Below are 115,343 nucleotides of genomic sequence, written 5' to 3' on the forward strand. Positions count from 1 at the left end.
TGGTTTCGTACATCTTCTAGCAGTGGCTCTATTTTATTTACGTCAATGCTTTCAGGCATTTCACCAGATAGCCCAAGGATCACGGCTTTACCTGTTCCGTGACCAATACCGGTTTGACCTAAAGAACCAAACAATTCCACTTTAACTGAGGTGATTTTTGAAAACAGCGCGGTGTCTGTTGCAAGTGTTTTAGCAAATTCAGCACCCGCCCGCATGGGGCCAACGGTGTGTGAGCTTGAAGGGCCAATACCCACGCTAAACATATCAAAAACACTAATCATAAAATTACACCAGTCTAAATTACTAATAAGTAGATCATGCATGTAGACGGGCTTAACTACAATACAGAAAAGCTAATCAATTGATTAGAATTGCTAATGTGGTGTAAAGAAATATTTAACCACACCCAATTAAGAGCACGCCGAGGCAAGTGTATTTAAGCGTTGGTAAGCTTAAGGATGAATATGGTGAGACAGGTTACGTAATATGGCAGCCGTAGCGCCCCAAATCATATGTTCATTCCACGGAATAAAGTAGATAGGCGATGAACGCTTACCTTTGCGCGCGGTATGAATAAGGTGATTTTTGCGGTCCAGCACATGGGCTAATGGAACCTCGAAAGCACTTTCTACTTCGTTAGGGTCGATAACGGGCGTAAAACTGGGTTCAACAAAACCCACAACCGGCGCTATTTGATAACCGCTTACTGTCCTGTAATTCGGCAACACCCCAATAATTTCTACGTTTTCAGAAGGCATGCCTATTTCTTCACGGGCTTCACGAAGTGCAGCGTCGAAAACGCTGTTGTCTACTTCATCTACCGCGCCACCGGGAAAACTAATTTGGCCTGGATGATGACGTAAGTGGTGTGCACGCTCTGTGAGCAAAACTGTCAGCTCATTACCATAGTCCATTAGCGGAATTAATACCGCAGCTGGTCTGCCTCTAGATTTAAGCGGGTAATCGGGCTCTCTGTGCGTTTGACGCAAATGATGAAATTGGCGGAGGAAATCAGCTCTGTTCACGGCCTGCTCCAAAATGGGAGGTTAGCACTGGCAGAATTTTAGACACTTTATCCAAGGTTTCTTTGTACTCGTCATTAGCCACTGAATCTAAAACAATACCACCACCAGCCCAGCAATGCAGCTGGTTATTCTCCCCAAGCAGCGTTCGAATACAAATACTTGAGTCCATATCTTCACGAAAGCCCATATAAAAAATACTGCCGCAATAGATATTTCGTCTATGCACTTCAAGTTCGTCGATAATCTCCATCGCCCTAATTTTAGGTGCACCTGTAATAGAACCGCCAGGGAACGAGGAGGCAAGTAAATCTAATGGGGTCGCGTCGTCGTTAAGTTCGCCAACAACAGTGCTCACTAAGTGGTGTACTGCTTCATAGCTCTCTAGCGCAAATAACTCAGGCACTTTCACTGAATGGGGCTTACAGTGCTTTGAAAGATCATTTCGCAGTAAATCGACAATCATAAGGTTTTCGGCACGATCTTTTGAAGCAGTCAGCAAAGACTGAGCGCTTCGCGCATCTTCTGCTTCATCACTGAACCGTGGGCGCGTGCCTTTAATCGGTTTAGTTTCCACCACGCCCTGCTTCACGCTAATAAAGCGTTCGGGGGATATACTTAAAATAGTGCTGTTTTTTAATTGAATGAATGCGGAAAAGGGCGCTTGGTTGCTTTCACGCAGAGCGCGATAGGCTTGCCAGCAGTCGCCAGTGTATGTAGCTGAGAATCGCTGCGCCATGTTAACTTGATAACAATCGCCGGCTTTTAAATAGTCATGAATGCGTTCAATACAGTCAATGTAGGCTTCTTTAGTTAGGTTAGACTTCCATTCACTGGTTAATGAAAATGACGTTTTGGTATCATCTTCACCTTGTACTTTCTCATCATTGATAGAGGTTAAACAGGCCTGATTGGTATCATCAGCACCATCTGTAAAATCAGTATCAGAACTGGGCTGTGTAATAAAGTCAGGTGGGGTAGTTTCACCTTTTGCCGAACAAAAATATAGGGTGCCTGTTACCGTATCCTCAATTAACGAAGACAGGTATAGCCCTACGGAAAAATCGGGGGTGGTATAAGTTTGCGCCGCTTTCGCCGGAAGCTTTTCGTAATACCGCCCCGCATCGTAGCCTGCAAAACCGGCTACACCTACTATAAAAGGGAGTTGGTTTGCTAACGATTGACTAGGTTCATCTACCTCAAGGTTGGCCACAGAGCCATGAAGGTAGTGTGTTACGGCTTCAAAAGGTAGAAGGTCGGTTGCAAATGCCTCATCACCAGCTAACTGCACTAAAGCCGCTTCGCCATGTTTGGCCGTTACGGTAGCGCTCGGTTCCCATACCATCACATTGTAGCGACCATTGCTTTTTGTCGAGCCACAAGTATCAAGCAAAATGGCTCCCGTGCGGTGGGCTACCCGCTCAAAAATATCTACAAGACAAAGGGAAGGCGATGTGCTGATTGGCGTAATGGTAATTAGCGATGTTGCGGGCATTAAAAACTAACTCTATACATCAGGTTAAGAAGAATGTTGTTGGCACTGAAGCAGCGTTAATTGGCAACTGAACGGTTAATTTAACAGTATTTGAACGGTATCAATCAGATAACGTTAGCTAAGCGCGTTAAATTTAACAGCACAAGTTTGTTTTATCGCAAAGCTTCACCCATATTTTACATGGTACGGTGCTAACAGATGCGCTAGTATACGCTTTTTTAGCAGGCTAAGACCACGAAAGCAAAATAAAAAAAGAGGATGTCATGACCGTTATCCGCCAACAGGACTTCATTGATAGCATTGAAGATTCCCTACAGTTTATCTCTTACTATCACCCGCTCGACTACGTTAAAGCCGTAGAAGCAGCGTACAACCGAGAAGAAAGCCAAGCAGCTAAAGATGCGATGGCACAAATCCTTATTAACTCTAGAATGTCAGCTGAAGGGAAACGTCCTTTGTGTCAAGACACCGGTATTGTGACCTGCTTTGTAAAAGTAGGCATGGGTGTGACTTGGGATAAAACCGACATGACCGTTCAACAGATGGTTGATGAAGGCACTCGCCGCGCTTATCTAAATCCAGATAACCCATTACGCGCATCTATCGTTGCCGACCCCGCAGGCGCACGAACCAACACCAAAGACAACACACCGTCAGTTGTGCACATTGATATGGTGCCCGGTGAAAAAGTTGAAGTAATGATTGCGGCGAAAGGCGGCGGCTCAGAAAACAAATCTAAAATGGTAATGTTAAACCCCAGCGATAATATTGCTGATTGGGTAGTTAAAACGTTACCAACGATGGGGGCGGGCTGGTGTCCACCTGGAATGCTAGGTATAGGTATTGGCGGTACAGCGGAAAAAGCAGCTGTACTTGCGAAAGAAAGCCTAATGGATCCGGTTGATATCCAAGAGCTTATTGCTCGCGGCCCAGAGACCACAGATGAAAAGCTACGTGTTGAAATTTTCGAACGCGTGAATCAGTTGGGTATTGGTGCACAAGGCCTAGGTGGATTAACTACCGTAGTAGACGTTAAAATTATGTCTTTGCCTACCCATGCGGCATCTAAGCCAGTGGCGATGATCCCTAACTGTGCAGCAACCCGACATGCACATTTTCATTTAGATGGCTCAGGTCCAGCTGAACTTACGCCACCTAAATTAGAAGATTGGCCTGAGGTAACGTGGGAAGTGAGTGAAAACACCCGTCGCGTTAACCTTAATGATGTTACCAAAGAAGACATTCAAGACTGGAAAGTGGGCGAAACCGTACTCCTTTCTGGAAAAATGTTGACTGGCCGTGATGCGGCGCACAAGCGTATTCAAACTATGCTTGATAACGGTGAAGGATTACCAGAAGGCGTAGATTTAACCAATCGCTTTATTTATTACGTAGGCCCTGTTGATGCAGTTGGCGACGAAGTAGTAGGCCCAGCCGGTCCAACGACTGCCACTCGTATGGATAAATTCACTGACATGATGTTAGAGAAAACTGGCCTAATTGGTATGATTGGCAAAGCAGAGCGTGGGCCTGCAACGGTTAAATCTATTGCAAAGCATCAGTCAGTTTATTTAATGGCCGTAGGTGGTGCAGCGTACTTGGTTTCTAAAGCTATCAAGAAGTCACGGGTAGTAGCGTTTGAAGATTTAGGTATGGAAGCCATTTACGAATTTGACGTAGAAGATATGCCAGTTACCGTAGCAGTGGACAGCACGGGCGCTAATGCGCACGAAACTGGGCCTGCTATTTGGAAAGCAAAAATTGAAGATTTAGATAAAGCATTATCCAAGTAATCATATATTTGTGATTAAAACAGGTGCCAATGGCACCTGTTTTTGTTTATAGTGCTGTATAAATTAACAGTGCGTGTGTTTTTATGTATTCCTTATCTGATTTTCCCCCCCAATATTTGAATGCTGGCCTTTTATTACTGGCGTTAATTTTTCTTGTTTTGCTAATAGTGACCCGTAGAACATTGAATCAGGCTCGCGATCAAATGGCTGAAAAAAGTGATGCGTTACTTGTTCTGCAGCAAGCCTCAAACGAAACCCAAGAACGTATGGGCATGCTGGTTGAAAAATCACGTCAGTATGAGCAGCTATTAGCTGAGAAACTACAACTTGGTGAATCCTTGAGCGTCCTGCAAAAAGAGTACAGTAAGTTGCAAGCGCAATACGAAGCGCAAAAAGCGAGGCTGGATGCGCTTATGCAGAATCATGAGGAAAAGCTTGCGTTAATGCATTCGTCTGAACAACGTTTACAAACCCAGTTTGAAAACTTAGCGAACAAAATTTTTGATGAGAAAAGCGCAACCTATCAAACCCAAAGTAAACATAATATTGAAGCGGTATTAGCGCCGTTTAAATCTCAATTGGATGGGTTCAAACAACAAATTTCAGAACAACACATTCGTGAAGGGCAAGAACGAGCATCGCTAAAAACGGAAATTTTAAGTTTAAAGGCGTTAAATCAGCGTATAACCGAAGAAGCCTCTGCATTAACTAACGCACTTAAAGGCGATAACAAAAAACAAGGTAATTGGGGCGAGGTTATTTTAGAGCGCATACTCAAAGAATCAGGGCTTCGCGAAGGTCATGAATTTGAAACCCAGGTATCGGCGCAATCTGAACAGGGTAGGCGGTTGCAACCTGATGTTGTGGTGCATTTACCCAACGACAAAGATGTGATTATCGATTCGAAAGTAAGCTTAGCGGCGTATGAGCAATATTTTAACTGTGACGACGACACCAGCCGCAAACAATATCTAAGTGCACACGTGGCTTCAATAAAAGGCCATATTAAAGGGCTGGGAGCTAAAGAATATCAATCCCTTAAAGGGCTGCGAACATTAGATTATGTTCTACTCTTTATTCCTATTGAGCCTGCGTTCTTGTTAGCGATTGAAGAAGAGCCTGACCTTGTTTCTCTCGCGCTTAATCATAATATTATGTTGGTTAGCCCTACGAACTTGCTTGTGGCGCTTCGTACCATCAACAATATTTGGCAATACGAATACCAAAATCAAAACGCGCAGCTCATCGCAGAACAAGCAGGAAAGCTTTACGATAAATTTGTCGGCTTTGTATCTGATATAGAAAAGATTGGTAAAGCACTAGATAGCGCCCATGGCAGTTACGATGCCGCAATGAATAAGCTTTCAAGTGGGCGAGGAAATTTAGTGCGGCAAGTTGAGAAGTTCAGAGAAATGGGCGTGCAGCCTAACAAGCGATTAGACGACACATTAACAAGATTGTCAGATGAAGAATAATGAAATCGCGTAGGTGAGGTAGCATTAACGTTAGGTAGGGTAACTTACTGATACTGCAGATATAAAAAAGGCCGCTTAACAGCGGCCTTTTACGTTTAAGTAATATCTAAGCGATATCGCTTATTTCATTTTACGTCTACGTAGATACACAACTGGAACAAGTAGCAATGCTAACCAACCCATTGAACCACCGCTCTTATCAGTAACGCTTACGGTTACTGTTTCTGTTGTTGTATTTAAACCATCAAATGCAACCACTTCAAACTGAACAGCAATGGTGGTGTTCGTATTAGGCGCTGTAGTCGTTAGACTTGAGCCTGAGATGTCATTGATAGTGAATGTAACGTCATCACCTTCTGGATCTGTTGCTGTAGCAGAAACAGTGATTGACTCACCTTCTTCAACCGTTAGCGGAGCAGTGATGTTGATAACAGGTGGTAAGTTATCTTTTATCGTTACATTGGCTGTTGCCATTGTAGTGTTACCGTTACTATCAGTCGCAGTAAGCTCAAGCACGATTAGCGTATCTTCAGTTACTTCTGGAGCAACTAAGATAGCTTCTTCTATGCCCGCACCTGCAATGATAGCTGCTGGCCCTTCAATTTGCTTCCAAGTAATGTCGACAGCGTCGCCATTAGGCTCTTCAACTAGACCAGGTAAGTTCAACTCCATTAATTCAACAACTTCCAGTGTTGCCACTGTCATGCCGTCAATAGTAACAACCGGAGGACCTTCAACTTGTAAACCTTCATAAGTTTCAGATACTGCAGATGATGCACCAGGGATGTTAGTTACTTCTGACATCGCCATCATTTGAATAGCACCACCAGCGTCATCAGCATTTACCATAACGGTGTAAGCTAATTGAGTAGGGCTGCTATCAACGTCGTCAAGATACATACAGATTTGCGTACCAGATGTAATTTCAGCATCAAAGTTTGCATCAAAGAAGTCTTGGCTGTAAGGCGTGTAGTAAGGAGCTTTACCCGTAGCGCCATCAATATCTTCGTAACCAATGGTCACAGGCAAGGAACTACCAAGGTCATGTGTCACATTATCGTATGAGAATACGATGTTTGGCTGACCTTCAGTTGGCTCATTGAAGAAAACAATTTGGTAATCTGCAATATCAGCGAAATCTTCGCTAAGACCCCAGAATCGCATGTTATCCCATTCAATGATGGTATAAGCAGCGCCTGCAGAAGCTACAGAAACACCTGTGCCATTAGCAACGTCAAATTCTTGGTCGCGCCATAGCGGAGCAATAACACCACTTGGATCTGCAACATCTGGAAGCCCTTGGTTCACCCATGGTGCAGTACCTAAGCTATTACCAACAGTAACAAAACCATCATCAGTGACTGTAACTGCATCATACATTGTGCCTAGGAAGTAAGCAGGAAGTGTATAAGTACCGTCTACTGTATCTCCATCTAATGTATCATCCTGTCCAATACCAAAACCGGCTAGGTCGATGTATCCACCGCCTTGACCAAAGTCAGGGTTAGCACAGAACGCATCAGTAGCATTAGTAGTAATTGCATAAGATGGAGTAGCACCAATTAGCGATTCTTGGGTAATAGACCAAGAAAGCGTATTTTCAGTGGCAACACCGTCGTGAGACAATGAACCTTCAACTAACGTAACGTTATCTGGTAGCGTTAGTGAAATTTCATAGTCACGGTCTTCCGTAGTAAAGTTTGGAAGTACGTTTACATAGAAAGTAGCTTCTTCACCCGGTAGTACACGCTCTTCAGACTCAGCAGTTACATAAACATCGTCTTCAGCACGAAGAATATCAACAGGAATAACGCCAAGGTTGTCAACGTTCTCAGCATCAGTGCCCATTGAAACGGCACCAATGTAGATGTCACCTTCAACCGCGTCGGTTAAATCCCAAGTAAAGCGTACGTCGAACTCAGTTAACTGAGGAATAGCTGAAGGAGCATCAATAGTTAACCCTTCACCTGGTTGGTTATCAACCATGGCATGCGCTAATACAAAGCTATCTTCAAAACCTTCTTCATCAGACGATGCAGCCCAGTTCTGTACAATTACCCAGTAGCTACCTGCTTCTGGCATTTCAACGCTTACATACTCTTCAGTTGCAGCAGTTGCGGCAATAGCAACTTCTTCATCTTCTTGAGGTATACCATCGGCATTTGAGTCGAACAATATACGTAAATCTAGATCTGGCGACGTAGTATCCATGGTTGCAGCTACTAAACGAAGTGTACCTTCAGGTACTTCAATTTGAGTAATATGCAAGCCATCTTCTAAATCATCTAGGTAATCGCTGTTGTCTGAATCTTGCGCAACCATACCTTCAACTTTGGTTGCTTTGGTTAGGCCGTAAGACGTAACCTGAAGATCAGTAATTTCAACTGCCATTACATCTTCAAGCAAGTACGAGTCTTGATTACGATGTACTTCAAAGTCGATTTCATCAGGTAAGTTACCGTTAGATGCAACAATTGAAACAGGAAGGTGCAAGTCAGGAGATGAACCAGACACTAAATTAATTTGACCGAAAGACCAAACGTCGCTTTCTGCGCGGAATGCATCAATCTCAATTGTTAACTCTTGAGATTGTCCAGCAGTTAAGTCGAAGGTAGCAGGCGTAACGGTAATTTCTATACCATCAGAAATTCCCATACCATCTACAGACCAAGAGCCGTCTTTAGTTGCTGTTACAGTACGAGTCCATGTGCAAGAACCTACACAGTTGTCGTCGGTAACAGAAGGTAGGTTAAGTGTACGAGGCTCACCACCTAGTGCTGGATCAGCAGAAGCATAATTTGCATCTGTTTCATCCATAACTAAGCCAGATTGAACGGCTAGGTCTACTTCAATACGACCTGCGCCCATATCAAACCAATCTGCTGCGGTAACACCGTCTTCTTTAAGAACATCGGTGGTAGCCGTCATCATAAGAGCAGAACGTACCTGATCTGGTGTCCATGACGGTTTCTCATGACGCACAAGTGCAGCAGCACCAGCAACATGAGGACCTGACATAGACGTACCTTGTAGGTAGGCATAATCGGCTGGTGCAGAACCTGTAGAATCTTGACCGTACTGTTCATCAGAGTAAGCAGCATAAATGCTAACGCCCGGCGCAGTTACCGACGGAGTTAGCGTGCTAATTGATGTATTAGGACCACGTGAAGAGAAATCAGCCATAATATCAGCTGCGTCATCATCTACTGTTAATATGCCCTGAGAGGCAGTGATTGACGCAGTATGACCTTCACCTTCTGCCAACCATGAACGCAGCATATCACCGTTTGTAGCATCAACGTGGATACCCGGAATAATATACGCATCGTTATTCACCGATGTTGCGCCATCTGCAAGGTTTGCTAGAACGAAACCAGCAGCGCCGCCACTTGCAACGTTAGATGCTTTAGCTACACGCGCTATTTCACCACGGTCACAAACAACGATTTCACCCGCGAATGTATCTTCTGGGAATGGTTGTAAACATTGTGCTGGATCGCCATCAGGATCATTCGCGTTGGTGTAATCACCAGCGTAAACGATTGAAGCAGTTACCGCACCAGAGTTACTTTTACCATCAATTGCGCCTAACTCAGTTGCACCACCAGTGAAAGAGATAGATTTATCATACTCTACACTTCGACCGTGCGTAGAAGCAGCAACAACGGTAATCCACGGTGCGTGTTTCTCAGTTGTTTCTGGATCGGGGCCACTATTACCCGCAGATTGAGCAATAAAAATGCCCGCGTTGCGTGCATTCAACCATGCTGCGTTAAGCGAACCACTCCAAGGGTAGCCACCACCTGAAATTGAGAAGTTGATTACATCAACAATACCTGATTCAACCGCATCGTCTACCGCTGCAGCCATAGCCGCACCAGTACAACCTGCATAGGTATCACCAGTGTTACCAGGTTGACATACCTGATAAGAAATAATGTTTGAGTGAGGGGCTACACCTGAAATTTGACCAAAGGTGAAACCAGTGGCAACACCGTCACTTGCATTTACGTCAAATTCAGCGGTAACTTCAGCAACATCAACAAGAACGTTACCGGCCGCAGTACTTGCAGTATGTGAACCGTGACCGTTGTAATCTTCACCAAAACGTATGGTACCGTTTTGAGGGAAGATAGTGGCATCTGCGTATACGTCAGAGATAGACGGGTAGCTATAAATACCAATTAGTTTGTCATTACAACGAACTTCAGCTTCAACCGCACATTCACCTAAGTAAACATCGGCGCCAAGTGGGTTAGTATGATCGTAACCATCACCACCTACATCAGCAAAAGAAGGGTGGTCACTGTTGATACCAGTATCAAGTACCGCAACTACAATGCCTTCACCTTGACGACCTACGCCGCTTTCATTAGCCGTGCCGTCCCATACTGCAGGAGCACCAATTAAGATAGGGCCCGTGTCAGTATCAAGTTGATACATTTCATCACGTTCAACGTTTTTAACGCCAGGCAAACGCGCGATGGCTTCTGCCTCAGCTGGCGATGCTTTTACCGCAATTGCGTTCAGTGCATATTTGTATTCTGCTATCGTCTCTAAAGAACCTACAGCAGATTCTGCTTTAGCAATAACTTCTGCCTGTTTCTTTTCAAGATAAGAGGCATAGGCTTTTACTTCTGGAAGAGAAGCATCTAAGCGTTTGCTAGCAGTCGACTTCGATCGTGTTACCGAAACTACTTTTTTAAGTTGGGGGTTAGTAGCTTCTAAACCTTCAACACCACCGTCGTAGCTCGCTACTGCGTCGTCAGAAAGATGTACAAAGTAAATGTAGTCTTTATTTTCGAGTCCTTTCTCAGCGGTGTAGAGTGTTTTTGGTGTGGAAACTGTTTTAGTGTTCTTGTACTTATTTATCGATGTCGCCTTAACTGCTTTGAGTTGATCAGCAGTTACAGAAAACGATTCGGTTGCAGATGATAACTCTGCAGCAGAATGCATGGACATCGACATCAGTGCAGCAGATACAGCTAATGTCACTTTATTATTCACAGGTAACCTCCGTCGGCCTGTTTTTGGGATTTTCCCTGGATGGATGAAATTTCTTATTTTTATTGGCTTTGTTGATCCAATTTTTATTGTCATAACAATGACAATAATATTTCTAGCATAATTTTTTTCACTTTGTAATGAATATTAAACATAAATATGAATTACACATGTTGTTACATTTAGTCATACTTTTTCATTTGATATTAACTAAAAAAAGGGGGATGGATTTGGCTACACAACAGTCAATTAGCTAGCTAAACGCTACTCTTTTAATAACAACCTCTCATCTTATTTTACAAAATAAAACTCTTCTCTTAGCCTTTCATTAGCATCAATTTAACAAGTTGGGTGTTTTTTAGGATATAAATACTATTAAAAAGGGGTATTGAGAATTTCCATCATATTTAGGTGATAAAGCACCGCATAAATAGCACAACGCCACCAACATACTTCTACTAGCATAGTAAAAATAGCAATCTTGCTTTCGTATCCTTCAAATTGCAGGGAGTTTATTGTGGAAGATAGAAATCATCTCGGAAAAATTAAAACAACAAACAGGGTTGAAGTTATCGGCAATGGGTTAATTGATATTCCCATGCTGCAATTGCTCAAACCAGATGGAAGTGAGCATGAAAGTGCGCAACTTCCAGAGATTGACCAAACACTGGCGTTAAAAATTCACGACACCATGGAATACATCAGAATTCTTGATGAAAGAATGGTGGCGGCGCAGCGCCAAGGTAGAATTAGCTTTTATTTAGCAAGTACGGGTGAAGAAGCCGCAGCCGTTGCTAGCGCAGCTGCCTTATCGCCCAATGACATGATCATGAGCCAATATCGAGAGCAGGGCGCACTTGCTTTTAGAGGCTATACAACTGATCAGTTTATGAATCAAATGTTCAGCAACAAAGCCGACCCAAACAAAGGGAGGCAGATGCCTATCCATTATGGTGATAAAGCCCTTAACTTTATGACGATATCTTCCCCACTAGGTACGCAAATACCACAAGCTTCTGGTTATGCGTATGGCCAAAAGATGGCAGGCAATGATGTTATTACTATTTGCTATTTTGGTGAGGGTGCAGCATCAGAAGGCGATTTCCATGCTGGTTTGAATATGGCCGCTGTGCTCAATTGCCCTGTCATCTTCTTTTGCCGAAACAATGGGTATGCCATTTCAACGCCCTCAGAAGAACAATTTGCTGGTGACGGCATAGCGTCACGTGGGATTGGTTATGGGGTAAAGACTATTCGTGTAGACGGAAACGACCCCCTCGCGGTGTTTGCCGCAACGCAGGAAGCACGCCGTATAGCATTAGCAGAAATGTGTCCGGTACTGATAGAAGCCATGACCTACCGACTTGCAGCGCATTCTACATCTGATGATCCAACGGGCTATCGTTCTAGAGATGAAGAAGATAAATGGCGCGCAAAAGATCCTATCGCACGTATGGCGAATTGGCTTGCACATAAAGGTTGGTTCGATGAAAAGCAGAACAAAGCCAAAGTTGATAAAGCGCGTCAAGATGTCCTCGCGGCGTTGAAAGTCAGTGAAACGGTTCCAATTTGCGGCATAGACGAAATAGTTGAAGATGTTTACGACAGTGTACCTTGGCATCTGCAAGATCAGCTGACGTCGTTAAAAGCCCATATTAAACAATACCCTAAAAAATATCCTAAAACGTCTGGGAGTGTTCGCTAATGGCTAAAATGAACTTACTACAGGCAATTAATAATGCGTTGATTACCGCCATGACAGCGGAAGAAAAGGTCATGGTGTTTGGTGAAGATGTAGGCCATTTTGGTGGCGTATTTAGAGCGACCAGTCATCTACAAGAAAAATTTGGTAAAGGCAGATGTTTTAATACGCCGCTTACCGAACAAGGCATTATTGGTTTTGCAAACGGGCTTGCATCACAAGGATCTTTCCCTGTTGCTGAAATTCAGTTCGGAGACTATATCTTTCCGGCGTTTGACCAAATTGTTAACGAAACGGCTAAATGGCGCTATCGTTCAGGTGGTCAGTTCGATGTAGGCGGCCTAACAATTCGCACACCTTATGGAGGTGGGATTTCAGGTGGTCACTACCACAGTCAATCGCCCGAAGCGTTTTTCGCTCATTGCGCAGGTTTGAAAGTCGTTATTCCACGAGATCCATACCAAGCCAAGGGTCTGCTTCTAGCCTCTATTCGTGATAAAAACCCGGTACTTTTTCTTGAGCCAAAACGTTTATATCGCGCGTCTATTGCCGATGTGCCTGAAGATGATTATGAACTGCCTCTTGGTAAAGCCGATTTAGTACAAGAGGGCACTGATATCACCCTACTAGGGTGGGGTGCACAAATTGAGATATTGCAAAAAGCCGCTCAAATGGCGTTAGACGATGGCGTGTCTTGCGAAATTATAGATTTGCGTTCCATTTTACCCTGGGACGCCGAAGCCGTTATCAACTCGGTGATGAAAACCGGCCGACTACTTATCAATCATGAAGCCCCACTTACCGGCGGCTTCGCGAGCGAAATTGCCGCGACTATACAAGAAAAATGCTTTTTGTATTTAGAAGCGCCTATTTCGCGTGTCTGTGGTTTAGATACACCTTATCCACTCGCTCATGAAACCGAATATATGCCTGATGAAACTAAAACCTACGAAGCTATCAAGCGCTCGTTACATTATTAAGAGGGAGCCAATAATATGAATATTGATTTTATTTTACCTGATATTGGCGAAGGTATTGTTGAGTGCGAAATCGTCAAATGGAACGTTAAAGAAGGTGATGTTATTGCTGAAGACCAAAGTGTGGTTGAAGTAATGACTGATAAGGCAGTGGTAGAAATTCCTGCTAAACATTCAGGTACGGTACATAAGCTTTATTATAAGCAAGGCGACATTGCACAAGTGCATAGCCCACTATTTGCCCTTCATACTGATGAAAGCGCTAATGAAGGCCAACAAAATAGCACCGATGATACAGCGACTGATGCTACAACTGATCAAGTAAGTAATACAGAAAGAGTAAAAGAAAATACTAGCCCCAGCGCTACACTTGTTAACGACAATACCGGCGAGCAGGGTAACCTAGCCATTAGTGATAAATGGCAAGACGGGGATTTTGAGCCTCCTATTGCTATACCGGGCAAAGTTTTGGCAAGCCCTGCAGTACGCCGCATCGCCAGAGAGCATGAGATTGATTTACTTGCTGTTGCTGGCAGCGGCAAAAAAGGCCGTATTTTAAAACATGATGTCAGCAACGTAACCGCAAATAACGTTAACGCGAGTACCGTTAGTGCAAATAATGACGAACACTCAGCTACGTCTAATCTTGCGGGTGAATCAAGCTATACCGAAAAAGTGCGAGGCATTCGTGCGGCTATGGCAAAGCAAATGGTAGCGTCAGTAAATACCATTCCTCACTTTACGGTGAGCGATGAAGTTAGAATGGATAAGCTAATTGCCTTGCGACAATCACTGAAGCCCATGTTTGAAGCAAAAGGCGTAAAGCTTAGCTTTATGCCCTTTTTTGTAAAAGCATTGTCGTTGGCGTTAAAAGCGTTCCCTATCATTAACAGTCAATTAAATGAAGACGGTACTGAGCTTACTTACTTTAATCATCATAATATCGGCTTTGCCGTGGACGCTAAAATTGGCCTTTTGGTGCCTAATATTAAGGGCGTAGAAAACCTGTCTTTGTTCGACATAGCCCAGCAAATGCATACCACTATCGAGCAAGCTCGTGAAGGTAAATTGGGCGGTGACGCACTTAAAGGCGGCACTATCAGCATTTCAAATATTGGCGCTATTGGCGGTATTTCGGCTACGCCGGTTATCAATAAGCCTGAAGCGGCTATTGTCGCGCTAGGTAAAACACAAGAGCTTCCTCGTTTTGCCGCTGACGGTAGTGTTGAAGCGCACAATATCATGATGGTGAATTGGTCTGGTGACCATCGTATTATTGATGGGGCCACTATGGTTCGCTTCAATAATCTGTGGTCTAGCTATATTGAAGAGCCAGAAACCATGCTAATGCATTTGAAATAGCGATTGGGTTTTAATGTGGGCCGCAGGCCCACAGTTTGGTGATAGACAAGAACGCTAATATATAAATGGCTAATATATAAGTGCGGTAAGAAAAATTGGCGTAACTACAGTGACTTTAATCACGGGGCGCTTTTACTCGTTTTTACTTTACAGGGCTTATTTCCAGAGAACGAGCTGTCGGGCTTGTGTGGACGTTAGCCCAAGCGTTATTATTGGCAGCTAAACTACATTTTCCTGCGCAATATGCGCGTCAACTTATGGTATATCGTGCTTAGCTATCAACATGCATTTCATGCCGGCAACCACGCCGACGTTATTAAACACCTTTGTTGGATGGGCGTAATAAGCCATCTCAAGAAAAAAAATAAGCCTTTCACCCTTTATGATACGCATAGTGGGGCTGGGCTTTATCAACTTGATGATGCCTTAGCATCTAAAAATAAAGAGTATGAGTCTGGCGTAGACAAAGTCGCTAACATTTCGGCAAATTCACCTTTGCTGCAATCTTATTTGTCGCTATGTAACGGGTTTTTAAGTGATAGATGTTATCCAGGTTCACCAGCTATTAGTGCCAAACTAAAACGTGATATCGATGTGCTGCATCTTATGGAGTTGCATCCTGCTGAACATGAAAAACTCGATGATGCCATGTGGCAAATTGGCGATAACCAAAGCCATGTTCATCACAGAGATGGGTATGAAGGCTTAATTGCACTTACGCCACCTTCACCTAATCGTGGTGCGGTATTAATAGATCCGCCTTACGAAAAGGCTTCAGAATACCAAGATGTAGTCAGTGCGGCGAAAAAGGTATTGGCACGTTGGCAGCAAGCACAAATGGTAGTGTGGTATCCGTTACTATCAGAGCGAGCAGGGGCGAAAAGTGGGGCCAGTCAGAAAATGTGTGAGTCGTTATCGGCACTAGGTAAGCCCTGTTTCACTATCGAGCTTACCGTTGAAGAAAATACCGCCGATGCTGGCATGTACGGTTCCGGCTTGTGTGTCATTAATCCTCCGTGGCAGCTAGATGTCAGTATGGGCGAAGTGCTGGATGAAATAACGCCGCTCTTGGGAAGCCATGCCGCTTATACGTTGACATGGCTAACTACTGAAGAGTAATCCCTTTAGCTGGCTTTTAATAACGAAGAGCTAAAACCGAGTTAAAGCACTCAAGCGTAAACAATCACAGAGGTAGGCAATTGGCATGTCTCAGGTAAAAGGGTTAACGCATTTTTACATACCCGATGAGCAGTCTATTTATCTGCTCTCACATGCTGATGCCAAAAAACTTAAAGATTGGGTTGCACTGTGCATCGACCAATTGGCTAGTTTAGGCTATCGCAATATCTCCTTATTGGGAAAAGGGGCGTTCGGGTTTGCATTTGCAGGCACAGCGCCTAACCAAAATCTAGGCGTTAACTCAAGTTCGGATTCAAGCTCGGACTCAAATGCTACGCAAAACCCAAACGCGCAAGAGCATGTCTTTAAGTTTTCTCGAATAAATCTTCCTCAGCATGTACAAGAACGGCTTGAGGAAGAAGCTTTCATGCTATCTCAAGTATCCCATCCTTATGTGCCTGCATTGGTTGAATATCAGCAAATAGGTAAACAATCTATTTTGGTGATGGGCCGCGCCCCTGGCGAGGATTTAGAAAAAGTGAGTTTAGCTCACGGGCCACTTCCACCAAGGATCATCGTTAAAATAGCCGTGCAGCTTGGTGATTTGTTGCAGTGTTTTAGAAAGCATACGCAAAAAGGCAACGCGAAACCTATCGTCCATGGCGACATTAAACCTTCTAACTTAGTATGGGATGAATCTAAAGAGAGCATCGGGCTTATCGATTGGGGTTCATCCGTGTTTGCTCAAGTAGACGAAAATGGTCAGTACACTAGCAACAATGTGATGGACTTGATGTCTAGCGAGCTTCACCAAACAAATGCCCGATTAGGTGATGTTTATTTTATTGGAGAAGAGCAGCTAAACGGGGCGCTTTCATCCCCACGTTTCGATGAACAAGGTATGGCAAGCACGCTATATGCTTTAGCGTCGGGGCAATCGTGTCGATACGGCCATCACGTTATTCGCCCTTCATCACTTGGTCTGCCAAAAATGTTAGCAAGCATATTAGAATATATGCTCAGTGATGATCCTAAGAAAAGGCAACAAGGGGGAGATTACTTCTTCAATAACTTGCACGTGCTAAAACACATGGTGTTTTCAGAAGACGCTGTACCTCAGTACATACCCAGTATTCCTACGTGGATCACGCCCTCGCAAGATGACATCGAAACCGTTGTTTACAGTTCTCGTAAATCTTATTTGCGCCAGCAGTCTGCATTAGAAGATGCTTCATTACGGTATATCGATGATGCCCAGTTCGACCGATACTACAAAAACTTCTTGCAAGGCATGGGCGATACCGAGAAAGCTTTTGTGTCGGCAATTAGTCGGCTAGGCCGTTATCCCGTGGTAGGCGGCATGGCAATTCGCTGGGAGCCGAACGGCGTTTATGTAGACTCCAGTTTGAATTTACACGATGCGGCCTTAAAAACCGCCTTCGAACTTGCGGTTAACAATGTGATTAACCTTGCACGCGCTATTCATAAGCCTGGGGTATTTAAGTGTTGCATGTTTAACGCTAAAAATACGCTTCACATTGAGCGAGAAACCGAGAATGATGCGTTTGTACCTACGTCAAAATGCGCTATACCGTTTGAGTTATCCCGTGCGTCGGTGGCACAAGATGAATCTAGAACTCATTCTTACTTCGAGGATGGTGACGATCCTGACGAGCTTTTGAAGTTACCTGAGCCCATCATTGCTATTATCAGAGAGCTTAATACTATTCACCACACGGGCTGTATTATTTTTGAAGCTTTAAGTACTCATTTAAAGATTCATAGTTATTACACATTGCTCAATCATCACGAGCAAGAAAGGTTTTCTGAATTATTAGCCAAGTTAGTTGAACATGTGCCGTCAATAAAAGGGCTAGGCATTTCAGGGTTTATGAAGTTACCCTATAAAGACACGCGATTTTTTGAGCATAGGGCGTATTTACCTGAAAAATACTACCCAAGAAACCCGAACGCTGAGCAACAAGAGAAAGAAAAGCATGCCTGAGGTTAAATTATCTTCGTTATTTGAATTAGAGACTGTGGAAGCGGGTTTATATCGCGGACAAAGTTGGGATTTAGGCTTTCGTGCATTATTTGGCGGTCAAGTACTAGGGCAGGCGTTAGCCGCCGCTTATGAAACGGTAGATAAAGACCGTGTAGCTCATTCGTTTCATACTTACTTTTTGCTTCCTGGCGATGCAAAGAAACCTGTGGTCTACGATGTAGAAGTGGTGCGAGATGGCCGTAGCTTTTCTGCCCGAAGGGTAAAAGCAATTCAAGGCGGTCGAAACATCTTTTACATGACGGCATCTTTCCAAGTACCAGAGAAAGGAATGCATCATCAGCAAGCGGATATGCCTGACGTGCCGCCGCCAGAAGAAGTACAGTCTGATATCGAGTTTTATGAAAAAAACTTCGACAAAATCGCCCGTCCTATGCGAGAAGCATTAAGTTATCATCGCCCGGTCGATATTCGTACCATAGGTGCGGCGAACTCCTATCAGTCTAATCGCCAACCCGCTAAGCGCTATATTTGGATGAAAGCAAGAAACGAGCTTGCCCCTGAGATAACACTGCAACAAGCCGCGTTAGCGTATGCTTCTGATTACCATTTTTTAAGTACGTCATTACAGCCACACGGCATTTCAGTTACCGACAAATCGCTACGTATTGCGACTATTGATCATGCTATGTGGTTTCACCGTCCTGTTAATATGAATGAATGGTTATTATATGTAATGGAAAGTCCATTTAGTGGCGGAGCAAGAGGGTTGGTGAGAGGTCAGATTTTCACTCAGCAAGGTGAGCTAGTAGCCTCTGCAACCCAAGAAGGCTTGATGCGACAGGTCGATGTCGACTAAAGACATTTTGTCTTGAGAGCACAGTATTTTAAATTATGTACAAGGAACGCTTATGCAATACTCACTGGATACGTTAAGGCCTAAGTGTGATAGCACCAGTTATGTTGCCCCCGGCGCACATGTTATAGGCAACGTGATATTAAAGCCCCATAGCAGTGTATGGTTCAATGTGGTTATTCGCGGAGATATGGACGCGATTACGGTAGGAGAGCTTACTAACGTACAAGATGGCAGTGTGCTCCATACCGACTCCGGTATTCCTCTTACGTTAGGTAAGGGCGTAACCGTGGGCCATAAAGTTATGTTGCATGGCTGCACGGTAGGTGATTACTCTCTAATTGGGATTAATGCCGTGGTGTTAAACGGCGCAAAAATTGGGAAGTACTGCATTATTGGCGCAAATGCGTTAATTACCGAAAATATGGAAATTCCAGACTACAGCTTAGTGGTGGGCTCGCCAGGCAAAGTGGTAAAGCAGCTTGATAGTAGTGTAGAGGAAAAGCTTCAAGCATCTGCTGCGCATTATGCGCACAATGCAACGCATTATAATAAGCACCTTTCTGAGGTTTAAGCAGCACGCGCAAGCCAAATTATTATGTGCCTATTATTCCTCTTTATCTCCCCTTAATTTTAGCGCTCTGCAGCAGAAAAATTTTGTATTTTTCATAAAAAATGCCCAGAACATAGGTTCTGGGCATAGGGGAATGGCTCATTGCTGAGCCGTGCGCTAACTATTGCAAGGGAGAAGTGCATGCAAATTCTTTCAGACGGACATTAACTATAGTCCATATTTGTTTATTTTATAAACTAAACATTGTGAATTTTATTTTACAGAACCCCTGATCCAAATAAAATAATAATAACCTTTGAATAATCATAGGCTTCATACTGGTCGGAGTTTTTGAAATATTTCAATTCTTCTTTATCCTCATGATACGCACGGGTTATCCACATCTTGCTCAAGATAAGCCTAGTTATGGCGCAAGGCGTTTCCATTCATATCAGTTATGTTCATAACAAGCTGTTGTACCTAGCCGTTAAGATTGTAAGAATGCAGATACGCTATTGTTACTATTATTGTTAAGGACTGATATGCAAACGCACTCTACTTTTCTTCCGCCTGAGCGCACGTTAATGGGGCCTGGTCCTTCAGACGTAAACCCTCGTATTCTCAATGCGATTGCCAGACCGACTGTTGGCCATTTAGACCCGCTATTTATCGAGCTTATGGATGCCACCAAACAGCTTCTTCAATACGCATTTAAAACTGAAAATGCATTAACAATGCCTATTTCTGCTCCAGGTTCTGCGGGGATGGAAGCTTGTTTTGTTAACCTTGTTGAGCCCGGCGATAAAGTGCTGGTATGTATTAATGGCGTGTTCGGCAACCGTATGGTGGAAAATGTTGAAAGATGCGGTGGTCAAGCCATCGTGATTAAAAATGATTGGGGTAAGCAAACCGATTTAAACGCGGTAGAAGATGCACTTAAAAAAGATGCCGATATCAAAGTGCTTGCTTTTGTACATGCAGAAACGTCAACCGGCGTGAGAAACGATGCAAAACGTTTATGTGAACTTGCAAAACAGTACGACTGTTTATCGATAGTAGATGCCGTAACCTCTCTAGGCGGTATTGAGCTAGACGTAGATGGATGGGGCATAGATGCCATTTATTCTGGCTCTCAAAAATGTTTAAGCTGCGTGCCGGGCATTTCACCGGTATCGTTTAGTGACCGGGCAGTGCATGTTATTCAAAACCGCAAAACTAAAGTACAAAGCTGGTTTTTAGACATGAACTTAATTGTTGGCTATTGGGGGAAAGGGGCTAAGCGCGCTTATCACCATACCGCACCAGTAAACAGTATGTATGCATTTTACGAAGCCTTACTTATTTTAAAAGAAGAAGGCTTAGAAAACGCATGGAAACGTCATCAAACTGGTCATAACGAGCTGGTGGCTGGACTAGAAGGCTTAGGTCTCTCGCTTGCCGTAGATGCCGAATATCGTCTACCTCAACTTAATGTAGTCAATATTCCAGACGGTGTTAATGACGCTGAAGTTCGCTCAAGATTACTCAACGATTTTAATTTAGAAATTGGTGCGGGTTTAGGTGAGTTCGCAGGCAAGGTATGGCGAATTGGATTAATGGGCTATGCCTGCAAACCTCGCAATATCGACCATTGCCTCACCTCCTTACAAAAAGTATTGAAATAATAGACTGAAATTTGGTGTTCAAGCATTCAAAACACCAAAAGTGGGCCATCGAGCCCACTTTTTATTTCTGCCCTTGATTTCCGCGATTCATTTGCCGTCTAAAGCAAAAAAAATTTAACGCTTTTTATTAAAACTCACGTATCTGTTAAATCGCCTGTTTTATGAATGATTTAGTTGCGGTTCATAATACGTTCACTTACCGTTACTTATGATTTGCCTGAATTAATGATAATGAACACGGAGTTTTGAATGAATTCAATCAATAAACTAGCGGCGCCTTTAAAACGTTTTAACGTACGCAAGAACGCACGCAAGCGCTTATCACCGATAGTATTATTAACGGGTATCGTCGCCACAATGCTAAGTACGGCATCAATAGCGCAACAGCAACAACAGCTTATTCATGTTCAAGGTACAGGCGCAATGTCAGTTACGCCAAATGCATACTCAGTTACCTTTGTTATTGAAGAACAAGGCGAAACCGTTGGAAAGCTTAATACTACCCTTGCGTCGGATTTACGATCTGTTGTTAGCTTTTTGCTAGAGCAGGGTATTGAACGTAACGACATTCAATCTATGCAGGTTCGTCTAACACCAAGATACGTGAACAGTCCTAACGGCCGAGTGCAAGAAGGGTTTACGTTAAGTCGCGAAATATCAGTGACTGATTCCAATATTGAAAACTATGATAAAGTGTTGGACGGTGTACTAGGACGCGGTGTCGATCGTATTCAACAATTTTCGTTTGTGAGTACAACGCAAACCAATGCATACCAAACAGCTTTAGTCGCAGCGGTGAAAGACGCGAAGGCGCGAGCAGCACTTTTAGCGAAGGAATTAGGCGTTGAAGTGGGCGAAGTAGTTGCAATCTCTGAATCTGGTGGCAATATGCCCGTTCCAGTTATGCGCGCAGACGCGTTTGCCAAAGAAATGTCTGTTTCTTTACCAGGGCAAGAAACCGTTGAAGCACGTATAAACGTTAGTTTTACTATTATTCAATAGCAGGGTAACCGTTTGAAAGAAGAACAATACGCCCAGTTAATAAGCCAGGCGAAAAGCCTGGTTGCTGGTGAGCACGATGTCATTGCCAACATGGCAAACATCAGTGCACTACTTTTTAACCATCTCGATAAGGTAAATTGGGCTGGTTTTTATTTTTATAAAGAAGCGCAGTTAGTGTTGGGGCCTTTCCAAGGACAACCCGCTTGCATCCGTATTCCTATGGGGAAGGGTGTGTGTGGTACTGCCGCTGAAACCCGCACAGTACAGCGCATTGCAGATGTTCATGCCTTCTCTGGCCACATTGCTTGCGACGCCGCTTCAAACTCCGAAATCGTCATTCCTCTTGTGGTAAATGGCGAACTAATTGGTGTTTTAGATATCGATAGCCCAGAATTTTCTCGTTTCGACGAGCAAGATGAGCTCGGGTTGTGTAAAATAGCCGATATACTTATTGAATCTCAGCAATCGTTATGAAATACAACGTTGACATCCATGTAGTACTATCTACTTATGAAGATATGGAAGACAATCATGATGACCCTGATGAAGCGTCAGAACGATTAAATTTCGTACTTCACGCAATTTATGATAGAGCCGATGAAGATATTGAAACCCATCGGCTTGAACAATTATTGCAACACGGTTGGGAGTCTTGGCAACAAGATAAACATTTATTAGAAATTGATGATGACGAATTACTCGATTGGGTTGACCACGCGCTGGCAACTTGGGATGATGAGAGTAATGAAGAAATCTCTTGAATAATTTAGAAAGTTTAATGGAATCACCAGAAAAGTTTACTAGCAGTAAGGAAGTTATCGCTTTCCTTTCCGAGACCTTCCCTAAATGCTTTAGTATTGAAGGCGAAGCCCTACCACTTAAGATTGGCATCTTTCAAGATTTAGCCCAGCGTTTAGAAAGCGAAGAACGAGTGAGTAAAACATTACTCCGCTCTACACTTCGCCACTATACAAACAGCTGGCGCTACCTCTACAGTATCAAAGAAGGCGCAAACCGTGTCGACTTAGATGGTGTTGAAGGGGAAACTATTGAGAAAGAGCATGCCGATCATGCACAGAAGCAGCTAGAAGAGAGCAAAGCGAAAGCCGCCGAAAAGCGCAAAGCTAAGCAAGCTCAGCAGCCTCAAAAGAAAGAAAAACGTCAATTTGCTCGTCCGAAATCTACTGGTTCGGCGCCTGCAGGCAGCAACAAAGAAGGCCAGCAGGGAACTAAACCGAAAATTCAGAGACCAACTAAGACACCACCGGCTAAATTGACTGATGCCGATATGCAACAAGGTACGAACGTAACGGTTAAATTAGGTAAAACACCTATGCCAGCCGTTATCACCGAAATTGCCAAAGACGGTATTCATGTTCAGTTAGACTCAGGTATGGTGGTAAAAGTAAATGCAGAAGCTTTACGTTTGGCACGCTCCAAGAGGTCGTAAATATGAAAGATATCCTTCGAATTTCCATTGCTAGTGCATTTCTTACCGTTGGGGTAGGCGCTGGTGCAGTCACCACAACCCCAGATGTTGAAGAGCTTCCCGTTCTTCAACAAGAGACACAGCATAGTGTTGCTGCAAAACGCGTTAGTGCGTTATTTACCCGCGCTCACTATAAAGAAATTTCGTTGGATGATGTGTTATCGGCACGAATCTATCAGCGCTTCATTGAATCTTTAGATCACAACAAGCAAGTCCTTTTATTGTCTGATGTGGTAGGTTTCGAAAAATATCGAAATGCTTTTGATGATGCGTTGAGCAAGGGTAACCTTTCTGTTGCGTACAACATGTACAATGTGAGCGCGCAGCGTCGTATCGAGCGCTACGAGTTTGCATTAGCTGCGTTAGAGAAAGGGCCTTTTGATTTTGAAAAAGCCGATGACAAGTTTTATTACGATCGCGAAGAAGCCGAATGGCCTACAAGCAAAGATGAATTAGATGAGATTTGGCGTCAACGTGTTAAGTACGACGCATTAAACCTTATTCTTGCTGATAAAACGTGGGAAGAAGCAAAAGAGCTTCTTGAGAAACGCTACACACGCTCTATCAAGCGAACTAAACAAACCAAAAGCGAAGATGTATTTCAAATTGCTATGAATGCATTTGCGCGTACCATCGAAGCTCACACGAGTTATCTTTCACCGCGCAACGCTGACCGATTCCAAATGGAAATGAATTTGGAATTTGAAGGTATTGGTGCAGTACTTCAAAGCGAAGAAGATTACACTGTAATTAAAAGCGTAGTGCCAGGCGGTCCTGCCGATGAATCTGGGGCGTTAAAGCCTGAAGATAAAATTGTTGGTGTGGCTCAAGAAGATGAAGAGTTTGTTGATGTCGTCGGCTGGCGTTTAGATGAAGTTGTAGAGCTTATCAAAGGGCCAAAAGGCAGTGCGGTACGCTTGCAAGTTCAAAAAGGCGCGACAGATGCGAAAACCATGTCTGTAGTTAGCCTTACTCGCGACAAAATTAAGCTTGAAGACCGAGCTGCACAGTCTGAGGTTTACACGCCTGAAACTGGACCCCATGCAAATCAGCCTTTAGGTGTTATTACTATTCCTAGCTTCTACAACAACCTACACGCCGATGTTGAAAAGGAAATAAACAGCCTTAAAGCACAAAACGTTAAAGGTATCATTGTAGATTTGCGCGGCAATGGTGGTGGTTCTTTAACAGAAGCGACTTTGCTTACCGGTCTTTTCATTGAAAAAGGGCCTGTGGTACAAATTCGTTACGGTCAAACTAAAGTTAGCGTCAATCGCGATACCGACGGAAAAGTATCTTATGATGGGCCGTTAACGGTTTTAGTAGACCGCTACAGTGCGTCGGCGTCAGAGATTTTCGCCGCTGCAATGCAAGATTATAACCGCGCACTCATTATTGGTGAACAAACCTTCGGTAAAGGCACCGTTCAACAACACCGTGGTTTAGGTAAAATTTATGACTTGTACGACAACCCATTAGGTAGCGTGCAATTCACCATCGCTAAGTTCTATCGTATTGACGGTGGAAGTACGCAGCACAAAGGGGTAGTGCCTGATATTCTTTATCCTTCAGCAATTGAACCTGCTGACTGGGGTGAAAGCCAACAGGATAATGCATTACCTTGGGACAGTATTAACCGCGCAAATTACACTACATTTGCTGACGGCCAAGCTGCGCTGGACGTATTAACGGCGAAACATAATAAACGTATTATGCAAGACCCTGAGTTTTCTTATATTCACGACGATATTGTTGAGTACAAAGAAAACAAAGATAAGAACTTTATTTCGTTGGTTAAATCTGAACGTGAGTCAGATAAAAAAGAAGCTGAAGAAAAAGCACTCGAAAGAGCCAATGAACGTTTACAGCGTATGGGTAAAGAATTAGTCAAAACACTTGATGACCTACCTGAAGATATGGAAGAGTTAGATCCGTTCTTAGATGAAGCTGCCAACATTACTTTTGATATGATAGAAACCGGCAGATACGCAATAACACATTAAAGGTTGATGACAGAGGGCTGGTCAGTGGCCAGCCCTTTTTTTGTGTCTGATATACCTATACAACAATAATAAATAAAGGGAAATCACATGGCTATCAGAGGCGAGTTTTCTTCTCGAATCGGGTTCGTGCTCGCAGCAGCGGGTTCAGCAGTTGGACTCGGTAATATTTGGGGGTTCCCCACCAAAGTAGCAACGAATGGCGGCGCTGCTTTTGTTCTTGTTTATTTACTTCTCGCGTTTGTTCTTGCATACCCCGTTCTTATGGCTGAACTCATCATTGGACGAAGTTCTCGTTCTAACATGGTGGATGCGCTAGGCAATATTTCTGGCAATTTTATTGGTCGTGCAACCGGTATTTGGGGATGTATAACAGTCTCACTTATCTTGGCGTTTTACGCCATCGTGGGCGGTTGGATGCTTGTTTATTTCGCTGATTCTGCCGTCAATATGGTGGGGTTACAGTCTGCAAGTGATTGGTTGTTAACCTCATCGGTTACGCGTAACATTATTTTTTGTTTTATTTTCATGGCGTTAACTGCTTTTATTGTTGTGGGTGGTGTTAAGGCGGGTATTGAAAAGTGGTCGGTTAGGTTAATGCCCACACTGGTAATTCTTATCCTAGCCTTGATCATTTATGTCAGCTTACAGCCGGGAGCTTCTGATGGTTGGAGCGCGTACTTAGTTCCAGACTTCACGCGCATCCTCGACCCCGACTTATTAATTGATGCTATGGGCCAAGCCTTTTTCTCAATGTCATTAGGTGTGGGTACCATGCTTGTTTACGGTTCATACCTAAGCAAAAAAGAAAATTTGCCCACCATTGGTGCTTCCGTTGCGTTAGTTGATATTGGTGTAGCCGTTATTGCCGGTATGCTGATTATTCCAGCCATGTATGTGGCACTGCATAATGGTGTAGAAATCTTTACGCCAGAGGGGGCTTTAATTCAAGGTGACTCGCTTATTTTCAAAGTGTTGCCGGCCTTGTTTGATACAATTGGCGGGGTAGGTGTGTTTGTTGCATTCACGTTCTTTGCGTTAATGGCGATAGCCGCCGTTACCTCTTCAATATCAATGCTTGAAGTACCTGTAGCATACATGGTGGAAAGCAGAGGCTTGGTGCGCAAAAAGGCGGTAGTGACAATGGCAGCCATTATCTTTGTACTAAGTTGCATTATTATTCTTAATTTTAATGCACTGTTTGGGTTCGTTATTGCCCTTACCACTGAGTACAGTCAACCACTACTTGGCTTAGCGCTATGTATATTTGCCGGTTGGGTGTGGCGCAGAGATGCCATACTAGCAGAGCTTAAAGAAGGTGATGCAAACGCAGAGCAAAGTTTGTTTTGGAAGATTTGGCCTTGGTATGTACGCTTTGTTTGCCCGGTTATTATTGCGCTAATGTTTTACCGCTCAGTTTTTTGATTTAAGGCTTAAGAATAATAAAAATGACAACGACTAAAGAATTAAAAGAACCTTCATTATTTGACGCGCTTATTCCCATTGTTGCCCTTGTACTTATGATGGGTAGTGCGGTTTATTTATTTGCCGATAATTCATCGTATGGGCCTAACCAAATTGCCTTATTACTGGCAATGGGTCTTGCCGCCATCATTGGTATGAAAAACGGTTATAGCTGGAAAACCATCGAAAAAGGCATTGTTGATGGAATCTCAATGTCGCTCGGTGCGTGCTTAATTCTATTGGCCGTAGGTTCGCTTATTGGTACGTGGATGTTAGCCGGTACAGTTCCTACGCTTATTTATTTTGGTCTAGAGCTATTAAACCCTTCATTCTTTTATGCTGCCGCCTGCTTAATTTGCGCCGTGGTTGCTATGAGCATTGGAAGTTCTTGGACTACCGCCGCTACAGTGGGGGTTGCACTGATGGGCGTGGCTGCAGGTATGGATATGTCTGCTGCGATTACCGCCGGTGCTGTTGTGTCAGGTGCTTATTTCGGCGATAAAATTTCTCCGCTTTCTGAAACCACAAACTTAGCACCCGCCGTGGCAGGTACCGATTTATTTGAACATATTCGCTACATGCTTTGGACTACCGTACCTAGCTTTATTCTAGCGCTTATTTTGTTTGTAATATTGGGCTTTAGCGAAAGCGGTGATGCTAAAGCAGATCGCATCGAACAAATGCAGTTATTGTTAAATGAGTCTTTCGATTTAAGCTGGTATTTATTAGTCCCCCTTGTTGTATTGCTAACCCTTGCGGTTAAGAAAGTGCCTGCGTTTCCTGCTGTGTCTATTGGCGCATTATTAGGTGCAGTATGGGCAGTGTTATTTCAAAGTGATGTAGTTGCTAGCATGGCAAGCCCTGACGACAGTGCCAGCATTGGTGCATTAAAAGTGGTTTGGACGGCCTTGTTTGACGGCGTAAGTTTCTCAACCCCTGATGAAAACTTGAATAGCTTGCTTTCACGAGGCGGTATGTCGTCTATGCTCAATACGATATGGTTAATTATTTGCGCTATGTCGTTTGGCGCGGTACTTGAGAGAGTAGGGCTATTAAAACGTGCAGTATCCGCTATTTTGTTAGGCGCTAAGTCGGCCGGTGATATGGTAAGCAGAACTATTCTTACGTGTTTCGCGACCAACTTGGTAACGGCCGATCAGTACATCTCTATTGTGATGCCAGGGCGCATGTACAAAGAAGAGTATGAAAAGCGTGGTTTGCACCAACTAAATCTATCTAGAAGCCTTGAAGATGGCGGAACCTTAACATCGCCACTTATTCCTTGGAACACGTGTGGTGCCTATATGCACAGTGTGCTGTTGGTAAACCCATTCGACTATGTTTTCTATGCGTTCTTTAACGTAATAAACCCAATTCTTGCTATTATCTACGCCTACTTAGGAATTAAAATTCTTCGCCTAACACCTCCAGATTATGCAAAGCAACCTGGCGAAGCAAACCAATAATAGTTGCGTAGAATTTCTGTTTTAGGAGACTCTATGTCAGTTACAGCTAAACGTCGGGCGGATTATCTTCCGCCCGCTTTTTCTATCCCGTTAGTCGACCTGACTATTTCATTACATCCCACAAAAACTGTGGTAAAGAGTAAACTTAGCGTTAAGCGCTCGCTTACTAAAGATACGGTTAAAGACACAGAAAAAAATGACGGAAACAAAAAACAGCCCCTCATCTTAGATGGGAATAAGCTGTCACTTGTTTCTGTTCATATTAACGGTACACCTTTTAGTGATTACACCTTAGATGATGAAACGTTAACGCTAAATGTAGATGCCGATGATTTTGAATTAGAAATTGAAAACCACATCGACCCAGAACACAACAAAGCACTAGAAGGCTTGTACCTTTCGGGCGGTGCTTACTGTACGCAATGTGAAGCAGAAGGTTTTAGGCGCATTACCTTTTTCCCAGACAGACCCGATGTATTGTCCGTCTATACGGTGAAAGTCATAGGGGATAAATCGTTCCCCATGCTGTTATCAAATGGTAACCCGGTAGAACGTGGTGAAAACCCTGATGGCACGCACTTTGTTACGTGGCACGATCCTCACCCTAAACCCTGTTATTTATTTGCATTGGTGGCAGGCGACTTCGATTTATTAACCGACACTTATACCACCACCAGCGGTAAAGAAGTTGCGCTAGAGTTATATGTCGACAAAGGTAAGAAATCTCAGGGTACATTTGCCTTAGCGTCACTAAAGCGTGCCATGAAATGGGATGAAGACGTGTTCGGGTTGGAATACGACCTCGATATATACATGATTGTGGCGGTCGACTTCTTTAATATGGGCGCAATGGAAAACAAAGGCCTGAATGTATTTAACAGCAAGTTTGTTCTGGCCGACCAAGATTCTGCAACTGATGATGATTTCTTTAATGTAGAAGCTGTTATCGCTCACGAATACTTCCACAACTGGACTGGAAACCGTGTAACGTGCAGAGACTGGTTCCAGCTTAGTTTAAAAGAAGGGCTAACGGTGTTTCGCGATCAGCAATTCAGTGCTGACATGACATCGCCGCTAAGTAACCGTATTAAGCATGTACGTGTGATGCGCGAGCACCAGTTTGCAGAAGATGCCAGTGCAATGAGCCATCCTATTCGCCCTGAAGAAGTTATTGAGATGAATAACTTTTATACGGTGACGGTATACGATAAAGGCGCAGAAGTAATTCGCATGTTCCATACTCTTTTAGGGCCGGAAGGTTTTAGAAAAGGAATGGACGAATATTTCCGTCGTCATGATGGCCAAGCAGTCACGTGCGATGATTTTGTTTCTGCCATGCAATCAGCTACCGAGTTAGATCTTACGCAGTTTTCTCGCTGGTATAGTCAATCTGGTACACCGCAAGTATCCCTTGCTCACAACGTTACCAGCAATGAAACGGGTTATGTACATACCTTCACCGTAACGCAAAATACGCCTAGTACAGCAGATCAAAGCGAAAAGCTTCCTTTGTATATTCCTGTAGGTTTTGAGGTTATCGATGAAGACGGTAATCGATACCGTGATGATAGTGGTATTATTCAGAACGACTTACTCATCGTCGATGCACCTGAAGTCACGATTACTATCACCTGTGATGCGAAGAAACTAACCCCAGTACTACTTGGTAACTTTTCTGCCCCAGTAAAAGTACATAATGAGCTAGACACCGCTTCATTACTTACTATATTTGCCCACTCGCAAGATGCATTTAATCGTTGGGATGCCATGCAGACTTTATATAACCGCTGTATCAGTGAGTTGTATGAAAACCCAACTGCTACAATAGACAGTGGTATATGGGCGGGTATTCGCGCTGCAATAGACAGCGAAATCGACAATATTGAGCTTTTAAGTGAATGCTTAGTAATACCTTCATTTGAAACCTTGTGTCAATCTCGAAGCGATATTAGTGTGCAACCACTCATCGATGCACGAAAAGCGTTTTGTCGTCAGTTTTCTACCCAGTTGGAAGCAGTACTTCTAAATGCGTTTAACGGTATAGCCACACGGGCCTATAGTTACCAGCAAGATGCCGTTAATGCTCGCCGCTGCAAAAATGTATTGTTGTCTCATTTGGCTCGATTACCTCAGCATCAAGACTTGGTGATATCGCAGTTCGATATGACCGACAATATGACCGACACCCTAGGTGCCCTTAAAGCAGCGCAATCACTACCCACAGAAGCCTTTGAAAGCTTAATGGCTAAGTTTGAAGAAAAATGGCGTCACAATCCTTTAGTGTTGGATAAATGGTTTGCCCTGCATGCAACGCAGCCTCGTGAAGATATATTGGCTACCATCACTATGTTAAGCGAGCATCCTCAATTTAGTCTGGGTAATCCTAACCGCGTACGTTCATTAATTGGGAGTTTCGCGTTTTATAATAGCGAACGCTTCCATAACCTTGATGGGGAAGGGTATAAGTTTGTAACTGACTACCTCATAAAGCTTGATGCGCTCAACCCTCAAGTTGCAGCACGAATTGTGACTCCACTGATCCAATGGCAAGGGTTTGCAGAATTCCATCAGGCATTGATGAAAGCACAGTTAGGTCGATTGTTAAATCATAAGGGCTTAAGTAAAGATGTGTTTGAAAAAGTGAGTAAAAGTTTGGCGTATGACAACCATTCAAGCCACTGATACCGTTTATTACTTCTCAGTTAATGTGCCTTACATTCAATGTGAGGCACTGTACTCTGGTGCTGTGCCTACCGTCGTTATGGTGGCGGAAAATGGCACTAGCGTGCAAGTTCCGTCTACCAGAATAAAACAGTTTATTACCTCCCAAGGTGTTGTGGGGCGTTTTCGCATGATTGTAGACGTCAATAACAAAATTAAAGCCTTCGAACGGTTACGCTAAAGCCCTCAACCTTTACCTTTGGTTGCTTTTTGTGCGTATATTTTTACGATCCCGCCAATTACTTACACCTTTCGGATAAGTTGCTTTTATAGTCCCCACAAAGCAATAACTATTTGATACGATTAATGTTGTAAATTTTGTTAACTGGTACGATTACTTCTTGCGAAAGTGGCAAAATGATGTAATCATTTTGTTAATCGTTATGGTTGATCACGATGTCACGCAGCCTTGTGCGTCGACTAGGGAGTATAAAAATATGATAAATAAGCCTCGCGCTTTTAAGATGTCACCTGTTGCTGTAGGTGTGCTAACCCTCTTGGGTGCTGCCGCACTTCCTGCTAATGCCGCTAATTGGCAAGTAGGTGATGTTAGCATTTCTCTTGATTCTACATTCACAGTGGCTACCAGTATTCGTACTGAGTCTAGAGATTACGATCTTATCGGAAATAGTAATCATGCACAGTTTGATTGGTCAGGTTACCACGCTGCATTCAATCCACTTTATCCTAGTAGCGACGTTTGGGCGTTAGCTGACGGCGGTTATTCAACCAATGGCGACTTAGGAAATTTATCTCACGATCCAGGTGATGCATTTGCAACACAAATTTCAGGAAACCATGAGTTAGATATTAATTTTGGCGATTTCGGTTTCTTCGCACGTGGTTTCTGGTTTTACGACTTTGAACAAATGGATGGTGACCGTCCTAATTCAAATGCCATCACCGGTGTTCAATACGATCACTGCCAAGATCCAGAAGCAGAAGATTTATTATGTACCGACGTGCGTCTTTATGATGCCTTCTTCTATGGCGATTGGTGGATTGGCGATAAGCCGTTAACCCTTCGTGTAGGTCGTCAAGTTATCAGTTGGGGTGAAAGTACTTTCATCCAACACGGTATCAATACCACAAACCCAGTAGACGTTACCCGTGCTCGTGCACCAGGTGCGGAACTTAAAGAAGTATTTATTCCAGTGGGTATGGTTTATGCCTCATTAGGACTAAGCGATACATTAAGTGTGTCGGGTTACTATCAATATGAATGGGAACGCAGTTGGCTGCCTGTTTCTGGAAGTTACTTTGCTGGTAACGACTTTGCGGGCGAGGGCGGTCAGCGTCAAAACGTCCAGTTAGGTTTCAGTGGTAACCCTGATATCGATTTAGACCATTTGTTAACTGCACTTAACGGCTATGGCGATATGTTACGTGCCGGCGGAAATTCTGCAGATATTGCTTCTGCATACTTAGCGTACCCAACCAAAGTGGCTATTCGTGGCTATTCTGACGAAGCGCATAAAGATGCCGACGACCAGGGTCAATACGGTTTACGTGTAACTTGGTTCGCTGAAGCGTTGAATGAATCTGAAATCAGTTTCTACCACATTAACTACCATAGCCAACGTCCACTTATCTCAGGTGTAACTTCTGACTTTACTTCAGAAGGTATTGCATCGGATTTAGCCTTCATTGCAACCAATGAAGTAACCCGCGATAACATTACTGAACTGGGTGCATTCACCCAATCTGAGTTCTATTATCCAGAAGATATTAAATTGTATGGCGTAAGCTTCAATACTAACGTTGGCACAACCGCTTTAGCCGGTGAATTTGCTTACCGTGTTGATGAACCGCTGCAAATTGACGATGTTGAGCTACTCTATATGGGTATGCCCCAACAACTTGCTAACGCGGGTCTTCGTCCAGATTTAGACGGTATTTCTCAGTTAGGAAACATTGGCAGAGATGTTGGGCCAGGCGAAACTGCGGAAGGTTTCTTGTTTTCAGACACATGGCAAATGCAGTTAACGGCTTCTCACGTTTACGGTCCTAAGTTTGGTGCGGATAACTTCGTACTATTAGGTGAACTAGGTTATGTCAATATTGTTGATATGCCAGATCCAAACGTTATTCGCTTAAATGCACCAGGTACAGCACGTACACCGTCGCTTGAACCTACAGCAAGCGGCAATAATCGTGAAGGTCTACACATTGGTCTTTCCGATGGTCCAGAAACTAACCCATTTGCTACTGATGATGCTTGGGGTTATCGATTGTTGGCGGTGGCTGATTGGAACGACATTATGGCCGGCGTTAACCTTCGAGCTCGTGCTACGTTCTCTCATGATGTAGAGGGTACAACACCAGATCCTCTCTATGTTTTCACCGAAGATGTTAAATCTGCGGCACTGGCATTAACGTTCGACTACTTAAGCAAGTGGTCAGCAACAGCCTCTTATAGTGCATTCTGGGGCGGCGTTGGTACCACTAACGCATTGTCAGACAGAGATTTTATTTCGTTTAACATCAAGTATTCAATCTAAAGAGTGATGTATATGATTAGAAAAATAGGAATTATTGCAACAGCGCTTTCAATGGCTCTAACTGGTGCAAGTGTTCACGCTAAGGTTTCTGAAGAAGATGCCAAAAAACTAGGCGGTGAATTAACCCCAATGGGTGCTATACAAGCTGCGAATGCTGATGGAAGTATCCCAGCATGGACAGGCGGTATCACATCAGCACCTGAAGGTTATTCTGTAGGCGATCACCATCCGAACCCTTTTCCAGAAGATAAGGTGTTATTTGAGATAACGGCATCGAACTATAAAGAATATGCTGATTTCCTTTCTGAAGGTCAGAAAAAGTTGTTCGAAGCGTACCCTGATACTTACCGCATGCCGGTATATCAAACCCGTCGTTCAGCATCTAACCCGCAAGCAATTTATGATGCGACTAAGGTTAATGCGACTAGCGCAGAATTACTGGATGACGGAAACGGCATAAAAGGCGCTGTATTAGGTGTTCCTTTCCCAATGCCTCAAACAGGTATGGAAGCGATTTGGAACCATATCTTACGTTATCGCGGTGCTGCGGTAGAACGTAACGGTGGGCAAGCTGCGGTTACAACATCTGGTGACTACAACGTTATCGGTTTTGATGAACAATTAATGATTAAGTATGCTGAAGAGGGTGCTACACCTGAAAAGCTAACTGAAGAAAATATCTTGTTCATGTTCAAGCAAAAAGTGACTAAGCCAGCACGTTTGGCAGGTACTGCTTTGCTAGTACACGAAACCGTAGACCAAGTTAAAGAGCCACGTAAAGCCTGGACCTATAACACAGGTCAGCGCCGTGTACGTTTAGCACCTAACATTGCTTACGACACGCCAGGAACTGCGGCAGATGGTCTGCGTACTACCGATGACTTCGATATGTTCAACGGTTCTCCTAACCGTTACAACTGGAAACTTGTTGGTAAACAAGAGATGTTTGTAGCCTATAACAACTATGCACTGCATTCAGATAACGTAAGTTACGATGAGATTCTTCATGCTAACCACGTTAACCCTGATTTAACGCGTTGGGAAAAGCACCGTGTTTGGGTGGTTGAAGCCACGTTGAAAGAAGGCTTCCGTCACATTTATCAAAAACGCGTATTCTTCATCGATGAAGACAGCTGGCAAATTCAAGTTGCTGATATGTATGATAATCGTGGCGAGTTGTACCGTGTTGGTGTAGCTTATGGAGTGAACTACTATGAAGTACCTACACAGTGGTCAACCCTAGATGCCTATTACGACTTAAACTCTCGCCGTTACTTGGCCATCGGTCTTGATAATGAAGAAGCCATGTATGACTTCTCTATTCGTCCAAGAGACGTAGAGTTTACGCCTCAGGCGTTACGACGAGAAGGTAAACGCTAAGCGTTTTGTGTTAAGACGGTTGGCAGTGCCAACCGTTTTTGTTTTCAGACAATTAAATTTTAGGGAGAATGGTTAATCATGAAAAAAACCATTGCAGCGTGCATAACTGCAGCACTCGCAGCAAATTACTCCGTAACTGCTTCAGCAGAAGATGCCTATATTGCACCCTTAGTTGAACAGTCAGTTTTGCTAGATATTGACGCTGATAAATTTGTCGTTGTTGTCGGAGAACGCGGTCATATTCTTATTTCAGAAGATGGAACGGCTTTTAATCAAGTTGCCGTGCCCACCCAAGCGACACTCACTGCAACGACTGTAGTGGGCGATAATATTTGGGCGGTAGGCCATGATGCCACCATCATTCACTCCTCAGACAAGGGCCAAAGCTGGGAAATCCAGAATGTTCAGCCCGCGCTTCAACGTCCATTTTTAGATGTACTATTCTTTGATGAAAGTCACGGCATTGCTGCTGGCGCTTATGGCCTTTTCTACCGTACCACTGATGGCGGGAAAAGTTGGGAAACTGAGCGTCATGCTAGTTTACTAGACCCATACGATCGTGAATATTTGGAAAGCGTCAGAGAAGAAGACGAAGCGTTTTATCAACAAGAATTAGAATCTATTTTACCTCATTTAAATCGTGTAACACGCGATGGCGAAAAGCTATACCTTGCTGGAGAAGCGGGTTTATTAGCTAGCAGCGACGATATGGGGAAAAACTGGGAACGTTTTGAAGTTGATTACACTGGCTCATTTTTCGATATTAGAGCGCTTGATGAATCAACGCTACTGGCTGTAGGCCTTCGCGGAAATATTTTTGTTTTGCGTGACCAAGGTGAATGGGAATACGTAAATTCTTGTTCAACCAGTACGTTAAATTCAATTTTACTGTCCGATAACGACACGGTGGTTGCCATGGGTAACAACGGTATGATGGTGTCAGCCACTCGTCCGCTTCCCGTCAGTGATCACGATCCATACGCAAACCCTGCAAACTGCGAACCTGCAAAAGGTATTACAGTTACACAGGTTGAAGATAAAGCTGCCATGTTAAATGCCGTTAGCTTTAATGGCCACACCATAGCTGTTACCGCGAATGGTATAAAAACGCTAAATACAAAGTAGGGTGGTTTCGCTTTTATGACCCATTTCATTGAACATCTTGTTTTCTCTAACCGTAAATTGGTGGTAGCCCTTTTTGCTATCGCAACGGTATTTTTAGGCTTTCAAGCATCGCAAATGCGACTTGATGCTGGTTTTGAAAAAAATATTCCGCTTAATCATGAGTACATGAAAACCTATATTGAACATCGCCAAGATTTCGGTGGTGCGAACAATATCTTAGTTTCTGTTTGTGATAAGAACGACGATATATTCAATCAAAACTTTTTCGATACGTTAAAGAACGTACACGACCAATTATTTTTCATAAATGGTGTGAACCGTTCTCTCGTTATTTCACTGTTTTCTCCTTCTACCCGCTTTACTGAAATTGTAGAGGGCGGATTTGCTGGCGGGCCGGTTATTCCAGCGGACTTCAATTCAGCAAACCCAGCTGCGTTGGACTTAGTGGCTGCGAATATTGAAAAAGCCAATATTGTTGGTCGTCAGGTAGCCAGCGACTATAGCTGTGCCATGGTGACAGCACAGTTACTGGATATCGACCCACAAACGGGTGAACCGTTAAATACACTTGCGTTAGCCGCTGAGCTTGAAGAGCAACTTCGCGGCGAGTATGAAAACGAAAATATTTCTATTCATATTATCGGCTTTGCCAAGATGATTGGTGATGTGGCCGATGGAGCGAAAGACGTATTGTTGTTTTTCGCTATTGCTATCGCGATAACAGCCATCATGGTGTACTTCTTCTCTCGCAGTATCATGCTGACTATATTGCCGTTACTGTGTTCTGTTATTGCCGTTATCTGGCAGTTAGGTCTACTGACTTCGTTAGGGTTTGGAATGGATCCTATGTCGATCCTAGTGCCGTTCTTAGTTTTCGCTATTGGTGTAAGTCATGGCGTGCAAATGATTAACGCGGTAGAAAAACGTGCGGTAACAGGAATAGGTGCAAAACGTGCGTCTATGGCGGCGTTTAGAAGCTTGTTGGTACCAGGGGGCATAGCCTTACTTTCTGATACCGTCGGTTTCATGACCTTATTGGTTATCGATATAGGTATTATTCGTGAGCTAGCGATTACAGCAAGTATGGGTGTTGCGGTTATTATCCTCACCAACCTAATGCTGTTACCGGTACTTATGAGCTTCTTAAAGCTTGATAAGAAGTACGTAGACAAGTTTGCAGGTAAAGAAAATAGTAACTCCCGCTTTTGGGCAATTATTTCTGCGTGTTCACGTAAAAAGCCAGCAGCCGTTATTTTAATCGTTACCGCCATATTATTCGGTTTTGGGCACTACCAAGCACAAAACATGAAGATAGGTGATTTGCATGCCGGCGCACCAGCGCTTCATGAGTCTTCACGTTATAACCAAGATACCTTCTTGATTACCGACAAGTATGAAGTCACAGTGGATTACATTTCTATTTTGGTGGAAACCACACCTGAAGCTTGTACGTCTCACAGCGTCATGAAAGCAATGGATGATTTTCAGTGGAAAATGGAGAACGTTCCAGGGGTGCAATCGGCTGTATCGTTAGCATCTGTAGCTAAGATAGTGAATGCGGGTTATAACGAAGGTAATGTTAAATGGCAGGTTCTACCTCGTAATCAACAAACCTTAGTACAAGCTATTTCTCGTGTGCCTACTTCGTCTGGCCTATTAAATGGTGATTGTTCCGTCATGCCGATTATTCTGTTTATGGAAGATCACAAGGCAGAAACCATTTCTCGAGTGGTAGATGCAGTGAAAGACTTCCGTACTGAGTATGAGACTGATGATATGTCGTTTAGTCTTGCGTCAGGCCCAGTAGGGGTTATGGCGGCGACGAACGAAGCGGTAGAGGCTGCACAAGATCCAATGATGGTTTACGTCTTTGGTGCCGTTATCGCCCTATGCTTAATTAGCTTCCGTTCTATACGTGCAACCTTAGTGGTAGTTATTCCGCTGTATGTTGTATCTGTTTTAGCACAAGCGCTAATGACGTATCTGCAAATTGGTCTTACGGTATCAACCTTGCCAGTTATTGCGCTAGGTGTGGGTATCGGTGTTGACTATGGTATTTATATCTTATCGACGAAGAGCCTTATGCTTAAACAAGGAGCGACGGTACAAGAAGCTTACTTGGCTGCGCTAAAAGAGCGTGGTAGTGCGGTATTATTTACTGGTATTACCCTGGCAATAGGTGTGAGCACTTGGGTATTCTCCTCACTTAAGTTCCAAATGGACATGGGTATTTTGTTGACCTTTATGTTCGTGGTGAATATGTTAGGTGCAATTATCGTACTTCCAGCACTGGCTAGATTCTTGTGGTGGAATCGAAACGACCCCGGTGCATAATATTTTTGCATAGCTAATCATAAAAAAGGGCCGTAAGGCCCTTTTTTATAGGCGTTTTTTGCATAGTTATCTATGCTGTTAATATAAGGTTAAAAAGGGGCTTTTAATACCTCTCAGTTTTAGCGAAAATAGCCGCGCAACTTAGCACTTACGACATTTATAAGGTTAACTAATGACAGTCACCTCACAGCGACACTCAGTACTGCTAGATAATGTATTTGCACTCATTGAAAAAAAGGTGGATGCCCAGCAGAAGTCACTCGTGCAGCAATTCGGACGCCTGTTGTATAAAAATATCTCAAGTGATGACTTAGAAGATCGTAACGACAGCGATCTATATGGCGCCACTTTAAGCTTATGGAATGGGCTTGCTAAATTTGATAATTCAGCTCCCTACATACGAGTTTTCAACCCAGAAATAGAAAAACATGGTTGGCACTCAAGCCATACCATTGTTGAAATAATTGTTAGAGACATGCCGTTTCTTGTAGATTCGGTTCGTATGTCACTCAACCGATTAAATATTACTGCGCATTTATTTTTGCATAGCCCAATTGGAATAAAGCGAAATAATAAAAACCAAGTGGCGGAATTTGCAGAGCCTGGCAAGACCGTTGAAAATGCCAGAAAAGAAACCGTAATTTTTATCGAGGTTGACCATCAAAGTGCGAAAAAAGACATTGATGAATTAACTAAAGAATTACACTCAGTCGTAGACGAAGTGTCGTTGGCGGTGAAAGACTGGCAAGAAATGACCACTAAGTTAGAAACGGTGGTTAAAGACAGTACAAAGCTAAACTGGCCCGTGTCTGCTGATGAAAAGAAACAAACTAAAGCTTACTTACAATGGTTAAGCGACCACAACTTTACCATGATGGGTTATCGTTATTACGAAGTGAAGGCCATAGAAGGCGACCATCGCTGGATTCCGTCTAACGATACCAGCTTAGGTTTATTAAAGAACTCTATTAACGACAGAGAGCGCCTGTTGTCGAAATTACCGGCCAGTGCAAGAGCAGAGGCACTAAGTCAAAGTCCGTTAATTTTGACCAAAACCAATTCGCGTGCTCGTGTTCATCGTCCTGCTTATATGGATTATGTTGGCGTGAAAGCGTTTAACAAAGACGGTCAAGTTGTGGGTGAGCACCGCTTCCTTGGTCTTTATTCTGCGTCTTTCTATAATCAAAGTGTGACGCAGCTTCCTATGTTGAGGGAAAAAATTCAGCGTATTTGCGATTTATCTGGCTATGAACCCGGTACCCATGCCTTTAAAGCCTTCGTTAATATTGTAGAAACCTACCCTCGTGATGAGCTACTGCAAACACCAGCGGAAGAGTTAGCGCAAATCGTGATGGGCATATTCCAGATGCAAGAGCGGGGTATTTCACGCTTATTTATTCGCAAAGATGTATTTGGGCGCTTCTTCTCGTGTATGGTATTTGTACCTCGTGAGCGTTATAACACGCAATTACGTGTAGACACCCAAGCGCTACTAAAAGCGTCGTTAGGTGCTAAAGAAGAAGTTGAATTTACTACGTTCTTTTCTGAATCTGTGTATGCGCGCACGCATTACATTGCTAGGGTCAACGACAACAACGCGGAATTTGATGTGAAGGAAATAGAACGCAATATTATTGAGCTGACTAAAACATGGAGCGATCGATTAGCTTCATCTATTTCAGCGGCACACGGTGAAGCCCAAGGTAAAGCCCTTGAGCGTAAATATAGCAATGCGTTTTCCCGTAGCTATATGGAACAGAACTTACCGGGTGATGCCCTTGTTGATATTGGCAAAATTGAACAGTTAGATGATGATCATACTCTCGACATGTTGTTTTACCGTCCACAAGAAGAGCAGTCTGACAGCCAAGTAGTGAAGCTTAAGTTGTTCCATCGTGCTGAGCCTATCCATCTTTCTGACGTACTGCCTATGCTTGAAAACTTCGGTTTGCGCGTAATCGATGAAAGCCCGTACAAGATTACCTGCCCAGATGGTTTTAGAAACTGGGTGATGGACTTCACCATGTTACATAAAAGTGGTCAACACTTTGACATGGAACGTGCTCAAACCTTATTCCAAGATGCCTTTGCGAAAGTATGGAATAACGACTTAGAAGACGATGCATTTAACCGCTTAATTTTGGGTGCAAATTTAACCGGCCGTAAAGTCACTATTTTACGTGCGTACGCAAAATACATGCGTCAAACCGGCAGCTCATTCAGTCGTGATTACATTGCGAATACGTTAGCGAATTACCCTGATATTGCCCGCTTGCTCGTGGAGTTTTTCGACCAGCGCATTAATCCTAAGAAAAAACGTAGCGCGAAAAAAGAAGAAGCGTTACTTGAGAATATTAAGACTCAGTTAGACAGCGTGAGTAATTTAGATGACGACAGAATTATACGTCGTTATTTAGATATGATGTCGGCAACCCTTCGTACCAACTTCTATCAGCCCGATGAAGCAGGCAATGAAAAATCTTATGTGTCATTTAAGATGCTGCCTGAAATGATCCCTGATATGCCGTTACCCCTGCCTAAATTCGAAATTTTTGTTTATAGCCCACGTTTAGAGGGTGTGCATTTACGCGGCGGAAAGGTAGCCCGTGGAGGACTTCGTTGGTCAGATCGCCAAGAAGATTTCCGAACTGAAATTTTAGGCTTAGTAAAAGCACAGCAAGTAAAAAATACGGTGATTGTGCCTGTTGGTGCCAAAGGTGGGTTTGTTTGTAAAAAGCTCCCCGTTGGCGAAGGCAGAGAAGCGATTCAGGCTGAAGGCCAGGCGTGCTATCGCACCTTTATCACCAGTTTGCTTGATATCACAGACAACATTGTAAACGGTGAGGTAGTGCCACCTAAAGATGTGGTGCGATTAGATGAAGATGACCCGTATTTGGTTGTAGCGGCCGATAAAGGCACCGCTACCTTCTCTGATATCGCTAACGGTATTGCTGATGAATTTGGCTTTTGGTTAGGCGATGCGTTTGCCTCAGGCGGCAGCGTAGGTTATGACCATAAGAAAATGGGTATCACTGCCCGTGGCGGATGGGAGTCTGTTAAACGTCACTTCCGTGAAATCGGTATCGATTGTCAAACCACAGAATTCACTGCGGTGGGTGTGGGTGATATGGCGGGTGACGTATTTGGTAACGGCATGCTTTTATCTAAGCACACCAAATTAATATCGGCGTTTAACCATTTACATATCTTCTTCGATCCCGATCCAGATGCAGCAGCAAGTTACAAAGAGCGCGCTAGATTGTTCGAAAACCCACGGTTAAGTTGGGAAGATTATGATTCAAAATTGATTTCAAAAGGTGGCGGTATTTTCAGCCGTTCTTCGAAATCGATTAAGCTCACACCAGAAATGAAGAAGTGGTTAGGTACCCGTCAAATGACGATGACGCCAAACGAACTTATCCATAACATTTTAAAAATGCCTGTGGACTTGCTTTGGAATGGTGGTATCGGAACTTATGTTAAGAGCTCTAAAGAGTCTCATGCGGAAGTGGGCGACAGAGCCAATGACGACTTACGTTTAAATGGTAAAGACGTACAAGCTAAAATTGTAGGCGAGGGCGGTAACCTAGGCTTAACTCAGCTAGGGCGAATTGAATATGCTGCTTCCGGCGGTCGCGTAAACACCGACTTCATCGATAACGTAGGTGGTGTTGATTGTTCCGATAACGAAGTGAATATCAAAATCTTGCTTAACAGCGTGGTAAACGACGGCGAGCTTACGGTTAAACAGCGCAACAATTTACTGCACGAGATGACCGACGATGTATCGCGGATTGTGATTAAAGATTGTTATCGTCAAACTCAATCTATTTCGATTACAGAGATGTCAGGCGTAAGCTTATTGAAAGAACAGCTTCGCTTTATTCACGGTTTAGAGCGTGAAGGGCAACTTAACAGAGAGCTTGAGTTCATCCCCAGCGATGATGAAATTTCCGATAGAGTAGCGTCAGATCGTGGTCTAACTCGACCTGAACTTAGTGTTTTGATTGCCTATGGAAAAATGGTGTTAAAAGATGCACTGAATATTCCTGAAATCACTGATAACCCTTACCACGGTAAATTGCTGCTTCAAGCATTCCCTGAAGTGTTACGTGAGAAGTTCAGTACACATATGCAGCAGCACCCACTTAGAAGCGAAATTATTGCCACTAAATTAACTAATAATATGGTTAATGATATGGGCCTTAATTTTATGTTCCGTATTCAAGAAGAAACCGGCGCGAGCGTAGATGACATTGCCAATGCCTACGCCATTGTGCACGGTATTTTTGATATGGAAACGCTATGGAGTCGTATTGAAGACTTAGATAACGTTATTTCCGCTAAGCTACAGCTTAAGATGCTAGATGAAGCTCGCCGCATTATGCGCCGCGCCGCACGCTGGTATATTAGGCATGGTAATAAAGCCTTGTCGATTGAAGAGGCTATTGCGAGCTACCGTGAAACTTTTAATACGTTATCTAAGAATCTGCAGAACTACTTGGTAGAAGCTGAATATTCACAACTGGAAGAAAAAACAAGCACTTACGTAGCTCAAGATGTACCGAAGGATATTGCGTATCAAGTAGCGAGCTTCTCAAATATGTTCTCGAGTTTCGACTTAGCACACATTGTTGCCGCCGAAAAACATACCGTTGATGTTGTGGCTCGTTTGTACTTCCAGCTTGGCTCTAAACTTGAGTTACATTGGTTCTTAGATCAAATTAACAATCAAGCAGTCAGCAATCATTGGCAAGCTCTCGCCCGCGCGTCTTACCGGGAAGAATTGGATTGGCAGCAGCGTTCCATAGCCGCTAATCTTCTTCAAATTAACCCAGAGGCTAGCGATGCAGACAAAATTTTGGAAGATTGGATGCAGAGCAACCAAGTGTTGTTGAAACGCTGGTATCATATGATGTCAGAGTTTAAGACCAGCTCAACCCACGAATTTGCAAAATTTTCTGTCGCATTACGTGAATTGATGCTTTTAAGCGTGAAGTCTAGCCATTAGAATACACGCTATCAAAAATGACGAAGCCCTGTAAAACAGGGCTTTTTTATACCAAACACAAGCGAAAACAAACACCTATGCAATCATTAGTGCAAAAACTGTTGCTTCAATGCGAACCCGAAAAAAGCCATGATTTTACTATCAACTGGTTAAATAAAACGCAACACACGCCGTTGAAGTGGGCTTACAGCACCACAACAATTAAAAAGCCAGTCACGATTGCAGGTATAACCTTTGATAATCCTGTGGGTTTGGCGGCAGGCTTAGACAAAAATGGCGATTGTATAGATGCATTTGCCGAAATGGGGTTTGGTTTCGTAGAAATTGGTACGGTTACGCCTCGCCCACAAGCCGGTAACCCTAAGCCTCGGTTATTTCGTATTCCTGAAAAACAGGCCATCATTAACCGAATGGGCTTTAACAACAAAGGCGTTGACCACTTAGTTTCTCAAGTGAAAAAAGCCCAGTTTAAAGGGCCCATTGGCATCAATATTGGTAAAAATAAAGATACTGATGATGCTAAAGCACTTGATGATTATCTTATTTGTTTGAACAAGGTTTATCCTTACGCCAGTTATGTGACTATTAACATTTCTTCACCCAATACTCCTGGGCTTAGAAATCTTCAGTATGGTGAAGCGCTAGATGCGTTATTGGTAGGCCTTAAAGCAGCGCAAGAAACCTTGACGCAAACTCACGGTAAATACGTACCGCTATTTATTAAAATTGCACCAGATTTATCAGATGGCGAAATACAAAGTATTGCGCAATCGTTACTCGCCAGCAAAATGGATGGCGTTATTGCTACTAATACCACGCTGTCTCGTGATGCCGTTCAAGGGTTAAAGCATGCTGATGAAATGGGCGGTTTGAGCGGTTCTGTCTTAACTGACATGAGCCTGAACGTAACGAAAAAGCTATCTAGTGCCCTTGATAGAGCCATTCCTATCATAGGTGTGGGCGGTATCGATTCTCCTGAAACCGCAAAAGCACGTTTAGATGCAGGAGCATCACTAGTTCAGGTATACTCTGCGTTCATTTATCAGGGGCCCGACCTCGTTAAACGCATTGTAAAAGCGCTATAATTAGCCAAAGCGACACATTACAGTTTTATACACTCAAGCGTGTGTTAATAAACACACGCTCTATCAGGTAATTGAATGAATACTATTCTGGCAACAACCAGCCGCGGTCTTGACGAACTCCTTAAGCAAGAAATACTCAATTTGTGCCCAGATGCAGAAATTAAACAGTCTCCGGGCATGTTGCAGTTTGAAGGAAGCAAAGAAGACGCTTACAAGCTTTGTCTTTGGTCTCGCTTAGCCAACCGTGTTATTTGGATCTTAGGCACAGGAAAGGCAGGCAATGCTGAAGAATTGTATAAGACAGCCATGGATATTGATTGGCAGATGCATATGGAATCTCGCCATACGTTGTCAGTGCAATTTATTGGTACTAACTACGAAATTAAGAACACCCAATTCGGCGCGGTAAGAATTAAAGATGCCATTGTTGATCAATTCGTAGAAGAAGGCCAAGCTCGCCCGTCGGTTGAGCGCAAAATGCCAGATTTCCCCGTGTACGCCAGACTTCAACGAGATAACGTGATTATTGGTCTTGATATGGCCGGTGCAAGTTTGCACCAACGTTCATATCGTCAAGAAACGGGTGATGCACCACTTAAAGAACATATTGCCTGCGCCATGTTAATGCGCAGTGGCTGGGCAGAAAACATGGACAAGCCTTTGGCTGACATGATGTGCGGTTCGGGTACTATTGCAATTGAAGCAGCTTTTATGGCACGTAATATTGCCCCAGGCATAAAGCGTGAGTATTGGGGCTTTAGTAAATGGCTAAGCCACGATGCCGCTTACTGGGATTCATTAGTCAATGATGCCATTGCGAACCAAACAGAAAGTAAAAGCGAAATTTTTGCTGCCGATTACAACCGCAGAATGATTGCCATAGCCAAAGACAATGCTGACTACGCAGGCGTATTTAACGATATTAAATTCAGCAACCAAGACGCCACTAAGTCGTCACCGCCGGTTGCAACGCCAGGTTACATGGTGTCTAACCCACCTTACGGTGAGCGTTTAGGTGAACTAACCGCCCTTATTCCGCTTTTCAGTGAATGGGGTAAGCGCTTTAAAGAAGCATGGAAAGGTTGGCACGTTTCATTGCTTAGCAGCAACCGAGACTTATTGCGTGTGTTAAAACTTCGCGCAACCAAAGACTACGGTATGAACAACGGTAAGCTAGAGTGCCGGTTGGTCAATTATGTGCTGAGCGAAGAAAACACGGTTCAGTTCACAGAAGATGCATCGAACCATGAGTTTGCAAATCGCTTAAAGAAAAATCTTAAGAAAATGAAGGGTTGGATCAACAAAGTTGATACTAACTGTTATCGTATTTACGATGCCGACTTGCCCGATTACAACGTGGCAATTGATAGGTACGGCGATTGGTTGGTAGTACAAGAATACGCTCCGCCTAAAACCGTATCGGAAGACAAAGCTCGTAAACGCTTGCAAGAAGTACTACTTTATTTGCCGACCGTTACCGGTGTATCGCCTAAGCAAATTGTGCTTAAAGTGCGCAGTCAGCAAAAGGGTACTAAGCAGTACGAAAAAATTAACCAGTCTGGCACCATGATGGAAGTGTACGAAAACGGTGCGCGCTTATTGGTGAACTTGACCGATTATTTAGATACTGGTTTGTTTTTAGATCATAGAAACACTCGTCAAAAAGTTATGCAGCTTGCCAAAGGTAAAGACGTACTTAACTTATTTGCTTATACCGGTAGTGTGTCTGTGTTTGCAGCTAAAGGCGGTGCGAAGTCAGTCACTACCGTTGATATGTCTAACACCTATTTAGACTGGGCGAAAAAGAATGTGGCGCTTAATAAACTAAATGGCCCACATGCTTTTGTTCAAGCCGACTGCACATCGTGGTTAAGCGATCATAAAGGTAAATACGATTTAATTTTTATCGACCCACCTTCGTTTTCAAATTCTAAGCGTATGCAAAGCACATGGGATGTACAACGCGACCACGTTACTATGCTAACGAATGCCAGAAACTGCTTAAACGATGGCGGTACGTTAATTTTCTCTAACAATAAACGCGGGTTTAAGTTAGATGAAGAGGCATTGCAAGCCTTAGGTTTCACTATTGAAAATATTACTCAAGAAACCATACCCGAAGATTTTTCTCGTCGCGGAAATATTCATAAGTGCTGGATCTTGTCGTTATCGAGAGATGCTTTATTAAAAGAAGCATTATCAAGCGAAGCGTTATGAAAATAATGTTTTACACGGGGCCACAGTGTAGTTTGTGCGATTTAGCCGACATTGAGTTGGCTAATACGCAGCAGTTTTCTTCGTTAAACGTCGAAAAAGTAAATATTCGTAATAGCACCGATTTGTATCATTTATACGGTGCTCGCATTCCTGTATTGAAACGGGAAGACAATGGCGCCGAAATTGGCTGGCCATTTGATACCAACGCATTGGAGACATTCTTACAGTGAGCATTTTGCAGTTAAAGAACATCACTGTTATCTACGGCAACCCCCCTTTGTTAGATGGCGTTGAACTAATTGTTCAGCCCAAAGAGCGTGTGTGTTTAGTAGGCCGAAATGGCAGTGGTAAATCTACCTTAATGAAGGTGATTTCAGGTGATGTGATTGCCGATGACGGACAGCGCATTATAGAAAGCGACACCATTATTGCTCGATTAGAGCAAGATCCGCCGCAAACCACAGACGTGACGCTTTTCGATTACGTTGCTGAAGGGCTAGCAGATGTAGGCGACACCATTAAAGCCTATCACCATCAGACCAAGCTAGTGGCTGAAGATCCTAGTGAAGCTAACTTAAATCGCCTACAAACCTTACAGGAAACCCTAGAGGCCCGTGATGCATGGCAATTTGAGCAGCAAATAGAACAAACGCTTACCATGCTCAAACTAGAGCCTGATATTTCATTGTCCACCTTATCTGGTGGGTGGCGCCGTAAAGCGGCACTTGCACGGGCGTTGGTTCGTTCACCCGATTTATTGTTACTTGATGAACCCACTAACCACTTAGATATCGAAATGATTCGCTGGTTGGAAAGCAGTTTATCTAACTATAACGGCGCCATTGTGTTTGTAAGCCACGATAGGGCGTTTATTCGTAATATGGCAACCCGTATTGTGGATTTAGACCGTGGCGGATTAACCAGTTACCCAGGTAATTACGAAACCTATTTAGAGAAAAAGCAGCAAGACCTTGAAGTTGAAGCTGCCCATAACGCCGAATTCGATAAGAAACTGGCGCAAGAAGAAGTATGGATCCGCCAAGGCATAAAAGCCCGTCGTACCCGTAACGAAGGCCGAGTACGTGCATTAAAAAAACTGCGTGACGAACGTAAAGCAAGGCGCGCAGTACAAGGGAATGCGGTAGTAAACCAGCATCAAGGTACACGCTCGGGCAAAATGGTGTTTGAAGTCACCGACTTAGATTACGCCATTGGCGGTAATCAAATTGTGAAGGGATTAAACCTTAATGTATTACGTGGCGATAAACTTGCTTTAGTCGGCCCTAATGGTAGCGGGAAAAGTACCCTGATTAAGTTGTTATTAGGTGAACTTACCCCAGATAAAGGTAACTGTAAGCAAGGCACTAATCTTGAAGTGGCTTACTTTGACCAACATCGCCATGGCTTAGATTTGGAACAAACAGTGATTGATGCTGTAGGTGATGGTAAACGTGACCTTATGGTTAACGGGCACCCCAGACACGTTATCAGCTATTTACAAGATTATTTGTTCTCACCTGAGCGGGTGAATGCACCGGTGAAGTCACTGTCTGGTGGCGAAAAGAACAGGCTAATGTTGGCTAAGCTAATGCTTAAGCCCAGTAACTTGCTTGTTCTCGATGAACCAACAAACGATCTCGATGTTGAAACGCTAGAGATGCTGGAAACCCTGTTGAATGAGTATGCTGGCACGGTTTTACTTGTAAGTCATGATAGGGAATTCGTTGATAATGTTGCCAATAGTTGCGTTGTATTTGAAGGCGAGGGCTTCTTACGGGAATTCATTGGTGGCTTTACAGATGTAGAGAGCTGGTACAAAGATCAGAATGCTAAACGTCAACAAGTGATTAAAGACGAAAAAGCCAAAGTAAAGAATGAAACTAATTTAAGTTCGAATAGTCCTAGTGCTAAGTCTTCTCCCCGTAAGACGAAAAAGTTATCATATAAAGATCATCGAGAACTTGAATCGCTGCCTGCAGATATTGAGCAGTATGAAAATGAATTAGCTGAAATGCAGTTGTTAGTTAACGACCCTGAATTCTTTAAAAAAGGGAACGATGAAACTGCAAAAACCTTAGCTCTGTTAGCAGAGAAAGAACAAGCCTTATCCCAGAAGTATGCGCGCTGGGATGAATTAGAAAGTATGCTGGAAGATAATCAGCAGTAAATAGGATTTTAGATGAAACGAACTCAGCTTGCCGTCGCCGTTCTGTTGGCAACAGGTAGTGTTTCGGCAGTGGCCGAAACCTACACCGTGACACCACTTCCTTTGCAGGATGTTGGTCAAAATACCTTCGCTCGTTCAATTGATAATACCGGCAAAATGCTATCAATGGTGCAGCTAGAATTTAACCCACCTGTTGATTTGGATCAGCTAGAAGAAGATACCAGTTTCTTTACTACGTTTTCAGGGTCTCTTGAAAATGAAGATGATGCGCTACAAGGTGTATTTACTGATGCTGATTACACTTTAGTCGTCAACTTTCTTCTTACAAACCAAGATAGTTCTATAGGTCAAAAGCTCGCGAGCTTCAGAACCTATTCAACTGATACTACTGATATAGACTTGGTGCCTGGCTTAGATGAAGTTACTGATAAATTCGATGATTACACCCAATCTGTAGAAGCTGGCGGCAGAGACAGCGTAAGCGGTAACTTTATTGTAGGTGATTCTCCAGGCGTTGTTGTTCTGGACGAATACGAAAACGAAGATGGCGACACCATCAATTACACCTACTCAGAACTACCGCAACAAGCGTTTGTGCAAACCACAAGTGGAACTAAAATTATTCCAGCGGTTGACGATACCCTAGGTGGCTTCTCTTCAGCTCGCGCTGTTAATCAAAATCTGCAAGTGGCTGGTTTCAGTACCGTTAGCTTTTTAGATACGGTTGATGAAGCCATAGAAAGTTGTGAAGACGACGAAATACGTGGTGATATTCCGGAAGGACGTTGTTTCTACAGCATTTACGGCGGTGATTTCAACGTACCCCGTATTTCTAGCTATTTCGTGACAAACTCTACCAACTATCTACCTGCTTTCGTACTTTCGTCAGAAGTTAATGCCACTATTTGGCAGTTAGATGTTAACGGTGATGTAATAAGCACTGATACATTCCCATTGCTTTTCACGCCTGAAGAAGATGACACCTCACATTACTTTTCTTATGCCTATGATATTAATGAACAAGGTATTGCAGTGGGTGAAGCGTTAACAGGTGATGCTGTTACTATTACACGTCCTAATTCTTCAGGTTTGAATGAAAGCGAGCGCGTTGCCACTGTATTTAGAGACGGTGAAACACAAGAGTTACTGCCAAGAGAAGAAAACTTGCTCAGCCAAGCAATGGCGATTAATGATAACAACTGGGTAGCGGGTGCAGTGTTACGTGAATCGAGTGATATTGCGCGTTCACGTTTATTTGCTTACAACTTAGATACCACAGAGCAATTATACCCAGACGGTTTCTTTGCAACGGCCGGCGTACAAGTAAATGCCATCAATAATAATAATATTATTGTAGGTAAATCAGACTTTGATGCGACATCTGATAGTGTTCGTGAAACTCATGCTTTCATGTTCAATATTGAAACTGAAGAGTTTCTAGATTTGAACGATTTAACGCCGTGCGACAGTGAATACACCTTGCTAGAAGCTATCGACATTAACGACAACGATGAAATTATTGCTAATGCTCGTGTTCGTTCCACCAGTAAATATGTTACTGGGGCTGATATAATCAGCTCAGAAGGCGAAACCGTAGAGATTGACGCTATTATTTCTGTAAAGTTATCTCCTACAGGTGGCGCTATCGACGATTGTAGTATTGATGATGACGGTGAGGAAGTTAATGATAACTTCGAGCGTAGCGGAGCTTCTACGAGCTTCTTTGGCCTACTTACACTAAGTTTATTCGCCATTTTCCGCCGCAAATTGAAGAAATAATCAATTCACTTTATTTCTAGTTATATTTCAAAGGCCGCTACTTTCTAGCGGCCTTTTTTATTGCTAAAGGATGTAAAAACTGAAATATATATGCCTAAAAAGTGTAATATAAAATTCATTGATATTTCATAACATTACCAAATGTCAATGCACTCTTTACAATAATTATGTTGAACCATTTGGCACATTGCACTATCACAGTAGTGTGCACAATGACTTTTCCGCCACTATCAATTTAAAAAGATGTATTGGGCCCGAGAGAGAATTTGTAGCACATCCTACAAAGTTAAAGAGGCTAATCAATGAAAAGACAAAAAAGAGATAAACTGACACGCGCCCATTCAAAAGGGTATCAAGCTGGTATTAGCGGTCGTTCAAAGGATATTTGTCCTTTTCAACAGAATGACGCTCGGTCTGAATGGTTAGGAGGCTGGCGCGAGGCGGTAGAAGACAGGCACGTAGGTCTTAGTGTCAAATAACGTCTTCTCTCTTACAAAGTGATTAAGCAATGAAAAAGCCCCTTTTATGGGGCTTTTATCGTTTTTGATGTGTGTCGGTTTTCTTAGAAGTTAGACGTGTCTTGGAACAAACCTACTTTAAGATCTTTAGCGACATAAATTTCTCTGCCATCTACTTCAACAGAACCATCTGCCATTCCCATGAAAAGCTTACGCTTGATAACACGCTTCATGGTAATTTTATAAGTCACCTTTTTGGCGGTAGGCAGTATTTGCCCTGTGAATTTAACTTCGCCCACACCAAGCGCTCGGCCTTTACCTGGCCCATCACACCAGCCTAAGAAAAACCCGACCAACTGCCACATGGCATCTAAGCCCAAGCAACCAGGCATTACAGGGTCACCTGGGAAGTGACAATCGAAAAACCAAAGGTCAGGCGTAATGTCTAACTCAGCAATTATTTCACCTTTGCCATGTTCACCGCCATCTTCAGTTATAGAAACGACACGATCCATCATCAACATATTAGGGGCGGGTAGTTGGCTGTTACCAGGACCGAACATTTCACCGCGGCTGCATGCTAATAAATCTTCTTTGTTAAAACTATTTTTTCTGTCTGACATTCCCAACTCGTTGTTTTTTAAATTCGCGGTGCTAATTTAGCGAACACTTGTACGCTAAACAACTCCGAACAGTCATTTTTCTTAATAAAAACGCGTGTTAAACTCGAACTACTAACGAGCTAGTGATTACTATGACAGAAAATACGAAAAACAGCACAATAAAAGAGAAGGCAAAAGCGAATGCAGATAAGCAACGCCGCTTTCGAGAACGTCAACGAGATGCAGGGAAAAAGCTTGTAAGAGGCTATGTTTCTCCGGAAGCCAAGCTTTGCTACGATGAAATTCGAGAGAAAACAGGGTGGAGTGATAGTGAAGCTGTGTCTAACTCAGTACGTTTGATGTATGCGGCTTACAAATGCGGACAAATAAAATTGCTTAATGAATGGTTACGTAAAAACAACCGATAACCCATTTTTACTATCTTCAACAAGGTTACACGTAATCGCAGCGGCAGTATTTACTGCTCACAGGATACGCATAACCTAAAAAAGCTGACTTATTATGCATGTTATTGTGACAAGTAATGGCGTTAGCCTAGCCACTTTGCACAGAACTCACCATTGGGGTCGTAGATTTCGGTTTGTCTTTGCAAATTAAATTGCCGATTCTCACGAGGGTCTGTACCTACGCCTGCCAAGTAAAGCCAATTTCCCCAATTGCTAGCCACATCATAATCCAGCAATTGGCTTTCGAACCAAGCCGCGCCGTAGCGCCAATCTTGCCTGAGTTCATTCACAAAGCAACTTGCCACCAACTGCCGACCTCGATTAGACATATAACCCGTAACAGCAAGCTGACGCATACACGCATCCACAATGGGATATCCCGTTTGCCCATTACACCAACTGACAAAGACTTGAGGGTCGTGGCTGGTGTTTGGCATTTTTGATTTTATACCATCGAATTGAAACCATTTAGGCCCAAACTTTTGTTGAAGCCAATAAAAATACTCACGCCAAAGCAACTCAAAATAAATCCAATAGGTTGAATCATTTTTCACGACGTTTTGCTCGTACTTCTTCACTTCTTGAATGACATATCGTGCCGACAGCGCACCTGTGGCTAACCAAGGGGATAGTTTAGTGCTGTCTCGCCAACTATCTAAGGCGTTTCGTGTTTCTTTATAACTAGCTGCCACTTTCCATTCGAACAAATAACTGTTTAAGTGAGACAGTGCGGCCTCTTCGCCTCCAACGAATGCCCCTTCTGCTTGATTACGGGGAAGGCAACGGTTGAGCGTATATTGGTTTTTTGTGTCTATATCAGGTGTGAAAGGGCTAGGCAATGCAGTTAAGGTCGCTACAGGGACGCAAGGCTTTATTGCCGATTCTATTTTACGCTTAAAAGGGGTAAAGACATCTGGCATGACTTCAAGATTAAAAGGAAGGTCTTCTTGATTAAACAGTGAGCTAGATTCGCCCGTAACTATTTCTATATTGGGGAAAAAACGAGAAACAGCTTCGACTTCTCTGCGCTCGTTATAGCCGCCATGGTCAGTAATACCAAAGTGCGTATAGGCATTAGATGAAAGCAAAGACACGAGTAGTTCAGGTGTTTGGCCCTTTAAGGTCAAAATAGAGTGACCCAAAGTGCTCGCTTTTTCGTTTAATGCTTCTAATGTATCAATAAGAAACTTAAAACGATGCTCCCCAACGGGTTGAATGCCGTAAGAGTTTGGTACAAACCAGTTGTCATCAATTATATATAGTAGGGTTAATTCGTCTACCTGCTGACAAAGCGATGATAGCGCCACTTGGTCGTGAAAACGCAAGTCGTGGCGAAACCAAAACAAGCCTCGAGTAGGTTTTGTTGCATCACGCATTACATGATTATCCAGTATCATAAGGTTCCCTCCCTTATACAATTTTTCGGGGTAGACGGATCCTGCCTTCTGCGATTATCGTATCATACGTATGCGTAAGTGTTTATATATTGTTCAATAAAAGGGTTAACAGTGACAGTGCCAGTGTCGATAATGTGGTTCAGACAGGACCTTAGAGTAAAAGACAACCCCGCGTTAAATGCAGCCTGCGATGAGGGAAAGATAATCCCCATCTACATTTACGATGATAATGCACCCAATGGGAGAGCATTAGGCGGCGCCAGTAATTGGTGGTTACATCATTCATTAAATTCACTTAATGAAAGGCTAAATGGCCATTTGCAGGTGTTCAAAGGCGATCCTAAAACGCTTATTCCTGCATTGATGGAAGCCTTCGATGCGAAAGGGATTTATTGGAACCGTTGTTATGAGCCTTGGCAAATTAATCGAGATAAAGCGATTAAAAAGCAGCTTTTAGACAACGACTTTGAGGCACATAGTAGTAACGGTAGTTTGTTGTGGGAACCGATGAAGGTGCTAAAAAAAGATGGCACGCCATATCGAGTTTTCACCCCGTATTATCGAAAAGGGTGTTTGAACGTTGAGCCTCCTCGGTATCCGCAGGCGCCTCCGGCTCGCATCACATACGCCGATGTGGATGATAGTAAACTCAGTGAGCCTAATATCCCTTGCGGCATAAAGGCACTTGGTTTACTTCCATCACTTAATTGGGATAGTGACTTTAAGAATCACTGGAAACCAGGAGAAGACGGCGCGGCCGACAATTTACAGAATTTTATTGAGCACTCTGCTCGCAAGTATAAAGATGCACGTGATATACCATCAATGAATGGTACTTCCCATCTCTCCCCCCATCTTCATTTTGGTGAGGTATCGCCTAATCAAGTGTGGTACGCCATTAAAGACCGGTTTGAAACTACTGAAGATAAAAGCATAGACACATATTTGAGTGAGCTAGGTTGGCGCGAGTTCAGTTACTATTTATTGTTCCATTTCCCAACTATACCGAACAAAAACTTCAATGATAAATTTGATAAGTTCAATTGGCGACAAGATGCTAAATCTCTAACGGCATGGCAAAAAGGGCAAACCGGAATTCCCATTGTGGATGCGGGTATGCGTGAGTTATGGCAGACGGGGTATATGCACAATCGCGTTCGTATGATTGTAGGATCGTTCTTAGTCAAAAACCTGCTTATTAGCTGGCACGAAGGCGAGCGCTGGTTTTGGGATTGCCTAGTAGACGCCGACCTAGCTAGTAATACAGCTAGTTGGCAGTGGGTTGCCGGTACTGGTGCCGATGCTGCTCCGTACTTTAGAGTCTTTAACCCATTATTACAGGGTGAAAAATTCGACAAACAAGGCAAATATGTAAGAAAGTACTGCCCTGAACTTGCCGACCTTCCCGATAACTACATACACAAACCTTGGGATGCACCACCGGTTATTGCTAAAGATGCTGGTGTCCATTTAGGTGATAATTATCCTAAACCCATTGTAGATTTAAAAGCATCGAGGCAGCGTGCCCTTGACGCATTTCAAGCTTTGAAAGAGTAGGGTACCCATGGCTTCTTTAATACTTATTTTAGGTGACCAACTTACTTACAATTTGCCTGTACTAGAAAACGCGACAAAAACGAAAGACACCATACTGATGGCCGAAGTGCGGGAAGAAGCTACCTACGTTAAGCATCATAAAAAGAAAATTGTTTTTCTTTTTAGTGCAATGCGGCACTTCGCAAAAGCATTAAGGGAAGACAATTTTAACGTTAGTTATATTGAATATAACGATGAAACAAACCAAGGTAGTTTGCTAGGTCAGGTAAAGCACGCGCTAGCACACGGCAAGTTTGATAATGTTAAAGTCACTTCGCCGGGCGAATACCGTTTGCTAAAAAGCATGCAGCAATGGGAACACACCTTAGGTGTACCGGTTAATATTATTAATGACTCCCGTTTTCTCGCTAGCCCTCAAGAATTTAGTGATTGGGCGCATGACAGAAAGCAATTGCGTATGGAGTTTTTCTATCGAGAGATGCGAAGAAAGCATGGCATCTTAATGGAAGATAAAAACCCTATTGGTGGGAAATGGAATTACGACTCTCAAAACCGAGAGCCCATGCCGGCAGGTACAAATGTGCCGACCCACACGCAATTCGAAATTGATGCGATTACCCAAGACGTTATTGATTTAGTTGAAAACGAGTTCGGTGACCATTTTGGTGACATTAGCCCATTTCATTTTGCCGTTACCCGTAACGATGCCTTAACAGTATTAAGCGATTTTATTGAAGAACGCTTACCCCATTTTGGCCAATACCAAGATGCCATGGTTGAAGGTAAACCGTGGTTGTATCATTCTCATATCGCCTTTTATTTAAACTGTGGCTTGTTAAGCCCGAAAGAAGCCATTAGTGCTGCGGAATCAGCTTATTATGCCGGCACGGCACCACTTAACTCTGTTGAAGGTTTTATACGCCAAATACTGGGGTGGCGAGAATTTGTGAGGGGGTTCTATTGGCACTTTATGCCAGGCCTTAAGAGCGATAACTATTTCAATAATGATCGTTCACTTCCTGATTTCTTTTGGGATGGGCAAACGAATATGAACTGCATGCGCCAATGCATAAAGGAAACACAGGCTAACGCGTATGCTCATCACATTCAGCGATTAATGGTAATCGGTAACTTTTGCCTTTTAACCGGCTTATCACCCCATGAAGTTCAGCAGTGGTATTTATTAGTGTATGCGGATGCGTATGAATGGGTAGAACTGCCCAACGTAGCTGGCATGATTTTATACAGTGATGGCGGCCAGCTCGCGAGCAAGCCTTATGTCGCTAGTGGAAGTTACATTAATAAAATGTCGAACTACTGCAAAAACTGCGGATACCAAGTCAGTAAAAAAACTGGTCCGAAAGCTTGTCCTTTCAATTACTTATATTGGCATTTCATAGATGAGCAGAAAGAGAAATTAAGTGGTAACCCTAGAATGGCGATGATGTATAAAACTTATGCGCGAATGAAAGATGAAAATATTAATGCCATGAAAGACAGTGCGACCATTTTTTTAACGAAGTTATCTGATAATGAAGAAGTGTGATCTGCCAAGCAAAACATGCCCAGTATGTAATCGGCCCTTTACATGGCGCAAGAAATGGGAGAAGAATTGGGAGAATGTGGTTTATTGTTCTAAACGTTGTTCAGGTAATAGACGTATGAAGTAAAACCTTTAACTATAATCATAATAAAAAGGATACAAATTCATGGATGCGCCTATCACAGTAGATAGATTGCGGTTTTTGCTTTTTAGCTTCAAAGAAAAGCTGTGGGTAAAGCCACTTTCTTTATGCTTATTGTCTATAGCCGCCGTTTTTGCTGCAAAGCTAGCAGACGGAACCGCGCTTGCGCAGCACCTACCTAAAGTTGAGCAAGCATCGGTCGAAACTCTGTTGTCTATTATGGCTTCGAGCATGCTAGTCATAGCGACATTTTCAGCCGGTACTATGGTAAGTGCTTATGCGTCTGCCAGTAGGTCATCCACGCCACGTTCGGTAAGTTTAATCATCTCTGATGATGCCTCACAAAATGCACTGTCTACATTTGTCGGCGCGTTTATCTTTAGCGTAGTCGCCATTACGGCCTCAAGTAACAACTTCTTCGAAGACGCTGGAATATTTCTACTTTTTTGTCTCACTTGTTTAGTCTTTGCCCTCGTTATTTTAACGTTTATTCGGTGGGTAGACAGTGTAGCCAGACTAGGACGTGTGGGTTCCACAGTACAAAAGGTTGAAGATGCCGCAATGCGAGCCATTAATCATCGGTTGTCTACGCCAAGGCTCGGCGGTAAGCAGCAGCCAAAAAATGTGGAAGAGCAGGGCGGTGATACCTCAAAATACCAAACCCTAACAACCGATAGCATTGGTTATGTTCAAATGGTTGATATGGCAAAAGTACAAGCCTGGGCTGAAGAACAAGATGCTCAAGTACACATCGCTATGTTACCTGGACAATTTTGTACACCCGACAGGCCGCTGTGCTATATAGAAAGTGTTAAGCCGAAACATTCCGAGGATAACAGCAAAAATAAAAGCAGTGGCAAAAGTAATGAGAAAAACGATAAGTCAGCATTGCTTTCAGCATTTCAAATTGGAAGCGAACGTTCTTTTGAAGCCGACCCAAGATATGGCTTAGTGGTCTTATCAGAAATAGCATCCCGTGCACTTTCGCCTTCGGTTAACGACCCGGGTACGGCCATTAGTATTCTTGGCAGTTATTCACGACTGTTCATTCAGTGGGCGCAAAAAGAAGATAAAAATGAAGCTGAAGATATCAAATACAACAACGTCACCGTTCCTGATATCAGCACTGCAGATATGTTTGATGATGCTTTTACTGGGGTAGCTCGCGACGGCGCATCTATGATTGAAGTGTCTATAAGGATGCAAAAAACCTTAGACGCCATTGCTAAAACAAGCGGCGATAAAGTATCTAAAGCAGCAGCTGAACACGCCAAAACAGCTTATGAGCGCAGTATTAATGCATTTACCTATGAGGGCGATAAAGAAACGTTAAACGCAATAGTGAATAAATTAAACCACAAAAACTCTAATCCATAGAGATACTAATTTAAGCATCTAGTAATGTAATATTTAATTCCGAGTAATATACATTTAAATACGCGCACTGTAATAAACAGATTGAGGTAGCGTTTAATGAGCACAGCAGACGAAGGTAAAAACCAACATATAGAAAACGTTATAGCTTTTCCGACATGTTTGACGGAAGTAAGAAAAGTTATTACTCGTTATATTACTAGCAAGCTAGTTGGCTGCCAGCAACATTTAATAGATACCGCAATAGAAAATAGCGTAAGTCATTACAAACAGTTTGTGCACAACGCGAATATTATCGAAAGTGTCGAAGTGTCCTTATCAGAAGATGACATTATTTTACTAAATAAAAGCCTGGCAAAAATTCAAAAGGAAAACCGCAAACAGCTGTTAAGAATGCTAGAGCGTTTAATTGTATTAGAAATAGAAAATGCCGCCTTAAAAAATTAATACTATGAAGATCTTAACGTAAAGTAATTTACTGAACATATATTGTTATAAAACCCTTAATTTATAAAATCCTTCCTTAGTTTGTTATCTATTGAAAATTACAGTCTTTCAATTGTTCAATCTAGAAATTCATAACGAAATATCCATAACATAGTAGCTTTCACATAGAGCGTGTACGCGAAAAGTTCGACATACACCACGCAAAACATCTCAGATTTTAATCTCACGCACGTCATAAAAACACATCTTAGAACCACGCAATAATTGCAGACGCAAAAAAGTGTGTAAGCCATCACGCACGACAAACCAACCGAGAAGGCTGGCTTCAACCTCTCCAAACCCTCGCATACTTAATTGCGCATAATGTATATTATGTTAAATAGGATATTGATATAGCTATCTAGCTTGGTGTGTTTGTAAGTCGATGTGTTCCGAGTTCTGTATCTCGTGGTGGCCTGCTTTGGGGCTATTCCCTTTTCCTACGGTTAGATATATTTATCGCTTTGTTTACATTAACTAGGTGTGCAATGAATACTATAATTTTAAAGGTAACAATTAGAAGTTTTACATGGTTTAAAGGCTCAACGTTAAATATATGAGTTGGTTAACATCGCTATCAATTTAGATATTTCGATTGCGTTTAATTTATAGGTTTCAATAAGATTTTAATTAAGGCGCGAATTGAGTTTACGCAAGCTTGTTAGTTGATTATAAAAGAACATTGTATGAGTCTTTCTCTTAGTACGTTTTTGTAACTTTAAACTGATTTTATGAATAAATATCCTGAGCAATACAATATTTAAATTTGTGAGGCAGATAACTTAATTAGCCAATTGCCTATTGAGTATTCTTTATAAAAGATAGACGCCTAGCCTTTTTTTATAATTAAGTTTTTTGACTTAGACAGCATGCAATTAAATCTTCGATAAAGTTTTAACAAGAGAAATCTTTATCTTTTAAATTAGGATACAAACCATTTGAGTGTTTTGTGTTGGACTTTATTTAATGGTGCTATTTGAATAAACACGTAACCCAGTGTTTAGAATATTAATTACTCGGACGTAGTTTAGATAAAATAAATCGAAAAACTAGCTAATTAAAATGCGCTTCTACGTGAAATCTAAGCGCGTAATAGAGGTATATACCGTTAAATTTTACGTAGCGCGCGTTCAATAAATAGCCGATTAGATGGTGTAAAGGTCAATATAACCGTTGGAACTGTATATAAAGACAGTATTTATGTGTAGAATTGAGCTAATACAAGGCCATTTGGTTAAATTCACGCATGATAACTGTAATTATCATGCGTGAATTTACTGCCTTAATTAATCATAATAACAATGAGTTAGTTAGATGTCGTCTATATTCAATCCTGGTTCAAATACACAACTATCAATCGTCGATCGTGACAGTGCTAGTACCGAACGAGCTGAATATGTTGATGCGTATTTTCGTGACATTTTCACGAAGCTACCGCGTAATACTCAGCGCGCTTACATTAGTGACTTTAACGACTTCGCTATCTTCTGCCAGTCTGAAGCTATTGAAAGCTTCAATGATGATTTTTCTCACAATGAATTCGCAATCAAATGCTATGTGGAAGAACTGTGCAGGTCTCCCCTAGCCTATAGAACTATTAAGCGACGCCTCTCTGCCCTGAGTAAATTCTTAGGCATTGCCAAACTGCCCAACCCGATCATACAGTCAGTTTATTTACGAGACTTCGTTCGGTTATCTCTAATCGAAAATCGTAAGTTTCAACTCAGTCATAATCAAGCAGTACCACTTACCATTGATTTATTGGATGAGATAAATAATAAGATTATTCCTGACACGCTTCTTGAGATGCGCGACTTAACCATCATGAATTTGATGTTTGACGCACTATTGCGAGCCGATGAGTTGGTACGCGTATGTGCTGAACATATCAGTCGACGAAATAATGCATTGTTGGTTGTTACATCGAAGTCTGATCAGAGCGGTAAAGGTTCTCACCGATACATATCTACTAGTACCATCAACATGGTCGATGAATATATTTCGGAGGCTAATTTTGATGCTAAAACACAAAATGAAAGGCTTATTGATGATCCTCGTCGTATAAATAAAGGCATTCTTTTTCGCCGTGTTTCAAACCGAGGTCATGCGTTATTGCCCTACGATGAACAATCGGCTGATTCGTCGTTGCAATCAATTCTCGATTATTCTAGTGTTTATCGAATATGGAAACGGGTAGCCGACCGTGCAGGCATAAAAGATAACATCACTCCACATAGCGGTAGAGTTGGTGGCGCAGTTTCGCTAGCTGAAAACGGTGCTACTTTACCAGAACTTCAGTTGGCTGGAGGCTGGCAATCACCCGAGATGCCTGGTCACTATACTCAACAAGCTAACGTTAAACGCGGTGGAATGGCTAAATTATCTGAAAAATTTAAGCGTTAATGTCCGCTTTCTTCTAAAAGTGGTATTTCCAAATCGTATTTTTTCTCATTCTAATTGCTATCCGATACATTACATCGTTAATAACTCCCAACTTTGTAAAACTCTATCCCCCTGATTTAGAACGACTTGTATGCCTAAAATAGTTACGCGTAACTTTTTATCGTATGTATCCCCTACTCTTTTGTGTTGTTTCTATCTTATTGACTGCCTTTAATAACAATATTGAACCTAATTCAAGGATGGCTTCGTATCAGTTACATGTAGATACTAAAAAAGGAAATGTTATGTCTAATGGTATAGATGCATCGCACGGTAAAACAATCGCTGAGTTAGTTATTCCATCTAAAACGTGGTCACTTCATCCTGAAAAAAAGCCCGCTTTTACATCAATTGACCAAGCCATCGATTACTTCGCTGACAATAATGAGCCACTTTATATTAAAGTTCCGTTCGTTGATGAGGAAGACTCTGTGCTAGTTCATGTCAATTCTAGTGGTGAAGATGTTGTATTTACTATTTCAGATTTAAATCATGGTGGTGAAAGTCGCGTTGATGCCTCACACCTTAAGAACCTAAGTAGCTCTGTAGTGGAGTTAATTGAACAGTGTTACGATGGTAAAAAGAGTCCAGAAACTTTGTAGTTTTTTTGCATTGGGCTCAACTATATACCGCTTAGCATGAAAACCTAAGCGGTTTTATAACAAGATAAATTTTATTTAAAACACAGAAAGGTTATGTGTCCTTTATGGTTATAGTTCTATTTCTGCCATAACAATTTTTTATATTTTCACTGCCAGTACATCTCTTTTCACACCGTGTAGTACGGCATTTGCCGTTGAACCTAGCAAAAGACGAAGTCCACTTTGTCCATGCGTACCAATAACAATAAGGTCTGCGTTTAATTTTTCTGCTACGTAATGTATTTCATCAGCTGGAGAACCAATTTCGACATTAACGTTACCAGTTGGAATATTGTTGCCCGCTGCGATTTCACTTAGCTTTTTCATTGCCTGTTCTTTTACGTCTTGCGAATAATCTCGCTCCAAAAACAGCCCATATGGTTCAACATTGGTTTGTGGAAACGCCACATAAAGTAAGTGTATGTTGTCTGTATCGGGAGCGACTTGTAATGCTCTCGATAGAATCTGGGTATAGTCTGAAAACACATCAATAGGGACTAAAACAGTATTATAAACGTTCATCATTGGTTCCATTATCGGCAGTGGATAATTACAATATAGTTAACTTCTGCTCACTTTTCTTTGATTGAAATCAATTCTCCTTTTTAGATTTGCACCATAATTAAAATTGAGAATAATAAAGTTGGAGTCGTGAACATGGCAAAATTTACTACTGTAATCCCTTTTGTTGCGCTGTTGTTAACTGGGTGCGATTTAGGGCCTGACTCACCGCGGGGGTTTAGCTTACCAGAAGGGAACGCCGATGCAGGAAAAGTGGCATTTCAAAAGTACCAATGTACAGACTGTCATCAAATAGATGGCATAACCATGCCAGATGACCATGCTTATCTTGTTCCAAAACCTATACCTTTAGGAGGAAGCAGCGGTAGGATCACCACGTACGGTGAACTGGTTACCAGTGTGATAAATCCCTCCCACAAGCTAACACGCCGACAGCCTGTTAGCATGACTTCCGTAGATGGAGAGTCTCGCATGCGCAACATGAACAATGTACTTACCGTTCAAGAACTTATTGATTTAGTTGCTTATTTACAACCTAAATATAAAGTTGTTCCCTATAGAACGTCTGAGTATCGGTTGTACCAATTACGCATGCCAGAACAAGATAGTCAGGGTGAAAATTAAGATACTGATTTCGTTTCTTCTTCAATTTCAGCCAACAAGCTGCATGGCATAAAGCTATCAGAATTAGCTTCTTTGACATGCAGCTTAAATCGCTCAGGAATATCATCACCTAACAGTGTTCCGGTTTTCACTAACGGAAAGATTTCATCGTACCGAGCGATACTTGCTTGATCGACACGCCTAAATATATGGGTGCGGTTCAATTCCGTTGTACTCACATGGCCAGTTGAAGACAGCATATCCATTAACGCATGCAGCGTCTTTTTGTGAAAGCGATACACTCGCTCAGATTTATCTGTTACATCTAGCCCTTTAGCCAGTTTTGGGTCTTGCGTTGCCACGCCGGTTGGGCACTTATTAGTGTTACACGAAAGCGACTGCACACAGCCAAGCGCTAGCATCATACCTCTTGCGCTATTACAAATATCTGCACCTAAGCTCAAGTTTTTTACTAATTGAAACGCGGTGATAATTTTACCAGAGGCAATGATTTTAATTTGCTTTCTTAAGTCGTAACCAATCAAACAATCGTCTACAAAAGCCAGTGCTTCTCTCAGTGGAAAACCAATTGAGTTTGAATATTCAAGTGGTGCAGCGCCTGTGCCGCCCTCGCCTCCATCAACGGTGATAAAGTCGGGTGTAATACCGGTTTCTACCATGGCTTTACACATGGCGATAAATTCACTTTTACGGCCTAACGCTAGTTTAATGCCAATGGGCTTACCGCCACTTAGATCGCGAAGCTGTTGTATATAATCAATCATCTCTAACGGCGTAGAAAAGGCGCTATGGCGTGGTGGTGAATCTACCTGAGTACCTGGCTCTACGCCCCTAATTTTCGCTATTTCAGGTGTATTTTTATAAGCGGGTAATATACCGCCATGGCCTGGTTTTGCGCCTTGGCTTAATTTTATTTCAATCATTTTAACTTGCGGCAAACAGGCTTTTTCTTTAAACAGATCGGCATCAAACTTCCCGTCTTTGGTTCGGCACCCAAAATAGCCAGTACCAATTTGCCAAACAATATCGCCACCGTTTTCTTCGTGGTAAGGGGTTAAGCCCCCTTCTCCGGTATTATGGAAAAAATTACCTTTCTTCGCGCCTTTGTTCAGCGCCAAAATAGCATTCTTAGACAGGCTTCCGAAACTCATTGCACTAATATTAAGAATGCTGGCGTCATATGGCTGTTTACAGTGTTTTCCACCAACAGTAACCCTAGGGTCATGATCCATTTCATCAATGTCTCGGGCCGATAATGAGTGCCCTATCCATTCATAACCATCGTCATAAGTATTTAATTGGGTGCCAAAAGGAATAGTTTCTCTGCTGTCTTTCGCTCGTTGGTACACAATAGAGCGAAACATACGAGAAATAGGCGCGCCGCCAGTATCCGATTCTAAAACATATTGCTGTATGAAGGGCCGCAGTGATTCAATGGTCCAGCGAGTTCTGCCAATTAACGGGAAGTTTTTTAGAATCGCATGTTTATTCTGGACTGTATCGAAGATTGCTAAGACGAGTAACAACACGGTTAATAATAGAAACCACCACGCTGGATGCCAATAAAAACCTATCAGTAGGTTAAAAATAAATAATGCCGTTAAGGTTCCTAAGATTTGATTTCGCATAGCTACTCCATGTGTGATTATCAGTTATTACTGTTCCAACACAATTTTGGGTTTTATTAAGCGGTATAATTACTTATTACTATATCTTTAATTAATAAAACCTACAGCGATATAAACGCAACATAATGGTATCTATCTTTTACCATTCGCTCATGTTCCATTACATGCTAATCTAAACACTTCTATATACATCAGCGTGTTGAGCACTTTCGATGTTCGCCGCGCTAACTAATATAAGAATATTGGGTAAAAATGTAAGGTAAGAATGTCATGGCTAAAACGGACTACAGACATTCCTATTTGTACTAACTAATCGAAATGGTGAAAGGTAATTCATGGAGTATGCATTTCTTCTGTTCGCATTTGTCTGCGGTTTAACGGTTAAACTTATTGGGATCCCCCCGTTAGTAGGTTACTTGGTCGCGGGCTTCTTGCTAAATTTCTCAGGCTACACACTCACCGATGATCTTACCAAGATAGCCAACTTGGGCATTACCATCATGTTGTTCACCATTGGTTTAAAATTGAACGTTCGCGACTTAAGTAAACGTGAAGTGTGGGCCGGTAGTATTTCGCACACCCTTATTTGGGTGGGAATTGTTACTTGTGGTGTGTATGGCATTGCTGCCGTTGCCAGCCAATATATAGAAGGATTAACGTGGCAAAGCGCTACGCTGATTGCCTTTGCGTTAAGCTTCAGCAGTACGGTTTGTGTTATTAAGGTGCTAGAAGAAAGCGGTGAAAGTAAAACCCGTCATGGTCGCCTTGCCATTGGCATTTTGGTTATGCAAGACGTGTTCGCTGTTATATTTTTAGTGGCTGCCACAGGCAAACTGCCCTCGGTATGGGCACTTGGGCTACTGGCTCTTATTCCCGCTATGCCGCTTATTAACCGTGTTATCAATAAGTCAGGTCACGGAGAGTTACTGCCCCTTACTGGATTTATTCTTGCGTTAGGTGGTTATCACTTATTCGAGCTAGTGAATATTAAAGGTGACTTGGGCGCACTGATATTTGGCATTATGTTAGCGCAACATGAAAAAGCCAGTGAGCTTGCTAAGTCGTTACTCAGTTTCAAAGACTTATTCTTGATTGGCTTTTTCCTTACCATCGGGCTAACCGCGCTGCCTGATTTTAATATGATTATTATTGCATTGGTGTTCTGTTTATTCATCCCTATAAAGGCTGCACTATTTTTTGGCTTATTTACATCGCTACGATTACGAGGCAGAACGTCTTATTTAAGCAGCCTAGTACTGTCTAATTTCAGTGAATTTGGTCTTATTGTTGGCGCGCTTGCCGTGTCGCTGGGATTATTGGCTGAAAGCTGGTTGGTCGTCATTGCGCTTTCATTGTCTGTTTCTTTCGTTATTACCAGTGTGTTGTACCGCACCTCGCATTCTCAATATCACAAATATAAAGACACTATTAAACGTTACGAAAAGAACCGTCGTCTTAAAGAAGACATTTACCCTACTTTGCACAAAGCAGAATTCTTGGTGCTTGGAATGGGGCGTGTTGGGCAAGGTGCGTTTAATGCGCTATCTAAACTTGCTGATGTCAGCGTATGGGGTATGGACGCCGATAGAGTAAAAGTAAAACAACTTGCCAGTGAAGGATTAAACGTTATTTGTGGTGATGGTGAAGATGTTGATTTATGGGACAATCTGGAAATTAAAAACGTTCATTTAATTCTGTTAGCACTGCCCTCTATACAAGATGCGATCAATATTACACGCCAATTAAGAAACGCGGGTTACACCGGTAAAGTAGCGGCAATCGCGCGATATGAAGATGAAGTGAATTACTTATTAGAACAAGGCGTAGATAAAGTATTTAACTTTTTCACCGAAGCGGGTTTAGGTTTTGCCGAAGAAAGTTTAGCCTATGCAAATACGCAACAAGAATAGCTGGCTATTCTTAATGCAAACAAAGGATGAAGTGATAACCATTTCTATTTGTATATCATTGTTTTTAAAGTAAATTTTTGACATTTTCGCGTTTTCGCTCTACACTAGCGTCATATTGATAATTAAGGTTCTTACTATGCAAGGTGACAAACAAGTCGTCGCGAAGCTGAATGATGTGCTCACTAGTGAGTTAACGTCTATAAATCAGTACTTTCTGCATGCACGTATGTTCAAAAATTGGGGCTTACAAGAGCTCAATGAAAAGAACTACAAAAAGTCGATTAAAGACATGAAGCAAGCAGATGAGTTGATTGAGCGCATTCTATTTTTAGAAGGGTTACCTAACCTTCAAGCGTTGGGCAAGCTTTACATTGGTGAAGATACTGAGGAAATGCTGAGCTGCGATGCCAGATTCCAAAAAGAACAGTTGCCACTATTACGTGAAGCGATCGCACTGTGCGAAGAAAAGCAGGATTACGTTACACGGGATATCCTCGAATCAATTTTAGAGTATGAAGAAGATCATTTAGATTGGATTGAAACTCAAGAATATCAAATTGGCGCTATGGGTATTGAAAACTACCTTCAGGCGCAAGTAATGGGAGATGACTAATGAAAGGTAATCAAACCATCATTAAAGGTCTAAACGAGCTACTTTCTTATGAACTAGCCGCGATGGATCAATACTTCATTCATTCACAAATGTATTTGGATTGGGGTCTTACCAAGCTTTATGAGCGTATCGACCACGAATTTGACGATGAGCGTGGCCACGCCACTAAACTTATCGAGCGTATGCTGTTTTTAGAAGGCGTACCTGACATGGTCACACGAACTGGCTTTAAAGTCGGTTCAGATGTACCTGAAATGCTTGAAAGCGATCTTCGTGTTGAATATGAAGTGGATGCAAAACTGAAAGAAGTCATCGCGTTATGTGAGTCTGAAAAAGACTACGTAACACGTGATATCTTAGTAGTACTACTTGATGATACCGAGCGTGATCATGCGCATTGGTTAGAGCAACAACTTGGCCTAGTTAAACGCCTTGGCTTGTCTAACTATTTGCAATCTCAAATGTAAGTAATACTACATTATCGTTTCGAAGTTCAGGTAGCTTGGTGCTGCCTGCCCTTCTATATTTAACCGCAATTGCCATTTCATTGTCGATTCGTTACAGCTTCCCAACATAAACCAGCCTGACCATTTCCCTTTGTTCTTATTTTCGAGCAATACGGGCACTTTTCCCATGTACATGTTCACGCCCTCAATCCAGGCACTTTCTATCTTCGTCCCGACAGGCAAATCTAGAACTAGGGTAATAGAGGTTTCAGGTTCTACTTTGTCTGAAAATTCCGCATAGGCGTGTCTGCCGTGTATTAAAAATTCACAGTGCTCGTTGACAAATGTACAGCTCTCTCCTATTTCATTTAAGGAGCTCGAAGAAGGCGTAGCGGACATTTGGTATTGATGCACTGCAAATACACATACTGCCACGAGAAAAATACAAAGCGGCGTAAGCCATCTTTGTGAATAAAATGATCTCTTTTTGTTACTGTTATTTAGCATTTCTTAAATTTTGTATATTTCTTCATTGATGGAGATCAAGCTCAGGTAGTTTATGGTATCTTTTTGTAATTAAAAACCTTATCATCCGCGTACCAACTGGCTTGGAGACTATAATTATTACTCTTTCCGAGCTCGGTGTGAAGCGTTATTCCGTTGCTTTCACATGTCTAGACCGTACTTGAACGGCTGTTGGAGACCATAGTTCATTTGAAGTGGAAGATTCATTAAAATGAGTGAAATAAGCCAAGCACAACCTGACTACAATTATAAAGTAGTTAGGCAATTTACCATTATGACCATAGTCTGGGGTATCATTGGTATGGGCCTAGGGGTATTTATTGCCGCGCAATTATTTGCACCTATGCTTAACTTTGACACACCATGGCTAACATTCTCGCGTCTGCGTCCTTTGCATACCAATGCCGTTATTTTTGCCTTCGGCGGCTGTGCTTTGTTCGCGACGTCATACTACATCGTTCAGCGTACCTCTCAGGTTAGACTGTTCAGTGACAAACTTGCTGCATTTACGTTTTGGGGCTGGCAAGCCGTTATCGTATTGGCGGTAGTTTCTCTACCTTTAGGTTTAACCAGCTCGAAAGAATACGCTGAACTAGAATGGCCAATCGATATTTTGATTACGCTGGTCTGGCTCGCTTATATCATTAACTTCTTCGGAACCCTAGTTATCCGAAAAGTGTCGCATATTTATGTTGCGAACTGGTTCTTAGGGGCGTTCATGCTTACCGTTGCTGTATTGCACATTGGTAATAGCATGGCCATTCCGGTGTCTTTCACTAAGTCTTACTCATTGTATGCAGGCGCAGTAGACGCCATGATGCAGTGGTGGTACGGCCATAACGCAGTAGGTTTCTTCCTAACTGCTGGCTTCTTAGGCATGATGTATTACTTCGTTCCTAAGCAAGCAGGTCGCCCAGTTTACTCGTACAGATTATCTATTGTTCACTTTTGGGCATTGATTTCATTGTACATTTGGGCTGGTCCTCACCACTTACATTATACTGCCCTACCCGATTGGACACAGTCGCTAGGTATGGTGATGTCTATCATTCTATTTGTTCCTTCTTGGGGCGGAATGATAAACGGTATAATGACGCTATCTGGTGCATGGCATAAATTGCGTACTGACCCTGTATTACGTTTCTTAATTGTTTCATTGTCTTTCTATGGTATGTCTACCTTTGAAGGCCCAATGATGGCAATTAAAACAGTTAACGCATTGTCTCACTACACAGACTGGACTATCGGCCATGTACACTCAGGAGCATTAGGTTGGGTAGCCATGGTATCAATTGGTTCTATTTACCACTTAATACCTATTCTGTTTGGTCAGCCATCGATGTACAGCACACGTCTTGTTAATGTTCACTTCTGGTTAGCAACAATTGGTGTAGTGCTTTATATCGTAGCAATGTGGATGTCAGGTGTTCTTCAAGGGCTAATGTGGCGTGCAGTAAATGCTGACGGTACATTAACGTATAGCTTTGTAGAATCGCTTGAAGCGTCTAAACCTTTCTATGTGGTTCGTTTCATTGGTGGTTGTTTCGTGGTTACTGGCATGCTTATCATGGCTTATAACACATGGAAAACCGTTCGTGCCCCTAAAGGTAGTATCGCTGCTGATGTTACAACTCAGCCAGCGTAATAAGGAGACGACATAATGAAAAATCCACATGAGTTAATTGAAAAAAATGTCGGCCTGTTAACCGTGCTAATCCTTGTTGCGATTAGCTTCGGTGCCATGGTTCAAATTACGCCGCTGATGTTTCAGCAGCAAACAATGGAACCGGTAACAGGCTTACGTCCTTATACAGCACTCGAGTTAGAAGGCCGTGACATCTATATCCGTGAAGGATGTGTTGGTTGTCACAGTCAGATGATTCGTCCGTTCCGTGCCGAAACAGAACGTTACGGTCACTACAGTGTTGCTGGTGAGTCAGTATGGGAACACCCTTTCCTTTGGGGTTCTAAGCGTACTGGTCCTGACCTAGCACGTGTTGGTGGGCGTTACAGTGATGAATGGCATCGTGTTCACCTGCTTAATCCGCGTAACGTGGTACCTGAGTCGAACATGCCTGGTTTCCCATGGCTTGCAGAAAACAAACTTGACGGTAAGTTAACCGCCAAGAAGATGGAAGTTTTCCAAGGCTTTGGCGTACCGTATACCGATGAAGATGTCGCGGGAGCACAAGCGGCAGTACAGGGCAAATCAGAAATGGAAGCCCTTATTGCATACCTACAATCTCTTGGCACACATTTGAAATAATATGGATCAAGGAATAGTAGGTAGCATTTTTACTGTCATCGTCTTTGTTAGTTTCATTGGCATAGTTTGGTGGGCTTTTAGTAGCCGCAACAAACAAAAGTTTGATGAAGCGGCGAATTTGCCTTTCGCAGACGAAGACAAAGAAAAATCAAAAGAAGATTAGCAGGAGTCTCGAACTTATGAGTATGTTTTGGACAATTTGGATTTCAGTGATAACCCTAGGGTTAATCATTGGTTGCTATTTCCTTCTGCGCTGGTGTTTGTCCAATCAAACAGGCGTGCCAGAGGGAGAATCAATGGGGCATGAATTTGATGGCATCGAGGAGTTGAACAACAACCTTCCTCGTTGGTGGACAATCATGTTCTACATGACAATCATTTGGGGTTTTATCTACCTTGCCCTTTATCCTGGATTGGGTTCTTACGAAGGCTTATTTGGCTGGAAGAGCTCGAACCAAGGTATATTGACGCTTGAAGAATCGGCGCAAGCGCGCATCGATGCAAAAGAGCAAGGCAAGTTTGTAGAATACGATCGTGAATTGGATTACGCGGCTGAAAAGTTCGACCCAATTTTTGAAGCGTATGCGCAAATTCCTGTTGAGGAACTAGCGAAAGACCCTGAAGCGAATAAAGTAGGACAGCGCTTGTTTATGCAAAACTGTTCTCAGTGTCATGGTTCTGATGCTCGCGGCCAAAATGGCGGCTTCCCTAACCTTACCGATAACGATTGGTTATATGGTGGTTCGGGTGCAAAAATTGTTGAAACCCTAACATTAGGCCGTAAAGCCGCTATGCCTGCATGGATAGATGTTATGGGTGAGAAAGGCATTGAAGAAGTGGTTGAATACGCATTAAGCCTAAGCGGGCGTGATGTTGACCAGCAACTTGCTGATGCAGGTAAAGTTCGCTTTGCTGCATGTGCTGCCTGTCATGGTATGGACGGTAAAGGTAACCAAGCACTTGGTGCACCTAACCTGACTGACAACATTTGGTTATATGGCGGAAGTCATCGTGCGGTTACTGAAACATTAACCTACGGACGAAATGGTGTTATGCCTTCATTCAAGAAAACCTTGGGTGATGACAAAATCCACGTTGTTGCATCGTACGTTTATAGTCTTTCTAACGACTAAATTCGTATAACCAACAATAATGCTAAAAAGCCTCGTTATCACGGGGCTTTTTTTATGAGAAAATAACCCTCTTCAACTGGATGCCATATCTTTCCTATCGCGCCAGTTTTTCTGTAGTAAACGAGTTGATGTAATTAATGAATACACCCTGGTATAAACAATTCTGGCCCTGGTTCCTTATTGCCGTTCCCTTAATTACATTAGTAATGGGTGGCGTGTTATTGAAACTGGCTATTTCAACCGAAGATAGCTTAGTGGTAGACGATTACTACAAAGAAGGTAAAGCGATCAATGCACGGCTCGATAAAGAAGCCATAGCGAAACGCAAGAACATTACAACAGACTTAACCATTACCGATGGCAGTATTTCGGTAGAGTTCCATTCGGGTATTCCAGCAGAAGGAAACGCCCTTAAACTGAACTTTTACCATGTCACCATGGAAGAGCGTGATGCGAGTGTATTACTAAGTCGCGATGCGAATGGTATTTACCGCGGCTTTGTTGAAAAAGACCTTACGGGTAAATGGCAAGTTTCGCTTTCTCCTGTTGATGATAGTTGGAAAGTACAAAATACGCTTCAACTTCCCTACTCTGGCGCCATCAAGTTTAACCCGTAATGAGCGAGAATCTTTGTTTTCATTGCGCGTTACCTAACGATGCAACACATAAATATGAAGCCGTTATATTAGGTGAAACTAGGCAGCTCTGCTGCCCAGGTTGCCAAGCAGTTGCCCAAGCCATTGTTGATAATGGACTTGAAGACTATTACCAGTTTAGAACCGAACCAGCACAAAAGTCGGACGATGGTATTTTAGATGCATTGTCTGCGCTCAACGTATATGACGATCCCGCCCTTCAAGAAGAATTTGTTTTTGATGAAGGCCAACACAAACAAATACAGCTAACCCTTGAAGGCATTACCTGTGCCGCGTGTGGTTGGTTGATTGAAAAACAACTCTCAAAAGTATCAGGCATTGCCCAAGTAGCCGTAAATGTTCAAGAGCGCCGCGCATTAATAACCTGGGAACCCAGTGTTATTAAACTTAGCGAAATACTCACCACATTAAAACGCATAGGGTATGTTGGCTCACCGTTCCACCCCGATGAACATGAAGCTAGCTATAAACGTGAACAAAAATCGTTTATCAAAAAGTTAGGTTTAGCCGGCATTATGACCATGCAGGTAATGATGCTAATGGCTGGGCTTTACTTCGACTGGTTTGGTGCCATTGAGCAAGAAACCCGTCAATACTTCTATTGGGTAGCACTCACCCTTACCACCCCCGTTGTCCTTTATTCAGGTAGCGCGTTCTATTTAGGCGCTTTAAAGGCCATAAGCGCAAGAACCGTAAATATGGATGTGCCGGTCACCCTTGCGGTATTTGGTACCTACTTTGCAGGTTTACGTTCAACCTTGCTAGAGCAAGGTGAAGTGTATTTTGAATCTATATGTATGTTTATCTTTTTACTCCTTTTAAGCCGGTTTTTAGAGCATAGAAGTAGGCACCGTGCGGCACAAATTTCTGCCAACATGATGCAGTATATTCCCGTCTCGGCCGCAAAAATTGAAACTGATGGCAGCATTGCTCAGTGTTTGGCGAAGCTATTAATGCCTGATGATGTGGTACTAGTGAAGCCCGGTGAAACCATTCCTGTAGACGGTATTGTGCTAGATGGTACTGCCGCAGTTGATGAGTCTATGCTGACTGGTGAGTTTAACCCGGTTAGTAAATCGGCCAGCCATTTAGTGTATGGTGGTACGGTAAACCAAGATGGCACATTAACGGTTAAAGTGACTCAGAGCTTAAAGCATGCCTTGGTCAATCAAATCGTACGCTTACAAGCCAGCGCGATGGCAAGTAAGCCAAAAGCGGCTCAAATTGCCGATAACTTTTCACGCTACTTTGTTTTCTCTGTGTTACTTATATCTGCATTAACCTACGTTTACTGGTCTTACGTGGGCAGCGAAGAGGCTTTCTGGATCACTATCTCTGTATTAGTGGCAACCTGCCCCTGTGCACTAGGCTTAGCCACACCTTCGGCGTTAACCTGCGCTATGGCGAAGCTGAATCGTCAGGGCATTTTATTGAAGCGTGCTGATGCGTTAGAACAGCTTACCGATATTGATACCATCGCCCTTGATAAAACCGGCACGTTGACAGAAGGTAAGTTCTCGCTACAACAGCGCTGGTTTGCTAAAGGTGTAGATCCGGTGCAGGTAATGGCGCTTACCGCTTTGTTAGAGTCTCGTTCTGAACACCCTATTGCTCGTGCCTTCGATAACGAAGCTGTTAAGTCACAGAACAAAACCCCACCTAATAAAATTAATGGATTTACGGTTACACCTGGTGGCGGCATTAGTGGTGAGATTAACAATGTGGCTTTCACCATGGGGTCAGCCGTATTTTGTAACTTATCAACCACCGCAAAAGTAGACATACCGGCAAACGTGTTTTTGTGTGCCGATGGCGTATTAATGGCCGCGTTCTGCGTAAATGATAGTTTGCGTCAAGATGCTTTAGCCACACTCACCGCACTGGATGAACATCAACTCGTAGTACTAAGTGGCGATACACAGAAAAACGTTGATACACTTACTGCCAGTTTACCTATTCATATAGCAAAAGGTGGCTTGTCGCCGGAGCAAAAGTATTCTCAAGTGCACACTTTGCAAAAGCAAGGTCGCAAAGTCATGATGATGGGCGACGGTATAAATGATGCCCCTGTTCTTGCTAGCGCAGATGTGGCAGTTGCCGTAGGAAACGCCACCGATGTAGCGAAAACGGCTGCCGATGTTATTTTGCTAGGCGACAGTCTACTGTCTGTCCCCACCTTATTTTCAGTGGCCCAACAAGCAAAACGCAAAATTCAGCAAAACATCGCATGGTCGGTAGGTTACAATATTATTATTCTCCCCTTTGCGGTGTCAGGGTTACTCTCTCCCTGGATGGCCGTGGTTGGCATGTCACTCAGTAGTATTATTGTGGTCACCAATTCAACTAGGTTATTAAGTAAATAATATGAGTATCATTTACGTATTAATTCCCATCGCTATCATCATTGTTGCGTTGGCGCTGGTTATCTTTTTCTGGGCGGTAAAAACCAATCAGTTTGAAGACCTTGATAGACAGGGCTATAGCATTTTGTTTGATGATGATTTGTCAGGTGATGAAAAGAAACTAGCCGAGCAACGTAAGCAATTGCAACAACGCAAAGAAACCAATGACAGAGATTAATATATTCTCTGCCTTTTTCATTGGCATTGCTGGCGGCGTGCACTGTGTGGGTATGTGTGGCGGCATAGTTGCTGCACTACGCACAGTAACACCAAGTAATGAAGCCGCTTTGCCCTACACCCTTGCTTATAATTTTGGCCGTATCCTCAGTTATACGTTAGCCGGTGCTATTACAGGCGCTGTTGGCCAAATGGCCACCGAATTTGTGCCAATTGCTAAACCCGTTTTGTCTTTAATTAGTGGCATTATGCTGCTGCTTTTAGCGTGTTATTTAGGTAAGTGGTGGCAAGGCTTAAATTACATTGAAGCAATGGGGCGCGGATTATTTAAAGCTATTCAGCCCTTATCTAAACGCTTCCTACCGTTCAAAAGTCCAGTCTATGCGCTCCCGTACGGTTTTATATGGGGCTGGCTTCCCTGCGGACTGGTTTATTCAACACTTACATGGTCATTAGCATCAGGCTCTGCCATTGATGGCGCAGCTATTATGCTCTTTTTCGGGTTAGGCACCCTGCCCACCTTGCTAGCGGCCAGTGCAGGTAGTCAGTACCTTATAGCCGGTTTTAGGCACCCCGTGGTAAGGCAATGCTTTTCAGGAATATTGGCTATTTACGCGCTCTTTTTAATTTATGCAGCAATTTCATAAACAAAAGAGTAAGATTATATTAAGTCGACCCTATTTATAGTTTGAACCTATGAGCAAAGGAAGCCAATTCTCAATTCATTGTCAAAATTGCAGTTTCAGTCACTTATGTTTGCCCGTTGCGCTAAACAAGACTGAGATTGAATCTTTAGATGATATTATTGAGCGAAAGAAACCCCTTCACAAGAGTGATTTACTGGTAAAGTCGGGAGATACATTTAACTCTCTTTACGCAGTACGCACCGGCTCTTTTAAGTCTTTCGTCACCAACTCAGATGGTGAAGAGCAGATTACAGGTTTTCACTTTCCTGGCGATATTATCGGCTTTGACGCATTACGGGAAAACAAGCACCAAAGTTATGCTCAGGCATTAGAAACTGCGATGGTGTGCGAATTACCGTATGAAACCCTAGACGAGATGTCAGTTCAGTTCCCCAAGTTAAGACATCAAATAATGAGTTTTATGAGTGCGGAAATTAAACAAGATCATGACCTCATGATGTTGCTTAATAAGCGCTCAGCAGAAGAACGCCTATTGTATTTCCTCTCACAGCTTTCTCAACGTTTCGAAGAGCGTGGATTTTCAAACAAAGAATTTCACCTTACGATGACGCGAAATGAAATCGGAAACTACCTTGGTTTAACTATTGAAACCATTAGTCGCCTACTAAGCCGTTTTCAAAAAGAAAATATTATTCAGGTGGACGGTAAACTCATTACTATTTTAGATTTTGATGAGATGTCACGACGTTTATCGTCTGTGGTTGCACCTAATATTGCCTGTAATAGCTAATCTTCAAAGCTTTTGATCTAAAACAAGTTACGTAATAGCAAATAGGTATTACACTTAAATTGTAGCAACCAAAATTCTAACGATGTTTGGAGGGGTTATGATTAAGTATGAACGTATTTTAGCGGTCATTGAAGCCGATAGAGATACTCAACCTGCGCTTAGCCGTGCATACGAACTTGCCAAAAAGACAGGGGCTTCTGTCACCGCCATGCTGGTGGTTTACGATTTATCTTATGATATGACTACCATGCTCAGCCCTGATGATCGCGAAGCAATGCGCGATGCGGTCACTAAGGAACATGCGGGTTGGTTACGTAAAACCCTTAGCGATTTAGGGTTTGAAAAAACCGATATTGTTGTTGAATGGAACAACCGCGCCTTTGAAGCTGTGGTGCATTATGTAATAGATAACAATATAGACTTGGTTGTTAAAGCAACCAAACGCCATGACGATTTAGCTTCTGTTATTTTCACTCCAACAGACTGGCACCTACTTAGAAAATGTCCCTCCCCCGTATTGTTGGTAAAAGACCATGAATGGCCCGACAATGGTGAAATTATTGCGGCAGTCAATGTAGGCAGTGAAGACGACGAACATGCGCTACTCAACGACAAAATCACAGTCATTGCTAACGATTATGCCGCGCTACTCAGTGGCAACGTAAATTTGGTTAACAGCTATCCTGCTACACCGCTTAATATCGCGATTGAAGTTCCGGAGTTCGACCCTGATACGTACAACAACGCAGTAAAGCACCATCACGAACTTGAGATGAACAAACACAGCGAAAAGTATGCTATTGATAGTGAGCGCTGTTACGTTAAAGAAGGCCTACCTGAAAAAGTGATTCCAAGAATAGCCAAAGATATAGATGCCGAACTGGTGATCATAGGCACGGTTGGCCGAGTTGGTATTTCTGCGGCCCTTATAGGTAACACTGCTGAACATGTTATAGATGAGCTGGTGTGTGATGTACTGGCAATAAAACCAGACGGCTTTATTTCGCCTCTTTCACGCTAATAGATAAACATTTAAACACAGTCTGTTGGCACGGTTCGCTAGCGTAGCTTTGTAGCTTGAAGCGCTATTGGTTTTAGCCTTTAGCGCTATTGGCATTTTGTAGCAGCCCGTGCCAACAAGATACAAAAAATCTTAACCTCACACATTCAATTTTACTTGATTACTGTATAATGGTTTTTTTCGCAGTAACCAAGCTATTGATATGACCAGTGCAGGCACAAACCGTGCGGACGCTCCGTTAACCGCGTCTCAAAATAAACAAAAATACAGCTTTAACAAGCTACAAAAGCGACTTCGTCGAAATGTAGGCAAAGCGATTGCTGATTTCGGCATGATTGAAAACAACGATAAAGTCATGGTGTGCTTGTCTGGCGGTAAAGACAGTTACGCTATGCTTGATATTCTTATGTTTTTAAAGCGCATTGCGCCAATTCATTTTGACATTATTGCGGTTAACCTCGATCAAAAGCAGCCAGGATTTCCAGAGCACGTACTTCCTGAATACCTTGAAAGTGTGGGGGTAGAGTACAAAATCGTAGAAGAAGACACCTACTCTATTGTTATGGATAAAGTGCCAGAAGGTAAAACCACGTGCTCACTTTGTTCGCGATTACGTCGCGGCATTTTATACAGCACGGCAAAAAAATTAGGCGCCACTAAAATTGCACTCGGTCACCACCGTGATGACATGCTAGAAACCTTCTTTTTGAACATGTTTCATGGCGGTAAGCTTAAATCAATGCCACCGAAGTTGGTAAGCGATAATGGCGAGCATATTGTGATAAGACCTCTTGCCTATTGCACTGAAAAAGACATTCAGCGTTATTCTGATGCCGTAGAATTTCCAATCATTCCTTGCAATTTGTGCGGCTCTCAAGAGAATTTGCAGCGTCAGAACGTTAAGGCCATGCTACAAGATTGGGATCGCCGTTTCCCTGGGCGTATTGAGTCTATGTTCAGTGCGCTTCAAAATGTAGCGCCTTCGCATCTGGTCGATAAGAATTTGCACGACTTTAAAGGCATCTCTACACAGAACGGTCCAGTGGAAGATGGTGATATTGGTTTCGATCCACCCAGCTTTGAGTCACCCAGTGAGCCTACTGACGACACGGTTCAAGTTATCAATTTGATGGAATCAAACTAAATGAAAATAGGTCTAGCATTAGGTGCGGGAGCTGCAAGAGGTTGGACCCACATTGGTATTATTCAAGCATTAGAAAAGCTAGGTATTAAAATTGACGTGGTGGCAGGTTGTTCTATTGGAGCCTATGTTGGTGCTGCCTACGCCAGTGGCAAATTAGAAGGCCTTAAAGAGTGGTCTTGTTCTTTGTCAGATTGGCAGGTGCTTGCTTTGATGGGCGTTGGCTTACGTAGAGGCGGCATTGCTAGCGGGCAAAAAGTGTTTGATAAGCTTGCTAGCGAGTTTTGTGCCCCAACCTACGAAGCAATGGAGAAGCCGTTCGCTTCAGTGGCTACCGATTTGTACACAGGTCGTGAAGTGGTGTTTAGTTCCGGTGAGATTGGCAATACTATTCAAGCTTCGTGTGCTATTCCTGCCCTATTTGCCCCTGTAGCCCATGGCGATCGTTGGTTAGTAGATGGTGCGGTAGTTAATCCGGTGCCTGTTAATCTGTGTCGTCAGCTTGGTGCCGATTTTGTTATTGCCGTGAACCTGAATGCTGATTTCAGGCCCCTTAGGCTTGAGAAACTACGTCTAGATCACGAAGAGAATCAAAGGAAAACAGAAGACTTCTTCACTAAAAGCCAAAACGTGCTTAAGCAGTGGTTCTCACCTGATAGTAAAGATAAAGAAGAAACTGAAACCGACACCGAACATAGCGAACAAAACGAAGGCATTGCTAGCGAAGCTATTGAAGCCATAGAAGAAACGATTTCGCCGCCGCCAAATAAAGTCCCTAGAGGTAACCCTCCAGGAATTTTAAGTGTGATGAGTAGTTCGCTAGAGATACTACAAGCAAGGGTGACACGTTCACGTTTAGCGGGCGATCCGCCAGATATTCTTATCGAACCCCAACTAACCGACGTGGGTATTATGGAATTTCACCGTGCACAAGAGCTATGTGAAAAGGGTGAACAAACTATCACCCGTATTGCTGAGCAAATTAAGTATCAGCTATTAGCTTGATGCCATAGCGGTAACACGAAGGGGGGCTTTCGGTAGCGTAAGCCCTTTATTTTCGTTAATTTCACCTTGTTCTAAGTGAAGTATGCCGTTATTAATATGCAGGCCCTCTGGGGTTATATAATCCAGATTTTTATCATCAAATTGCAACATCAACCCTTTCACCGTTGGCATTAAGAACGACAAGAAACTGCCCATTTCATTAAAGAAAGCTTCATATTGGCCATAAATAAAATTCAGCTCTTCTTTTGTGTAACTGGCGGTTAGGTAGCTGCTTTTTGTTTCTAGCTGCACCGACATATCACACACATTAGCCGCTTCAGTTAAATCTATTCGCACGTAAGCATTTGCTAATTTTAGCGCTTTTTCTGTAGGTACAGTGAAGCGGTACTCATCGCTAATCTCTAACGGCATAGTTTGTTTGTCAGTGACTATTTCAGCATTGTTAATTTCACATAAACGCCCTTCACCAACACGCAGAAAACCAAAAGCGAATTGCAGGGCTTGAGTATCTTCGTTATCCAGTTTTTTTACGTGGCTATAAAAGCGGCTGTATTCAACATTAACCATTTCGGCGGCAACGCTAGAGGTGAGTAATGCGCCTATAAGCGCGCAAGCTATACGTTTCATTCAGTTAAGAACTCCTGGTTAAACCGGATCATGGTTTGTAATTCGTCTACATAGGCCGCGCCACGCTCAGAGTAGTTCATTAACCCCTCTGCCAAGGCGACGCCTGTAATGGGGATTTGATTTGCCCTTAACCGCTCTCTGATTTCTCGTAAATCGGTGTAGGCATCGTGCCTATTAAGGTTTCGCATATAAGTATAGGTAGCGCGAGAAAGGCTTGAAAACTTGGCTACCTCGTGCGTTGCGCCGGCATTTCGTTTACCTGGTACAAAGCCACAGCCTTTCACAAAGCACCATATACCAAAGAAGTTATAGCCTTTTTTGGCAAAACGACTGGTGCCCCATGCCGACTCATTCGCCGCTTGAACCAGCACCAATTCAGCAGGCAAAATATCAATTTTATGCAGCAAGGCAAGCAAGCGAGAGGTTAGCGGTTGGTCTGCCTTTACTCGGTACTCAGTTTGTAGCCACTCAAGACGGCTAATATCATCGTCGGTTAGCGGCTCTTCGTTTAAAGCCTTACGATACAAGGTTTGTATGTAGTGTCTAAGCGTAAGTAAATATGCATTTTGTTTTTCAACTTCAGGGCGTAAGTAATCAAAAAAGGCAGTCTTTTTTTCTTTAACGTCGGTATAAGCAGAAAAATCGGGAACAGGTTTAGTCGCTTCAGGTGTTTCAGGAATATCTAAAATATCGGGTTCGCGCTTAGTCAGTATAAGCGCGTTAATGACTATGACTGCTAATACAGCAATAGTAATTAAAACAATTTTTAGGGTTTCCCGTTTATGCATCGAAGCTCGACTCATTCGTTTTATTTTGAACAGTGTGGCTTGGTGTTGGTTCGCCCTCTTCACCAATCATCTCTTCATACAACAAGCCTAGCATGCTGAAATACAGGGGTAGAACCCACACAAGAGACAAACCTAGTGTTAACGGAACCGTGATAAATAATATAATGAAGACGGCAAAAACACCGGTTAACGGTGCCCAATATGCATTGAATACGCGGCACGATAAGATAATAGCGCGTAGTGGAGTTAACGATTTGTCGGCAACTAGCATCAGTGAAAAAGAGGTGGCCATCCATAAATACACACCGGGTGCGAATAACAACACCAAGCCGATTTGTACCACTATGCCATTCACCAGCTGTGTAAGCGCTAATGCGAATATTAAAGAGACGTAGCTGAAAATAGAAAATACCGTGGTCTTTTGACCTCTGGCGTGGCTTACCCCCATCATGTATAACCCGCCAATAAGTGGTGCAACAATGAAAATAGCGACTATTTCAATTAACGATTGGTGTTCAAAAACAAAAGTGCCATCGTCATTAAAAATGATGAACTTCTGAGCAACAAAACCAAGTGCGACAAACGTGAGAAATAAAACCAATGATGCTTGGAATAGGCTTGAAAAATTTGCTTTCACCAAACCATTAGCGCGGGAAAACAACGATTTAATATCGAAATCGTACTGCTTTGAAAGTGTTCTTTCTAGCTTGCTAGATGGCTGGTTATCTTTAAAAGGCATTTTATTGTCTGCCACACGTTCCTCTACTGCTGCTATCGAATTTAACCGCCGCATTATACATAAATATGGCGGTTAACCCCAATAACCACGCATTAGTTGATTAAATGTAATGCCTAGCGATTAGTTTCGAAGAATCGATCTCTGAGCGAAATGTTAGCCCAAAACTAATTTTGCGGCCAAACCAACCAATAAAACACCCATCGCGCGGTCGAGCCAGTACCCTTTTTTACCAATAAGTTGAGCAATTTTACTGGTGCTAAGTAGGTAGGATAAAAAGCAAAACCAAAGCCCTGTTGCGATAGCTAAATATATGCCATAGCCAAGTTTGATTGAAAAAGGCGTGTCGATATCAATAATAGCGGTGAAAAGTGATAAGAAAAACAAAGTCGCTTTAGGATTTAAACCATTCGTTAAAAAGCCAATCCAAAGTGCTTTTTGAGCAGAAATTAGTGGGCTAGCTTTGCTGTTATTAGCTGCCTCGGTGTTAGCTCGCCTGTTTTCAACAGAATTATCTATATTATTTACCGCAGCCTCGCCTTCTTCTGGTGGTTGGCTAGGCCCGCTTTTTAGTGCGCCATACGCAAGATATAAAAGATAACCTGCAGCAAGATAACTAAAGGTTTTAAACAGCCATGGCGTGGTGGCTATTACCACGCTTAATCCCACTAATGAATACCCAACGTGCAGCAAAATTGCGAGTCCAATGCCAATGCTGGTATAAATAGCAATACGGCGACCATACGCGAGGCTATTTCGAACGACTACTGCAAAGTCAGGGCCTGGACTAGCCACTGCAACAAGGTGTACTAGGGCAATGGTCAAAAATTCATTAAGGTAAGGCATGGGTTATTTCTATTACTCTGTATTTTTAAGCGCTCAGTTTACGTGAGCCTAAGTGCTAGTGAATAGGCTTTAGCGGTTTTTATCATTAAATCATCGGTTTATCTACAAATCATATTCTTCAATTAACCGAGCAACAAACTCTGGAACTATTTTAGTGGCACTACCGCTAATAGATTCATCGAATAAATAGTTGTTCGCACTGGGCTCTAAATTCAGTTCAATACATTTGGCGCCAGAATCTTTGGCATTAATCACAAACCCAGCGGCAGGATAGACATTACCTGAGGTTCCAATGGCTAAGAAGATATCGGCATTGGCAATAGCTTGGGCAACCTCATCCATATAAAGGGGCATTTCGCCAAACCATACAATGTCCGGCCTCAGTGTTGTGGTGTTACAGCAACCACAAAAACTCTGACCATCAAACGTTGTATAGCATTCGAATGCTTTATTCGTCGTTTCGCAGCGGCTGGACAGTAATTTTCCATGCATGTGTAAAATACGTTCACTACCCGCCCGTTCATGCAAATCGTCCACGTTTTGTGTAACCAACGTAAGTTGGCCTTTTAAAGCGCGTTCAAGTGTTGCTAGCGCTTCATGGGCTGCATTGGGCATAACCGCAGCGTTGGTGAGTTGCAGCCTTCGTTCATTGTAAAATCGATATACAAGGTCAGGGTTTCGTGCAAAAGCTTCGGGTGTGGCCACGTCTTCTACACTGTGCTCTTCCCATAATCCGTTGTTATCCCGAAATGTTTTTAATCCAGATTCAGCTGAAATTCCTGCACCAGTTAATATTACAACGCGAGGGGGTGTATTCATAAGCTCAATTCCTTTGAAATATATACACGTAACACGACTACCCTAACTTACATGATATTGTTAATCAGTCACCACTGGAAAAGTTGCATTTGCTCCCCATTCAGACCAAGAACCGTCGTAAATAGCAACATCACTTGCTCCACACATAAGTGCAGCTACGCCAATAATACACGCCGTAACCCCTGAACCACAGGTACAGATAATCGGCTTCGACAAATCAATGTCGGCATTGGCAAAAACGCTTTTTAATTCTTCAACGCTTAAGAAAAAGCCATTATCTAATAGCGCTGTGAATGGAAGATTGTAAGCGCCGGGCATATGCCCAGAACGAACCCCAGGGCGAGGCTCTGCCACTTTTCCGTAAAACCGAGCTTCACTTCTGGCGTCGACCAGTTGCGCATCGGTATTAATCGCTTGAATAACCGCGGAGCTATTAACGAACCATTTGCTCTGCGCATCACTTTCATACTTAAAATGTGAGGGAATTCGTTGTTCTGATACCGGTAAGCTCTTATCTTCCCAGGCTACTTGGCCGCCATTTAACAATTTTACGTTCTCATGCCCCATGGCCTTAAGCATCCACCAAACACGAGGGGCGCTGTACATGCCTCGGGTATCGTAAACCACGACAGACGATCGTTCGGTCAAACCTTGTCGCCCTAAGTACAAAGCAAAGTCAGATTCGGTTGGCATACTATGGGGGAAACCAGTGGTGTGATCACTGCCCTCGCCGTCTAAGTCTATATCCACAGAGTTTGGCAACACCATAGCATCACGAGAATCAGGCGTTTTGGTAACCGGGTCATCCATAACCGCCCGCACTAAAATGATGGGTTCATCTTGCAGTTGCGTGGCAAGTTGTTGAACATTAACTAACATCGACATATCACTCTCTCCATTGAAATGCCCACGTAACGCAGTGGGCATTACTGGTTTGAGCTATTTACGCTTTATACGCTTAATTACAAAGCAGCCATTGCTGAATCGTAGTTTGGTTCTTCAGTGGTTTCAGCCACTTGCTCGGTATAAAGTACCTTACCGTCGGTATCAATCACAACTACTGTTCGTGATAGCAGACCAGTTAGCGGCATTGAAGTGAACGCAACACCATAGTCGTCACCAAAGCTTGTACGGAAAGTAGAGCCGGTAATAACATTTTCAATACCTTCAGCACCACAGAAGCGGCCAGCTGCAAACGGTAAGTCGGCGGATACACAAATAACTTGTGTATTGTCTAGACCAGCGGCTTGTTCATTGAATTTACGCACTGACGTTGCACATGTACCCGTATCCACAGAAGGGAAAATGTTAAGAATAACGCGTTTACCCTTAAGATCAGCGAGGGTTACTTCACCTAAATCCGCTTTAACTAATGTGAAGTCTGGGGCTTGCTGCCCAACTTCTGGAAGCGAACCTACAGTTGAAACTGAATTACCTTGAAACGTAACTGTTGCCATGTTTTTCTCCTTGGGTTTTGATTGCTTAACCTTATAGTTAAGCGCGAATGCACGCAAGACAAGGGTTACTTAACTTGCGCCTTTGCAAATTCAATTTTGTGACTTAAATGGGGCTTCCCTTTTAAGTATTGATGTCGAAAAATACTGAAGTATTTGGCTAGCGCCGTAGCCGCTTCAACCTCACCTGCCAAATCTAACACGTTTATTCCCACCTCTGCAGTGCAATGCTGGAATTCCCGTGTAGATTCACGCAACAAGTAATTAGACGATATTTCTGGGGATACGCCCAGCACTGGAAAATTATCAAGGTACGGGCTTTTTCCAAACATTTTTCGCGCTTCACGCCACGTACCGTCTAAAAAAATAAACAACGGAATTTTATCTGTTTTAGCTTCTAACTTGGGTATGCAGCGTTCTGGCTCAGCATACTCGTGGGGAAATATAATAATGGGTTGATATTTAGGGTTGTTGAGCAACGCCAATAAATCCGCTTCAGGCTCTGTTCTGTGCCATACAAACGCGTAATTTTCTGCTACCACATCCGCAATTAACCTTCCTGTGTTGGTAGGCTTGTAGTACTCACCCTTATACATGATGAAGAGTACCGCACAGGATGCTTGTGGTTCAGGCTTATCAGCACAAATACATGCGTTTACCGGCAACAAACAAATATCGCAACGGATAACTTTACTACCACGGGCATTGAATGCTCGCTTGGCACGTTTAAGCTCAGACGTTCTAAGCGCTAAAATGGAATTAATATGTGAAGGCACGCAGTAAACTCAATCAGATTAGGACGATATGGTAGCACAGAGCGTGACTTACCGTTCCCCCTTATAACGCGAAAACCCTATAACTCATATTGCCATTTCATCACTTGCTACGTTCCGAAACAAAATCCCCAATGATTTAGAATAATTGATTTCTTTGAAAACAATTCATAAAACAGCACATTATGTAAACAGAAGGTTAACGGAAGGTTGGAAAATTTCATTGAATCTATGGTTATTGTGAATTTGTAATATTTTAACGAATGCTGTGTACAAGTTTTCCATAACCTTAATAAAATTTTGGAGAATTGAAATGGCTATAGATGTCACCCCTAACACCGTCGCGACCAACGCACTTCAAGCACTAGATTTTAGTTCACTTATAGGCGGGCCGATGGACGCAATAATCAAAGCTCAAGCTCTGGCAGCGAAAACCACCTATGAATTTATAAATGAAGTCTGTTTGACTATTGACCCCGATACAAACGAAAAGAAGCCGGTGAACGTCGTATTTACATATAACAATAACGGCCAAGAAGCCACATTAACGGTTCCTTTACTTGTTATTTTAACCATCCCTAGTATTGAAGTTTCAGAGTTTACGATTGATTTCATCGCAAACATATCTGCTGGTTCGTCATCTACTGAAGAAACTAGCTCAGACACTGAACTGGGAGTTGATGCATCAGCAGAAGCATCACTGGGTATAGGTCCTTTTAGTATTAAGGTTAAAGCAGAAGCTAATTATTCATCAAAACAGCATTCTAAAGCCGCACAAGAATCAAAGTACTCGGTTGAGTATACGATGAATGTAAATGTTAAAGGTGGCCAATCAGGTATGCCTACAGGCCTGCAAACCGTGCTTAATATCTTACAAGGTAGTGCAACAACAGTTGGAGTGGATGAGCAGGTATTAATTACCCCTGCCAATCTGAATATTGACAGAACGCCAAATGGGACTATCCAAGTCACCATGACCGACACTCAAGGGCGAAATGTTAAATCAGGTAAAGTTACCATTACTCCCGTCGGTGAAAATCCTTTCGAGTCAATTACCTTGATTAAGGGTAATGATCACGAAGAATTACAAGCTGAAGTAAATAACTTGGTAAGTGGTAAAAGACTAAATGTAACCAAGGACTTGATTAAAGCATTTAGGCGTAGAGATACAGGTCCTGAGACAAATGATGCAGATGCAGTCACAGGTTATACAAACAGGAAAGGCGTAGTTCAATTCCTTGTTACATTGTCAGAAAACGCGGTTGATTCTCAGGGAAAACTGAAAATAGAAGCGATGGTACCTATCGCAAATTCTGACAAGACTGAGCAAGAGATCATTGATTACACTTACACTGTGGTCACGAACACTGACCCTGTCGTTGAGGTTGAGGATCCCCCACCTCAAGGAACAAAAACGAGCTCAAAAGGCAAAGCTAAAGGATAAATATGCACTGAAACATTGATACGTTAATTAAGTTTAAATTCCTACTTACTAGGGGGGAGTAATTATGTCGGACATTTTGGAATCGGTTCTATCTTCGATATTGATAGATATGATCAACGCTCAAAACCAAGCTAATATTCGTTCGGCAGATATTGCCGAAAGCTATGTTGGATTGAATCGTAAGCATGAACTACTTCAGTACTTTGCTGTACCCACAGCGAATATAAAATCCTTTGATTTCGAGCTTAAATTTGGGCTTGAACAAACAGATTCACTAATCGGTGAGGGTATGAGCAAAGAACTGAGTGAATTGATTCATTCTGAGCTAAAGGCGTTTATTCAATCGTCATTGCAACATCACCAACTGCCAATTGAAGATGCAGATGCATTAAAAGCATTCATTTCATCAATTTGGAAGCGTGATGAGACAATCCCCCCTGCTTCTTTAAAATTTCAAAATAACAAAAAGTTAATTGACGATATTCGACAGTTTATTAAATCGCTACAACAATTAGTTCATGATTTTAGCGAGTCGAAACCGCTACTAGAAGTAAACGAATCTAATTCAGGTCTAAAGGCGTTACTTACTATCAGCGACCTTAATTCATATAACGATGACATACTCTGCTCAATCAACGTGAAAGCAGAAGTAGCCGGTATGAAAGCTGGATATGCAGATAAGGTAGGTGCTGAGGGCGGTGACGAAAATTCAAAACGAAAAATTTTCTTAGCAGGTACCTAGTATGGATAATTTTACCGAAGAGACTGTTATGTCGAATCTTTTCACTTTTGAGAAATTAGTCGAGTTTCCATTAACTTCGATTATTGAGTCGAGTGCTAACGGAAACAATACAACGCTAAATTTCTTAAATGAGTACTGCTTCACAAACACGAATGGAAAACGCGAAGCTGTTAAATTTGTATTTTACTATGATTATGTAAAAGGTGGAGCAGCTCAAACAATGCGGGTTGAAATACCCATCATATCCTTGATCACCATACCCTATTACACCATTAACTCAGCCCAATTCGAAATGGGCATTAACATACTAAGTTGGGTCGATGTATCGACCAAAACATGGGAGCAAGCGGATGAAAGTAAAAATGATAAAAAATTAATAGCTATGTTAGGGCCGTATGAATCTTCATCGTCTAAAGGAGACGCTCAGTCTGCTGAATCAACGCAGTACAGCAAAGTTAATACCAACATGAAGGTGAAAATGGATGTCGTTTCGTCAGATTTACCGTCAGGAATTTTACAACTACTAAATGTATCTAGCCAAGGCGTCGAAGGACATATTGCTTATGATTTAAAAATCAAGTCGAACACTTCTAGGCTATTAATGGATCAGGAGGAGGTTCCACTAACGTTAACATTAGTAAAAAACAATGATGAGTTTAATGACAGCTTAGCTGAAAGTGATGATATGGATTTAGTACCCTTAACGGTAACCTTAATTCCAAATGAAAAAGTAGAGTTAGAAAAGACTTTCGGTAAGAAAATCACCGTTGATAGTGGAGACATCGTGGGAAGTAGCTCTATAGAAAAAGTGCAAGTTCTCACAAACACGAATGGAGAAATAAAAGTTACGTTTCATCCTACCCTCAAAGAAGTGACAAACGGATTTATAAACGTATCGAGCCCATTAACGTCTAATATTAAAATTTACTTTAGGATATTAAAATCATGATTAATACTCAAAATACAGCACCCGGCATACCATGTCCCACAGAATCCTGTGGCCACAATATAAAGGTTTCATTACAAGATCTACTTTTTCAGAAGGTAGTAAAATGCCCTCACTGTTTAGTAGAACTAACAATGAATAGAGAAGCATCTAAAGAAACGATATCCGCCATGGCAGAGCTACATAATGCGTTGGAAAGTGCCGAAGCGGCCAAAACGTTTACAGGCAATTCTGTACGCCACCCATAAACTAAATAAATCTGTTTCGTTTTTTCTGAAAATACTATTTTAGACACAGATAGTGAATTAATGTTAGTGCGAAATAATTTATCGAAGTTTGGTAATACAGATAACTGCACGAAAAAAAGCTGAAACTGTTTTGAAATTAATCTTTAAAGAAATGGTGCCCGGGGCCGGACTTGAACCGGCACGTCATTACTGACGAGGGATTTTAAATCCCTTGTGTCTACCAATTTCACCACCCGGGCATCGGGGTAACCTTTCGGTTGGGGTGTCAGGCGTAGAAACCTGTTGTAGCATTAAAGCATTATGGAGGCGGAACCCGGAGTCGAACCGAGATCCACGGATTTGCAATCCGCTGCATAGCCATTCTGCCATTCCGCCGTAATACTAGACTTTGGAGCGGGAAACGAGATTCGAACTCGCGACCCCGACCTTGGCAAGGTCGTGCTCTACCAACTGAGCTATTCCCGCATTTAAAGTCTTACATTTCGTTTCGTTGTTGCCGTCTCGAAATGTGCGGTGAATTCTACCTGTAACGCTGAAAGTGTCAATACGAAAAACAAGGAAATATGCATTTTTGTGATCGTTTGCTACATTTTTATTCACATTGCTCAATAGACGATCAAATCTTATCTTTTAAACCCGCACTTAGGTGTGGCCACGCAGCACGTGAGTAGATAATCATTGACCAAATTGACAGCACTGCAGCGATATAAAGTAAAATATGTCCTAGGGTTACCCAATAAAGTGGAACGCCCATAAACGATTCAAGGCCAGACAATAATCCAATAATGGCTAACATTTGTGCAGTTGTTTTTGCTTTGCCAATAAATGACACTTTTACCGCTTCCCTCACACCATTTTGTCCCATCCACTCTCTAAGCGCTGAAACGTAAATTTCACGCACTAATAATGCAATGGCTGGAATGGTTATCCATAAACTGCCGTAACTGTGGGTAATCATTAATAGTGCCGCCCCAACAATGAGCTTATCGGCAACAGGATCGAGGAAAGCACCAAAAGGCGTAGATTGTTCAAGTTTTCGGGCTAGGTAACCATCGAACCAATCGGTAATAGCCGCAAGCCAGAAAATAAATGCGCCAGCTTCATGGGCCCAACGCCAATCAAGAAAATAAACACCAACAAACACAGGAATAAGGATTACTCTGAATAGAGTAATTAAATTTGGAACCGTCCACATAAATACATCTCAAAATTTTCGCCTATCATAGGCAGGTTTAGCGCGGCTTTTCTTAAGCCTTCAATTTTTAACAGATTACCGCAATTTACGTATTAATGCGCGTATTGGATGAGATTAAAGATGAAGATGGTCGTATATGGTGTCAGCTAACTCTTTGCTAATACCTGGTACGCTGGCAATTTCATCCTTACTGGCCTTCTTAAGCCCTTGCAGCCCGCCCATGTATTTCAACAGTGTTTGGCGACGTTTAGCCCCTACCCCAGGTATGGTTTCTAAACTTGATGTGGTTTTAACCTTTTGACGGCGGTTTCTGTGCCCTGTAATAGCAAAGCGGTGAGATTCATCTCGAATATGCTGAATAAGATGCAATGCGGGTGAGTGGCTATCCATAGGCACAGTATCGTGGCTATCGGCCAATATAATAGTTTCTAATCCCGGCTTACGAGTGGTGCCTTTCGCCACCCCTAGTAACATAGGCTTTTTATCATGAGGCCAATCTTCAAAGAAAGTTTCAGCCTGAGACAACTGCCCTTTGCCGCCATCAATAAGCAGCAAGTCTGGAATTTTTTGTACTTCTTTAACCGATTTATAGCGACGCTTAAGCGCTTGTGCCATGGCCGCGTAGTCATCGCCAGGGGTAATGCCTTCAATATTATAGCGGCGGTAATCGCTTTTAAGGGGTCCTTCACGATTAAACACCACGCAGGATGCCACCGTTTGTTCACCTGAGGTGTGGCTTATATCGAAACATTCCATACGCTGCAGTGGCGCATCTAACTCAAGCGCCGTTTCTAAATCGAGATAACGGGCAAATACCGATTTTTGTTCGCCGTACTGGGCTTCTAGTGCAGTTTCTGCATTGGCCTGTGCCAATTCTAAGTAGCGACGTTTCTCTTCACGTGCACCTTTGAAGAAATTCACTCGGTAGCCAGCTTCACTGCTAAGTAAATCGGCAATCGCTTCTTCATCAGACAACGCACTGGCAAATACCATTTGTTTAGGTATAAGTTTGTTGCCCGCTAAATAAAACTGCAATAAGAAGGATTCGAATATTTCTTGTTCATCGGCGGTGTTTGGGACTTTAGGAAAAAACGCTTTGCTTCCTAAAAGTTGGCTGTCACGAATAAACATCACTTGAATACACGCCATATTGCCTTTCACCGCAAAGCCAAATACATCCATTTCGTCTTGAGTACCGGCCACCCATTGTCGCTCTTGTACTTTGCGAAGCGTGTTGATTTGGTCGCGATAACGCGCTGCAGCTTCAAAGTTTAGTGCTTCGCTGGCCTTTTCCATTTTATCAACCAAGGTACCAATCACTTGTTGGTTTTTACCTTTAAGGAATAGCCTAGCAAGGTCTATCTGCTCGTTATATTCTTCGTCGCTAACGTAGCCTTCCACACAAGGCGCACTACATCTTTGCATTTGATATTGCAAACAGGGGCGACTTCTTGCGCGATAGTAACTGTCTTCACACTGACGTACTGGAAAAATACGCTGCATAGAACGCAAACTTTCACGAACTGCACCCGCACTAGGATAAGGACCGAAATATTCGCCCTTTTTCTTTTGCGGACCACGGTGAAACGATAAGCGTGGGTGCTGGTGATCAGATAGGAATATGAAGGGGTAGGATTTATCGTCACGCATGACCACGTTGTAACGCGGCTTGTACTTCTTAATGAAGTTGTTTTCTAGCAAAAACGCTTCTGTTTCGCTGTTTACAACGGTGACATCCATATTGGCAATTTGCATTACCAATGAGCGTGTTTTTGCATTATCGACATTCATTCGAAAATAGCTAGAAACACGCTTTTTAAGGTTCTTTGCTTTACCTACATAAATCACTTCTTCCTGGGCGTTATACATTCTGTATACGCCAGGCTGAGAAGTTAAATTTTTGAGAAACGCTGCGGAATCAAATGCAGACATACAGGCCTAAAGCAAATTCGAATCGATGAGTTTGTGGCGAAGCGCTAAGTGGGTTAATTCCACATCAGTGGTTACGCCTAACTTTTCAAACATACGATAACGGTATGTATTGACGGTTTTTGCGTTAATGCTTAGTTCAGTAGCAATATCAGGTACACGTTTGCCCTTGGTCAGGCGAAGCGCAATACTTAACTCTCTATCTGATAAATCATTGAACGGGTTGTCTGAATTTGGGGAAAGCTTATCGATGGCAATGCTGTTCGCAACTTCACTATCGATATACTTTTGCCCAGCAACCACTTTATGAATAGCTCGGATAACTTCTTCAGGTTCAGCATCTTTAGTTAAAAAACCAAAGGCACCTGCATTCATTACCTGCATAGGAATGGGGCTTTCTTTATGCATAGACAAACATATCACGCGTGTGTTCTCTGACATCCGCACAATGCGTTTGGTAGCTTCTAGCCCGCCAATGCCGAGCATATTTACGTCCATGAGTACCACATCTGGTGCGTTTTTTCGACATAGCTGTACGGCATCTTCGCCATTTTTAGCTTCAGCTATGATTGAAAAATCTACGACATCTTCCAGAATTCGGCGGATCCCTCTTCTGACCAAATCATGGTCATCTGCTAGGATTATCTTTATCACATGTATCTCACTGACTACGGTTTGCTTTCAAACAGAAAAGATCCGTAACCGTGGTGAATTCCACCAGTTACTTACCAATCATGCGTTCGTATCATACCACGACTACCGACTAGGTAAACTTTTCAGTGTAAATTTGTAGTAAGGAGATGTATAAAAACAATCATTAACGGACCTGATTGGTCAATAAAGGTACAGCACCGACATTTTAGCGAATAGCAGGTAAATCAAACCACAGTGCAAGCACATCATCATTGGCTAAAACCACTATTTTCTGTTTAGCGCCTAACCCGATGGCATCGCCTTTCGTTAAGGTTGTCATTTTATCGGATTTTACGTCGTTAACTGTCAATTCTCCTTTCACAATGTGCAAATAGCCCGCCCCCAAGGTTGCTGTAGATTCAACGGTTAAGTCAAAACTTTCCCCTTGGCTAAGGGCCAGTTTGCTAATGCGCGCTTCTTGATTAATTTTTAACGAGCCGTCTTGTCCAGACTCACTAACTAGCAGCTCTAACCCTTTTTTATCACTCACCGACTTTTGTAAATAAGCAGGCTTAACACCGGTAACGTTAGGCTCAATCCAAATTTGAATAAAATTAACTTCCTCAGAATCAGATGCATTCATTTCAGAATGCCGAATGCCCTTTCCTGCACTCATCACTTGAATATCACCAGCAGGGATAACATAGTCGTTCCCAGTACTGTCTTTATGTTTTAGCGCACCGCTAACCACAAAAGAGATAATTTCCATGTCACGATGCCCATGGGTTTCAAAGCCTCTAGCCGCCTGTACGATATCGTCGTTAAATACCCTTAATGCAGAGAACCCCATATGATTGGCGTCATAATACTGACCGAATGAAAAGCTATGTTTGCTGTTTAGCCAACCAAGATTGATGTTACCCCTTTCACTACCTTTACGAATGTATTGCATACTTAAATCCTTACATCGACTTTCATTTCCAAGCACCACTAGGGTGCTTGTATTCGATAATTAACTTTCAATACACAATATTGTAGTACCTAACCTGCGGGATAAAATTAGCGAAATTAGCACCGTTCATTCGTTTTTACAGAATGAATAGATTGGGGGAAGGCCTAGGCTCACGTAAATTTGGCTTAGGGTTTGGTATTAATTATCCTTCGCGCAGAACTACGACTACGTTGAAAGCGATAACTTATTAAGAAAACAATCTTAGTAGCGCCGTTTTTATAGCACTGGGATGGCAGGCTAAATTAAGACGCAAATAACCTGGAGCGTTAAAGCTTGCTCCATCTACGCCAATAACCCCTCGCTTACAGACTTCAACGAAAGTGTCATTTACAAAGCGTTGGTTCAAATTTAGCCACAAGAAATAACCAGCTTCGCCCAACGTAAAGGGTATTGTCGGGCTCAGTATATTCATTAACGCTTTCGTGTATTGTCGATTGAACGCAATAGCTTTTAGCACACACGCCAACCAATCATCAGCTTTTTCGTAAGCTGCAATGAGTGCAACTTTTGCTACGGGTGACGCCTCAAGATGGCAGCTGTCTATTTCTCGGGCAAACTTATCCCGCAATTCATCATTTGCGATAATGGCATACGACGCAGCGGGAATGGCTGATAAATTAAATGCTTTACCAGCACTGTTTATTCGAATAATTGTGTCTTGCGCAAATTGGCTATCTATCGCAAACGGTTTAATGGCACTCGTATTATTTCCATAATGCGTAATATGCTTGGTGTTGCTCTTGGTATTAGCAGCAGAATTAACAGTAGTATTAGCCATTGTATCGGTATCAACAAAGCCGAACTCACTGTGTACTTCATCTAGAATTAGCGTGATATTGTGAGTTTTACAAAAGCGGGCAATTTCATGCTGGAGCGATTCACTGAGCACTGTGCCTGTGGGGTTATTCGGGTGGCAAAGTACAAAGGCGCTACAATCTTCATCTAACAACGCCGTTATATTTTTTTCTAAACCTTTTTCATCACCTGCATCAGATCTGCCTTCATCACCAAGCTCGTTAGCATTGCTATCATTAATACTAATGTCATCAATACTAACATCAACCCGCTCTAGCCCTTGCGCCGCTATTCGTTCTCGAAGTGGGCCATAGGTAGGCGATAGCACCATGACTTTATCGCCCTTTGTCGTGCACACCTTCAAAGCGGTATAGACTGCCGCCATAACACTTGCCGTACTCACTACCGAATTGGCAGTAATGACCGCACCTTGCTTAGCGTAACGCGCTGCCACCACCTCACCAATATCAACTGATTGATATCCACAATGGGACGATACATATGCCGATATGGCATGGGCGATGTGTTTTGATGGCGCTGTGTCCATATCAGCTATCCACATGCTTACTGCGTTTTCTGGAGCATGAGGGAAGCGAGACGAAAGAGACGAAAACTTTAGGCGGTTGTTGCTTACTTGAACATCGCCATAGTCGCCATTGACGTTGCGATTATCGTTGTCGTCATGTTTGTATTCAATGTCACCGTGACACAAAGGTGTGTGCCACAGCGTTGAAAATTCATTAAATTCCTCAGAAAACAGGTAGTCGATATCGTCAACCTGTTGTTTCAACGCTGCGTTTGTATTTAAGCCGTTGTCTTTTATTTGTTCGGCGTCAGCCAAAGCGCCTTCCTTGCGTGCTTTCATTAATTACCTTAATTAGCTGTTGGCACAGAACACATAGCTCAAACGCTGTACACGCACAATACTATCGCTTTTTAAACACGTTAAATTCAGACAGTGTATGCTGGAATTTACGCTTCGTTTCACGAATAACAAAAGGTATTTCAGTGGGCGCCCCTACTCGCTCAAAGTTTTCTTTAAGGGTTGCTTCCAAAGCTTCGGTAGATGTTAGGGTTTCACCGTTCTCATCTTTGTAACCCCCTAACCATTCACTACGCTCTGTGTATTCTTCTAACCACGTAAATGGTGAAGCTATTACCAGCAAGCCGCCAGCATTTAGCCTTGCAGTAACATCGTTCAATACTTTCTTAGGGCTATACACTCTATCAAGCAAGTTACCCATAAAGATTAAATCGTAGCCTGTAAATTGAGGCTTCAAGTTACACGCATCGCCTTGGGCAAAGTGTACTTTATCCGCAGACTCCGCTAAGCCCATGTTGCTTAACTTACGCGCTTTAAATGACGTGAGTTCGCCCTCTTCAATAAGGTTATAGCGAATTTCGCCACGTTCTTGCATGGCAACGGCGGTTTTAATAAACCGAGCAGAAAAATCGATACCATCAACGTGATCAAAATAGGTAGCTAACTCAAACGACGACCGCCCTACCGCACAGCCTAAGTCTAGCGCTTTGCCGCCTTTGTTTTCCGGCATGTGGCTTAAACAAAAATGCGCACTCGCTTTAGCGAAGTTTTCTACATTGAAGTAAGTATCACCGTAGTGGAATTCACTGTATTGTGATACCTGTGTATCGCTTTCGTAATCCAAATCATTTACCTGTATGGGTAGCGCAGCTTCTACATAGCGAAAGCCTGCGTGTTGAAAGAAGTGACGGCGAAACGCATAACGGCTTTGTGCCATTGCCTCGTTCCCCGTAGATATCCAGCTTCCGCCTTTAATAAGGTTGTGTTTGTTGTCGAAGGTAGGCGTGGTGAAATCGTCGTACAGCGGGTGCACTTTAAACCCATCAAAGGGGTAAATTGGCGTTTCAGTCCACTGCCATACGTTGCCAACTACATCGTAAAAATCACCGCTTTGGTTAACATCAACCGGCTCACTAGACGCATACTTGCTTAACGCAATATTATAGCCGCCTGAATAGGTATTTTCGGTAACGCCTGCAAACTCACGTAAACGTAGCCATTCATCTTCAGTTGGAAGACGAATTAACGAACCCGTCTGCTCGCTTTTGTAATTACAGAAAGCTTTGGCTTCATGGTAATTCACATCCACGGGCCAATTAAGCGGTAACGGAAACGCATCTAGCATACTGCGATACAAATAACCGTTATCAGTCTTTACCCAAAAAGTCGGGTGAGCTGCTTTTGTGTACTCGCGCCACTTATTGCCTTCTTCTTCCCAATATTCTGAGTTTTCATACCCGCCAGCTTCTACAAACGCTAAGAACTCGGCATTACTAACAACAAATTGACTCGCTTTAAATTCCGTAACGTTTGCCTGATGATGACCATATTCGTTGTCCCACCCATACAAGGCGTCGTTCCATTGCTTGTTACATGTGACGTCGCCACTTGGCACATCAATTAATGTATTGGTAGGTGCACTGGATGAAACCTTACATCTAGGCCAATTTTCGTTGTCGGGTTTCACTTGGCTTATGGGTAGTTGACGAATAAGTACCGAGGATGTTTCTAAATGAATGCGTTCATGTTCAATACCCATCACTAGCGGCCACATTGGGCTATCCCAATTAATAGGCATACTAAAATCGAGGGTTTCTATTACCGATAACACGAGATCCCGCACTTGGCGGCGGTATTGACGCACTTCATCAACAGAAGGCCATGCGTAGTTTTCGTCGTTGAGATCATCCCAGCTCATTTCGTCTACACCAATGGCAAACAACGACTCGAATCTCGGGTTGATACGCTCAGTAATGGTTTTGGCCAGAATAAGTTTATTGATAAAAAAAGTAGCGGTATGGCCGAAATAAAAGATAAGTGGATGGCGAAGCTTTTCAGCACGCTGAAAATAGGCTTCATCGCTTGCTAGGCAAGTAAATAGGTTTTCGTAAGTATCAAACGAATCCGTAAAATACGCTTTGATTTCCTCACGCTTTTGCTCAACACTACCCTGACTCAAATTGAGCGTACTCATAGCCTGCATATCAATCCTCTATATTTATTCTTTTTCGTCAGTGGGCGTAACGGGTTGTCGATGCGTTCCACTTACACTTTCGTTTTAAGCATTAGCACTGTAATGAGTTATAACCTCTAAGTAATAACCTCTATATATCACTTACTATACACCTTAAATGCAATTGGACATTAGAGTGAAGCCCAGACCACACAACTGCAATCTAATCTATTTCTACAAATCTCAACAAGTGTACCTATTTACAACGGTCATAATATACAAAGCTAATAGTTAATCGTTTTTATCAGAATTATGTGACCAGTATGCGACTGACTCGTGAGCCTTTCTTAATTTCTCACTTTGTTTTATTAATGTTGGTCAGCCGGACACATTAGCCATAATGAATGTAGTAATTTTATAAGAGCTTATTACAAACTATAGACAGAGGAAGATCAGAAAAACTTTCAAGGAGTTGCAGTACTTTTTTACCGCCATTGGTGGTTTGTTAGTGCTTATATTCACGCAGTAGCGCTACCTAGTGGCTAGAACGCCTCCTACCCTTAATTATAGTTGTAGAATCATGAATTTTATTTAATTAAACATTCACAAAATTATACGCGGTTCAATACTGCTTGATTTGGTATTAAGGCACTTTATTTCAGGCATAAAAAAACCCGCAACAAAGTGCGGGTTTCTAGAGCTTGGCGGAGAGGGAGGGATTCGAACCCCCGGAAGGTTTGACCCTTCGCCTGATTTCAAGTCAGGTGCATTAAACCGAGCTCTGCCACCTCTCCAAGTGCTGCGTATCTTAATGATTTAATTTTTTCTGTAAAGGACTAATTTTAATAAAGTCAATCAAGTGACTATTTGATAAACAAAATGACGAGCAATACGAAAAATTGCTCACTTTTTTGGCTAAAAAGCATGAGCCACAAATTTGTGGCTCATGCTTTCGCACCTAAAAATAATTGTAAAGCGTCTACAGTCGAAACGTTTCCATGATTGCAGGTACGCCAGGGAACATGCCAATTAATGCCATTACCGTACATAGCACAATAAAAGTAATGCCGGGTATTAACCACCTACCCGCTTTGCCCAGTTCACCAGCACGCTCCTTACAACCAACTAACCCTAAGTTATCAAGAAGCATGGTGAACGACCAACCAAACACAGGGTTAACCAGCACTGATGAAATAACCACTAATGCTGCAGATTGTGTTGTTTTGCCTTCTCGTGTCATTTGCATACCCGCTTCCATCAGCGGTAAAAATACACCTACTATCAGCGCAACACATAACACGGGCGGCCAAATCGCAAGATCCATTGGATAACCCCAAATGGCAGCAACCACACACAATAAGCCTGTTACTATCGCACCGCCTGGAATAGGCCTACGCGCAATTGACGCTGGAATAATGTAAGTACCCCACGATGAAGCAATATTTCCGCCACCCAGTAAACTGCCTACAGCCTGACGGCTAGATGCTGCAATCATGGTATCGTCAATATTCATGTGCGCTTTTTCACTGTTCTTCGGGTAACTCAATTTTTGGAAAACCTGATGCCCAAGAAAATCAGGAGACCACATAGACACCGCTAATACAGCAAATGGCAGTACCGCAATAAAATGAGACCAATCAGGTAACCCTAGTTGCCAACCTGTATTTTCACCCCACCAATAGGCTGGGTTTAAGTTTGGCATACCAGGCGAGGTGGTAAATTCAAATGGCGCGCCTAGCGTAAAAGCAATAACCGCAGCCATGACTGCACCTAAGGGAATAGCCAACCAACGCTTTTGAATATGCTCCAACCATGCATACATCAAAATAGTGGCAACAATAACCACAAAGGCTAAATAAGCCATGTCGAAACTCTCTGCCCACGCAAACAGCTTTTTTACTTGCCCAGTAATACCGATAAAACCTAAATACAGTAAAAGACCGCCACAAACCCCATTACTGGTTAATTTGGCAAGTACACTACCGCCTTTGGTTATCCCTAATAAAAAACCAAAGAAGCCAATTAGTAGCCCAAGCGCCATAGGATGACCGCCTGACGCAACAATTAGCGGTACCAAAGGCAGTAAAGGGCCATGAGTTCCCGCTAAGTTTGCTGAAGGGTTGAAAAAACCTGATATCAACACAACAAAAAGTACCGCAGCAATGAGCAGCTCAAATCGAACGTTTTCTACTACGAATTCAGGTGATAACCCTAACGGCGCGGCAAACGCCCCAACAACCGCCGCAACCATTACAATTTTACCTATCGTTGCCGCCATACCAGGTACGCAGTCTTCCCACTCTACACGATAGTCTCTACCTGGAAGGTTGAGTCGCCAGCGCTTTGGCGCAATGATCTGTAACTCGTGGTTTAGATAATCTTCTCTTGATTGAAATGTACTGCTTGGTTTGTGAAGCTTTTGATAAGAATCGCTTTCTTGAGACACTTTACACCTTACGATTGCTGGAAGAACCGCAAGGCTATACCTGTTAATAGCGTGTAACAATGCGACTGTGGTCTTACACGCAAGCTGATATTGTATTTATTTTAAACATAAAAAAACCCGCAACAGAGTGCGGGTTTCTAGAAGTTGGCGGAGAGGGAGGGATTCATTCGCGCCGTCCATGGCGCTCACCCTGCGGGCAGCCTTCGGCTGTGCAAAATGGCTATCCTGCCATTTTGTCGAACAACCAACGGGGGTTCTCACCCTCCCTCTCATGTAAGCTTTAACTTTTCTTAACCCATAAAAAAACCCGCAACAAAGTGCGGGTTTCTAGAACTTGGCGGAGAGGGAGGGATTCGAACCCCCGGAAGGTTTGACCCTTCGCCTGATTTCAAGTCAGGTGCATTAAACCGAGCTCTGCCACCTCTCCAAGTGCTGCGTATCTTAATGATATTTTTCGGCGTGTAAAGTGCAAATCTAAATAAAGTGTGCCAAGTGGCGAATAGATAAACAAAATGCAGTGCCAAGGCCAGATTTCATACAACATGCATTCGCTTTTTGCCTTTCAGTTAATGATGAAACTGAGTGGGTCAGCAAAGCTTGACGTTATTGTCGTCGGCGTTTTTTATGCCCTATTTGTGCTTTATAAAGGAATTAATCTTGCTTCCACTTCAACTTGTTCAACATGGCAAAGCCCCTCTTCCACTTCTACATCATACGCATACCAGTATTCGTATCCCTCTTTTTGAACGGTAATATTGTAAAAGCCTTCTCGTTCAAGTGCGCCTAACAAGAGCGTAGTAGAATCGCAATCCGTTGATTCTGGGTTTGTAAGCTCTTCTTCATAGCTCGATTCTTGAAGTATGGCACTGGCACCACAAGAAATAGGATCTTCGGTTACGTCATCAATAACAGTTATTGCAATGCCTGGAATAACCTCAGTGGTACAAACAACCCCGTCCTCGCTATCAGAATTACATCCTGCTAATAAGGCTATAGGTATCATAGCTAGAAAGTGCTTCATAAATTCATCCTTAAATTAATAGTAGGCTTCCGAAAATTCTTTTCTTTCTATAAATCAATAGCTGATTATAAAACATACATCAAATGTAATATAAGATCATGCACTTTATTAAAGACATAAAAAAACCCGCAGCAATGTGCGGGTTCTTAGAACTTGGCGGAGAGGGAGGGATTCGAACCCCCGGAAGGTTTGACCCTTCGCCTGATTTCAAGTCAGGTGCATTAAACCGAGCTCTGCCACCTCTCCAAGTGCTGCGTATCTTAATGATATTTTTATGACTGTAAAGTAAAAATTAAAAAAAATAGGTTAAGTGATGGCATTTCAGACAATTAGTGCGCTAATTGCGCGGTTGACACGTAATTCATACTTACTAACACTATTTTCATTTGAAACTACTTGAAAATGGGAACTAAAACCCATACAACATACACTAATAGTTAGTTTACCATTTTGGTTAAAGACATAGTCCTTTTGGAGGAAACAATGGATCAACGTTCGATGTATTCAAGTGCATCTCAACCATCAGTGTTGCAAACAAACAAGGTTTTGCGCAACACCTATATGCTGCTTGCGATGACACTAGCGTTCAGTGCGGTTTGTGCTGGTGTTGCCATGGCTGTAGGTATTTCTCCTATGATGTCATTAGGCATGACCATTGGTGCATTCATCACTTTATTTGTTGTACAAAAGAAAGCTGAATCAGCTTCAGGTATTTACTGGGTATTCTTGTTCACCGGTTTAATGGGCGCTTCATTAGGATACACGCTTAACTTTTACTTAGGTGTAGCGGGACCAGGCTTAATCATGGAAGCGTTAGGTGCTACCGCGTTAGTATTCTTCGCCCTTTCTGGTTATGCACTTACCACCAAAAAAGACTTCTCATTTATGGGTGGCTTCTTGGTAGTAGGCTTAGTTGTAGTGATTGTAGCGGCTATCGCGAATATGTTTTTCGCCGTACCTGCGGTTAGCTTGGCAATTAGCGCAGCTATCGTATTTATCATGTCTGGTTTCATCTTGTTTGATACAAGCCGCATCATCAACGGTGGCGAGACAAACTACATCCGCGCAACGGTTTCTTTGTACTTGAATATCTATAACTTGTTCACGTCTATGCTTCACCTTCTAGGTGCATTTGGCGGCGACGATTAAGCTTAACGTAAGCGTTTAAGAAAACACCCCGTTACTGGGGTGTTTTTGTTTCTACAACGCAATTTTTATTACTAGGTTTAACATTAGTTTTATCACTAACCATATTTTAGAGTAATGGCACACTATTCAATTTTAGTCACAAGCTCCCCTTACGAAGGCCAACATGCTCAGCGTGCGGTTTCCTTTATTAAAAGTGCAATTGCACAAGGGCATACTGTTAATAACATCTTCTTTTATGGCCAAGGTGTGCACCATGCTAATGGCTTCATGGTGGAAGTGGGTGATGAATTCTATCCACTTAACGGGTGGCAGGCGCTCAAAAACGACCATAATATTACCCTGCTGCTTTGTATTACTGCCGCGGTTAAACGCGGAGTCATTGGCGAGCAGGAAGCCGCTAGTGCTGGCGTGTCAGCTGCTAACGTGGCAGATGGGTTTGAACAAGCAGGTTTAGGTGAGTTTTTTACCGCACTTCATGACTGCGATAAGGTGGTACAGTTTTAATGGCTACTTTACTGATTCGTTTTACGCAAGCCCCTTATCAATCTAGCGCTAGTCAAGACGGGCTAGACTTCGCACTCGCTGCCACCAATTATGGCCATGAGATCATTGTGCTATTTGAACATCAAGGTGTGTTGCAGCTCAATAAGACTGATTCTGTGCGCGGAACAAAAAACCACAGCAAACGGTTAGGCTCCCTGCCCTTTTTCGATATTGAAGAATGTTACGTTTGCGAAGAAAGTTTGAAACTGTCGGCGCTAAATAACGAGAAACATGAATTAATAGCACAACTAGACGCTTCACTGTTATCGATTGATGAAAAGCTAGCACTGTGTGCGCGCGTTGACCACGTGGTGACCTTCTAATGCTCTTTATTGTAAAATCTTACCCCTTAAATGCTTTAGCAATCAAAACCTTAAAGCAGGCGTTTAGAAGTGCTGAGTCTGACCAAGCACTAGTTTTAATAGACGATGGTGTGTATTACGCCCAACAGACTAATGACGGTTTGTTAAGCGTTTTAGCGAAATTGAGCCTAACGAACACAATAGATGCCAACAAAGATTTGAATGGTGCCACTACGAGTATATTTGCTTTACAAGATGATCTTGCACTACGTGGCTTAAGCCTTAGTGAGAGCCATAGTGTAAACCAAACACTGAGCCATGAAGTAAGTAGTGAAGACGATACTGTATCTTTCACGCCAATATCGATGGATGAGTTTGTATCACTGACTGATACTTTTTATCCTATTGTATACTTATAAATGAACTTGTAGATGCACTTGTAGATGCACTTATAATTAATTCTTAAGGCGGTTGTTCTAAGTAAGGCAGTTGGCTGTTAACATCAGCTTCTTATTTAGCAAGTAGCCTCTAGATACTAGCTTTCAGGTACTAGCTTTTAAATCAGTCCCTTTTAAGCTTCACGCCTATGCAACCATTTGTGCCCGTGCAGTATTATGCTTATGCCGCAATAATGCGCTAAACCAATAACGGCATTTATAATACCGACACTTACAATACTGACAATTAAAATACCTTATGCGTCAATTACAGAGCTTTATTAATGACCCAAGAACAGTTTCATTTTGAATTTAACGGCACAGCCATTCCCACCGACAAAGCAGGCTATCTGCTTGATCACACCTTGTGGAATGAAGATATGGTGCCAACACTCGCTGCAAACGAAAATATTACGCTTAGTGAGCCTCATTGGGAAGTTATTCGCTTTGTACGTAACTTTTACGAAGAGTTTGAAACTAGCCCTGCTATTCGCGCACTAGTGAAAGCAATGGCAGCTAAATATGGGCCAGAAAAAGGTAATAGTCGTTATTTGCAACGGTTGTTCCCTAAAGGGCCAGCCAAGCAAGCTACTAAACTTGCTGGGTTGCCAAAGCCGGCTAAATGCTTGTAATACCTATTTCAGTTGGTGCATGCGCTTAGGCACTAATTAAGACCTAATGAGGAGCAGTACATGGATCTTATCTTTTTCGATTTAGACGGGACGCTGTTAAACAGCGAATCGCAAATATCAAATTACACCCGCGAAACGTTAGCCCTGCTCCAACAAAACGGCATAGCATATACAGTGGCAACGGGCAGAACCATGCTGTCAGCCAACAGCATTATTGCAGAAGATAACTTTCTTCTACCCCATATTTATAATAACGGTGTGGCTATATGGGATCCCACAGCCAATGCATTAACCCTTGAAAATCTCGTTAATGGTAATGAACTCGAATTCATCATCAATCTTGCCCATCAAAATGATATTACGCCTTTTGTGAATGTGATTGATGGCACGTCTCATGTTGTTTATCACCCCGCACCGAAACACCCAATAGAACAAAATTTATTAGACAAATATTTTAAGAAAACTAACGCACTACTTCGCCCGTTAAGCCAGCTTTCCCTTTCAGCTAAAATAACCAACATCAGTATGATTGGCGACAATACAAGGGTTAGAAATATGTGGAAAACCATTAACGACGTTGAAAACCTTATTGCGTATTCAGGGCCGGCAATTGAAGGGCAATCTTTTAGTTGGATGGATATTCACCACCGTGCGGCCAGCAAAGGTAGTGCGGTAATGAACTTGAAAGAAAAACTTGGCGCTACCAACGTTATTTGTTTTGGCGACAGCGACAACGATTTGAGCATGTTCGAGTTAGCGAACGAATGTTACGCCCCCGAAAACGCTAAGCCGGTTATCAAAAACGCCGCCAGTGAAGTGATTGGGCATCATAATGAAGATGGTGTCGCTCGCTTTCTGAGGCAACGATTTTCACTGTAAGTCACAAGTAAGTGACAAACACTACACGCTATGCTTTTTGCTGCTAGGCATTTTGTATTTTGGATTTACCAATAGGCATAGATATAGATATCGGCCAATAGAGATTTAGTTTCTCTCACATACAAAAAAGCTCGTAGATTCAACATCTACGAGCTTATAAACAGCAACTAAATACCTAATGCAAGTTGCAGCGCTAAATCTGCAACAACTTAGTTTAAAGCGCTTACGCTTTTATCACTTCTACACCGTTCATGTACGGTACTAGGGCTTTAGGTATCGTTACACTGCCGTCAGCCTGTTGGTAGTTTTCTAAAATAGCCACCAATGTACGACCAACTGCCAAACCAGAACCATTTAAGGTATGAAGCAACTCAGGCTTGTTTGTTTCTGGGTTTCTGAAACGTGCTTGCATACGTCTAGCCTGGAAATCTAACATGTTCGAACATGACGAGATTTCACGATAGGTGTTTTGTGCGGGCAACCATACTTCTAAATCGTAGGTTTTACATGCGCCAAAGCCCATGTCGCCAGTACAAAGCAATACTTTACGGTATGGCAATTCAAGTTTCTGCAAAATGGTTTCAGCGTGCTGAGTAAGTTCTTCTAACGCATCGAAGCTGTTTTCAGGCTTCACAAGCTGTACAAGCTCAACTTTGTCGAACTGATGCTGACGAATCAAACCACGGGTATCACGGCCATACGAGCCTGCTTCTGAACGAAAACAAGGAGTATGCGCGGTCATCTTAACTGGTAGCGACTTCTCATCTAGAATTTCATCACGGGCGATGTTGGTTAGCGGCACTTCTGCAGTTGGAATAAGTGAAAGCCCTTGGCCTTCTTCCGTTGCTGGCTGAGTATGAAATAAATCTTCACCAAATTTAGGTAATTGCCCTGTGCCGTAAAGGCTGTCAGCGTTTACCAAAAACGGGACATACATTTCATCATAACCGTGTTCGTTAGTGTGAACATCTAACATGAACTGGGCAATGGCACGGTTTAAGCGAGCCATCTCACGGCGCATCACTACAAAACGGCTACCGGTTAATTTAGTCGCCGTAGCAAAATCTAAGCTGTTATTTAGCCCTTCACCAATATCAACGTGATCTTTCACTTCAAAATCGAAAGTACGTGGCTCACCCCAACGTGAAATCTCAACGTTGTCGTCTTCGTCTTTACCTTCAGGTACCGACTCATGTGGCAAGTTAGGAATGCCTTGGGTAAACGCAGTGATTTCATCAAGCAATACGGTTAGTTCAGCTTTAGCCGCATCTAAGTCGTCGCCTAATTTGCCCACTTCTGCCAACAAAGGTGCAATATCTTCGCCTTGTGACTTGGCTTTACCAATGGACTTACTTCGAACATTACGTTCGTTCTGCAGATCCTGTGTTTTGGACTGAAGTGTTTTTCTTTTTTCTTCTAGCGAGTTAAATGTTGCTACATCGAGGTTATAACCACGGGCAGCCAAACGCTTGGCAGTTTCTTCTATATCGCTTCGTAAACACTTTGGATCTAACATGTGTTCCTACTTATCCTTTCATGAGTTCAATAGCCAGCCAACCTGCTAACAAGCAAGCGCCGACGTTAAGAAATATGTTAGCAATGGCTTTTAACCACAGCTCGTTTTCTAATAATGTGAGCGTTTCCACAGAGAATGTAGAAAATGTGGTAAACGCGCCCAACAGCCCTACCCCAATCAATGCGCGATAGGGAGAGTCGGTTAAATCGTTGCGCTCAAGAATGCCATACAAAGTGGCTAAAGCAAACGAGCCCACAACATTCACCGCTAGTGTACCAAAGGGCAAATTTTTTCCAAACCAAGAATCTATGGTTGTGGTACAAAAATAACGCAAGCAAGCCCCAATTGCGCCGCCCGCTGCAATATAGCAGTATAAAATAACGCCTTGAGGCACAATATTCACCGTTTCTGATTATTCCGCGCACTTTGTGCGCTTTCATTTAGCTTGTCTAAATAGTCACGTTTTGCTTTAAGCGCTTTCTCTAAACCACGTTCGTTAGGCTCGTATAAGCGAGTACCTGCAATGCTATCGGGTAAATACACTTCACCTGCTGCGAATGCATTGGGTTCGTTATGCGCGTACCGATAACCATCACCATGGCCTAGGTCTTTCATTAGTTCAGTAGGAGCATTACGTAAATGCATGGGCACAGGCGCATCGGATGTTTGTCTTGCTAGTGCTTTTGCTTGGCTAAATGCCATATAAACGGCATTACTTTTTGCCGCCAACGCACAATAAACAGCCGCTTGTGCAATGGCACGTTCACCCTCAGCTGGCCCCACGCGATGAAAGGTATCCCATGCGTTTATGCATAACTGCATGGCTCTGGGATCGGCATTACCAATATCTTCCGATGCAATTGCCAATAATCTTCTTGCCACATACAGCGCATCACCGCCACCGTCTAATATACGTCCGTACCAATATAGCGCGGCATCAGGATCGGAACCCCGTACCGACTTATGAAACGCCGATATTAGGTCGTAAAATGTATCACCTTTATTGTCGTAGCTGGCAATTTTTTCGCCTACGGCTTGTTCAATATCGGCAATAGAAATAACACTGTTCTCAGTAAAGTCGGCGGCTAGCTCTAAATAAGTGAGTAACCTGCGGCCATCACCGCCACACAAACCTAACAAGGCGTTACTCGCATCTTCCTCAATACTTAACTGTCGTAAACCTAACCCTTTTTCGTCATCGGTTAGCGCTCGTTGCATTAATTCAGCAAGTGCGTCTTGTTCTAGTGCTTTGAGTACATAAACCCGCACACGAGAAAGCAATGCGTTGTTCAATTCAAAAGAAGGGTTTTCAGTGGTTGCACCTATGAAAGTAACAGTACCCGACTCTACAAAAGGTAAAAAAGCGTCTTGTTGGCTTTTGTTGAACCTGTGTACCTCATCTACGAACAATAAAGTACGTTGGTTGTAGCGGGAGTTTTCTTTCGCGGAGTCCATTGCAGCGCGAATATCTTTAACCCCAGAAGTTACCGCCGAAATGCGAATAACCGAGGCGTTAGTATAGGTGGCAATAAGCTCTGCTAGGGTTGTTTTACCCGTACCAGGTGGGCCCCATAAAATCATTGAATGACAGTGACCCGCTTCTAGCATTTTACGTAGGGGTTTGTTTGCGCCTAATAAGTGCGACTGACCGGCATACTCATCTATGGTCACCGGCCGCATTTTAGCTGCTAGTGGCGCAAAAGGTTCGAGCGGTTCTTTGTTATCGTTAATCATCTATTCTTTGCTATCGCTGATCATCAATAATATAGCTTTGCGGCACGTCTACAGAGAAAAGATTGTCTTTAACAGTATCAATAGCAAAATCTAAGTCTTGGTCGCTAAACACTAACGCACTGGTTTGATCTTGTGCATCAAGCATATCTAACGTCGACAGAATACCGTCGCTGTTGAACCCTAATGTCAGTGACTTTATTTGGCCATCTGTCGATTTAGGCACAATTTGATATTGCTCTAACGTCGAGCTGGCTTTTGCGTCATCAAGCTTACTGATTACAAAGCTGTCCCACGTTTCATCGTCGTTAGCCGTTAATAAAACAATAGGGTTGTCTTTAATTGCTTGGTCTTGCGAAATAATAGTGACCTGCTCAACAAAGGTATCGATATTCCATACCGCTTCACCATCGGCGATAAGCAAGGTTTCATCAGGAAACGTGGTTTCCCAGCGAAGCTTATTCGGGCGCATCATGGTTAATGTACCCTGCGCTTCATGCACAATATTGCCTTGGGCATCCGTTACCGTTTGATTAAAAGCGGCTTGGTATTGCTGTAATCCATGTAGGCGTTTTTTCAAAAGTACATTTGCACTATCTGCTGCCTCAGCGGCTGCATTATCTCCTGCATTAACTGCTTTCGACATTTCGTTAGTACTTTGAGTGGTAAATTCAGGCTTTGTTACAGAACCCACTACCACTTCGGCTTCGCTATTCGTCTTTAGCGCATCGCTAGTTATATTAGTTACCTGCATTGCAGATAAGCTCAATGGTGCGGCTATTAACGCTGCCATCATAATAGGTACTACTTTGTTCATTCTTCTTAATCCTTAGGCGCTGGCGGAGCTAATACTTCGCGGTTGCCGTTGTGACCCTGTGCACTTACGACGCCACTAGATTCCATTTGTTCCACTAATCGTGCTGCGCGATTGTAACCAATTCTGAATTTGCGTTGCACACTAGAGACACTTGCCCTTCTTGTTTCGGTAACAAAGGCTACGGCTTCATCATAAAATGCATCAAATTCTTGATCTTCACCTTCGGCTTGTTCACCCGGTAAAAGTACCTCGGCAGACGCTTCGCCATTTAATATCTCATCAATATATTTAGGTGCGCCTCTACGCTTCCAATCTGCCACAACAGCATGAACTTCGTGGTCGTCCACGAAGGCGCCGTGCACACGAGTTGGAACTGGGCTGCCTGGTGGCAAGTACAACATATCACCCATGCCTAGCAGTGCTTCAGCACCTTGTTGGTCTAAGATAGTACGTGAATCAATTTTACTAGAAACCTGGAATGCAATACGCGTTGGAATATTCGCTTTAATTAAGCCGGTAATAACATCTACCGAAGGACGCTGTGTGGCGAGTACCAAGTGAATACCTGCTGCACGGGCCTTTTGTGCAATACGAGCAATTAGTTCTTCTACTTTTTTGCCTACAATCATCATCATGTCGGCGAATTCATCTACCACAACCACAATAGCGGGCAGCTTTTCTAAATCTGGCGCATGAGGCTCCATGCTTTCTTCACTCTTCCAAAGCGGGTCTTGAATAGGCGTGCCAGCGGCAATCGCTTCTTCCACTTTTGCGTTGTAGCCTTTTAAGTTTCTTACCCCTAAAGCGCTCATTAAGCGATAACGACGCTCCATCTCACCTACACACCAACGAAGGGCGTTCGCCGCTTCTTTCATGTCGGTAACCACTTCAGCAAGTAAATGCGGAATACCTTCATATACCGATAGCTCAAGCATTTTGGGGTCAATCATGATCATACGTACATCTTCTGGCGTGCTCTTATACAGCAAGCTTAAGATCATAACGTTAACCCCAACCGACTTACCTGAACCGGTAGTACCCGCCACCAACAAGTGAGGCATTTTAGCCAAATCTACTATTACAGGCTTACCGGAAATATCCGCACCTAATACCATGGTAAGCGGTGAACTATTACGCTGGAAGGCATCACCACCAATCACTTCACTCAAACGCACCATTTCACGCTTTTTGTTTGGAAGCTCAAGACCTATAACGGATTTACCCGGTATAACTTCTACCACACGTACTGATATTGCCGACATGGCGCGAGCCAAATCTTTAGATAAGCCCGTAATTTTGCTTACCTTCACTCCAGGTGCTAAATCTAGTTCGAAGCGCGTAATAACAGGGCCTGGGTATACACCCACAACATTGGCTTCAATATTAAAGTCAGCCAGTTTCTCTTCAACCAGCCTTGATATGCCATCTATCTCTTCTTGCGTGAGTGGATTCTCGTGTTTATCTGCACGCTCAAGCAAGTCGAACGACGGCATAGCAGTAATAGGTTCGCTCCCCTCCCCTTCAACACGGGTAATGGATTTTGCACCCATCGCAACCGGCGTAAAAGGTTGATGAGCCGGTTTTGGCGCTACTGATTCAGGAACAGGCGAAGGCGCTGGTGCCGGTGCCGGTGCCGGTGCTGATTCAGGAGCAGGCGCTGGCGTCTCTGCATTAACAGGCTCAGCGGTTTGTTGGGCCTCAGTCGCTTGCGTTTCATCTAACGTATCGGTTTGCGACATGTCGAAGGTTGGTTCAATCATTTCTTCTGACTGTGATTCAGCGACGTGATGATTGTCTGCTACCTCGTCTTTGCTAGAAGGCTTAGCCTCTTTCACTTTATTGCGTACCGCTTCACGCATACCCGATAACGAAAAGCTCGACTTAGGTTTATTTTCACTTTCAGTACTAGCAGGCGTGTGGCTTTGAGTTTCAAAAGGCGGTACATCATCTTGGTCAAACACATCATCTGGAATGCCAAATGACGGTTCACTGCGCTCAGCCTTAGGTGGCGGCGTATAAACGGGTTCAGGCGTTTCTGCAGGCTCTGCACGCATGCTGGTGATATCTAATTCGTCATTTTCAGGCTTTGCACTGCGAGAAGGTAGCGCAAGCCTTGGCATATCTAGGGCAAGTGCCTGTTGTGGTAAAGACACACATTTGCGCCCAAACCAAAGCGTCATTTCACCTAGTCTGTCCACAATACTTAACCAGCTAATGCCCGTTAATAAGGTAAAGCCGGTACAGAAAAAGCACAGAAGCAACAAAATCGTGCCTGCGGTATTAAAGTACGGCACAAGGGCTGAACTAATAACATCGCCCACAAAGCCGCCGGCAGAAAAGTTGTATATGTCGTCAAAATTTATACTGGCAATGCCCGTGGCACCTAGTGCCATTAATAAACCACCAATAATGCGCAAACCTATTGTGAGGTAATCGAACTCTTCTAGGGCTTTAATGTGTTGGAATAAGAACCAACCTAAAAAGGCTGCACCAAAAGGAAGGAGGTAAGCTAAGAAGCCAAAAGAGAAAAGTAATAAATCGGCACTCCACGCGCCGGTAGAGCCTACCCAGTTATGTACGTCTAATTGCAAGCCGGCTTGGCTCCAGCCAGGGTCGCCCGGATGAAAAGATACTAATGCCAGCAATAAGAAAAAGGCGAAGACACAGGCTATAATCATGCCGGCTTCCCAAATTCGCTGAATCCCTGTTAATTGCGTCATAACCCTAAATCACTTATTAAACTAAATTGATGTTTCGATGTTGTGATAATTCTATCGATAAAGAAGAATACAAATGCAGTGCCAATATTATCGTAATGTTTTCAATAAGTAATTTATTAATAAGGTGTATTACAAACCTGTTTACTTACACCCACTATTGCGAGTCAAATTCACACTAACAATAACCACTGTGTTTTTGCACAGCCTATCACAAATGCCCATAATTGAGCCATGCTTTCATTACTTCAAATTAATTCGAAGCGATGTTGTACTCTTCACTTCTTCCATTACCACATAGGTTCGTGACTCACTCACTCCTGGAAGGCGCAGTAAAGTGTCGCCTAACAATCTACGATAGCTAGACATGTCTGCAACTCGGGCTTTTAGCAAAAAGTCAAAATCCCCAGAGACCAGATGGCACTCTTGTATATCGTCATGAAGCCTAACTGCCGCAGAAAATTCTGCGAAGATATCCACCGACGTCTTCGTTAACGTTATTTCTACAAAAACAAGCATGGCGGCGCCCAGCTTTTCTGGATCAACCACGGCATGGTAGCCTTTTATATAGCCTTGGCTCTCTAAACGCTTCACACGCTCTAAGCAAGGACTAGGGCTTAAACCCACGTCTTTAGCCAATTCCACATTTGATATACGCCCATTTTTTTGTAGCGAAATCAGTATATTCCTGTCTATTCGGTCAAGGTGTTTTGGAGTCTTTACCAGCATATTTTATTCCGACTAAATCGTGCTATACAAGATTATATGCTGCAACCGATATTTTTTCAGCACATAGTTCGTTTTTATCTCACGTATACTGAATCAAATAATAATCGGCAAGTGAGCCACTAGGCTAATCAATTAGAGGAAGAGTTATGTTAATCGGTGTACCAAAAGAAATTAAGAACCATGAATATCGCGTTGGCTTAACGCCTGCGGCAGTAAAAGAGTTTACCAGTCATGGTCATTCAGTGTTAGTGCAAACACTAGCTGGCGATGCAATTGGTTTTACCGATGAAATGTACGTTGAAGCTGGTGCTGCTATCGCATCTACTGCTGAGCAAGTTTTTGCTGAAGCGGAAATGATTATTAAAGTAAAAGAGCCACAAACGAATGAATGTAAAATGCTTCGTAAAGGCCAAACCCTTTACACTTACCTTCATTTGGCACCAGATCCTACACAGACAGATCTTCTTATTGCTTCTGGCGCAACCTGTATCGCTTATGAAACCGTAACCGACGACCGTGGTGGTTTACCATTGTTAGCGCCAATGAGCGAAGTGGCTGGCCGTATGTCAGTTCAAGCCGGTGCACATTACCTAGAAAAAGCACATGGCGGCAGCGGTACACTATTGGGCGGCGTTCCTGGCGTAGCACCGGGTAAAGTGCTTATCATTGGTGGTGGTGTTGTAGGTACGCAAGCCGCTAAAATGGCCTTAGGCCTAGGCGCAGACGTGACTATTTTAGACCGTTCACTTCCTCGCCTTCGTCAGTTAGATGACATTTTTAATGGCCAAGTTAAAACGGTTTACTCTACCGTTGATGCGATTGAGCATTATTCGTCAAAAGCTGATCTTGTTGTTGGCGCAGTACTTATACCTGGCGCAGCAGCACCTAAGCTACTTAACCGCAAACAAATTGCGGCCATGAAGCCAGGCTCTGTTTTGGTTGATGTTGCTATCGACCAAGGTGGTTGTTTTGAAACCTCTAAAGCCACTACACACCAAGACCCTGTATACATCATCGACGACGTAGTGCATTACTGTGTTGCGAATATGCCAGGCGGTGTTGCACGTACCTCTACTATGGCCCTTAACAATGCGACGCTACCATTTGGTTTAGCGTTGGCGAATAAAGGGCCTGCAAAAGCCATGCTTGAAGATAAGCACTTATTGAACGGTCTTAACGTTCATGAAGGCAAAGTAACCTATAAAGCAGTTGTTGACGCATTAGGTGAAAAGTTAGGTTTAACTTACACACCTGCTGAAGAAGCACTAAACGCTTAAGCAATGCTTGATTATGCTAGTGCGGTAAAAGCACTAGCAAATAAAAACGCCCAGTAAGTGGTTAGCATATTGAATGCATTCACGACTGGGCGTTTTTTTGTGTGCTTTTTGTGTGTACCCTATGTGTGTATTTTTTGGTTTTTTTATTTTTGGGCAGTTAGCTATTTGGCAATTAACTGATAGACGCGTTTACCTGCTTCAATACTTCCATAGGTTCGCTAGCTTGCGTGATAGGTCGCCCCATTACTAAGTAGCTTACGCCACTGTCTATTGCTTCTGGCGGCGTCATTACGCGCTTTTGATCGCCCGCATCACTGCCCTTGGGGCGGATACCCGGCGTAACCAACAAAAAGTCTTCGCCGATTTCATTGCGTAGCATTGCTGCTTCTTTAGCAGAACACACCACACCATCTAAACCCGCTTGGGCAGTTAACGACGCTAAGCGTAATACTTGTTGCTCAGGCGTTACATTATCAATTACGCCACTTAGCTGCGATTGATCCATACTGGTTAGTACCGTTACCGCAATTAATTTGGTTTCAGGTCGGCTACTTTGTGCGATGCCTTCTTTGGCTGCCTGCATCATTGGAAGCCCACCACTGGCGTGCACGTTTACCATCCACACACCTAGTTCAGCAGCGGCTTTGCACGCTTTACCTACCGTGTTTGGAATATCGTGAAATTTCAAATCAAGAAAAACGTCGAAGCCTTTAGCCACTAAAGATTTTACAAACTCAGGGCCAAATAAGGTGAACATCTCTTTGCCCACTTTAACTTTACACAGGCTGGGATCTAATTGGTCTACAAACGAAAGTGCTTGTTCTTGGTTGTCATAGTCGAGTGCAACAATAACGCGAGGTTCTTGCATGGTGAAGTTATTCTCCGTCTAGCCCTTTTATCGGTTTTACTACGCCCCATTTTTTACATGAAGGACATAGCCAGTAGAGTTTACGCCCAGAAAATCCACAGCTATGGCAGCGGTATTTAGGGCGTTGCATCATTTGCTTCTCTACTAATTCTTTTAATATACGTAAACTCTCTGCTGAGGTCTTATCGTCTAATTGATCGATATATAAACCCATCAGGGTTTTAAAACCACGCATGGTTGGGCGTTTACGTAATTGTTCTAATAGGTAATCTGCTGCTTGAGTGGTATCGCCTTTTTTAAGCAATACATCAACCATGGCAAGGTACGAGGTTGCACACTCTTGCCAGTGGGCTTCTAAGCTTTCCTCGAAACTATCCCAATCACCGGTTTCTTCCGCAATTTTTTCTAAACTGGGCACCGCCTCACTGAACCAATTGATATCACGCTCGGCCACTTGTACAAAATAAGCCCGTGCGTCAGTGTAGCGTTGTTGTTGAAGTGCTAGCTGTCCAAGCATTAACCAAGGTCTTACTGCATGCTCATCGGCATTAACGGCCTTTTGAAGTAAAGATAACGCAGAACCCTGCTCATCGTCTTTTAGTTTCGCTACCGCGTGCTCACAATAGAAATGCGCTAAACGTTCGCACACATCATCGTTGTCGCCATGGCATTCCACCATGCGTTCGGCAAGCTCAATGGCTCTGTCCCACTCTTTCGTGGTTTGGTAAATACTAAATAACTGTGTTTGTGCTACCAAATAGTGTTTGTCGCTATTGAGTAGTTGAAGAAAAGCATTTTCAGCCCGCTCTAAAAAACCGGCGTGAGTGTAATCATGGCCAAGTTCTTTTAGCGCACTTTCACGTTGCGTGGGTTGCAACTCGTCTCGGCTTACTAGGTTTTGGTGAACCTTAATGGC

The 115,343-nt window shown here is 42.9% G+C and carries 97 protein-coding genes and 6 tRNA genes (2 of these 103 cut by a window edge); 64 read left to right on the top strand and 39 right to left on the bottom strand.

The window, feature by feature from the left end:
- The 3 genes from R1T43_RS10670 to pabB all read right to left on the bottom strand — a co-directional run.
- Positions 1 to 281, bottom strand: the beginning of a protein-coding gene (locus R1T43_RS10670; RefSeq protein ID WP_211071906.1) for an L-serine ammonia-lyase. Its footprint begins 1,093 nt before the window's first position; the window shows 281 of its 1,374 coding nt (coding positions 1-281); its start codon is at positions 279 to 281; its stop codon lies beyond the left edge, outside the window.
- Between the two features lie 171 nt (positions 282 to 452).
- The gene (locus R1T43_RS10675; RefSeq protein WP_211071905.1) at positions 453 to 1,025 is read right to left on the bottom strand and encodes a CoA pyrophosphatase; all 573 of its coding nucleotides are present in this window, start codon (positions 1,023 to 1,025) and stop codon (positions 453 to 455) included.
- Positions 1,012 to 2,517, bottom strand: coding sequence for an aminodeoxychorismate synthase component I (pabB, locus tag R1T43_RS10680; protein ID WP_317348727.1), 1,506 nt, complete (start codon positions 2,515 to 2,517; stop codon positions 1,012 to 1,014). The genes R1T43_RS10675 and pabB overlap by 14 nt, the downstream gene beginning before the upstream one ends.
- A gap of 263 nt (positions 2,518 to 2,780) precedes the next feature.
- Between pabB and R1T43_RS10685 the strand changes: the two genes are divergently transcribed.
- Positions 2,781 to 4,310, top strand: coding sequence for a fumarate hydratase (locus R1T43_RS10685; RefSeq protein WP_211071903.1), 1,530 nt, complete (start codon positions 2,781 to 2,783; stop codon positions 4,308 to 4,310).
- A gap of 203 nt (positions 4,311 to 4,513) precedes the next feature.
- Positions 4,514 to 5,785, top strand: coding sequence for a DNA recombination protein RmuC (gene rmuC / locus R1T43_RS10690; RefSeq protein WP_317348729.1), 1,272 nt, complete (start codon positions 4,514 to 4,516; stop codon positions 5,783 to 5,785).
- 120 nt (positions 5,786 to 5,905) lie between these two features.
- Here the strand turns inward: rmuC and R1T43_RS10695 are convergent, their stop codons facing one another.
- The gene (locus tag R1T43_RS10695; RefSeq protein WP_317348732.1) at positions 5,906 to 10,792 is read right to left on the bottom strand and encodes a S8 family serine peptidase; all 4,887 of its coding nucleotides are present in this window, start codon (positions 10,790 to 10,792) and stop codon (positions 5,906 to 5,908) included.
- Positions 10,793 to 11,306: 514 nt separating this feature from the next.
- Here R1T43_RS10695 and R1T43_RS10700 point away from each other — a divergent pair.
- From R1T43_RS10700 to rmf, 28 genes are all read left to right on the top strand, one after another.
- Positions 11,307 to 12,494, top strand: a complete 1,188-nt coding sequence (locus R1T43_RS10700; protein WP_317348734.1) for a thiamine pyrophosphate-dependent dehydrogenase E1 component subunit alpha — start codon at positions 11,307 to 11,309, stop codon at positions 12,492 to 12,494.
- On the top strand, positions 12,494 to 13,471 hold the full coding sequence (locus tag R1T43_RS10705; RefSeq protein ID WP_211071899.1) for an alpha-ketoacid dehydrogenase subunit beta: 978 nt from the start codon (positions 12,494 to 12,496) through the stop codon (positions 13,469 to 13,471). The genes R1T43_RS10700 and R1T43_RS10705 overlap by 1 nt, the downstream gene beginning before the upstream one ends.
- Before the next feature lie 15 nt (positions 13,472 to 13,486).
- Entirely contained in the window at positions 13,487 to 14,830 is a 1,344-nt protein-coding gene (locus R1T43_RS10710) for a 2-oxo acid dehydrogenase subunit E2 (protein ID WP_317348738.1), read from the top strand.
- A gap of 243 nt (positions 14,831 to 15,073) precedes the next feature.
- The gene (locus tag R1T43_RS10715) at positions 15,074 to 15,949 is read left to right on the top strand and encodes a 23S rRNA (adenine(2030)-N(6))-methyltransferase RlmJ (protein WP_317348739.1); all 876 of its coding nucleotides are present in this window, start codon (positions 15,074 to 15,076) and stop codon (positions 15,947 to 15,949) included.
- Between the two features lie 85 nt (positions 15,950 to 16,034).
- Positions 16,035 to 17,954 carry a protein kinase domain-containing protein gene (locus R1T43_RS10720; RefSeq protein ID WP_317348742.1) on the top strand — a complete coding sequence of 640 codons (1,920 nt, stop codon included), beginning with the start codon at positions 16,035 to 16,037 and terminating at the stop codon, positions 17,952 to 17,954.
- Positions 17,947 to 18,810 carry an acyl-CoA thioesterase gene (locus R1T43_RS10725; protein WP_211071896.1) on the top strand — a complete coding sequence of 288 codons (864 nt, stop codon included), beginning with the start codon at positions 17,947 to 17,949 and terminating at the stop codon, positions 18,808 to 18,810. Before R1T43_RS10720 ends, R1T43_RS10725 begins: the two co-directional genes overlap by 8 nt.
- A 52-nt stretch (positions 18,811 to 18,862) precedes the next feature.
- On the top strand, positions 18,863 to 19,381 hold the full coding sequence (locus R1T43_RS10730) for a gamma carbonic anhydrase family protein (protein WP_317348746.1): 519 nt from the start codon (positions 18,863 to 18,865) through the stop codon (positions 19,379 to 19,381).
- A gap of 521 nt (positions 19,382 to 19,902) precedes the next feature.
- A complete protein-coding gene (locus R1T43_RS10735) occupies positions 19,903 to 21,024 on the top strand; it encodes an alanine--glyoxylate aminotransferase family protein (protein ID WP_317348749.1) in 1,122 nt (373 codons plus the stop codon).
- Positions 21,025 to 21,273: 249 nt separating this feature from the next.
- On the top strand, positions 21,274 to 22,026 hold the full coding sequence (locus R1T43_RS10740) for an SIMPL domain-containing protein (protein ID WP_317348751.1): 753 nt from the start codon (positions 21,274 to 21,276) through the stop codon (positions 22,024 to 22,026).
- A 12-nt stretch (positions 22,027 to 22,038) separates the two neighbouring features.
- Positions 22,039 to 22,500 carry a GAF domain-containing protein gene (locus R1T43_RS10745; RefSeq protein WP_057791774.1) on the top strand — a complete coding sequence of 154 codons (462 nt, stop codon included), beginning with the start codon at positions 22,039 to 22,041 and terminating at the stop codon, positions 22,498 to 22,500.
- Positions 22,497 to 22,787 carry a hypothetical protein gene (locus tag R1T43_RS10750; RefSeq protein WP_013784069.1) on the top strand — a complete coding sequence of 97 codons (291 nt, stop codon included), beginning with the start codon at positions 22,497 to 22,499 and terminating at the stop codon, positions 22,785 to 22,787. Before R1T43_RS10745 ends, R1T43_RS10750 begins: the two co-directional genes overlap by 4 nt.
- Positions 22,788 to 22,804: 17 nt before the next feature.
- The gene (gene proQ, locus R1T43_RS10755; protein ID WP_317348756.1) at positions 22,805 to 23,476 is read left to right on the top strand and encodes an RNA chaperone ProQ; all 672 of its coding nucleotides are present in this window, start codon (positions 22,805 to 22,807) and stop codon (positions 23,474 to 23,476) included.
- A gap of 2 nt (positions 23,477 to 23,478) precedes the next feature.
- Entirely contained in the window at positions 23,479 to 25,518 is a 2,040-nt protein-coding gene (prc, locus tag R1T43_RS10760) for a carboxy terminal-processing peptidase (protein WP_211071891.1), read from the top strand.
- Positions 25,519 to 25,605: 87 nt separating this feature from the next.
- Complete coding sequence (locus tag R1T43_RS10765) at positions 25,606 to 26,940, top strand: sodium-dependent transporter (RefSeq protein ID WP_317348759.1); 1,335 nt, start codon at positions 25,606 to 25,608, stop codon at positions 26,938 to 26,940.
- A gap of 23 nt (positions 26,941 to 26,963) precedes the next feature.
- Entirely contained in the window at positions 26,964 to 28,445 is a 1,482-nt protein-coding gene (nhaC, locus tag R1T43_RS10770; RefSeq protein WP_211071889.1) for a Na+/H+ antiporter NhaC, read from the top strand.
- A gap of 33 nt (positions 28,446 to 28,478) precedes the next feature.
- Entirely contained in the window at positions 28,479 to 31,127 is a 2,649-nt protein-coding gene (gene pepN, locus R1T43_RS10775) for an aminopeptidase N (protein WP_317348762.1), read from the top strand.
- Positions 31,105 to 31,347 carry a DUF2835 family protein gene (locus R1T43_RS10780; protein ID WP_211071887.1) on the top strand — a complete coding sequence of 81 codons (243 nt, stop codon included), beginning with the start codon at positions 31,105 to 31,107 and terminating at the stop codon, positions 31,345 to 31,347. Before pepN ends, R1T43_RS10780 begins: the two co-directional genes overlap by 23 nt.
- A 256-nt stretch (positions 31,348 to 31,603) precedes the next feature.
- Positions 31,604 to 33,667, top strand: coding sequence for a DUF1302 domain-containing protein (locus R1T43_RS10785; RefSeq protein WP_317348765.1), 2,064 nt, complete (start codon positions 31,604 to 31,606; stop codon positions 33,665 to 33,667).
- Between the two features lie 12 nt (positions 33,668 to 33,679).
- Positions 33,680 to 35,047 carry a DUF1329 domain-containing protein gene (locus tag R1T43_RS10790; RefSeq protein ID WP_211071885.1) on the top strand — a complete coding sequence of 456 codons (1,368 nt, stop codon included), beginning with the start codon at positions 33,680 to 33,682 and terminating at the stop codon, positions 35,045 to 35,047.
- Between the two features lie 78 nt (positions 35,048 to 35,125).
- Positions 35,126 to 36,172 carry a WD40/YVTN/BNR-like repeat-containing protein gene (locus tag R1T43_RS10795; protein ID WP_317348768.1) on the top strand — a complete coding sequence of 349 codons (1,047 nt, stop codon included), beginning with the start codon at positions 35,126 to 35,128 and terminating at the stop codon, positions 36,170 to 36,172.
- Positions 36,173 to 36,187: 15 nt separating this feature from the next.
- Positions 36,188 to 38,506, top strand: coding sequence for an efflux RND transporter permease subunit (locus R1T43_RS10800; protein WP_317348770.1), 2,319 nt, complete (start codon positions 36,188 to 36,190; stop codon positions 38,504 to 38,506).
- Positions 38,507 to 38,678: 172 nt separating this feature from the next.
- A complete protein-coding gene (locus R1T43_RS10805; protein WP_211071883.1) occupies positions 38,679 to 43,517 on the top strand; it encodes an NAD-glutamate dehydrogenase in 4,839 nt (1,612 codons plus the stop codon).
- 77 nt (positions 43,518 to 43,594) lie between these two features.
- Positions 43,595 to 44,602 carry a quinone-dependent dihydroorotate dehydrogenase gene (gene pyrD / locus R1T43_RS10810; RefSeq protein WP_317348773.1) on the top strand — a complete coding sequence of 336 codons (1,008 nt, stop codon included), beginning with the start codon at positions 43,595 to 43,597 and terminating at the stop codon, positions 44,600 to 44,602.
- 75 nt (positions 44,603 to 44,677) lie between these two features.
- Positions 44,678 to 46,819 carry a bifunctional 23S rRNA (guanine(2069)-N(7))-methyltransferase RlmK/23S rRNA (guanine(2445)-N(2))-methyltransferase RlmL gene (gene rlmKL / locus R1T43_RS10815; protein WP_317348776.1) on the top strand — a complete coding sequence of 714 codons (2,142 nt, stop codon included), beginning with the start codon at positions 44,678 to 44,680 and terminating at the stop codon, positions 46,817 to 46,819.
- Entirely contained in the window at positions 46,816 to 47,049 is a 234-nt protein-coding gene (locus tag R1T43_RS10820) for a glutaredoxin family protein (protein ID WP_317348778.1), read from the top strand. The genes rlmKL and R1T43_RS10820 overlap by 4 nt, the downstream gene beginning before the upstream one ends.
- The gene (locus R1T43_RS10825; RefSeq protein ID WP_317348780.1) at positions 47,046 to 48,986 is read left to right on the top strand and encodes an ABC transporter ATP-binding protein; all 1,941 of its coding nucleotides are present in this window, start codon (positions 47,046 to 47,048) and stop codon (positions 48,984 to 48,986) included. The genes R1T43_RS10820 and R1T43_RS10825 overlap by 4 nt, the downstream gene beginning before the upstream one ends.
- 12 nt (positions 48,987 to 48,998) lie before the next feature.
- A complete protein-coding gene (locus tag R1T43_RS10830) occupies positions 48,999 to 50,765 on the top strand; it encodes a DUF3466 family protein (RefSeq protein WP_317348782.1) in 1,767 nt (588 codons plus the stop codon).
- Positions 50,766 to 51,067: 302 nt separating this feature from the next.
- A complete protein-coding gene (gene rmf, locus R1T43_RS10835) occupies positions 51,068 to 51,244 on the top strand; it encodes a ribosome modulation factor (RefSeq protein ID WP_013784086.1) in 177 nt (58 codons plus the stop codon).
- A gap of 83 nt (positions 51,245 to 51,327) precedes the next feature.
- Here rmf and fabA read toward each other — a convergent pair whose 3' ends face one another.
- Positions 51,328 to 51,846, bottom strand: a complete 519-nt coding sequence (fabA, locus tag R1T43_RS10840; protein WP_057791803.1) for a bifunctional 3-hydroxydecanoyl-ACP dehydratase/trans-2-decenoyl-ACP isomerase — start codon at positions 51,844 to 51,846, stop codon at positions 51,328 to 51,330.
- Between the two features lie 131 nt (positions 51,847 to 51,977).
- Here fabA and R1T43_RS10845 point away from each other — a divergent pair, with 131 nt between their 5' ends.
- Entirely contained in the window at positions 51,978 to 52,253 is a 276-nt protein-coding gene (locus tag R1T43_RS10845) for a hypothetical protein (protein ID WP_013784088.1), read from the top strand.
- A 122-nt stretch (positions 52,254 to 52,375) separates the two neighbouring features.
- On the opposite strand, the gene R1T43_RS10850 is transcribed toward R1T43_RS10845, so the two are convergent.
- Positions 52,376 to 53,689, bottom strand: coding sequence for a DASH family cryptochrome (locus R1T43_RS10850; protein WP_317348787.1), 1,314 nt, complete (start codon positions 53,687 to 53,689; stop codon positions 52,376 to 52,378).
- 111 nt (positions 53,690 to 53,800) lie between these two features.
- Here R1T43_RS10850 and R1T43_RS10855 point away from each other — a divergent pair, with 111 nt between their 5' ends.
- The 7 genes from R1T43_RS10855 (at position 53,801) to R1T43_RS10885 (ending at position 61,835) form a co-directional block, all read left to right on the top strand.
- Positions 53,801 to 55,246 carry a deoxyribodipyrimidine photo-lyase gene (locus tag R1T43_RS10855; RefSeq protein WP_317348789.1) on the top strand — a complete coding sequence of 482 codons (1,446 nt, stop codon included), beginning with the start codon at positions 53,801 to 53,803 and terminating at the stop codon, positions 55,244 to 55,246.
- A gap of 7 nt (positions 55,247 to 55,253) precedes the next feature.
- Positions 55,254 to 56,792: a cryptochrome/photolyase family protein gene (locus R1T43_RS10860; protein ID WP_317348791.1), complete on the top strand. Its 1,539-nt coding sequence runs from the start codon at positions 55,254 to 55,256 to the stop codon at positions 56,790 to 56,792.
- Positions 56,779 to 56,916 carry a DUF2256 domain-containing protein gene (locus R1T43_RS10865; protein WP_211071876.1) on the top strand — a complete coding sequence of 46 codons (138 nt, stop codon included), beginning with the start codon at positions 56,779 to 56,781 and terminating at the stop codon, positions 56,914 to 56,916. The genes R1T43_RS10860 and R1T43_RS10865 overlap by 14 nt, the downstream gene beginning before the upstream one ends.
- 39 nt (positions 56,917 to 56,955) lie before the next feature.
- Positions 56,956 to 58,308, top strand: a complete 1,353-nt coding sequence (locus R1T43_RS10870; protein ID WP_317348793.1) for a DUF2254 domain-containing protein — start codon at positions 56,956 to 56,958, stop codon at positions 58,306 to 58,308.
- A 96-nt stretch (positions 58,309 to 58,404) separates the two neighbouring features.
- Complete coding sequence (locus tag R1T43_RS10875) at positions 58,405 to 58,752, top strand: hypothetical protein (protein ID WP_211071874.1); 348 nt, start codon at positions 58,405 to 58,407, stop codon at positions 58,750 to 58,752.
- Positions 58,753 to 60,105: 1,353 nt separating this feature from the next.
- Positions 60,106 to 61,194 (top strand): tyrosine-type recombinase/integrase, encoded by a 1,089-nt coding sequence (locus R1T43_RS10880; RefSeq protein ID WP_317348794.1) that lies wholly within the window; start codon positions 60,106 to 60,108, stop codon positions 61,192 to 61,194.
- Positions 61,195 to 61,478: 284 nt separating this feature from the next.
- Complete coding sequence (locus R1T43_RS10885) at positions 61,479 to 61,835, top strand: hypothetical protein (RefSeq protein ID WP_317348795.1); 357 nt, start codon at positions 61,479 to 61,481, stop codon at positions 61,833 to 61,835.
- 138 nt (positions 61,836 to 61,973) lie between these two features.
- Here the strand turns inward: R1T43_RS10885 and R1T43_RS10890 are convergent, their stop codons facing one another.
- On the bottom strand, positions 61,974 to 62,399 hold the full coding sequence (locus tag R1T43_RS10890) for a universal stress protein (protein WP_317348798.1): 426 nt from the start codon (positions 62,397 to 62,399) through the stop codon (positions 61,974 to 61,976).
- Between the two features lie 132 nt (positions 62,400 to 62,531).
- Here R1T43_RS10890 and R1T43_RS10895 point away from each other — a divergent pair, with 132 nt between their 5' ends.
- Positions 62,532 to 63,020, top strand: a complete 489-nt coding sequence (locus R1T43_RS10895) for a c-type cytochrome (protein WP_317348801.1) — start codon at positions 62,532 to 62,534, stop codon at positions 63,018 to 63,020.
- On the opposite strand, the gene R1T43_RS10900 is transcribed toward R1T43_RS10895, so the two are convergent.
- Entirely contained in the window at positions 63,017 to 64,648 is a 1,632-nt protein-coding gene (locus R1T43_RS10900; protein WP_211071868.1) for an FMN-binding glutamate synthase family protein, read from the bottom strand. The genes R1T43_RS10895 and R1T43_RS10900 overlap by 4 nt on opposite strands.
- A gap of 335 nt (positions 64,649 to 64,983) precedes the next feature.
- Here R1T43_RS10900 and R1T43_RS10905 point away from each other — a divergent pair, with 335 nt between their 5' ends.
- The 3 genes from R1T43_RS10905 to bfr (R1T43_RS10915) all read left to right on the top strand — a co-directional run bounded on the left by R1T43_RS10905 (position 64,984) and on the right by bfr (R1T43_RS10915) (position 67,638).
- Positions 64,984 to 66,558 (top strand): cation:proton antiporter family protein, encoded by a 1,575-nt coding sequence (locus R1T43_RS10905; protein ID WP_062086274.1) that lies wholly within the window; start codon positions 64,984 to 64,986, stop codon positions 66,556 to 66,558.
- 136 nt (positions 66,559 to 66,694) lie between these two features.
- On the top strand, positions 66,695 to 67,171 hold the full coding sequence (gene bfr, locus R1T43_RS10910; protein ID WP_057791831.1) for a bacterioferritin: 477 nt from the start codon (positions 66,695 to 66,697) through the stop codon (positions 67,169 to 67,171).
- Entirely contained in the window at positions 67,171 to 67,638 is a 468-nt protein-coding gene (bfr, locus tag R1T43_RS10915; RefSeq protein WP_057791833.1) for a bacterioferritin, read from the top strand. The genes bfr (R1T43_RS10910) and bfr (R1T43_RS10915) overlap by 1 nt, the downstream gene beginning before the upstream one ends.
- A 6-nt stretch (positions 67,639 to 67,644) precedes the next feature.
- On the opposite strand, the gene R1T43_RS10920 is transcribed toward bfr (R1T43_RS10915), so the two are convergent.
- Positions 67,645 to 67,812: a hypothetical protein gene (locus tag R1T43_RS10920; RefSeq protein ID WP_317348805.1), complete on the bottom strand. Its 168-nt coding sequence runs from the start codon at positions 67,810 to 67,812 to the stop codon at positions 67,645 to 67,647.
- Positions 67,813 to 68,353: 541 nt separating this feature from the next.
- Between R1T43_RS10920 and ccoN the strand changes: the two genes are divergently transcribed.
- The 12 genes from ccoN to R1T43_RS10980 all read left to right on the top strand — a co-directional run bounded on the left by ccoN (position 68,354) and on the right by R1T43_RS10980 (position 79,380).
- On the top strand, positions 68,354 to 69,787 hold the full coding sequence (gene ccoN / locus R1T43_RS10925) for a cytochrome-c oxidase, cbb3-type subunit I (RefSeq protein WP_159530344.1): 1,434 nt from the start codon (positions 68,354 to 68,356) through the stop codon (positions 69,785 to 69,787).
- Positions 69,788 to 69,802: 15 nt separating this feature from the next.
- A complete protein-coding gene (gene ccoO / locus R1T43_RS10930; RefSeq protein WP_013784113.1) occupies positions 69,803 to 70,408 on the top strand; it encodes a cytochrome-c oxidase, cbb3-type subunit II in 606 nt (201 codons plus the stop codon).
- 1 nt (position 70,409) lies between these two features.
- Positions 70,410 to 70,571, top strand: a complete 162-nt coding sequence (locus R1T43_RS10935) for a cbb3-type cytochrome oxidase subunit 3 (protein ID WP_013784114.1) — start codon at positions 70,410 to 70,412, stop codon at positions 70,569 to 70,571.
- Between the two features lie 16 nt (positions 70,572 to 70,587).
- Positions 70,588 to 71,541, top strand: a complete 954-nt coding sequence (gene ccoP, locus R1T43_RS10940) for a cytochrome-c oxidase, cbb3-type subunit III (protein WP_317348809.1) — start codon at positions 70,588 to 70,590, stop codon at positions 71,539 to 71,541.
- 137 nt (positions 71,542 to 71,678) lie between these two features.
- Positions 71,679 to 72,158, top strand: a complete 480-nt coding sequence (locus R1T43_RS10945; RefSeq protein WP_317348812.1) for a FixH family protein — start codon at positions 71,679 to 71,681, stop codon at positions 72,156 to 72,158.
- On the top strand, positions 72,158 to 74,560 hold the full coding sequence (locus R1T43_RS10950) for a heavy metal translocating P-type ATPase (protein WP_317348814.1): 2,403 nt from the start codon (positions 72,158 to 72,160) through the stop codon (positions 74,558 to 74,560). Before R1T43_RS10945 ends, R1T43_RS10950 begins: the two co-directional genes overlap by 1 nt.
- 1 nt (position 74,561) lies before the next feature.
- Positions 74,562 to 74,777 (top strand): cbb3-type cytochrome oxidase assembly protein CcoS, encoded by a 216-nt coding sequence (gene ccoS / locus R1T43_RS10955; RefSeq protein WP_211071862.1) that lies wholly within the window; start codon positions 74,562 to 74,564, stop codon positions 74,775 to 74,777.
- A complete protein-coding gene (locus tag R1T43_RS10960; RefSeq protein WP_211071861.1) occupies positions 74,764 to 75,423 on the top strand; it encodes a sulfite exporter TauE/SafE family protein in 660 nt (219 codons plus the stop codon). The genes ccoS and R1T43_RS10960 overlap by 14 nt, the downstream gene beginning before the upstream one ends.
- Before the next feature lie 49 nt (positions 75,424 to 75,472).
- A complete protein-coding gene (gene fnr, locus R1T43_RS10965; RefSeq protein WP_211071860.1) occupies positions 75,473 to 76,213 on the top strand; it encodes a fumarate/nitrate reduction transcriptional regulator Fnr in 741 nt (246 codons plus the stop codon).
- A 97-nt stretch (positions 76,214 to 76,310) separates the two neighbouring features.
- A complete protein-coding gene (gene uspE, locus R1T43_RS10970) occupies positions 76,311 to 77,234 on the top strand; it encodes a universal stress protein UspE (RefSeq protein ID WP_317348819.1) in 924 nt (307 codons plus the stop codon).
- Positions 77,235 to 77,436: 202 nt separating this feature from the next.
- Positions 77,437 to 78,378 carry a tRNA 2-thiocytidine(32) synthetase TtcA gene (gene ttcA / locus R1T43_RS10975; protein WP_317348821.1) on the top strand — a complete coding sequence of 314 codons (942 nt, stop codon included), beginning with the start codon at positions 77,437 to 77,439 and terminating at the stop codon, positions 78,376 to 78,378.
- On the top strand, positions 78,379 to 79,380 hold the full coding sequence (locus R1T43_RS10980; RefSeq protein ID WP_211071857.1) for a patatin-like phospholipase family protein: 1,002 nt from the start codon (positions 78,379 to 78,381) through the stop codon (positions 79,378 to 79,380).
- Here the strand turns inward: R1T43_RS10980 and R1T43_RS10985 are convergent.
- The 8 genes from R1T43_RS10985 to R1T43_RS11020 form a co-directional block, all read right to left on the bottom strand.
- The gene (locus tag R1T43_RS10985; protein WP_317348824.1) at positions 79,372 to 80,007 is read right to left on the bottom strand and encodes a DUF2987 domain-containing protein; all 636 of its coding nucleotides are present in this window, start codon (positions 80,005 to 80,007) and stop codon (positions 79,372 to 79,374) included. The two genes, R1T43_RS10980 and R1T43_RS10985, sit on opposite strands and share 9 nt — an antisense overlap.
- Positions 80,004 to 80,795, bottom strand: a complete 792-nt coding sequence (locus tag R1T43_RS10990; protein WP_211071914.1) for a glucosaminidase domain-containing protein — start codon at positions 80,793 to 80,795, stop codon at positions 80,004 to 80,006. Before R1T43_RS10990 ends, R1T43_RS10985 begins: the two co-directional genes overlap by 4 nt.
- Entirely contained in the window at positions 80,788 to 81,549 is a 762-nt protein-coding gene (locus R1T43_RS10995) for a stress protein (RefSeq protein ID WP_317348826.1), read from the bottom strand. The genes R1T43_RS10990 and R1T43_RS10995 overlap by 8 nt, the downstream gene beginning before the upstream one ends.
- A 138-nt stretch (positions 81,550 to 81,687) precedes the next feature.
- Positions 81,688 to 82,377 (bottom strand): LysE family translocator, encoded by a 690-nt coding sequence (locus tag R1T43_RS11000; RefSeq protein ID WP_317348827.1) that lies wholly within the window; start codon positions 82,375 to 82,377, stop codon positions 81,688 to 81,690.
- 102 nt (positions 82,378 to 82,479) lie between these two features.
- On the bottom strand, positions 82,480 to 83,196 hold the full coding sequence (gene cobB, locus R1T43_RS11005; protein ID WP_317348830.1) for a Sir2 family NAD+-dependent deacetylase: 717 nt from the start codon (positions 83,194 to 83,196) through the stop codon (positions 82,480 to 82,482).
- A gap of 60 nt (positions 83,197 to 83,256) precedes the next feature.
- The gene (locus tag R1T43_RS11010; protein ID WP_317348833.1) at positions 83,257 to 84,081 is read right to left on the bottom strand and encodes a sulfurtransferase; all 825 of its coding nucleotides are present in this window, start codon (positions 84,079 to 84,081) and stop codon (positions 83,257 to 83,259) included.
- Between the two features lie 77 nt (positions 84,082 to 84,158).
- On the bottom strand, positions 84,159 to 84,653 hold the full coding sequence (gene tpx / locus R1T43_RS11015) for a thiol peroxidase (protein ID WP_057791866.1): 495 nt from the start codon (positions 84,651 to 84,653) through the stop codon (positions 84,159 to 84,161).
- A 65-nt stretch (positions 84,654 to 84,718) separates the two neighbouring features.
- Positions 84,719 to 85,426, bottom strand: a complete 708-nt coding sequence (locus R1T43_RS11020; protein ID WP_317348836.1) for a tRNA-uridine aminocarboxypropyltransferase — start codon at positions 85,424 to 85,426, stop codon at positions 84,719 to 84,721.
- 310 nt (positions 85,427 to 85,736) lie between these two features.
- Between R1T43_RS11020 and R1T43_RS11025 the strand changes: the two genes are divergently transcribed.
- The 3 genes from R1T43_RS11025 to R1T43_RS11035 all read left to right on the top strand — a co-directional run bounded on the left by R1T43_RS11025 (position 85,737) and on the right by R1T43_RS11035 (position 88,558).
- A complete protein-coding gene (locus tag R1T43_RS11025) occupies positions 85,737 to 86,867 on the top strand; it encodes a DUF2589 domain-containing protein (protein WP_317348837.1) in 1,131 nt (376 codons plus the stop codon).
- Between the two features lie 64 nt (positions 86,868 to 86,931).
- A complete protein-coding gene (locus tag R1T43_RS11030) occupies positions 86,932 to 87,609 on the top strand; it encodes a hypothetical protein (protein ID WP_317348839.1) in 678 nt (225 codons plus the stop codon).
- A 1-nt stretch (position 87,610) separates the two neighbouring features.
- Positions 87,611 to 88,558, top strand: coding sequence for a DUF2589 domain-containing protein (locus R1T43_RS11035; protein ID WP_317348842.1), 948 nt, complete (start codon positions 87,611 to 87,613; stop codon positions 88,556 to 88,558).
- A 397-nt stretch (positions 88,559 to 88,955) separates the two neighbouring features.
- On the opposite strand, the gene R1T43_RS11040 is transcribed toward R1T43_RS11035, so the two are convergent.
- The 14 genes from R1T43_RS11040 to R1T43_RS11105 form a co-directional block, all read right to left on the bottom strand.
- Positions 88,956 to 89,042: transfer RNA gene (locus tag R1T43_RS11040), tRNA-Leu, on the bottom strand.
- Positions 89,043 to 89,104: 62 nt separating this feature from the next.
- Positions 89,105 to 89,178, bottom strand: a tRNA-Cys gene (locus tag R1T43_RS11045).
- A 14-nt stretch (positions 89,179 to 89,192) separates the two neighbouring features.
- Positions 89,193 to 89,268: transfer RNA gene (locus R1T43_RS11050), tRNA-Gly, on the bottom strand.
- Between the two features lie 151 nt (positions 89,269 to 89,419).
- Complete coding sequence (gene pgsA, locus R1T43_RS11055; protein ID WP_317348843.1) at positions 89,420 to 89,998, bottom strand: CDP-diacylglycerol--glycerol-3-phosphate 3-phosphatidyltransferase; 579 nt, start codon at positions 89,996 to 89,998, stop codon at positions 89,420 to 89,422.
- A 114-nt stretch (positions 89,999 to 90,112) separates the two neighbouring features.
- The gene (gene uvrC, locus R1T43_RS11060) at positions 90,113 to 91,930 is read right to left on the bottom strand and encodes an excinuclease ABC subunit UvrC (RefSeq protein ID WP_211071848.1); all 1,818 of its coding nucleotides are present in this window, start codon (positions 91,928 to 91,930) and stop codon (positions 90,113 to 90,115) included.
- Between the two features lie 6 nt (positions 91,931 to 91,936).
- Positions 91,937 to 92,581 carry a UvrY/SirA/GacA family response regulator transcription factor gene (uvrY, locus tag R1T43_RS11065; protein WP_317348846.1) on the bottom strand — a complete coding sequence of 215 codons (645 nt, stop codon included), beginning with the start codon at positions 92,579 to 92,581 and terminating at the stop codon, positions 91,937 to 91,939.
- A 205-nt stretch (positions 92,582 to 92,786) separates the two neighbouring features.
- Positions 92,787 to 93,512 (bottom strand): pirin family protein, encoded by a 726-nt coding sequence (locus R1T43_RS11070; RefSeq protein WP_317348849.1) that lies wholly within the window; start codon positions 93,510 to 93,512, stop codon positions 92,787 to 92,789.
- 247 nt (positions 93,513 to 93,759) lie between these two features.
- A complete protein-coding gene (locus R1T43_RS11075) occupies positions 93,760 to 95,232 on the bottom strand; it encodes an aminotransferase class I/II-fold pyridoxal phosphate-dependent enzyme (RefSeq protein WP_317348851.1) in 1,473 nt (490 codons plus the stop codon).
- A gap of 61 nt (positions 95,233 to 95,293) precedes the next feature.
- Entirely contained in the window at positions 95,294 to 97,393 is a 2,100-nt protein-coding gene (ovoA, locus tag R1T43_RS11080) for a 5-histidylcysteine sulfoxide synthase (protein WP_317348853.1), read from the bottom strand.
- Positions 97,394 to 98,065: 672 nt separating this feature from the next.
- Positions 98,066 to 98,157, bottom strand: a tRNA-Ser gene (locus tag R1T43_RS11085).
- Between the two features lie 185 nt (positions 98,158 to 98,342).
- Positions 98,343 to 99,809 carry a DUF3360 family protein gene (locus tag R1T43_RS11090; RefSeq protein WP_211072237.1) on the bottom strand — a complete coding sequence of 489 codons (1,467 nt, stop codon included), beginning with the start codon at positions 99,807 to 99,809 and terminating at the stop codon, positions 98,343 to 98,345.
- A gap of 335 nt (positions 99,810 to 100,144) precedes the next feature.
- Positions 100,145 to 100,236: transfer RNA gene (locus tag R1T43_RS11095), tRNA-Ser, on the bottom strand.
- 213 nt (positions 100,237 to 100,449) lie between these two features.
- The gene (locus R1T43_RS11100; protein ID WP_211072270.1) at positions 100,450 to 100,830 is read right to left on the bottom strand and encodes a hypothetical protein; all 381 of its coding nucleotides are present in this window, start codon (positions 100,828 to 100,830) and stop codon (positions 100,450 to 100,452) included.
- Between the two features lie 154 nt (positions 100,831 to 100,984).
- Positions 100,985 to 101,076: transfer RNA gene (locus R1T43_RS11105), tRNA-Ser, on the bottom strand.
- Positions 101,077 to 101,313: 237 nt separating this feature from the next.
- Between R1T43_RS11105 and R1T43_RS11110 the strand changes: the two genes are divergently transcribed.
- The 6 genes from R1T43_RS11110 (at position 101,314) to R1T43_RS11135 (ending at position 104,772) form a co-directional block, all read left to right on the top strand.
- On the top strand, positions 101,314 to 101,979 hold the full coding sequence (locus R1T43_RS11110) for a Bax inhibitor-1/YccA family protein (protein ID WP_013784150.1): 666 nt from the start codon (positions 101,314 to 101,316) through the stop codon (positions 101,977 to 101,979).
- Positions 101,980 to 102,093: 114 nt separating this feature from the next.
- A complete protein-coding gene (tusD, locus tag R1T43_RS11115; RefSeq protein WP_317348859.1) occupies positions 102,094 to 102,483 on the top strand; it encodes a sulfurtransferase complex subunit TusD in 390 nt (129 codons plus the stop codon).
- Positions 102,483 to 102,845, top strand: a complete 363-nt coding sequence (locus R1T43_RS11120; protein ID WP_317348862.1) for a DsrE family protein — start codon at positions 102,483 to 102,485, stop codon at positions 102,843 to 102,845. Before tusD ends, R1T43_RS11120 begins: the two co-directional genes overlap by 1 nt.
- Entirely contained in the window at positions 102,845 to 103,243 is a 399-nt protein-coding gene (locus R1T43_RS11125) for a DsrH/TusB family sulfur metabolism protein (RefSeq protein ID WP_317348863.1), read from the top strand. Before R1T43_RS11120 ends, R1T43_RS11125 begins: the two co-directional genes overlap by 1 nt.
- 302 nt (positions 103,244 to 103,545) lie before the next feature.
- Positions 103,546 to 103,893, top strand: a complete 348-nt coding sequence (locus R1T43_RS11130) for a TusE/DsrC/DsvC family sulfur relay protein (RefSeq protein ID WP_211072141.1) — start codon at positions 103,546 to 103,548, stop codon at positions 103,891 to 103,893.
- Positions 103,894 to 103,953: 60 nt separating this feature from the next.
- Positions 103,954 to 104,772: an HAD family hydrolase gene (locus R1T43_RS11135; protein WP_317348865.1), complete on the top strand. Its 819-nt coding sequence runs from the start codon at positions 103,954 to 103,956 to the stop codon at positions 104,770 to 104,772.
- Positions 104,773 to 104,995: 223 nt separating this feature from the next.
- On the opposite strand, the gene serS is transcribed toward R1T43_RS11135, so the two are convergent.
- From serS to lrp, 6 genes are all read right to left on the bottom strand, one after another.
- Positions 104,996 to 106,288 (bottom strand): serine--tRNA ligase, encoded by a 1,293-nt coding sequence (gene serS, locus R1T43_RS11140; protein ID WP_211072143.1) that lies wholly within the window; start codon positions 106,286 to 106,288, stop codon positions 104,996 to 104,998.
- Positions 106,289 to 106,298: 10 nt separating this feature from the next.
- Complete coding sequence (gene crcB / locus R1T43_RS11145; protein WP_303462722.1) at positions 106,299 to 106,682, bottom strand: fluoride efflux transporter CrcB; 384 nt, start codon at positions 106,680 to 106,682, stop codon at positions 106,299 to 106,301.
- 5 nt (positions 106,683 to 106,687) lie between these two features.
- A complete protein-coding gene (locus R1T43_RS11150) occupies positions 106,688 to 108,022 on the bottom strand; it encodes a replication-associated recombination protein A (protein ID WP_317348871.1) in 1,335 nt (444 codons plus the stop codon).
- Positions 108,023 to 108,032: 10 nt separating this feature from the next.
- Positions 108,033 to 108,836: an outer membrane lipoprotein chaperone LolA gene (lolA, locus tag R1T43_RS11155; protein ID WP_317348873.1), complete on the bottom strand. Its 804-nt coding sequence runs from the start codon at positions 108,834 to 108,836 to the stop codon at positions 108,033 to 108,035.
- Between the two features lie 5 nt (positions 108,837 to 108,841).
- The gene (locus R1T43_RS11160; protein WP_317348876.1) at positions 108,842 to 111,556 is read right to left on the bottom strand and encodes a DNA translocase FtsK; all 2,715 of its coding nucleotides are present in this window, start codon (positions 111,554 to 111,556) and stop codon (positions 108,842 to 108,844) included.
- A gap of 240 nt (positions 111,557 to 111,796) precedes the next feature.
- Positions 111,797 to 112,282, bottom strand: a complete 486-nt coding sequence (gene lrp / locus R1T43_RS11165; RefSeq protein WP_013784161.1) for a leucine-responsive transcriptional regulator Lrp — start codon at positions 112,280 to 112,282, stop codon at positions 111,797 to 111,799.
- A gap of 146 nt (positions 112,283 to 112,428) precedes the next feature.
- On the opposite strand from lrp, the gene ald reads away from it, so the two are divergent.
- Positions 112,429 to 113,559: an alanine dehydrogenase gene (gene ald / locus R1T43_RS11170; RefSeq protein WP_317348882.1), complete on the top strand. Its 1,131-nt coding sequence runs from the start codon at positions 112,429 to 112,431 to the stop codon at positions 113,557 to 113,559.
- Between the two features lie 172 nt (positions 113,560 to 113,731).
- Here the strand turns inward: ald and pyrF are convergent, their stop codons facing one another.
- Both pyrF and lapB read right to left on the bottom strand, forming a co-directional pair.
- The gene (gene pyrF, locus R1T43_RS11175) at positions 113,732 to 114,427 is read right to left on the bottom strand and encodes an orotidine-5'-phosphate decarboxylase (RefSeq protein ID WP_061997324.1); all 696 of its coding nucleotides are present in this window, start codon (positions 114,425 to 114,427) and stop codon (positions 113,732 to 113,734) included.
- Positions 114,428 to 114,434: 7 nt separating this feature from the next.
- Positions 114,435 to 115,343: the 3' portion of a lipopolysaccharide assembly protein LapB gene (gene lapB, locus R1T43_RS11180; protein ID WP_211072148.1), read on the bottom strand. It continues 261 nt past the right edge of the window; the window shows 909 of its 1,170 coding nt (coding positions 262-1,170); the start codon falls outside the window, past its right edge — the gene reads right to left on this strand; its stop codon occupies positions 114,435 to 114,437.

Source organism: Alteromonas sp. CI.11.F.A3, assembly GCF_032925565.1.
Lineage (GTDB): Bacteria > Pseudomonadota > Gammaproteobacteria > Enterobacterales > Alteromonadaceae > Alteromonas.

Excerpts from the sequence above, each read along its gene's own strand:
- pabB (WP_317348727.1), bottom strand. The coding sequence starts at position 2,517 with ATGCCCGCAACATCGCTAATTACCATTACGCCAATCAGCACATCGCCT.
- R1T43_RS10685 (WP_211071903.1), top strand. The coding sequence starts at position 2,781 with ATGACCGTTATCCGCCAACAGGACTTCATTGATAGCATTGAAGATTCC.
- rmuC (WP_317348729.1), top strand. The coding sequence starts at position 4,514 with ATGGCTGAAAAAAGTGATGCGTTACTTGTTCTGCAGCAAGCCTCAAAC.
- R1T43_RS10705 (WP_211071899.1), top strand. The coding sequence starts at position 12,494 with ATGGCTAAAATGAACTTACTACAGGCAATTAATAATGCGTTGATTACC.
- R1T43_RS10710 (WP_317348738.1), top strand. The coding sequence starts at position 13,487 with ATGAATATTGATTTTATTTTACCTGATATTGGCGAAGGTATTGTTGAG.
- R1T43_RS10715 (WP_317348739.1), top strand. The coding sequence starts at position 15,074 with ATGCGCGTCAACTTATGGTATATCGTGCTTAGCTATCAACATGCATTT.
- R1T43_RS10720 (WP_317348742.1), top strand. The coding sequence starts at position 16,035 with ATGTCTCAGGTAAAAGGGTTAACGCATTTTTACATACCCGATGAGCAG.
- R1T43_RS10725 (WP_211071896.1), top strand. The coding sequence starts at position 17,947 with ATGCCTGAGGTTAAATTATCTTCGTTATTTGAATTAGAGACTGTGGAA.
- R1T43_RS10730 (WP_317348746.1), top strand. The coding sequence starts at position 18,863 with ATGCAATACTCACTGGATACGTTAAGGCCTAAGTGTGATAGCACCAGT.
- R1T43_RS10735 (WP_317348749.1), top strand. The coding sequence starts at position 19,903 with ATGCAAACGCACTCTACTTTTCTTCCGCCTGAGCGCACGTTAATGGGG.
- R1T43_RS10740 (WP_317348751.1), top strand. The coding sequence starts at position 21,274 with ATGAATTCAATCAATAAACTAGCGGCGCCTTTAAAACGTTTTAACGTA.
- R1T43_RS10750 (WP_013784069.1), top strand. The coding sequence starts at position 22,497 with ATGAAATACAACGTTGACATCCATGTAGTACTATCTACTTATGAAGAT.
- proQ (WP_317348756.1), top strand. The coding sequence starts at position 22,805 with ATGGAATCACCAGAAAAGTTTACTAGCAGTAAGGAAGTTATCGCTTTC.
- prc (WP_211071891.1), top strand. The coding sequence starts at position 23,479 with ATGAAAGATATCCTTCGAATTTCCATTGCTAGTGCATTTCTTACCGTT.
- R1T43_RS10765 (WP_317348759.1), top strand. The coding sequence starts at position 25,606 with ATGGCTATCAGAGGCGAGTTTTCTTCTCGAATCGGGTTCGTGCTCGCA.
- nhaC (WP_211071889.1), top strand. The coding sequence starts at position 26,964 with ATGACAACGACTAAAGAATTAAAAGAACCTTCATTATTTGACGCGCTT.
- pepN (WP_317348762.1), top strand. The coding sequence starts at position 28,479 with ATGTCAGTTACAGCTAAACGTCGGGCGGATTATCTTCCGCCCGCTTTT.
- R1T43_RS10780 (WP_211071887.1), top strand. The coding sequence starts at position 31,105 with ATGACAACCATTCAAGCCACTGATACCGTTTATTACTTCTCAGTTAAT.
- R1T43_RS10785 (WP_317348765.1), top strand. The coding sequence starts at position 31,604 with ATGATAAATAAGCCTCGCGCTTTTAAGATGTCACCTGTTGCTGTAGGT.
- R1T43_RS10790 (WP_211071885.1), top strand. The coding sequence starts at position 33,680 with ATGATTAGAAAAATAGGAATTATTGCAACAGCGCTTTCAATGGCTCTA.
- R1T43_RS10795 (WP_317348768.1), top strand. The coding sequence starts at position 35,126 with ATGAAAAAAACCATTGCAGCGTGCATAACTGCAGCACTCGCAGCAAAT.
- R1T43_RS10800 (WP_317348770.1), top strand. The coding sequence starts at position 36,188 with ATGACCCATTTCATTGAACATCTTGTTTTCTCTAACCGTAAATTGGTG.
- R1T43_RS10805 (WP_211071883.1), top strand. The coding sequence starts at position 38,679 with ATGACAGTCACCTCACAGCGACACTCAGTACTGCTAGATAATGTATTT.
- pyrD (WP_317348773.1), top strand. The coding sequence starts at position 43,595 with ATGCAATCATTAGTGCAAAAACTGTTGCTTCAATGCGAACCCGAAAAA.
- rlmKL (WP_317348776.1), top strand. The coding sequence starts at position 44,678 with ATGAATACTATTCTGGCAACAACCAGCCGCGGTCTTGACGAACTCCTT.
- R1T43_RS10820 (WP_317348778.1), top strand. The coding sequence starts at position 46,816 with ATGAAAATAATGTTTTACACGGGGCCACAGTGTAGTTTGTGCGATTTA.
- R1T43_RS10830 (WP_317348782.1), top strand. The coding sequence starts at position 48,999 with ATGAAACGAACTCAGCTTGCCGTCGCCGTTCTGTTGGCAACAGGTAGT.
- rmf (WP_013784086.1), top strand. The coding sequence starts at position 51,068 with ATGAAAAGACAAAAAAGAGATAAACTGACACGCGCCCATTCAAAAGGG.
- fabA (WP_057791803.1), bottom strand. The coding sequence starts at position 51,846 with ATGTCAGACAGAAAAAATAGTTTTAACAAAGAAGATTTATTAGCATGC.
- R1T43_RS10845 (WP_013784088.1), top strand. The coding sequence starts at position 51,978 with ATGACAGAAAATACGAAAAACAGCACAATAAAAGAGAAGGCAAAAGCG.
- R1T43_RS10850 (WP_317348787.1), bottom strand. The coding sequence starts at position 53,689 with ATGATACTGGATAATCATGTAATGCGTGATGCAACAAAACCTACTCGA.
- R1T43_RS10860 (WP_317348791.1), top strand. The coding sequence starts at position 55,254 with ATGGCTTCTTTAATACTTATTTTAGGTGACCAACTTACTTACAATTTG.
- R1T43_RS10865 (WP_211071876.1), top strand. The coding sequence starts at position 56,779 with ATGAAGAAGTGTGATCTGCCAAGCAAAACATGCCCAGTATGTAATCGG.
- R1T43_RS10870 (WP_317348793.1), top strand. The coding sequence starts at position 56,956 with ATGGATGCGCCTATCACAGTAGATAGATTGCGGTTTTTGCTTTTTAGC.
- R1T43_RS10875 (WP_211071874.1), top strand. The coding sequence starts at position 58,405 with ATGAGCACAGCAGACGAAGGTAAAAACCAACATATAGAAAACGTTATA.
- R1T43_RS10880 (WP_317348794.1), top strand. The coding sequence starts at position 60,106 with ATGTCGTCTATATTCAATCCTGGTTCAAATACACAACTATCAATCGTC.
- R1T43_RS10885 (WP_317348795.1), top strand. The coding sequence starts at position 61,479 with ATGTCTAATGGTATAGATGCATCGCACGGTAAAACAATCGCTGAGTTA.
- R1T43_RS10890 (WP_317348798.1), bottom strand. The coding sequence starts at position 62,399 with ATGATGAACGTTTATAATACTGTTTTAGTCCCTATTGATGTGTTTTCA.
- R1T43_RS10895 (WP_317348801.1), top strand. The coding sequence starts at position 62,532 with ATGGCAAAATTTACTACTGTAATCCCTTTTGTTGCGCTGTTGTTAACT.
- R1T43_RS10900 (WP_211071868.1), bottom strand. The coding sequence starts at position 64,648 with ATGCGAAATCAAATCTTAGGAACCTTAACGGCATTATTTATTTTTAAC.
- R1T43_RS10905 (WP_062086274.1), top strand. The coding sequence starts at position 64,984 with ATGGAGTATGCATTTCTTCTGTTCGCATTTGTCTGCGGTTTAACGGTT.
- bfr (WP_057791831.1), top strand. The coding sequence starts at position 66,695 with ATGCAAGGTGACAAACAAGTCGTCGCGAAGCTGAATGATGTGCTCACT.
- bfr (WP_057791833.1), top strand. The coding sequence starts at position 67,171 with ATGAAAGGTAATCAAACCATCATTAAAGGTCTAAACGAGCTACTTTCT.
- R1T43_RS10920 (WP_317348805.1), bottom strand. The coding sequence starts at position 67,812 with ATGTACATGGGAAAAGTGCCCGTATTGCTCGAAAATAAGAACAAAGGG.
- ccoN (WP_159530344.1), top strand. The coding sequence starts at position 68,354 with ATGAGTGAAATAAGCCAAGCACAACCTGACTACAATTATAAAGTAGTT.
- ccoO (WP_013784113.1), top strand. The coding sequence starts at position 69,803 with ATGAAAAATCCACATGAGTTAATTGAAAAAAATGTCGGCCTGTTAACC.
- R1T43_RS10935 (WP_013784114.1), top strand. The coding sequence starts at position 70,410 with ATGGATCAAGGAATAGTAGGTAGCATTTTTACTGTCATCGTCTTTGTT.
- ccoP (WP_317348809.1), top strand. The coding sequence starts at position 70,588 with ATGAGTATGTTTTGGACAATTTGGATTTCAGTGATAACCCTAGGGTTA.
- R1T43_RS10945 (WP_317348812.1), top strand. The coding sequence starts at position 71,679 with ATGAATACACCCTGGTATAAACAATTCTGGCCCTGGTTCCTTATTGCC.
- R1T43_RS10950 (WP_317348814.1), top strand. The coding sequence starts at position 72,158 with ATGAGCGAGAATCTTTGTTTTCATTGCGCGTTACCTAACGATGCAACA.
- ccoS (WP_211071862.1), top strand. The coding sequence starts at position 74,562 with ATGAGTATCATTTACGTATTAATTCCCATCGCTATCATCATTGTTGCG.
- R1T43_RS10960 (WP_211071861.1), top strand. The coding sequence starts at position 74,764 with ATGACAGAGATTAATATATTCTCTGCCTTTTTCATTGGCATTGCTGGC.
- fnr (WP_211071860.1), top strand. The coding sequence starts at position 75,473 with ATGAGCAAAGGAAGCCAATTCTCAATTCATTGTCAAAATTGCAGTTTC.
- uspE (WP_317348819.1), top strand. The coding sequence starts at position 76,311 with ATGATTAAGTATGAACGTATTTTAGCGGTCATTGAAGCCGATAGAGAT.
- ttcA (WP_317348821.1), top strand. The coding sequence starts at position 77,437 with ATGACCAGTGCAGGCACAAACCGTGCGGACGCTCCGTTAACCGCGTCT.
- R1T43_RS10980 (WP_211071857.1), top strand. The coding sequence starts at position 78,379 with ATGAAAATAGGTCTAGCATTAGGTGCGGGAGCTGCAAGAGGTTGGACC.
- R1T43_RS10985 (WP_317348824.1), bottom strand. The coding sequence starts at position 80,007 with ATGAAACGTATAGCTTGCGCGCTTATAGGCGCATTACTCACCTCTAGC.
- R1T43_RS10990 (WP_211071914.1), bottom strand. The coding sequence starts at position 80,795 with ATGCATAAACGGGAAACCCTAAAAATTGTTTTAATTACTATTGCTGTA.
- R1T43_RS11000 (WP_317348827.1), bottom strand. The coding sequence starts at position 82,377 with ATGCCTTACCTTAATGAATTTTTGACCATTGCCCTAGTACACCTTGTT.
- cobB (WP_317348830.1), bottom strand. The coding sequence starts at position 83,196 with ATGAATACACCCCCTCGCGTTGTAATATTAACTGGTGCAGGAATTTCA.
- R1T43_RS11010 (WP_317348833.1), bottom strand. The coding sequence starts at position 84,081 with ATGTCGATGTTAGTTAATGTTCAACAACTTGCCACGCAACTGCAAGAT.
- tpx (WP_057791866.1), bottom strand. The coding sequence starts at position 84,653 with ATGGCAACAGTTACGTTTCAAGGTAATTCAGTTTCAACTGTAGGTTCG.
- R1T43_RS11025 (WP_317348837.1), top strand. The coding sequence starts at position 85,737 with ATGGCTATAGATGTCACCCCTAACACCGTCGCGACCAACGCACTTCAA.
- R1T43_RS11030 (WP_317348839.1), top strand. The coding sequence starts at position 86,932 with ATGTCGGACATTTTGGAATCGGTTCTATCTTCGATATTGATAGATATG.
- R1T43_RS11035 (WP_317348842.1), top strand. The coding sequence starts at position 87,611 with ATGGATAATTTTACCGAAGAGACTGTTATGTCGAATCTTTTCACTTTT.
- pgsA (WP_317348843.1), bottom strand. The coding sequence starts at position 89,998 with ATGTGGACGGTTCCAAATTTAATTACTCTATTCAGAGTAATCCTTATT.
- uvrC (WP_211071848.1), bottom strand. The coding sequence starts at position 91,930 with ATGTCTGCATTTGATTCCGCAGCGTTTCTCAAAAATTTAACTTCTCAG.
- R1T43_RS11070 (WP_317348849.1), bottom strand. The coding sequence starts at position 93,512 with ATGCAATACATTCGTAAAGGTAGTGAAAGGGGTAACATCAATCTTGGT.
- R1T43_RS11075 (WP_317348851.1), bottom strand. The coding sequence starts at position 95,232 with ATGAAAGCACGCAAGGAAGGCGCTTTGGCTGACGCCGAACAAATAAAA.
- ovoA (WP_317348853.1), bottom strand. The coding sequence starts at position 97,393 with ATGCAGGCTATGAGTACGCTCAATTTGAGTCAGGGTAGTGTTGAGCAA.
- R1T43_RS11100 (WP_211072270.1), bottom strand. The coding sequence starts at position 100,830 with ATGAAGCACTTTCTAGCTATGATACCTATAGCCTTATTAGCAGGATGT.
- R1T43_RS11110 (WP_013784150.1), top strand. The coding sequence starts at position 101,314 with ATGGATCAACGTTCGATGTATTCAAGTGCATCTCAACCATCAGTGTTG.
- tusD (WP_317348859.1), top strand. The coding sequence starts at position 102,094 with ATGGCACACTATTCAATTTTAGTCACAAGCTCCCCTTACGAAGGCCAA.
- R1T43_RS11120 (WP_317348862.1), top strand. The coding sequence starts at position 102,483 with ATGGCTACTTTACTGATTCGTTTTACGCAAGCCCCTTATCAATCTAGC.
- R1T43_RS11125 (WP_317348863.1), top strand. The coding sequence starts at position 102,845 with ATGCTCTTTATTGTAAAATCTTACCCCTTAAATGCTTTAGCAATCAAA.
- R1T43_RS11130 (WP_211072141.1), top strand. The coding sequence starts at position 103,546 with ATGACCCAAGAACAGTTTCATTTTGAATTTAACGGCACAGCCATTCCC.
- R1T43_RS11135 (WP_317348865.1), top strand. The coding sequence starts at position 103,954 with ATGGATCTTATCTTTTTCGATTTAGACGGGACGCTGTTAAACAGCGAA.
- serS (WP_211072143.1), bottom strand. The coding sequence starts at position 106,288 with ATGTTAGATCCAAAGTGTTTACGAAGCGATATAGAAGAAACTGCCAAG.
- R1T43_RS11150 (WP_317348871.1), bottom strand. The coding sequence starts at position 108,022 with ATGATTAACGATAACAAAGAACCGCTCGAACCTTTTGCGCCACTAGCA.
- lolA (WP_317348873.1), bottom strand. The coding sequence starts at position 108,836 with ATGAACAAAGTAGTACCTATTATGATGGCAGCGTTAATAGCCGCACCA.
- R1T43_RS11160 (WP_317348876.1), bottom strand. The coding sequence starts at position 111,556 with ATGACGCAATTAACAGGGATTCAGCGAATTTGGGAAGCCGGCATGATT.
- lrp (WP_013784161.1), bottom strand. The coding sequence starts at position 112,282 with ATGCTGGTAAAGACTCCAAAACACCTTGACCGAATAGACAGGAATATA.
- ald (WP_317348882.1), top strand. The coding sequence starts at position 112,429 with ATGTTAATCGGTGTACCAAAAGAAATTAAGAACCATGAATATCGCGTT.
- pyrF (WP_061997324.1), bottom strand. The coding sequence starts at position 114,427 with ATGCAAGAACCTCGCGTTATTGTTGCACTCGACTATGACAACCAAGAA.